Consider the following 103,270-nt stretch of genomic DNA (forward strand, 5'->3'; position numbering starts at 1 on the left):
GCCTGAGGCTGGCCGCCCCCGAAGTCCCCGGATGTCCGGGGACTTCGGCCTGATCGTGGAAGATCCGGGTCACCAGGTGGCTCGGATCTTCCGCGATGGCCTCGAAGGGTCGCCGGGCGTGGGCGAGGACGGGTCACCGGGCGCAGGTCAGGGACCGCACCATCGCCGACCTGAGCCGCGGCTGTGACACAGCCCGTGGGCGAAAGGGGCGGGGACGCAAACAGGCGCCCGGCGCCGTACGACGGCGGGGCGGGCGCCCGGGGTGGATCAGCGGTGGGTCAGAGGCCGCGCTCGCGGCGGCGACGCCACCGCTCCTCCATGCGCTCCATGAAGGGGCTGCCGCTGCGCTGGCGGGCGGTGCGTCGGGGACGGTGGACCCGTCCACCGTCGACCACGCCGAGGCCCGGGCGACCGGAGGCGCGCACCTTGCCGGCCGCGGCGCCCGGGGAGCGGGCGGACGTGAGGGCCAGGATCGCGCCGCCGAGCATCACGACGAACCCGGCGACGCCGAGGATCGTCTGGACGAGGGCGGAGAGGTCGAGCAGCACGGCCAGGACCAGCAGTCCGATGCCCGCGGCGAGGATGACGCCGCCGAGGATCATCCGCCGGCGGGCCGTGCGCTGGAACGAGGTGCCGCGCAGGGTGGAGGCGAACTTCGGGTCCTCCTCGACGAGGGCGCGCTCCATCTGCTCGAGCAGTCGCAGTTCTTCCTCGGAGAGCTCCACGGTTCCTCCTCACCTTCTGCCAGCAAGTCTAGGCACGCCCTTGGCCCTACGGTAGGCGTCCCGGAAAAATCTCCGACTCGTTCGTCCGTCCGCGGCCTCGGACGAGGCTCGCGGGGCGCACGGCCGCCGAGCCGAAGCGGCGGGTGGCGCGGTCGACCGCCCGGTCGGCCTCCTCCCACCCGTGCTCGGGCTCGCCGAGGACCAGCTGGCGCTGGACGGCCGTGCGGGGCACCAGTCCCTCGACCCGCACGCCCACCAGCCGCAGCCGCTCGCGGCGCAGACCGAGGGCGTCGTAGAGCCGGGTGACGGCGCGGTGCACCTCGACCGTGACGTCGGTCGCCTCGGGCAGCGTGTGCGAGCGGGTGATGGTCGTGAAGTCGGAGAAGCGCACCTTGAGGGTGACCGTGCGCCCGACCACCCCGGCCGCACGCATCCGCCCGCCCACCCGCGCCGAGAGCCGGAGCAGCTCGCGCACGATCGCCTCGCGGTCGGCGGTGTCGCGCGCGAACGTCTCGTCGGCCCCCATCGAGCGCTCGGGCTCGTGGGGCCCCGCCTGGGGCACCAGCTCGGTGCGGTCGGTGCCCCACGCCAGCTGGTGGAGGTGGGCGCCGAGGTGCCGGCCGAACGCGCGCTGCAGCGTCGGCACCGGGGTGTGGGCGAGGTCGCCCACCGTGACGTAGGAGGCACGGTGGAGGAGGGTGCGGGTCTTCTCCCCCACGCCGTAGAGCTCGCCGACGTCGAGCGGGTGCAGGAACGTCGTGACCTCCGCGGGCCGCACCACCACGACGCCGTCGGGCTTGGCCCGCCGGCTGGCGACCTTGGCGACCGACACCGACCAGGCGACCCCGACCGAGCAGGTGATGCCCTGCTCGTCGTGGATGCGCGAGCGGAGCTGCTCGGCGATCTGCTCCGGCGGCCCCAGCCGGCGCACCGAGCCACGCACGTCGAGGAACGCCTCGTCGAGCGACATCGCCTCCACCAGCGGGGTGACCTCCCGGAAGGTCTCCATCACCGACGCCGAGACGGTCGTGAAGGTGTCGTAGTCGGGGGGCAGGACCACCACGTGGGGGCACAGCCGACGCACCCGGGCCATGGGCAGCGCCGAGCGGATGCCGTAGCGCCGCGCGACGTAGTTGGCCGCCAGCACGACCCCGCGCCCGCTGCCGCCGACGACGACCGGCTCGTCGACCAAGTCGGGTCGCTCGCGCAGGGCGACGGAGGCGTAGAAGGCGTCCATGTCGACGTGCAGGAGCGGCGTGTCGGTCACCGTCGTCCCCTGCACGGGGAGGCCCGGCCCGCGTCAGCGCGCGGCGAGCACGTGGAGCTGGGTGGCGAGGGGGAGGTACTCGGGCCGCGTCGCCACGGCTCGCTCGAGCTCGACCAGGGCGGCGGTGGCACCGGCCTCGAGGTCGAGCAGGCTCCCGGGCACGAGGTCGGCGAAGACCCGCACGGCGTGGACCGCCTCGGGGCGCAGCCCGGCCGTCCCGAGCAACGCGACCAGCTCGTCGTGGGTGAAGCGCCGACCGCCGCGGCCCGCGGGGGCGTCGCCGTCGAGGAGCTCGCGCGCGGCCGCGAAGTGTCCGGCCATCGCTCGCGCGACGACCGCGGCGTGCCGCTGGGCGACGAGGAGGCTGAGGTGACCGCCGGGACGCAGCACGCCGGCGATCGCGGCGAGCGAGGCGGAGGGGTCGTCCACCATCTCCAGGACCCCGTGGCACAGGACCAGGTCTGCCTCGGCGACCAGGGTGGACAGGTCGGACAGGTCGCCCTGCCGACCGCTGACCCGGTCGGCGACCCCCCGCTCGCGAGCGCGCCGGTCGAGCGAGGCGAGCGCGTCGGGGCTGGGGTCGATGACCTGGACGGTGTGGCCGAGCTCGGCCAGCGGGACCGCGAAGCCTCCGGTGCCGCCGCCGACGTCGACGATGAGCGCCTGCTGGTCGCGGAACGCCTCACCGCCGAGCACCCCGCGCACGCCGTCCCAGACCACCCCGGAACGGACGGACTGGCGACGGTCGCTGGCGGAGGACTGCTGCATGCCGGCAACCCTAGTGCGTGGCGCACGGCCGGACCTCAGGCCACGCTGGCGTGGGGCACCAGGCCCAGGGCCTGCTCGACGACCGCGAGGAAGCGGTCGGCGTCACGCACCAGGTCGTCGGCCTCTCGCTCGGTGACGGCGCGCGTCGACCCCGCCTCCGCGGCCGCGCGCTTGGCCGCCCCGGCCGCGAAGAAGCTCGCCCACTCGGACAGCTCGGGGGCGACCTCGGCCAGCAGCACCCAGGCGTTCTTCTGGCGGCGCCCCCGCGGCGCCGGCCGGGCACGGGCGGCGAGGAGCGCCGCCGCGGCGCACAGGGCGGCGACGTGGGCGCAGGCGTAGCGCGTCGGCACGTCACGGGCGGTGATCGCCTCGCTCAGCGAGGTGGCCGACCGACCGAGGTAGTGGTGGGCGCTGGCCGGGACCAGCGCACCGGAGGGAGCGGAGGTGTAGCCCATCGTCGTCCCCCTCAGTCCTGGCAGCCGACGAGCTGCCAGCGCCCGTCGGTCCGGTCGAAGGACAGGTCGAAGACCCCGAGCCCCTCGGGCTCCGCACCGTCGACCAGCCGCACCGAGCCGGCCATCCCGCGACCCGCCTCGACGCGCCAGAGCTCGCGCGCAGCCGAGGTCTCGGGCGAGGGTCCGGGCTGCGCCGGCGCCGCGTCGTGGCCCGGCACCGCTGCCTGCCACCGCGGGCCCGTGCCCACCCCGTGGGCCAGCACCGCACGCACCTTCCACAACCGCCCCCGCCACAGGAACTGCTCCGGGTCCTCCGCCTCACCCCGTCGTACCTCGACGGGGTCGTCGTACTCCTTCATCGCGCCTCCTCGACACATCCGTCGACCCCGGGGGCGACCCGGGCGGAGATGGGGGTCGAGGTCACCGCCACCCGGGCCGCATCGAACAACTGTTCGAACAACCCGAACGCTACTCCCCTCCACCGACAACGCGTCAAGGGGCGCCGCTCCGGTGTGGACCGGGCGCGTCAGGAGCTGCGGAGCCAGGCGGTGGTGTCGCGGTGCCAGAGCAGGACGGCGAGCACCAGGCCCTCGACGATGACCAGGGCGGCCAGGACGACGAAGATGGCGGGCAGGTGGGAGTCGAGGGCCACCGCACCGACGAGGACGCCGATCCCGGCGGTCGCCGTCAGCACCAGCCGCGCCCAGCCGTGGCCACCGCGGAAGAACGAGCCGAGCACCACCGCGAGCGCGGCGAAGGCGCAGAACGCGACGACCGACAGCGCCACGAAGCCGGGCACGATGGGGCTGTCGCGGAGCTGGTCGATGCCGCCCTGGGCGAGGATCTCCTGCGCCGACGGGTTGCCCTCCGCCCAGCCGAGGATCACGTCGTCGCGCATCAGCCAGGTGAGCAGCGTGATCACCCCGGCCGTGGCCACGATCAGGCGAAGCACCCGCACGCTGTTGACCACCGGACCCGGCACCTCGCGCGCCATCCACACTCCCCTGTTGCTCGTCGTCTGCTCGTCGTCGCTCGTCGCTAGGCTCGCATCATGTCGAGCGAGCACGCATCCATCACCTCATTTCGAGGCGAGCACACCCGGCGCGGCGGCACGGGTGAGGTGGTCATCCTGCCCGACAGCGCCCACACCGCGGCACTCGCCGCGGCGGCGCTGGGCTGCGAGGTCGGTGCCATCGCCAACAGCCTCCTCTTCGACGCAGGCGGCGAGCCGGTCCTCATCCTCACCTCCGGGGCGCACCGGGTCGACACGGCGGCGGTCGCCGAGCGGATCGGCGTGGAGCGGCTCCGGCGCGCCTCCCCGGAGTTCGTCCGCGAGCACACCGGGCAGGTCATCGGCGGGGTCTCGCCGATCGACCACCCTGCCCCCGTCCGCACCTGGATCGACCCCTGGCTGCGCCGGCACCCCGTGGTGTGGGCCGCCGCCGGCCACCCGGCCGCGGTGTTCTCCACGACCTACGACGAGCTGGTGGCGCTGACCGGGGCGACCGAGGTCGACGTCGAGCCGCCCGCCAGCTCCACGGGACAGCAGGCCTGAGCCGTGGACGCGCTGGCGCTCACCTTCTCGAGCGGGTGGGCGAGTGGGATCAACGCCTACCTGGTCGTGCTCGTGCTCGGGCTGGCGGACCGCTTCGGCGACCTGGCCGACGTCCCCGACGTGCTCGGTCGCTGGGACGTGCTGGCGGTGGCGGCCCTGCTCTACGCGATGGAGTTCGTCGCCGACAAGATCCCCTACGTCGACTCCACCTGGGACGCCGTCTCGACCGCGATCCGCCCGACCGCGGGCGCGGTCATCGGTGTGCTGCTGGCCGGTGACGCCACCTCGCTCGACCAGGCCGTGGGCGGCGTCGTCGGCGGCGGCACCGCCCTGCTGAGCCACCTCGCGAAGGCCGGTGGACGGCTCGCGCTCAACTCCTCGCCCGAACCGGTGACCAACGTCGTGGCGAGCATCACCGAGGACGCCGCCGTCCTCGCCGTCGTCTGGTTCTCCCTCGAGCACCCGCGCACCGCCGCCGGCGTGGCCGGCGTGCTGCTCGTCCTCGGGCTGGTCCTCCTCGTCGTGCTCGGTCGGGTGGTCCGGCGCGGCTGGCGCCGGTGGAAGCGGCGGGACCCCGCCCGGCCGGTCGCCTGAGCGGCCCCGCCGAGGACCTAGGGTTCCCCCGTGGCGCGCGTCGTGGTGGTGGGTGGGGGCTTCGGCGGCATGGCCGCCGCAGCGCGGCTGGCCAAGCTCGGCCACACCGTGTCCCTGCTCGAGCGCGGCGACCAGCTCGGCGGAGCGCTCACCACGGTGGAGCGCGACGGCTTCGGGTGGGACGCCGGGCCGACCAGCACGCTGCTCCCGGCCGTCGTGCGCGACCTGTTCCGCAAGTCCGGCCGCCCCCTCGAGCGCGAGGTCGACCTGCAGCCGCTGCCGCTCGTGCGCGAGCACCGCTTCGCCGACGGCTCCGTCCTGCGGCTCCCCGGTGGGTCGCGCGCCGCCCAGCTCGAGGCGGTCGACGCCCTCGGTCCCGGGCTGGGCCGGCAGTGGGTCGACCACGCCGCGAGCTACGGCGAGGTGTGGGAGGTGCTGCGCCGGGAGTGGTTCGAGCGACCCCACGACGCCGACGTCGCACCACGCGAGCTCACCGCCCTGCTCGACCGGCGCGAGTCGCTGCGCACCCGTCTGCGGCGCACGTTCGGCGACGAGCGGCTTCGGCTCGTGGCCGGCCACCGGCTCGTCATGGACGGCCACGAGCTGCGCGACGTCCCGGCCTGGGCGGGGTTCGACTCCTACCTCGAGCAGCGCTTCGGGGCGTGGACCGTGCCCGGCGGCCTGGCCGCGCTGGGCACCGCGATGGCCGGCCGCCTGGCCCTGCGGGGGGTGGACGTGCGCACCGGCACGGAGGCGCGCGACCTCGTCGTCCGGGGCGGTCGGGTCGCGGCCGTCACCACCGACGGCGGAGACCTCGACGCCGACGTCGTGGTGGTCGCTGTCGACCCGCGCCGCCTGCCGGTGCTGGCCCCGCACGTGCGGCGCACGACGCCGGCGTTCCCGCCGCTGGTGCACCACCTCGGCCTCTCCGGCGCGGTCCCCGACCTCGCGCACGAGGTGGTCCTGCACGGCGACCCGCTGCTGGTGCTGCGCACCGGCGGCCGCGCCCCCGACGGCGGGGCCGCCTGGACGCTGCTCGCCCGAGGGCGGATGTGGGAAGACCCGCTGACCGCGCTGGCCCGCCACGGCATCGACGTACGCCGCCAGGTCGTGGCACGCGTGGACCGCACCCCGCGCGACCTGGTCGCGCTCTGGGGCGGCTCACCGCACGGCGTCGCGTGGGCGGGCCCCCGGTCGGCACGCAGGCGGCTCGGGCCCCGCACACCCGTCGACGGGGTGCTCGCGGCCGGGGCGCACGCCACCACCGGGCCCGGCCTGCCGTTCGCCGGCCTCAGCGCCGCGCTGGTGGCCGAGCTCGTCGGCCGCGCCTGATCACAGCAGCTCCCAGACGACCGTGACCACCGAGGTCACCGTCGACTCCCCCGCCTCGATCCCGCCCGTCGAGGCGAGCGCGACCTTGGCGAGCGGCACCGGTCGGCCGTCGCCGTCGCCCTCGACGACCGACTGTACGGCGCCCAGGCCCGCGCCCGACATGCGGGCGAGCGCCGCGGCGCGCTCACGGGCGTCGTGGAAGGCCGCCTCGCGCGCCCGGCCGCCCGCCACCGCGCCGTCGGTCGCCTCGAGCCCGAGGCCGTCGACCGCGAGCGCATCGCCGACCTCGCGGGCGAGCGCGGCCAGCATTGCGCCGGCCGAGGCGAGGTCGGGGCAGGCGATCGCGTAGCCGTGGCGCGCCTCGTAGCCCTCGCGCCGGCCCTCGTGGTCGTGGAAGGGCCACACGGTGATGCCGGTCGAGGCGACGCGGCGCCCGTCGGCGTGCCGGCCGGCCACCTCGACGAGGGTGGTCGCGGCGGCCACCATCGCGTCGTACGCCTCGGAGACCCCGGCACCACGGCACACGGCCGCGACGCGGACGACCGCGGTGTCGGGCACGACGTGGCTCGTGCCGGTCCCGGTGACGGTGACGGTGCGCATGCGGTCAACCTAGTGCGGCGCCGGGAGCCGCCGTCAGACGGTGATGCGCAGGTTCGCGAAGATCTCGCGCGTCGCCTTGGACCGGTTGAGCGTGTAGAAGTGCAGACCGGGCGCGCCGGCGTCGAGCAGCGCCTCGCAGAGCTCGGTGGCGATGGCGATGCCCTCGGCGCGGAGCGCGGTCGGGTCGTCGGCCAGCGGGGCCAGCCGGTCGACGACCTCGCGCGGCAGCTGGCGACGGGAGAACTCGACCATCCGCTCCATCGAGCGGAGGTTGAGGATCGGCATGATGCCCGGGATGATCGGGAGGTCGGCGCCCGCCGCGGCGGCCCGCTCGACGAGGCCGACGTAGTCGGAGGCCCGCAGCACCATGTCGGTGACCGCGAACTCCGCGCCGGCGTCGTGCTTGGCGCGCAGGACGCGGGCGTCCTGCTCGAGGTCGACGGCGTCGACGTGGCCCTCCGGGAACGCCGCCACCCCGATGCGCATGTCGGCGCGACCGCGGATCAGGGCGACGAGCTCGTCGGCGTGGGTGAGGCCGCCGTCGGTGGGCGTCCAGGCCGAGCCCGGGCCGCCCGGCGGGTCGCCGCGCAGGGCCATGACGTGGTGGACGCCGGCCGCGTACAGGTCGTCGAGGATGGCGTGGAGCTCCTCGACGGTGTGGCCGACGCAGGTGAGGTGTGCGACGGGCAGCATGCCGGTCTCGCGCGCGATCCTCTCGGTGATCGCGACGGTGCGGTCACGGGTGGACCCGCCGGCGCCGTAGGTGACCGAGACGAACGTCGGGCCATAGGGCTCGAGCTCGGTGATCGCCTGCCACAGCTGCTCCTCGCCGGCCTCGTCCTTGGGCGGGAAGAACTCGAAGGAGAAGGAGCGCTCACCGCGTGCGAGCAGCTCGCGCATGCTCAGGCCCCGTCCGGTCGTCATGGCACCAGCCTACGGAGACCGGCGATGCGCCCGGGCCCTCGTCCACTGGTTAGGCTCGCCCGCGTGACCAGCTGGGACCCCGCCGACCTCCGCGACCAGGTCCAGGGGGTGCTCGACGCGTTCCTCGACGAGCGCGCCGCCGAGCTGGCGCCGCTCGGTCCCGACGCCGACCGCCTGGTCGCCGAGGCCCGCACGTCCGTGCGCGGCGGGAAGCGGTTCCGCGCCTCCTTCTGCCACTGGGGGCACCGCGCGATCCGCCCGGAGGTCGCCGACGAGGCGGCGCTCGCCCGCGCCTGCGCCTCGCTCGAGCTCCTCCACGCGAGCGCGCTGGTGCACGACGACCTCATGGACGCCTCCGACACCCGCCGGGGCCGGCCGGCCACGCACCGAGCGTTCGAGGCCGAGCACCGCGCGGCCGGCTGGCGCGGCGACCCCACCCAGTACGGTGCGGCCGCGGCGATCCTGCTGGGCGACCTGCTGCTGGGCTGGGCCGGCGACCTGCTGCGGCACAGCGGCTTCCCCGACGAGGACGTCGCGCCGGGGCTCACGCTCTTCGAGCAGTGCCGCACCGAGGTGATCGCGGGGCAGTTCCTCGACGTCTCGGTCCAGGCGCGCGGCCACGCCGACGTCGACACCGCCATGACCGTGCTGCGCTACAAGTCGGCGAAGTACTCCATCGAGCGTCCCCTCCACATCGGCGCCGGCCTCGCCGGCGCGAGCGCCGGCCAGCTCGCCCAGCTCAGCCGCTTCGGCCTCCCGCTCGGCGAGGCGTTCCAGCTGCGCGACGACCTGCTCGGCGTCTTCGGCGACCCGGTCGAGACCGGCAAGCCGGCCGGCGACGACCTGGTCGAGGGCAAGCGCACCGTGCTGGTGGCCCTGGCCCTCGACGCCGCGCCCCCGGCGGCCGCCGCGCGCCTCGAGGCGGCGCTGGGCACGCCGCTGTCCCTCGCCGAGGTCGACGAGCTGCGCCTGGTCATCGACGCCTCCGGAGCCCGGGCCCAGGTCGAGGAGGTGATCGAGCACCTGGCCGAGCGCGCCGTGCAGGCGCTCGGCACCGCCGACGTGGACGACACCGCCCGCGCCGTGCTGACCGACCTCGCGGCCGCCGTCACCCAGCGCACCGTCTGAGCCGCCCGCGGCACCTCAGTCGAGGCTGGTGATCCCGGGGACCACGGGTCCCTCGCCGCGCAGCAGCACCGTGAACGGGACGCCGCGGTCCGCAGCGACCCGCGACCCCAGCACGCTGAGGGCGACGCTGAAGGCGCGATGGTCGGCCCGGGCGAGGGTCGCCCAGCCGTCCCACAGCAGCACCACCCCGTCGGTGCCGGCGCCGATGTCGTGGAGGCAGTCGGCGAGGGCGTCGAAGTTGCGGCCGTACCACTCGGGGAAGCCGAGCGTGATACCCACGGCGTCGAGGAAGCCGGCCTTGGTGTCGGCGACGGTCCACCCGTCGACGTGGCCGAACCCCCAACCCGCGTGCTCCACCGCATGACGCACGTCGGCGACGTCGGCCGCGCCGTGCCAGCGGTGGAGGCCCGGCTCGTGGCGTCCGGCTAGCACCGCGGCGAGACCGCTCACGACCCGACCACGATCCGTGCGAACGACGCGTAGTGGTCGGCCGTCCAGTAGAGCTCGCCGCCGTCCCCGGCGATGATCCGGCGCCCCCCCCGGTCGGGCGAGCCGGGGGTCGGGACGGTGTACTCGCGGTAGTAGCCGTCGTCCTCGTCGGGCAGCAGCCCCTCACGGTTGCCGAAGACCCCGCCGTCGTGGTCGGGCTCGGGGAACGGTCCACCGCGCTCGATGAGGTCGACGGTCTCCGCCGCCTCGGGCGGCAGGTCGTCGAGCGCGACGAGCGGGAGCCCGCTGGCGGGGTCGGTCGACGAGCCGGCGGTCGGCGCCCCGCCCGCCCCGCCGGACCCGCCCGTCGGGCTCGCGGAGGAGCGGTCGACGGCCACGCTGCGGTCCGGGTCGCCGCCGCTGTCGCTGTCTCCCAGTCCCCCCGTGACCGCCCAGCCGAGCAGCAGGACGGCGGCGACGAGCAGCAGCAGCCACTGGTAGCGCCGGCGGCCCGAAGCGTCGGCCATCAGTACTCCAGCACCTGCGCGCGGCGCTTCACCTCGCTGCCGCGGTTCTCCCGCAGCGCGTCGATCGGGCGACCCGGCAGGTCGTCGTCGGTGAACAGCCACGCGATGCACTCGCGGTCGTCGAAGCGGTGGTCGTGCAGCATCATCAGCAGGCCGGACAGCCCCTTGACCACGAGGCCGTCCTGGATGAAGTCGGCCGGGATCTTCGGGCCGGCGCCGGGCACCGGCACCGCCTGCGCGAGCTCGTGGTCGCGCACCATCGAGCGCACCTTCGACGGGGTGACGCCGAGGAGCCCGGCGACCTGTGCCCAGTCGAGCCACTCCGGGACGAGGGCGGCGAGGTCACGATCGGCGAGGGGGGCGTCACTCATGGCGCTGAGTCTGTCACGGCCGACACGCCCGACCCACCCGGCGGTTCGGCCCTCACCGGGCCCGTCGGTAACGTCGAGTGCTCGTTCGCGCGCTTCCCCCTCGCGGCCTCGGACCGCGGGCGCAGCGGACCAGACGAGGAGCAGCCCCCGTGCCCCGAGCCACCCCCGCCCCCACCCCCGCCATCAGCACAGCCCCCAGCACAGCCCTCACCTCCGTCCGTCTCCGGCCCGCCGCGGTGCTCGTCGCCGCCGCGGCGCTCGCCGCCACGCTGGCGTCGCCGCTCGCCGCTCCGGCGCGAGCCGACCACGCCGACGGCGCCCGCACCGACCTGCCGGCGGGGCGCACCGCGGTGTCGTACGTCGTGCGCCCCGGCGACACCGCGACCGGCCTGGCCGTGCGGTTCCACGCGTGGACCGACGAGCTGGTCGCGCTCAACCACCTCGGTCGCGACGGCCGCCTCACCGTCGGCCAGCGCCTCGTGGTGCCCGTGGTCGACGCCCGGCGCGGCACGACCGGCAGCGAGGACGCGAGGGGCGCACCCGGCCGGCGGCACCCGGACCCCGGCCGCGAGCGGGTCCGGCGCGCGGTCGCCGACGCCGCGCGCCGCCACGGCGTGGACCCCCATCTGGCGCTCGCGGTGGCGTGGCAGGAGTCGGGTTGGCAGATGGACGTGGTCTCCGACGCGCACGCCGTCGGCGCCATGCAGGTGCTCCCCTCGACGGCCCGATGGATGGAGGGCTACGCCGGCCGGCCGCTGCGGCTGCACCGGCTGCGCGACAACGCGGCCGCGGGGACGCTGCTGCTGCGGGTGCTCGCCCGCGAGACCGACCGGCGGCGCCACGTCGTCGCGGCGTACTACCAGGGGCTCGGCGCCGTGCGCGCGCACGGCCTCTATGCGGAGACCCGCACCTACGTGCGCAACGTGGAGGCGATCCGGCGGCGCCTCGAGGAGGGACGGCCGCCCGCCTGAGGGCGCCTGCGCCACGCCGGGACCGCGCCTGAGCAGGGCGCCGGGCGAGGCTTCCGTACGATGAGCGGGCCGGATCCTTCCCCGCCCGGTGTTGGAGGTCGAGAGTGGAGCCACCCGAGCACGCCCGCGCAGCAGCGCCCGGCGCTGCCGGCGACCCCTTGGTCGGCCGGCTGCTGGACGGTCGCTACCGCATCGGCTCGCGCGTGGCCCGCGGTGGCATGGCCAGCGTGTACGAGGCCACCGACACCCGGCTCGACCGCACCGTCGCGGTCAAGGTGATGCACCCCGGCCTGGGCGACGACCAGGCGTTCGCGGAGCGCTTCGTGCGCGAGGCCCGCGCCGCGGCCCGGCTCAACCACCCCCACGTGGTGGGCGTCTACGACCAGGGCGACGATACCTCCGACGGCTCCGACACGGTCTTCCTGGTCATGGAGTACGTCCCGGGGCACACGCTGCGCGACGTGGTCCGCAAGGAGGCGCCGATGCCGCCCCGGCGCGCGCTCGCGCTGCTCGAGCCGGTGGTCTCCGCGCTCGCCGCCGCCCACCGCGCCGGGCTGGTGCACCGCGACGTCAAGCCCGAGAACGTCCTCATCGCCGACGAGGCCCACGGCGGCAGCATCAAGGTCGCCGACTTCGGCCTGGCGAAGGCGGTGAGCGCCGACACCCAGCACACCGCCACCGGTGGGGTGCTCATCGGCACCGTGTCCTACCTCGCTCCGGAGCTCGTCGTGGACGGCCGCTCCGACGCCCGCGCCGACGTGTACGCCGCCGGCGTCGTGCTCTACGAGCTGCTCACCGGCTCCAAGCCCCACGAGGGCGAGTCCCCGATCCAGGTGGCCTACCGCCACGTGCACCACGACGTGCCGATGCCGTCGGCCGTCCAGCCGGCCGTGCCCGACTACGTCGACGCCCTCGTCGCGCGGGCGACCTCGCGTGACCGCGACCAGCGCCCGGCCGACGCCACCGTCCTGCTGCACCACCTGCACCGCGTCGAGCAGGCCCTGCGCGAGGGCCTCGACTCCGACCCCGAGCTGGCTGCCGACCTGATGCCGCGTCGCACCCCGGTCGCCGCCGAGGCACCGGGCCCCGACGACACGGCGCCGGAGCCCTTCGACGCGGGGGCGCTCGCGCTCCTCAGCGAGGTCGACCCACGGGACTCGGGGCTGGTGGACGACGGCAGCCCGGACCGCACGACGGCTCTAGAGCGGCACCCGCTCCCCGGTGCCGCGGCGACGGCGGCCGCCGCGGTCGGCGCCACGACGCCCGTGCCCGACACGGCCACCACGGCGATGCCCGTGCGCCGCGACGACCGAGCTCCCGGCCGCCCGGCCGCACGACCCGGAGGGCGCGCCGCCCGACCCGCCGGACGGGCGCCGAGCCGCGTCTCCCCCGTCCCGACCACCGCACGACGCCGCTCGGTGAAGGGCCCGCTGCTGCTCGTGCTCGCGCTGCTCCTCGTCGTGGGGGTCGGCGTCGGCGCGTGGTGGTTCGGGTGGGCCCGCTACACCACCACGCCCGGGGTCCTGGGCCTCGACGAGGCTGCCGCGACCGCCCGCCTCGACAAGGCCGGGCTCGACGCGGAGGCCGGCGACCCGGCGTACTCCGAGAACGTCGCACCCGGGCTCGTCATCACGACCGACCCGAAGCCCGGCGCCAAGGTCCTCGACGGCGGCACCGTGAGCCTCGTGCTCTCCCTCGGACCCGAGCGCTACGACGTGCCACAGCTGGCCGGCAAGACCGAGGACGAGGCCCAGGACGCGCTCGCAGCCACCAACCTGGCGTTCGGATCCAGCAAGGGCCGGTGGAGCGAGACCGTGCCCGAGGGGCAGGTCATCCGCACGTCCCCCCAGGCCGGCACCACCCTCAAGCCCGGCGCCACCGTCGACCTCGTGCTCAGCCGGGGGCGCAAGCCGATCGAGGTGAGGGACTGGACCGGCAAGGACCTCGACGACGCCCGCGCCGCGCTCGAGAAGCGCAAGCTCGTCGTCGAGGTGACCTCCGAGGAGTTCAGCGACACGGTCCCCGAGGGCGTCGTGATCTCGCAGGACCCCACCACCGGCACCCTCTACCGGGGCGACACGGTGTCCTTCGTGGTGTCGAAGGGACCCGAGCTCGTCGAGGTCCCGCGGGTGCGGGCGATGGGCGTGGAGGCGGCCACCGACCTGCTCGAGGGGCTCGGCTTCCAGGTCACCACCGAGGAGTCCGACAACTACCTGGGCCTCGGGTTCGTCTTCAGCTCCGACCCCGGCCAGGGCGAGCAGGTCCCGAAGGGCTCGACGATCACGCTGTTCCTCATCTGAGGACCTACCCTCGGGCCGTGACACCCGAGCAGAACCGGCGTACCTCCCTGCTCGCCGCGGCCGCCCTGCTCGCCCTCGCGGCCTGCTGGGGCAGCACGTTCTTCATGATCAAGGACCTCCTCGACCGGGTCCCCACGCTCGACTTCCTCGCCCTGCGCTTCGCCGTCGCCTCCCTGGCGCTGCTCGTCGTGGCCCCGCGAGCCCTGGGCCGGCTCTCCCCGGAGGTGCGGCGGCACGCCGTCGTCCTCGGCCTGCTCTACGGCCTCGCGCAGATCCTCCAGACCGCCGGGCTCGCCCACACGCCGGCGAGCATCAGCGGCTTCGTCACCGGCCTGTACGTCGTGTGCACGCCCCTGCTGGCCGCGGCCATCCTGCGGACCCGCATCCCACGCATCACCTGGGCGGCCGTCACGCTCGCGACCGTCGGGCTGGGCGTGCTGGCCCTCGACGGGCTGAGCATCGGCTACGGCGAGGCCATCACGTTCGCCTCCGCGGTGCTCTACGCCCTCCACATCGTGGGCCTCGGCGCCTGGACGTCGGCGCGCGACGCGATCGGCATGACGATCCTGCAGGTCATGGTGATCGCCGCCGTGTGCACCCTCGCCACCGTGCACGACGGGATCGTGCTCCCCGACCGCACGTCCGACTGGGTCGCCGTCGGCTACATGGCGGTCGTGGTGGGCGCCCTGGGGCTGCTCGGGCAGACGTGGGCGCAAGCGCACCTGCCTCCGACCCGCAGCGCGATCATCATGAGCATGGAGCCGGTGTTCGCCTCCCTCTTCGCCGTCTGGCTCGGCGGGGAGCACGTCACCGCGCGCCTGCTGGTGGGCGGTGCGATGGTGCTGGTGGCGATGCTGACGGTCGAGCTCGCCCCGCGCCGGGCCGTCGAGGGCGAGGTCCCGCACATCGCGGTGTGAGGCCCGTCGTGGGTGCGTCCCCCTATCGTGGGGCGCGTGGACACGTGCGCGAGGTGCGGCGCCGAGCTCGGAGTGGGCCGGTTCTGCCTCAACTGCGGGCACCGCATCGGTGACCCGGTGCGCCCGCCTGCGCCGCACCCCTCGCCCACCGCGCCCTCCGCGGCCACGCCCCCGGCAACCGCCGCGCCCCCGGTGACCGCCACGGCCAGCGAGGCGCCACCCCTCGACCCGCCGGTGCAGGCCGCCGACCCCACCCCGGTCCCGCCGCTCCCGCCCGCGCCACCCGTGGAGCCCGCGCGGTCCGTGCAGCCCGTGCCGTCGGCCCGGAGACGCCCGGTCGCGGACCGTGCGCCCGGCACGGAGCCGGCGCCCGTGCCCACCACGTGGGACCCCGAGCGCGACCTGCTGCCCTACCACGACTCCGACGAGCTCGGCCCCGACGACCCGCTCGGCGCGCGTGGGTGGATCCCGTGGGTGGTCGGCGCCGTCGTCCTGGTGGCCGTGGTGGTGGTGCTGCTCCGGGTCTTCGACAGCGAGCCCGTCGCCGAGCCCACCCCGGACGACACCGCGGCGGCCGCCGGCGCCTCGCCCTCCGACGACCCCGGTCCCGGCGACGGAGCGTCCGACCCCGCCTCCGACGACTCCGGGGGATCCGACCCGGCCGCGCCGGAGGGCACCGGGCCGCGCACCGACGTCGCGACGGCGGCGACGTTCGCCGTGCCCGCGACCGCGCCGCCGACGACCGACCTCGACGGCAACCTCGTCGCCTACGACGCGGCCCAGATGGGCGACGGCACCCCCTCGACCACGTGGCGCACGGCGGGTGACGCCACCGGGCAGACCATCACGATCACCCTCGCCGAGCCGACGGTGCTCGACCGCGTCGGTCTCGTCAACGGCTACGCCAAGCAGGTGGCCGGCGTCGACTGGTACCCCAACAACCGCCGCATCCTGGCGGTGACGTGGGGCTTCGACGACGGCACGACCGTGCAGCAGACCCTCGCCGAGCGCGCGGGACTGCAGCGCCTCAAGGTGCCACCGGTGGAGACCTCCACCGTCACCCTGCGCATCGACGAGGTCACGCCCCCGGGGAGCGGGCCTCTGGGCCGCGACTACACCGCGATCAGCGAGGTCTCCCTCGTCGGGCGACGGGCGGGCTGACCCGCCGATGCCCCGCACGCTCATCTCACTGATCGGGGACGAGGAGTCCCAGCGGCTCGCGGTGGAGCTGTGGCGCGCGGCCCGCACCGCTACCGACCGACCGCCGACGGCGGAGCGGGTGCAGCGGGTGGCGAGCAAGGTCGCCGACCGGGTGGGTGCCGGGCACGTCGCGCTGCTCGCCCACTACGGCGAGCGCCCGGCCGGGATGCTGGTCGCGGAGCCCTACGCCGGCGACGACGGACCCGACGGCGCCGGCGGGCACCTGTCGATGGTCTTCGTGGACCCGGCGCTGTGGGGCTGCGGCGTGGCCGGGGCGCTGGTGCGCTCGCTGCAGCGCGGCGACCAGGGGCCGGGATGGACGCGGCTGTCGGTCTGGACCCGTGAGGCGAACCGACGTGCGCTCCGGCTCTACCGCGCGCGCGGCTTCCTCGCCACCGGGGAGACGACCACCCTCCACGAGGGCGACGTCATCGTGCGGCTGGAGTGGCGCGCCGGCTGACCGGCCTCCCTCACGCCAGCGAGGCCAGGACGCCCGCGGCGCGCTCGGCGTCGGTCCGGGAGACGTCGAGGTGGGTGACCAGGCGGACGGTCCGGGGGCCGACCGCGGCGATCCGCACACCCTGGTCCGCGGCCGCGGAGACGAACGCCTGCGCGTCAGGGCGCTCGACCACGACGATGTTGGTGTCGACGTCGGCAGGGTCGAGGCCGAGCGCCTCGCCGAGCAGGCGGGCGTGCTCGTGGTCCTCGGCGAGCCGCTCGACGTGGTGGTCGAGGGCGTACGCGCCGGCGGCGGCCAGGATCCCGACCTGCCGCATGCCCCCGCCCATCCGCTTGCGCCGCACGCGCGCCTCGGCCACCGCGTCGGCCGAACCGACCATGAGGGAGCCGACGGGCGCGCCGAGGCCCTTCGACAGGCAGACCGCCATCACGTCGGCGATCCGGCCGTAGTCGGCCAGCGGCGTGCCGGTGGCGACGTGGGCGTTCCACAGCCGGGCCCCGTCGAGGTGCAGCCGGGTGCCGGTGGTGTCGGCCCACGCCCGCAGCGCTGCGAGGTCGTCGAGCGGCAGCACCGCTCCCCCGGCGAAGTTGTGGGTGTTCTCCACCGAAACGGCCGCGGTCCGGACGAAGAACGGGCCCATGTCGGGGGCGTGCATCGCCTCGATGGCGGCCAGGTCGACCTGCCCGCGCGGTGCGGTCCACGTCCGCATGGTGAGGCCGGTGATCGCGCCGTGCGCACCGAGCTCAGCGCGCGCGATGTGGGCCGAGGACTCGCAGAGCACCTCCTGGCCCGGCGCCACCACCGACGCCACGGCGAGCACGTTGGCCATCGAGCCGGTCGGGGTGAACAGCGCGGCCTCGTGGCCGAACATCTGGGCCACCCGCTCCTCGAGCGCCGTGACCGTCGGGTCCTCACCGTAGACGTCGTCGCCGACCTCGGCGCGCGCCATCGCCTCGCGCATCGCGTCGGTCGGCCGGGTCAGGGTGTCGGAGCGCAGGTCGATCACGGTGACCATCCAACCAGCCGCCCCCGGCGTACCCACGCCGCGGGCCCGGCCGCGGACCGGCGACCGCTGCCTGCCGCGCGCCGTGGGGTGCGTCGAGCGTCAACGGGTGCACTCGAGTACACCCGTTGACGCTGGACGCACGCCATGGCGTGCGTCGAGCGGCCATACCTCCGCTCGAGCACACCCGTGGTCGCTGGTCGACCGCCCGGGGCGGGCGCTGGCGGGGGCGGGCGGGCGGGCTCAGGCCTTGCGGAGCATCTCGGCGACGAGGAAGGCGAGCTCGAGGGACTGGACGCGGTTGAGGCGGGGGTCGCAGACGGACTCGTAGCGGTGGGCCAGCTGGGCCTCGTCGATCTCCTCGCCGCCGCCGACGCACTCGGTGACGTCGTCGCCGGTGAGCTCGACGTGGACGCCGCCGGGCCAGGTGCCGAGGCTGCGGTGCACGTCGAAGAAGCCTTGGACCTCCTCGATGACGTCGTCGAAGCGGCGGGTCTTGTAGCCCGACGAGGCCTCGAAGGTGTTGCCGTGCATCGGGTCGCAGACCCAGGCCACCTGCACGCCCTCGGCGGTGACCTTCTCGACCAGCGGCGGGAGGCCGTCGCGGATCTTGTCGGCGCCGAAGCGGGTCACGAAGGTGAGCCGGCCCGGGGTGTTGTCGGGGTTGAGGCGCGCGGCGTAGGCCAGGGCGTCGTCGGGCGTGGTGGTGGGGCCGAGCTTGATGCCGATCGGGTTCTGGATGCGCGAGAGCAGCTCGACGTGGGGGCCGTCGAGCTGGCGGGTGCGCTCGCCGATCCACACGAAGTGGGCGGACACGTTGTACGGCAGGTCGGTGCGCGAGTCGATGCGCGTCAGCGACTGCTCGTACTCCAGCAGCAGGGCCTCGTGGCTGGAGTGGAAGTCGACCCGGTGGAACTCGTCGGGGTCGGCGCCGATGGCCTGCATGAAGGTCAGCGCGCGCTCGATCTCGTCGGCCACTGCCTCGTAGCGCTGGCCGAAGGGCGAGGACTGCACGAAGTCGGTGTTCCAGGTGTGCACCTGGCGCAGGTCGGCGTAGCCGCCCGTGACGAAGGCGCGCACGAGGTTGAGGGTGGCGGCCGAGTTGTTGTAGACCTCCACGAGCCGCTGGGGGTCGGGGATGCGGGCCTCGGGGGTGAAGTCGTAGCCGTTGACGGCGTCGCCGCGGTAGGCCGGGAGCGTCACGCCGTCGCGGGTCTCCTCGTCGGAGCTGCGCGGCTTGGCGTACTGGCCGGCGAGCCGGCCGAGCTTCACGACCGGCACCGAGGCGGCGTAGGTCAGGACGACGGCCATCTGCAGCAGCACCCGCAGCTTGTTGCGGACGTTGTCGGCGGTGACGCCGGCGAAGGTCTCGGCGCAGTCGCCGCCCTGGAGCAGGAACGCCTGGCCGCGCGTCACGGCCGCGATCTTCTCGGTCAGGTCGTCGCACTCACCCGCGAACACCAGCGGCGGCGCGGTGCGCAGTCGCTCGACCGCGGCGTCGACGGCTGCGGCGTCGGGATAGCGGGGCTGCTGGAGCGGGCCCATCGCGTGCAGCTGGTCGAGCGTCGGGATCGCACCGTGCCCGGTGGTGCCGCGGGCCGAGGCGTCAGGAGGAGTCACCGCTCAAGGGTACGGCGGTGCGGCCCGCTCCCCCGAACCCTGACCGGAGCGTGAACCGGTCGGCGAGACGCGGCTCACCCCCGGCTCAGTCCTCGGGTGCGAGCACCCCGTCGGCGGAGTCGACCGCGATGCCGCCGCTGCGGGTGCGGTGGGCCTCCAGCGTCCCGGTGACCACCGACTGGCCGGGGTAGCTGATGTGGCCGGGCGCGCCCTGCCGCGACGTGGTCCAGAGCCGGTCATCGAAGCCGATCGTGCCCCGGAACTGGTGGTTCTCCAGGACCAGCTGGTCGGCGGTGGCCTGCCCGACGACGTAGGAGGCCTCACCGCGGTAGAACAGCGAGCCGTGCGAGACCTCGAGCACGCCGTCGTGCTGGTGGACGGTCTGGTCGTGCACCTCGCCGCTGAGGTAGACGTCGACGCCGCCGTCGACCATCGTGCGCCAGAGGTCGGAGCGGTAGCCGCGCTCGTAGACGAGGTGGCTGGAGTTGCGGGTGCGGACGTCGCCGGTCATCGGCACGTGCCCCTGCACCATCACCCACGGCACGTCGTCGCGGCGCGCCCTGCGGAGCACCGAGCGCAGCCAGTCGAGCTGGGCGGGGTCGACCGAGAGGTGGACGTCGTTGCCGCGGCGCTGGAAGACGTCGAGGGTCACCAGCAGGACGTCGTCGTCGAGCCGCACGGCGTAGGCGGTGTCACGCGCCGGACCCGACGAGGGACGGTCGGTGAAGCGCGGTGCGCCGTCGGCACCGGCGAGCATCTGCTCGGCGAAGACCTGCTTGAACAGGGGCACGTGGCGTCGCTTGAAGTCGATCCACGGGTCGGGCCGCCGCTTGCGCCACGGGTCGTCGCCGATCTCGTGGTCGCCCACGGCGGGGTAGGTGAGGAGGCCGTGGGAGGTGAAGCGGTCGCGGTACGCCGGGTAGTACACGTCGGCGGCCCGGCGCCAGGCACGCACCCGCTGGGGCTCGGTGCGCACCGGGCCGAAGACACCGGTGCGCGCGTCGTCACGACCCCACCGACCCTCGACGAGGTCGCCGGCGACGAGCACGTCGTCGGTGCCGTGGGAGGCCATCTCGGTGATCACGTGGTCGAGCGCGGTGTCGTACTCGGCGTTGGTGGAGTTGGCCACCTCGCCGGTCGCCTTCACGACGTGCTGCTCGCGGCCGTCGGCGGTGAGGTCGGCGACGTCCTGGTTGAGGAAGTCGGGAGCGGAGACGAAGCGGTACGCGCCGTCGAGGACAGGGGCCGGTGGCACCGGGGGCCGGTCGCGCGGGCCCCGGGCGACCGTCGCGACCGTCGGCACGGCGTCGGGCCGCGTCGTGGCCGGCGGGTAGTCGTCGGGCGTGGCGCTCGCCGACGGCGGGGCCGGGGTGACCGAGGAGCACCCCAGCGCGGAGGCCACGAGCGCGGCCGCGAGCAGCCCGAGAGGTCGACGAGTCACCGGGACACCGTAGTCGCCGACACCCACGCCGCGGCGGTGGCCGGAGCCCGTGTCGTCGACCACCGCGGCGGCCGCCGCGCGTCAGTCCTCGAGGTGCTCGATGTCGCGGAAGCCGGTCCTCTTCGCCCGCACGCCGCGGTTGGTGGCCCAGGTGACCGCCCAGAGCACGACGCCCACCGCCAGCAGGCCGCCGGCGATCTTGTACTGCACCATGTCGGCCTCGGTGCGGGCCCAGGGGCCGAGCAGGTAGAGGCAGCAGATCGCGCCGAGCACCGGCAGGTACGACGGCGCCCGGAACGCCTCGTCGGGGGTCGGGTCGCGCCGCAGGACCATGCAGGCGATGTTGACGACCGCGAACACGGCCAGGAGCAAGGTCGCGGTGGTGCCGGACAGCGCGCTGACCACCGAGTTGTCGGACTGCGTGGACACGACCGCGATGAGGGCCAGGGCGAGCAGCGTGGTGAAGGCGATGGCGGTCCAGGGCGAGCGACGGCCCGGCAGCACCTTGCCGAGGCTGCGCGGCAGCACGTCCTGCTGGGCCATGCCGTAGATCAGCCGGCTCGCCATCAGCATGTTGATCAGCGCCGTGTTGGCGACCGCGAAGACGGTGAGGAACGGGAAGAGCTTGTCGATCGGCAGGTCGGGGGCGCCGACCTTCACCACGTCGAGCAGGATGCCGGCCTCGGCGTTGGTCGGCTCGGCGATCTGGCCCGCCGGGATCACCGCCACCACCGAGACGGCGACGAGCATGTAGATCACGACCGCGATGCCGAGGCCGGTGAGCATGGTGCGCGGGAAGATGCGCATCGGGTCCTTGGTCTCCTCGACCATGTTGACCGAGTCCTCGAAGCCGACCATGGAGAAGAACGCGATCGCCGTGGCGACCGTGACGGCCATGAACAGGCCCTTGTCGTCGGGGTTCTCAAAGACTGTGATCCGGCCGAGGTCGGCGTCGCCGCGGGCGACGACCACGAAACCGATGATGATGACGATGGCCAGCGCGGTCATCTCGACCACGGTCAGCACGACGTTGAACTTCACGCTCTCGCCCACGCCCCGCAGGTTGACCGCCGCCAGGACGAGCATGAAGCAGAGCGCCACGACGAGCGTCGTGCCGGTGGAGGGCGAGTCGTCGCCGAACCCGATGAGCAGGTTGGCGGCGAGCAGGTTCGACGACGTCGAGGCGCTGGTGATGCCGGAGCAGACCACGGTGAAGGCCACCAGGAACGTCACGAAGTGGATGCCGAACGCCTTGTGCGTGTAGAGCGCGGCGCCGGCCGCCTGGGGGTACTTGGTGACCAGCTCGAGGTAGGAGAACGCCGTGACGGTGGCGACCGCGAAGGCCACCAGGAACGGCAGCCAGGCGATGCCGCCGACCTGTCCGGCGAGCTTGCCGGTCACGGCGTACACGCCGGCGCCGAGGATGTCGCCGACGATGAACAACAGCAGCAGTCCGGGGCCCATCACCCGCTTGAGGTCGGGCTCGGTGCCGTTGACGTCCGGCTCCGTGGCTTCGGTCGCGCTCATCAGGGACTCCCCTCGGTCGGTGTGCCCACCTTGGCCCTGTCCGGCCCGCGGGGCAACCACTCCGGCCGGGTGCCGGGGCGTGTCGCACCGCGGCGGGCCGTCTTCCCCACCGACCACCCTTCCCGGAGTTGGATCGTTCCACCTACCCTGCTGCCCATGCCGAAGCGAGTCGCGCTCCTCACGGCAGGCGGCTACGCGCCGTGCCTGTCGTCCGCCGTCGGGGCCCTCATCGAGACCTACGACGCCACCGACCCTGCGATCGAGCTGATCGCCTACCGGCACGGCTACCACGGCCTGCTGACCGGCAACAGCGTGGCGATCGGGCCCGAGGAGCGCGCCGGTGCCGCGCTCCTGCACCGCTATGGCGGCAGCCCGATCGGCAACAGCCGGGTCAAGCTGACCAACGACGAGGACTGCCGCAGGCGTGGGCTGATCGGCCCCGACGAGACGGCGCTCGAGGTGGCGGCGGCCCGGCTCCAGGCCGACGGGGTCGACGTGCTGCACACGATCGGCGGCGACGACACGAACACGGCCGCGGCCGACCTGGCGGCGTACCTCCACACCCTGGGCTCCGAGCTGACCGTGGTCGGCCTGCCCAAGACCATCGACAACGACATCGTGCCGGTGCGGCAGAGCCTCGGCGCCCTCACCGCCGCCCGGGAGGCCTCGCTCTTCGCCCAGCACGTGCTGGCCGAGCACGGGTCCAACCCCCGCATGCTGATCGTGCACGAGGTGATGGGCCGCGCCAGCGGGTGGCTGACCGCGGCCGCCGCGCGCGACTACATGGCGTGGCACGCCGAGCAGCAGTGGCTGCCCGGCATCGGGCTCGACCCGCGGCGCTGGGCGATCCACGCCGTCTACGTCCCCGAGCGCCCCATCGACCTGGCCGCCGAGGCCGAGCGACTGCGCGCGGTCATGGACGAGATCGGCTGCGTCAACATCTTCCTCGCCGAGGGAGCCGGCGTGAACGACATCGTGGCCGAGCTCGAGGCTCGTGGCGAGACCGTCGGACGCGACCCCTTCGGCCACATCAAGATCGACACGATCAACCCCGGGCGCTACTTCGCCGACCGCTTCTCGCAGGAGATCGGCGCGGAGAAGCAGATGGTGCAGAAGTCGGGCTACTTCTCCCGCTCGGCCCCGGCCGGCGACGACGACCTCGCGCTGATCCGCGAGATGGCCGAGAAGGCCGTGGCGTGCGCGACGGCCGGCGAGCCGGGCCTCGTCGGGCACGACGAGGAGCGCGGCGACGAGCTGCGGGCGATCGAGTTCTCCCGGGTGGCCGGGCACAAGCCGTTCGACGCCGACCAGCCGTGGTTCACCGACCTGCTCGCCGGGATCGGGCAGGCCTGAGGGCTGCCCGACCCGCGACCGGGCGACGGCAGCGACGATTCAGGCCGCGCCGGGCTTGCCGGCGCGGTCGGTGACGCGCAGCCCGGCGGCCGGCAGCACGCGCGGCAGCCGCTGGAGGTACGCCCCGCTGACGACGGCGACCACGCCCAGCACCCACCACAGGGTCGTGGCACCGTGGGCGAGCAGCCAGGTGAAGGCCACCGGGGTGACCGCCCCGCCGATCGCCCAGCTCAGCTGGAACAGGCCGAGGTAGCGCCCGCGCAGGTGGTCGGGGGCGGCCTCGGCCGCGGTCGCGCTGAAGACGGGCCCGCCCGCGAGCTCGCCGAAGGTGTAGATCGCGGCGCCGGCCAGCATCACCAGCACGCCCAGCCACACCGGCAGCCAGCCCGCGAGCACGAAGAGGACGTAGCTGAGCACGAACACGACCTGGGCGAGCGACATCATGCGGGCGCGCACCTGCCCGGTCATCCGGCGCACGACGAGCCCCTGCCCGAGACCCACCATCACGGTGTTGAGGGTGAAGATCGCCCCCACCACCCAGCCGGGCAGGTCGATCGTCTCGGCGACGTAGACCGGCAGGGCGAAGTTGAGGACCATCATGCCGGCCACGAAGCCGAACTGGCCGAGCACCAGCCGGAGGTACGGGCCGTCGCGCAGCACGGTGCCCCAGCCCTCGAGCGGCGCGTCGTCGGGGTGCGGCACGCGGTGGTCGGGCACGTCGAGGAGCAGCGCCCACGCCAGCACGAAGGTGATCGCGTTGACGACCACGACCACCTGGTAGGCCAGGTCGGTGCCGACCTGGAGGGCGACGCCCGCCAGCACCCCGCCGACCGAGTAGCCGAGGTTGCGCACCGCCTGCAGGAAGCCGAACCACAGCTCGCGCTCCCCCGGTGCCGAGATCGCGGTCACGACGTTGCCGAAGGAGCCCCAGAAGCCCTGGCGGCCGAGGTTGAGCAGCGCCGTCCACAGCGCCACGGTGAGCAGGGAGTCGGCCCAGAGGTAGGCCAGCATCCCGACCGCCTGCACGAGGTTGCCCACCAGCATCATCCGGCGCGGGCCGAAGCGGTCGACCATGCCACCGATGACGAACGCGGCGGGCAGGGTCGCCAGCGCGGAGAGGGAGAGCGCGGAGCCGATCTGCACCAGCGACAGGTCGGTCATCGCGAGGAAGTAGAGCAGCGTGATCGGCATGAACAGGCCGCTGCCCACCGTGTCGCACACGATGGCGGTGACGAACCGGCGGTGGTCGCCGACCGCGGGGAACCCGAGACGCTCCAGCACGCCGCCATCCTCGCGCATCCGGGCCCCTCGTGGTGCTCGCGGCGCGAGGATGCCCGGCTATCTTTCGGGGCATGACCTTCTCCATCGTGGCCCGCTCCGACGACGGCGAGTCCTGGGGCGTCGCCGTCGCCTCCAAGTTCCTGGCCGTGGGCTCGGCGGTCCCCGCGGCGGCCGCGGGCGTCGGGGCCATCGCCACCCAGGCCGACGCGAACCTGTCGTTCAAGTACGTCGGCCTCGCCCACCTCGACGACGGCGCGACCGCGCAGGTGGCGCTCGACCGGCTGGTGGAGGAGGACGAGGGTCGCGACCACCGCCAGGTGGGGATCGTGGACTCCGACGGCAACGCCGCGACGTACACCGGCGACGGCTGCTTCGCGTGGGCCGGCGGCACCACGGGTCGCAGCGGCGAGCGGGGCGGGTACGCCATCCAGGGCAACATCCTCACCGGCCCCGAGGTCGTCGAGGCGATGGAGCGCGCCTGGACCTCGTCGGAGGGACAGCCCGTCGAGCGACGGCTGCTCGCCGCGCTGGCCGCGGGCGACGAGGCCGGCGGGGACAGCCGCGGGCGCCAGTCCGCGGCGCTGCTGGTGGTGCGCGACGGCGCGGGCTACGGCGGCCACGACGACGTCGCCGTGGACCTCCGGGTCGACGACCACGCCGCCCCCGTCACCGAGCTGGCGCGGCTGCTCGACCTCAACGACCTCTACCTCACCGCCTCCACCCCCGAGGAGCAGGTGCCGGTCGACGACGCGCTGATGGCCGAGCTCGAGGAGCTCGCCCGGGCCGACGGCAAGGACGACTTCGCGACGTGGGTCGGCTCGGAGAACTACGAGATGCGCGTCGGCACGCTGCCGCGGCCCGCGTGGATCGACCGCAGGATCCTGGAGATCATCCGGGGAGGCGGCTCCGCCGCGCAGGCATGACCGGCGCCGACAACGAGCGCCCGCTCGTGCTGGTCCTCGACGCCGGGCGCGGCGGGGTCCGCGCGGCTGCCGTCGCCGAGGACAGCACCGCGGAGGCGTCCACGCACGTCCCGGTGCCGTCGGAGCCGGGCGACCACGGCTGGGACGAGCAGGCGACCGACGCCCTCTGGCGCGCCACCCTCGCCGCCGTGCGGGGCGTGCTCGACGTCGTCGGGCCCGACCGGCTCGGCGCCGTGGGGGTGACGACCGACCCGGTCGCCACCGTCCTGTGGGACCGCGAGACGCTGGGCTCGCCGCGCCGCGCGGCCCGGGCCCCGGCCGTCGAGGTGCTGCCCCGGGTGGCGGCGGACGAGCCCCACACCTGGGCGCTCCTCGAGGAGGGCGGGTACGCGGTCGGCGACGTCGGCTCCTGGCTGGTGGCCCGCACCACCCTCGGCACCTGGCACCTCACCGACCCGACGCACGCGGCGGCCACCGGGCTGCTCGGCGCCGACGGAGCCTGGTCCGCGCAGGCGTGCCTCGCGGCCGGGGTACCGACGGACGCGCTGCCGGAGCTGGTGCCGACGACCGGCCGGCTCGCCACGACGGAGGCACGCGCCTTCCACGGCCTGACGCTGCCGGTCACCGCGCTCGTGGCGCACGGGGCCGCCGGCGACCCCTCCGACGACACACCCGACGACACCCCCGACGGACGCCTCCGGCGCGTGGCCGCGGCAGCGCGGGACGGGTCGCTCGGCTAGAGCCGGTCGCGCGCCGCCTTCGCCTCGTCGACCTCGGCGCGGGCCTCAGCGACCGCGGCCTCGGCGTCCTCCCGCAGCACCTCGGCCTCTGTCAGCTCGTCGTCGACCTCCTCGAGCGTCGCGTCGAGCGCGGCGATCCGGCTGCGCAGCTCGTCGATCTCCGACTGCAGCTGCAAGGTGCGCGCCTGCAGCTTCTCCACGCTGCGACCGGTGGCCCGGTGCTCCTTCTCGGCCTCCGCCAGCGCCTGCCGGGCGTCGGCGAGCCGCTCGTCGGCCGCGGCGCGGGCCTTGGCCTCGGCGTCGGGGTCGGGCACGACGCGCAGCTGCGGACGACTGCTCGCCGGGGCAGGCTGCTCAGCCGGGCGCGCGCGGGCGCTGAAGCCAAGCGCCTCCGGCAGCGCCACGGCCGTGCTCAGGTCGAGGTCGCCGAGGCCGGTCGCGGCGACCGAGGTGACGAGCATCCCGCTGCGGACCGCGCGGGCTGCGTCCGGCTCGAGCATGGCGGCGGTGAGCGTGGCCTCGACCTGGTCGGCGACGGCCTGGGTCACCTTGACGCCCTCCTCGCGCGCCATCCGGCGGGCGGTGGTGGTGACCGACGCGGTGAGCTGGCGGCGCTGCTTGGTCAGCTCGCGGAGCTGCGCCGCGTCGAGGTCGGCCTGGGCCTCGCGCAGCGCCGCCCCCACCGCCAGCACCTGCTCGACCTGCTCGGGGTCGCGGCGCACCAGCAGGTTGACCACCCACGCAGCCACGGACGCCTTGCGCAGCCCCTTCACCGCGGCGGCGAGCGGCTTGTCGCCGCGGTGCTCCTTGACCAGCGCGTCGCGCGCCGGGGTGAAGTCCGCGAGCGGGAGCGCGTAGAGGTCGTCGGCGATCTCCAGCAGCTGGTCGCTCTCGTCGGGCATGCCCCGATCCTAGGGAGCGACGTACTCGACCTCGGTCGGCCAGGGCGGCCAGGGGCACTCCTGGGTGGTGCCGCTGGGGGTCCAGCCGAGCGAGCCGTACAGGGCCCGCGCGCGGGTGTTGTCGGCGAGCACCCACAGGCGCCGGGCGCCCGCCGCGTGGGCGCGCTCGACGCCCGCACGGCCCCAGCCGGCGCCCCACCGGTCCGGGCGCACCGCGAGGTGGCGCAGGCTGGTGCCGTCGTGGGCGCAGAGCACGACCAACCCGTCGTCGTCCTCGACGACCTCGACCCGGACCCCGGGGTCGGCCAAGAGGATCGTCCATCGGGCCAGCACGTCGTCGTCGGGGTAGGGCAGGTCGCCGAAGACGTGGGCGAGCCCCGCGCGGCTGGCGAGACGCTCGAGGTCGCGCAGCGCCACGGCGTCCTCGGGCTCGGCGCGCCGCCAGGTGCTCACGGCCGGCCCGCCTCGTCCCAGGCGCGGTGCGCGGCGGTCGTCCGCTCCCACAGCCGCACCCACTCGTCGGCGGTGACGTCGTCGACGGGCAGCAGCAGGTCGTCGGCGAGCGCGGAGCGCCACGCGTCGTAGGACGTCAGGTCGTGCTGCTCGCGACCCTCCGGGGTGAGGACCTGGTGGACCAGCCCGCGCACCGTGCGCTGGGCGGGGCCGTCGACGCGCTGGGCGACCAGGACCCGGCGGAACGGCGCGCCGTCGCCCTCCGTCAGCGCCCGGTGGGCGGCCTCCACCGCCGCGGGGCCGTGCTGGCGCGAGGTCACCACGATCCCCCGGAGCACGCCGCCGGGCAGGTGGCGGTAGGTCCAGGCAGCGGGACCGGTCGGGCGGCCGGCGGCCTGGGCCCCGAACCCGGCCCCGATGCCGAACGACCAGCCGTCGACGACGTGGTCGCCGCGCACCAGCGGCAGCGGCTCCGCGAACCCCTCGCCGAGACCGGCGTCGGCCCACCAGTGGCCGCCCGGGTTGGCGTCGTCGGGCAGCCCGGAGACCACCAGCACGAGGTGGTTCAGGCTGGTGCCGAGCTCGTCCTCGGGCCGGAACCACACGTGCCCGTGCCGCCGGCTCACCGCGAACCCGAGCCGGGTCAGCAGCCACTCCAGGGCGCCGTTCTGGTGGAAGCAGTAGCCCACCCGACCACCCGACGCCGCGCGCCCGGCGGCCGCGACCGGGTCGGCAGGGTCGGGCCGGTCGAGCATCGTGGCGAGGTTGTCGTAGGGGATCCGGGCCACGTGGGCGCGGTGCACCCGGCGCAGCCCCGCGAGGTCGGCGGACGGGACGTCGGCGAGCCCGATGCGCGCGAGGTAGTCCTCCAAGCGGCGCTCGTCCGACGCCGTGGCGTGTGCCCCTGGACCCGTCACTGCGCCCCCTCCGTCGAGGCCCGCACGCCGACCTGGCGCGGGACCGCGACGAAACCTACCCCCAGGGGTACGACGACGGCGCGACCTACCCGATATCGGGGTTGAGGCCGGACCCGTCCGGTGGTCCGCTGGGGGCGGTCCCCGCTCGGGGGGCCGCCGACGAGGGGACGCAGCCGTGCGCACACCCGTTCTGACCGCGACCGCCGCGTCACTGGCCGCCCTGGTGCTGACGGCCGCGCCGGTGGCCCCGGCCGCCTCGTCCGGTCCGGCCGCCGCCCCCGGGCTGGTCACCCTCGTGCAGGCGGTGCCCGACGCCGCGGTGTCGATCGAGGTCGACGGCCGCTCGGTGGCCCGCAACGCCGCGGTGGGCGACGTGCTGGGCCCGCTCGGCCTCACGCCCGGTCGCCACGCGGTCGTGTTCACCGGCGCCGACTTCACCGTCGACTCCTCGCTTGAGGTCAGCAGCGGCCGGGCCAGCGACGTGGTCCTGCACCTGCCGGCCGAGGTCGACGGCGAGCCGGTCGTCCACTCCTACGCCGCACCCACGGGGCCGATCGGCCCCGGCAAGGCCAGGGTCCTGCTCGCCCACACCGCGACCGTGCCGCCGGCCGACGTGCAGGTCGACGGGGAGACGGTCTTCACCAACATCGCCAACGGCGAGTTCGCCGACGCCGACGTCCCCGCCGGTCCCGTGGAGGTGGCGCTGCTGCCGTCAGGGGGGAGCGCCGACCCGATCCTGGGGCCGCTCGACCTCACGCTCGAGCCGCGCACGCTGTCGATGGTCTACGCCTACGGCAACCCGAGCGACGGCTCGATGTCGGTCATCTCCCACACGGAGGCGCTGTCCGACGACGGCAGCGTCGTGCCGACGCGCATCGACACCGGCACGGCCGGGCTCGCCCGCGGCCACGTCACCACGTTCGCCGGGGACGCCCCGCCGGCGACCGTCGGCGACCGGCCGGGCGTGCCCGCCGACGGCACCGCCCCGACCTCGTGGCAGTGGGCGGAGTGGCTGGGACTGGTCGCCACCGCCGGGGCCGCGGTGCTGGTCGGGCGGCACGCCCGCCGGGTGGCCGGGTAGCGAGGGGTCTCGTGGGACGACGGGGGTGGGTGCCGGTGCTCGCCGGGACCGTGGTCGCCACGGCCGTGGGGTGCGCAGGGGACACCTCCACGACGGTGGGCGACCGGACCCCCTCGCCCTCCACCTCGCCCTTCCCTGCCTCGGGGGCTCCCGCCTCGCCGGGCGACCACGCGGCACCGGTGGCCCCCGCACGCCGGGCTGGCTCCGTCGTCGTCCCGGAGGCGCCGCGATCGGTCGTCCTGCCCAGCGGCCGCGAGGTCGCCGTGCGCGCCGTCGGCACCACCGGGGCCGGCCTGCTCGACGTGCCCGACGACGTCGAGGTGGCGGGCTGGTGGCGCGGGGGCTCGCGGCTCGGCGACCCGTTCGGCGCGACGCTCCTCGCCGCGCACGTCGACTCGCGCACCCAGGGCCTGGGCCCCTTCGCCGAGCTCCTCTCCGCCCGGCCCGGGGCGCGGCTGCGGCTGGCCGGGCGACGGGTCGGCCAGGCGTGGGCGATCCGCAGCCGCCAGCTCGTCCGCCAAGGCACCCTCGACAACCACCCCGAGCTGTTCGACCCCGCAGGAGCGCGACGCCTCGTCCTGGTCACGTGCGCCCCGCCCTACGTCGCCGCGCGGGGCGGCTACCAGAACCTCGCCGTGCTCACGGCCGCGCCCGCCGGGCCCCCGGAGGCCCGGTGACCGGCGAGGAGCAGCGCGAGGACCGGCCGGACGACCGGCGGTCCGCCGTGCTCGCGACCCCGCTCCCGCCGCCGGTGTCGCCCGACCTGGCCCCGCCGGCACCGCCCGCCCCGCGGTCCGCACCCTGGTCCGAGCAGGTCCTCGGCACGCCCGCCGGTCCGCGGCCCACGACGGTCCCGTCCCAGCCGGAGCCCGAGCCGGAGCCGGAGTCGGAGCCGGAGCCGGAATCGGAGCCGCACGCTCCGCCCGTCTCGCGGGCCACGCTGCTGTGGGAGGAGGACGAGAGGGCTCCCTCGGCGGCGCGTCGTCGCCGTACGGCACTGGTGACCCTCGGCGTCCTGCTCGTGCTGCTCGCCGCCGCGACCGTCGCCGGCGTCCTCGCGCTGCGCTCCGCCGGCGGCCCCGAGGCCGCCGACCCGACCGTCCCGGCCACCGTCGCGCGCACACCGCAGGAGGTGCCACCGGGCACCTCGCGGGTCACGACCACCGTGCGACCGGACGGGACCGTGGTCGTCCGCCAGCGGCTACGCTCGCGCGACCCGCTGCGCACCCTGACGCTGGCGCTGCCGCAGGTGGAGGGTGCGGACGCCCTGGCGGCGACGGGCGTGCGGGTGGTCGCCGACGGCGAGCCCGTCGCCGGCCCCGACCGCGTGGGCCCCGAGGGCGCCCGCTACGACCTCGGCTCGGCCACCGACTTGCGGGCGTCCTACCGCCTCGGCGGCGCGGTGCTGCCCAGCGGCTCCCGGCCCGGACGCGCGCTGGCGCTCGCCACGAGCCTCGACGCGCGCACCGAGCCGGTCGTCGACCAGGAGACGCGCGTGGTCCGGGCACCCCGGGTGCTGACGCTGGCCTGCGCGGCACCGGCAGGCTCGCAGCCGGTGCCGTGCGGCACGGCGCTGGACCGCGACGAGTGGCGCGTCGACCTCGCCGGCGTACGCCTGCGCGACCGGGTGATCGCCCAGCTCACGGTGCCCGGGCTCGACGGCTCCGCCTGAGGCGGGTCAGCCCTCCGGCTCGTCGAGGCCGTGCTCGATCGCCCACCGGGTCAGCTGCACGCGGTTGTTCATCTGCAGCTTGCGCAGGGTGTTCTGCACGTGGTTCTGCACCGTGCGGTGCGACAGCACCAGCCGCGCGGCGATCTGCTTGTAGCTCATCCCGGTCGCGACCATCCGCAGGATCTCGGTCTCCCGCTCGGTGAGCTGGTCGCGCGGGTCGTCGGCGGGGCCCTCGGCGATCCGACGGAACTCGCCCAGCACCAGCCCGGCCAGGCCGGGGGTGAAGACCGTGTCGCCCTCCGAGACCCGCACGACCGCGTCGATCAGCTCGGCGCTGGAGGCCGACTTCACGAGGTACCCGGTGGCGCCGGCCTTGATGGCGTCGAGCACGTCGGCCTGCTCGCCGCTGGCGGAGAGGATGAGGACCCGTGCGCTCGGGTCGTGCTCGAGCATCATCGAGGTGACCTGCACGCCGCTGCTGTCGGGCAGCTGGAGGTCGAGGACGACGACCCGGGGCGCCGCCGCGGGGAAGCGCGCCATCGCCTCGCGCCCGTTGGAGGCCACCGCGACGACCTCGTGGCCGGCGGCCTGCAGGTCGCGCTCGACCGCGTCGCGCCACATCGGGTGGTCGTCGACCACCATCACGCTGACCATGGGTCCCCCCGGACGTCGTCGGACTGGGCGGCCCGATCCTAGTCGTCGCGCCCGGCCGGCGGCACGTACCGGCCGCGGCGGTGCACCAGCGGCTCGTCGTCCGACCCGACGACCACCTCGTCGAGGCGGCAGGTGACCAGGCTCGACCAGCCGACGTCCGTGGTCGACTCCACCGACACCAGCGCCCAGGTCGCGGCGTGCTCGAGGCGCGGGCCGTGAGCGGTGTCCACCCACCCGGCCAGCCGCCAGGGCCCACCCGGGGCGGGTGCGGTCCCGGCGAAGACGTCGGCCAGCCCGCGGTCGTCCCACCCCAGCAGCTGCACCACCCCGCGTCCGGTCGCGAGCAGCTCCTCGGTGAGGTCGGCATCCGGGTCGAGGAGCGCCAGCACCCGTCCCGGCTCTCCCCCGGCCACCAGCCACGACGACACCGTGAGGCCGGCGCGGTCGACACCGGCGCCGGTGGTCCACAGCGAGACGGTCGCGGCCGTGCGCCCGCGCAGGCGGCGCACGGGGTCGCGGTCGCCCTCGGGCTCGAGGAAGGGGTGGGTGGAGTGGATCGTCACGCGCCCACGCTACCGACGCACCGGCACCGTGAGCTCCCACTCGGTGCCCCACGGGCCGCTCTCGACGCGTGCCGTGCCGCCGACGTCCTCGATGCGTCCGCGGATGGAGGAGGCCACGCCCAGCCGGCCCTCGGCCGCCGCCGCGTCGAGCCGGCCCTCGGCGATGCCCGGGCCGTCGTCGCGGACCGACACGGTGACCCGGTCGGCACCCGCCTGCGCCAGCACCCAGGCCGAGGCGTCGGCGCCGGCGTGCGCGAGCACGTTGTCCAGGCAGGCCCGCACCGCCGCGACCGTCTCGGCCACCACGTGGGCGTCGAGCAGCACGGCGGCGCCGGGGGTCGCGACCTCGACCCGCACCGGGTGGGCGGTCGCGACGGCCTCGAGGGCGCCGGCCAGGTCGACCTGTCCGTCCGCGGCCTCGGGCACGGTGTCCTGCTGGCGGATCAGCGAGCGCAGCCCGCGCTCCTGCTCGCCGGCGAGCCGGGCCAGCTCGGCCCACTCCCCGCCGGCGGCCGTCCCCTGCCGCTGGGTCATCGCCAGCACCTGGAGCACCCCGTCGTGGACCGCGCGGGCCAGCCGGGTGCGCTCGTCGGCCGCGGCGGCCGCTCGCTCGGCGGCGTCGCGCTCGCGGGCCATCTGCTGCAGGGAGGCGCACATGAAGCCGACGATCGGGCCGCCGATGAGGATGAGGAACGTGTTGCCGTAGTTGCCCTGGTCGAGGTGGTCGCGGGTGAGCACGTCGAAGGCGGCGATGAGCACCGAGGCGACCAGACCGCCGCGCCAGTGCCAGTGGATCGCCCACGCGAAGAAGGCGCCCATCACGTAGAAGCCCGGGATGGTGGCGTTGAAGTCGGGCGACTTCGCCCACGGGGTCAGGGCCAGCGCGGCCAGCACCACGGCGAGGTCGGCGACCAGGAGGAGGGGCGTGCGCCGGGCGTGGTCGCGGTAGAGCCAGATGGCGGCGCCCGTCCACGCGACCAGCACGCACACGAGGAGCAGCGCCGCGTCGGGGTGGTCGAAGCTGTCGCGGCGGTAGGCGTTGAGCCCGACCATGTTGAGCGTCACCACCACCCGCACCACGGCCAGGGCGGCGTGGAGCCGGTCCTCGACCGCGAGCGCCGAGTCGGTGCGCGCCGCGCCGGGGCGCAGCACCGTGCGCGCGCTCAGGACGCCTTCTGCTCCGGCCCGCCGCCGGCCCGGTCGCGCTCGGCCTGCTCGGCGGCGTCCTGCCTGGCCTGCTCCCGGGCCAGCTCCTTGGCCTGCTCCTTGGCCTGCTCCTTCGCCAGCTCCTTGGCCTTGGCGGCGTACTGGTCGACGTACTCCTGCCCGGAGAGCCGCATGATCTCGTACATGATCTCGTCGGTGATCGACCGCAGGATGTAGCGGTCGTTCTCCATCCCCGCGTAGCGCGAGAAGTCGAGCGGCTTGCCGAAGCGGACCACCGGGCGCGTCCAGGTGCCGTAGACCTTGCCGGTCGGGGCGACCACGTCGGTGCCGACCACGGCGCACGGGATGACCGGTGCGCCCGTCTCCAGCGCGAGCCGAGCCACGCCGGTCTTGCCGCGGTAGAGCCGGCCGTCGTGCGAGCGGGTGCCCTCGGGGTAGATGCCGAACAGCTCACCCTCGGCGAGGATCTTCATCGCCGAGCGCATCGCGCCCTCCGCGGCGTTGGCGCCGGAGCGGTCGATCGGCACCTGGCCGGCGCCGGTGAAGAACTTCTTCTGGAACCAGCCCTTGATGCCCGGCGAGGTGAAGTACTCCGCCTTGGCCACGAAGGTGACGCGGCGGTTGAGCGTGAGCGGCATGAACAGCCAGTCGGCGTAGGACAGGTGGTTGCTCGCCAGGATCGCGGGTCCCTCGGCCGGGACGTGCTCCACGCCGTACGCCTTGGGCCGGAACACCAGTCGCAGGACGGGCCCGAGGGCGATCCACTTCAGGAACCAATAGAGCACGGGCCGACTCTACTTCGGCGCGGCGGTGACGCGCTCGATGAACTCGGCCGACTCGGCGAAGATGCGCGGGGCGTCGTGGTCGAGGGTGGCGACGTGGTAGCTGTCCTCGAGCACCCGCTCCTCGAAGTCCTTCGACGACAGGCGGGCGTTGAGCGCCCGGGAGCTCGAGATGTCGACGACGTGGTCCTCCGCCGAGCGGAAGAACAGCACCGGGACGGTGATCCGTGGGAGGTCCCGGCGCAGCTCTGCGTAGCCGGCGAACATCGACGCGGCCGCCTTCAGCGGGGTCATGGGGTACCCGTGCTCGTCGGCGCCGGGCTTCTTGATGTCGTTGGCGATGCCGGGCATCGCCGGGACGAGGTGCTTGAGCACGGGCAGCGCCCGGACGTCCTTGCGGAGGGTGTCGACGGCCGGGTTGACCACGCACACCCCGGCGAGCGACTCCCCCCGGTCGGCGGCCAGGCGCAGGCACAGCGCACCACCCATCGACAGCCCGACGGCCACCACGGCGTCGTTCTCCGCGGCGAGCTTGTCGTGCGCGGCCTCGACGGTGGCGACCCAGTCGGACCACCCGACGCGGTTGAGGTCCTGCCAGCGGGTGCCGTGACCGGGCAGCAGCGGCATCTCCACCGCGTACCCGCGCGACGCGAGGTCCTCGGCCCAGGGCCGCATCGAGACCGGGTTGCCGGTGAACCCGTGCTGCACCAGCACGCCGATCCGGCGGCCTCCGGTGAGCTCGGGCCGCGCCGGCGTGGACATCGGAGCGACCAGCGCGGGGTCGAGGGGCGCCGCCGGGGCGCCGCGGAACGGGATCCTCACGCGGAGGAGTGTGCCCCATCCGAGGTGTCCGCGGGTACCGTGAGCACGTGACGAGTCCAGGCGACGACAGCCGCACCGAGCTGGCGTGGCGGGAGATCGTCGAGAACTACGGCGAGCGCGTGCTTCTGCCGGACGACGACCCCGCCCCGGGGGCCGACGACGGCGCCGCCGACGACCCGTCCGGCGCCCGGGCGGACGACGCCCACGACGTCGAGCCGGACGATCCCTACGACGTCGAGCCCGCCGACGCCCACGACGAGCCGGCCCCCGACCGCGACGAGGTGGCCGAGGTCGACCGGTTCCGGCCGCCGACGCCCCCGCCGCTCCCCCGCCCGCGCACCTGGCAGCGTGGCGTCGCCTGGACAGGCGTGCTCGTCGTCCCGCTGCTCGCGCTGGTCATCGCGCTCTTCTCGCTCTACGTCACGCCGTTGCTGGGCTGGGCGCTGGTGGCGTGGTTCGTCGGCGGCTTCGGCTACCTGGTCAGCGAGATGCCGCGGTCACCGCGCGACCCCTGGGACGACGGCTCCCGCGTCTGACCGGTGCCCGCGTCGCGCCGGTCGTGCGCCACGGGGTCGTCGCTCGCCCACGAGACCGTGGCCACGACGAACGCGGCGCCGATGAAGTAGTAGTAGTTCATGAAGCCGACCTTCGAGGTCAGCACGGTGACCAGCAGGCTCAGGGCCACGCCGATCGCGAACGCCGTCGCGCCGGGCCGGGTGCGCCACGCCACCAGCGCCGAGACGAGCAGGCCGATGACCGGGGACACCTGGACCGCCCAGTCCGGCAGGCCGCCGAGGAGCGCCTTGAGCCCGGGCAGCAGCGACACCGCGTCGTCGCGGAACGGCTGGATGAACTGGAGCTCGACCACGGAACGGACGAACTCCCGCGGGTCCCACACCACGAACGGCACCACCACCACGGCGCCGACGGCGGCGGCCAGCGCGACGGTGCGCCAGCCGCGCGAGCGGGCGACGGTGACGAGCGCGGGCGCGTAGGAGACGGCGTACTGCTTGGAGGCGAACAGCAGGCCCAGCGGCACGGCCGCCCAGGTCCGGCCGGAGCGCATGGCGAGGACCGTCAGCAGGAGCAGGGCGGCCAGCAGCGGCTCCACCCAGTAGGCGAGCACGACGGTGGACGCCGTGGTGCCGCATACCAGCAGCAGCGCGACGGCGCGACCGAGGCGGTCGGTGGCCATCCGCCACGCGAGTCCGGTGGTCAGCAGGACGGCCGCGAGGTGCATCCACCTCGGGTCGCCCAGCAGGTGTGCGGGCACGTCGAGGAGCAGGCTCGCGGGGAGGTACGGGAAGCCGTACTGCACGATCCCGTCGACCACGACCCCCGGGCCGTAGAACGCCCGCGTCCCGGCCGCGTCGTAGGGGTTCTCGATGGTGATCGCGTAGGGCGAGGTGCCGTGCAGCATGGCGTCGATGCCCCCGCGCAGGAACGCCCCCACGTCGATGAGGACCTCCGCCTGCAGGATGCGCAGCGCGGCCAGGACGGCGAAGCCCGCCAGCAGCACGAGCAGCCCCGCGCGCGACCACGACCGGCCGCCCCACACCGCCGCTGCTGCGGCCGGCAGCATGACCAGGGCGAGCGGCACGACCGCCCAGGACGACACCCCCGAGACCATCGCCAGGCCGGCGTTGGCCACGATGCCGAGTCCGCCGACCACGACCACCACGGCCAGGACGAGGCCCTGCCGGGCGTGGGGGCCGACCCGACGGGTGAGCAGCGGGACCAGGCAGACCACGGCCAGGACGAGCATCACCAGGGGCATCAGCAGCACCGGGTCGATCGGTGCGTACTGCAGCGAGCACGTCGCGGCGAGCACCGCGGCAGCGGTGCGGGCCAGCGGCACCCGGCCGCGGGTCAGGTCGGCGGAGCGGTGCACGTCGTCACCCGTGGCGGCGTGGGGCTGCATGGCAGGAGTCAACCACCCTCGGCGTCCTGCGGACGGGAGCTCGGCCGACGCACTAGGGTCACGCCGTGCGGACGAGCCAGACGGTCGAGGTGACCGGACACCTGATGGACAACGGGATCCTGTCCCGCGTCCTCGACGACATCCGCGACCACGGCGGCGACTACGTGATCGACCGCTTCGACGTCGGCCACGAGGCCCACGACCCGAGCCGGGCGCGCATCACCGTGCAGGCCGAGGACGAGGCGGCCCTCGAACGGCTGCTGATGCGGCTGCAGACCCGGGGCGTCAACCAGCTCGACCCCGGCGAGGCCGCCACGGCGACCGCCGACCGGGACGGCGTGCTGCCCGAGGGCTTCTACGCCACCACCAACCTCGACACCCGGGTCCGGCTCGGCGGCGCCTGGTACGAGGTGGAGAACCCCGAGATGGACTGCGGGCTCGTCGTCCTCGAGTCCCCTGACGCCCGGCCCCGGGTGCGCACCGTCCCGATGTCCGACGTGCGCGCGGGGATGCGGGTCGTGGTCGGCGCCGCCGGCATCAGGGTCACCGTGCCGGCGCCCGGCCCGGGCGACACGTCGTCGACGGACGACCCGTTCGGCGACCGGCCGCAGGTCGTGCTGGTGCGCCAGGTGGCCGACGGCATGCGGCAGGCGCGCGAGCAGGGCAAGCGGCTCCTGTGGGTCGCCGGGCCCGGCGTCGTGCACACCGGTGCCGCGCCGGCGCTCACCGCCCTCATCGGCGCAGGGTTCGTCGACACCCTCTTCGCGGGCAACGCCCTCGCCACCCACGACATCGAGTCGGCCCTCTACGGCACCAGCCTGGGCGTCGACCTCACCATGTCGCAGGGGCTCGAGCACGGCCACGAGCACCACGTGCGCGCCGTGAACACGGTGCGCCGCGCCGGCTCGATCGCGGCCGCCGTGGCCGACGGCACCATCGCCAGCGGCATCATGCATGCCCTGGTCACCCACCGGAAGCGCTTCGTGCTGGTCGGCTCCGTGCGCGACGACGGGCCACTGCCCGACGTGCACACCGACGTGGTGGAGGGACAGCGGGCGATGCGCGAGGAGATCGACGGCGTGGGCTACTGCCTGATGGTCGCGACCCAGCTGCACTCGGTCGCGACCAGCAACATCCTGCCGGCGAGCGTCCCCGTGGTCTGCGTCGACATCGACCCGGCCACGGTCACCAGGATCACCGACCGCGGCGCCAGCCGGGGCCGGGGCATCGTCACCGACGTGGGCCTGTTCCTCGAGCAGCTCGCGCTCGAGCTCGTGCCGGACTACCGCCGCAGCTGAGCCGCGAGCAGGGCCGCGCCGACCATCCCCGACTGCGGCCCCAGGCGCGCCGCCACCAGCTCGGGCACGACGCGGTGCGCGCCGCCGACGAGGGAGCGCTGCAGGGCCGCGCGAGCCGGGCCCAGGAGGCGGTCGCCCGCCGAGATCACGCCGCCACCGACCACGACGAGCTCCGGGTCGAGCGCGGCCACGAGGTTGGCCGTGCCGATGCCGAGCCAGTCGCCGACCGACGCGAACGCGGCGCGGGCGACGAGGTCGCCCTGCTCGGCGGCCGCCGTGACCATGGGACCGGTCACCCGGTCCGCACCCCCGCTCATCTCCTCCAGCACCGAGGGCTGCTCGGCCATCAGCGCCCGGGCGTCGCGCACGAGCGCGTTGCCCGAGGAGTACTGCTCCCAGCAGCCGCTGCGCCCGCACTCGCACGCGCGGCCGTCCGGCACGACCTGCATGTGGCCGAACTCCCCGGCCATCCCGTTGGCGCCCCGCAGGACCCGGTCGCCCAGCAGGAGGGCGCCGCCGATGCCGGTGCCCATCGTGATCATCAGCGCCGACGCCGCGCCCCTGGCCGCACCGTGGTGCGCCTCGGCACGCGCGGCACAGTTGGCGTCGTTGTCGAGCACGACCGGGCAGCCGAGCCGCGCCTCGAGCAGGTCTCGCAGCGGCTCGCCCTGCCAGGGCAGGTGCGGGGCGAACATCACCCGCTCCCCCGCCGAGTCGACGAACCCCGCGGCCGCGATGCCCACGGCGCCCAGCGGGTCGTCGCCGGCAGCCTCGAGCACCGCCTCGACCAGCGCGTCCTCGACCTCACGGACCCGCACGCGGCGGCCCGGCGTCGTACGACGGGCGGTGCGCACCACGGCGCCGTCGGTGTCGACGACACCCGCCAGCACCTTCGTGCCGCCGATGTCGACGCCGACGGTCACGGGTGCGGGCATGAGTGCATCCTGTCGCACCTGACGGACTAGACCTCCGCCGGTCCCGCGTCACGAACGCCCCCGACGTCCGTCCCCGCCCCACAGGCACGACCCGTCGTGCTGCGCGCGGCGTGGGCCGAGGAGGAGGGACGCACCATGCGATCACGACGACACGCACGGGCCGGGGGCGCACGGGCCGGGGGCGAGCGCGGTGCCGCCGCGGTCGAGCTGGCCCTGGTGGTCCCGCTGTTCCTGCTGATCCTCATCGGCATCATCAACGTCGGCGTGATGGTCGCCCAGCAGATCGCCCTCGGCAACGCGGCCCGGCAGGCCGCGCGCTACGCGGTCGTGGACGGCCCCACCTGCACCGACGTCGAGGCGCAGGCCCGGGACGCCCTCAGCGCGCCGAACATGGACAGCTCGGCACCGACGTTCTCCCTCTCCGGCGGCCCCTGCCCCAAGCCCTGCCAGGGCTCGGCGGGCCGCACCGACCCCAACGTCACGGTGACCCTGCGCTACACGAGCACCTGGGTCGTGCCGTTCCCCGTCCCCGGGCTGGGGACGGGCCGCACGCTCGAGGGGAAGGGGCGGTTCCGGTGCGAGTTCTCCTGAGTCGTCGGCTCCGCCGCCGCGACGAGTCCGGCGCCCTCCTGGTCCTCACCGGCCTGGTCCTGGTCGTGCTGCTCACCCTGTGCGCCTTCACCGCCGACCTCGGCGTGGCCTACGTCAACAAGCGCCAGCTGCAGACCGCCGCCGACGCCGCCGCGCTCGGGTCGGCCGTCGTCTTCGCCCAGGGCGCCACCACGGGCACCGGCTGTGCCGGGATGGTCACCGCGCACCAGGTGGAGGCCCGGGCGGAGGCCGTGGCGAAGGTCGCCGACAACGACAACGACGCGAGCCCCGCCACGCCGACCTTCACCCCCACCTGCGACGCGCTCGGGCTCAAGGTCTCGGTGAGGGCGTCCGCCACCAGCCCCGGCTTCTTCGGACCGATCGTGGGGAGGTCGAGCTACGCCGTCGACCGCACCGCGAGTGCCCGCGTGACGGTCGCCGGCTCGGTCGGCGCCGGCCTGCGCCCGCTCGCCCTGTGCTCGCGGGACCTGCTCACCCTCACGCGGTTCCCCAGCCCCGTCCTGAAGTTCACCGGACCGTCGCAGGGCGGGGGCGGGTCGGCGCAGGACTGTCCCGACACGATGAACCCGGGCAACTGGTGGACGCTGCGCTGCCCGAGTGCCAACGACAACCTCGCCTACAACCTGGCCCACGGCTGCCGCAACCCGGTCTCGATGGTCCCCGACCAGCCCGCTCCCGGGAGCACGACCCTGCGTCCCCACCTGCTGAGCTACTGCGCCGACCCCGACGCGCACCCGGAGTCGTGCCTGACGTCCGACCCCGGCAACATGCGTGACAGCGGCTCGCTGTCGGCGATGAAGGCCCTGGTGGACAGCGAGGAGACCTTCTTCCTGCCGGCCTTCTGCGGCACACCGACGTGCAACCCCGGCGCGGTGACCGTGGACGGCGGCTCCAACGCCGTCTACCCGGTGTTCCGGCTGATCGCGGTGCGCCTGTGCGGCTTCCACTTCGGCAACGGCAACGGCGCCTACCAGTCCACCACCACCGACTGCGGCAACAACCCGAGCGGCTTCAACGCCTCGAGCGGCGGCAACCAGACCAACTACATGCTGGTCTCGGTGCAGCAGGTCAACGTGTCGGGGCCGGTGGTCAACACCGGGTGCACCATCGGTGCACCGTGCGACACCGGGCTGCGCCAGGTGACGATGACCGAGTAGCCGCGAGGGCTCAGGCGTCGGCGGCCCGACCCGTCACGTCGTCGTCCTGGTCGGGGTCGTCCCCGTCGACGCCGACGCCACCCGAGGGTCGAGCCCCGCGCGGGCCGGGGTCGGTGGCGAGCAGCGCGGACGCCGCCGAGACCAGCGACGACGCGGCCGCCGCCAGGTGCGTGGTCACGTCGGGACTCACCTGGCGCACCGCGTGAACCACGCGGCAGATCGGGCACACCGTGCACTCGGCCGACCCCGTCGCGAGGTGCTCGTCGAGGTCGCGGGCCGTGGCGGCCGCGCGGGCCGCCATCGCGGAGAGGCCGTCCTCGGCCTCGTCGGCCTGCTCGCGCGCCCACCCCGAGAGCGCGCCGAAGAGCTTGGCCGCCTCCTCACCGAGGGACCCGACCTCGTGCCGGTCGCCGGGCTCGCTCACGTCGTCTCCTGCTCGTCGGTGGGTGGTCGTGCGCCGGGGCGGAGGACCCGCACCCGGCCGCCGCGGGTCAGAGCGACTCGACGCGCTTCTTCAGGCCCTTGAGCGCGGTGTCGATGAGGATCTTCTCGCCCTTGCGCTTGAGCATCCCGATGAGGGGGATGCTGACGTCGAGGGCGAGGCGGTAGGTCACCTCGGTCGAGCCGTCGCCCCGGTCGGCGAGGGTGTAGGCGCCGTCGAGCATCTTCAGCATGTTGCCCTCGACCAGCGACCAGGTGACCTCGCGGTCGCCGTGCCAGTCGTAGGCGAGCGTGTACTCGTCCTTGATCGGGGAGACGTCGAGGGCGAAGTGGACCTGCTCGGCACGTCCGTCGGCGCCCGGGACCGTGACCTCCGCGACCTGCACGCCCTTGGCCCACTCGGGGTAGGACCCGAAGTCGGCGATGACGGCCATCACGTCGGCCGGAGGGGCGTCGACCACGATCGAGGAGGAGGTCTGTTCGGCCATGGCCGGAGCCTAGCCCACCGCATTCCGGGTCCCGGACCTGTCGCCTCCGGCGCCCCCCGGGCCCGGCCGCTCGCCCGGCGAGCCGGACGGGGTCGCCCAGGCGATAGCCTGCGCACGCACATCACCGCCGACCCGGGAGGTTCCACCGTGCGTGAGTTCTCCACGCCGCTCTCCATCACCATCCCCTCCACCGGGAACCTCACCGACGACGTCGTCACGAACGCCGCCGAGGCGCCGGAGGCGGTGGTCTTCAGCCGTCGCGACGGCGACGCGTGGTCGGACGTCACCGCGGCGCAGTTCCACGACGAGGTGCGTGCGGTCGCCAAGGGGCTCGTGGCCGCGGGGGTGGAGCCGGGCGACCGGGTCGCCCTGCTGTCCAAGACCCGCTACGAGTGGACCCTGGTCGACTACGCCATCTGGTTCGCGGGCGCGGTGGGCGTGCCGATCTACGAGACCTCGTCGGCCGAGCAGATCGCGTGGATCCTGTCCGACTCCGGCGCCCGCGCGGTCGTCGCCGAGGGCCCCGACCACCTCGCGCGGGTGCGTGAGGCCCGCGAGGCCGGCGACCTGCCCGAGCTGCAGCACGTGTGGTCGATCGAGGACAACGCGGTCGACGTGCTCCAGCGGCTGGGCTCCGACATCACCGACGCGGTGCTCGAGGAGCGGCGCACCGCCGCCACGCCGCAGTCCCTCGCCACGCTGATCTACACCAGCGGCACGACGGGTCGCCCCAAGGGCTGCATGCTCACGCACGGCAACTTCATGTTCGAGCTGGGCGTGGCCGTCGACGAGCTGCAGGACCTGTTCGACACCGAGGGCGCGGCCACGCTCCTGTTCCTCCCCCTCGCCCACGTCTTCGCCCGCATCATCCAGGTCGGCTGCGTCAAGAGCCGCGCCCGGATGGGCCACAGCGCCGACATCAAGAACCTCGTCGCCGACCTCGGCGAGTTCCGCCCGACGTTCATCCTCGCCGTGCCGCGAGTGTTCGAGAAGGTCTTCAACAGCGCCTCGCAGCGCGCGACCGCCGACGGGCGCGGCAAGGTCTTCGACCGCGCGGCCGACGTCGCCATCGCCTGGTCCCGCGCCCTGGACGGACCGCGGGTGCCGGTGCGGCTGCGCGTGCAGCACGCGCTGTTCGACCGGCTGGTCTACGGCCGGCTGCGGCAGGCCCTCGGCGGCAGCTGCACGTACGCCATCTCCGGCGGCGCGCCGCTCGGCGACCGGCTGAGCCACTTCTACCGCGGCATCGGCCTGGTGGTGCTCGAGGGCTACGGCCTGACCGAGACCACCGCGGCGCTCTCGGCCAACCTGCCCGGCGCCATCAAGGTGGGCACCGTCGGTCGTCCCTTCCCCGGCACGAGCGTGCGGGTCGGCGACGACGGCGAGCTGCTCTTCCGCGGCGGCCAGGTCTTCGCCGGCTACTGGGGCAACGAGGACGCGACCCGCGAGGCCGTCGACGCCGACGGCTGGTTCCACACCGGCGACGTCGGTGAGGTCGACGACGAGGGCTTCGTCCGGATCACCGGGCGCAAGAAGGAGATCCTGGTGACCGCCGGGGGCAAGAACGTGGCGCCCGCCGTCCTGGAGGACCGGCTGCGTGCCCACGCCCTCGTCGACCAGTGCCTGGTCGTCGGTGACGGCCAGCCGTTCATCGGCGCCCTCGTCACCCTCGACCGCGAGACCCTGCCCGCGTGGGCCGAGCAGCACGGCAAGACCACCGACGTGGCGTCCCTCGTCGACGACCCCGACCTGGTCGCCGCCGTGCAGGAGGCCGTCGACGAGGCCAACAAGGCGGTCTCGAAGGCCGAGTCGATCCGCAAGTTCACGATCCTCCCCGGCGAGTGGACCGAGGAGGGCGGCCAGCTGACGCCGAGCCTCAAGCTCAAGCGCAACGTCGTGGTGCGTGAGGCCCGCGCCGAGATCGAGGCGCTCTACCTCTCCTGACCTCCAGCGCCTCCGCGGCGCGCCGGGGGCTAGACCATGACTAGGTCGGACTAGTCACTTCGGGCCATGCCCGGACCACCATCGGGTGGTTTGTGCGGCTTAGCCCCTCATCCCCTGTGCCCCGTCCCTATGGTCGTTCGTGCACGAGGGGACGTCGGGGCCCCTCGCGACGCAGACGGTGGGACACCTCTACACCACCGCCGCAGGACCTTCCTTCCCGGCACGTTGCTGAGTGATTCCACCCCCCGTGGAACTGACTTCGAAGGACGCCTGATGGCCCGTCGTTCCGTAATCCTCACCCTGGCCGTGATCACGGCCCTCGTCGGCACGCTGCTGATCGTCATGTACGTGCAGGGCATCGACAACCGGGCCACCGAGGGCCAGGAGCTCGTCGAGGTGCTGGTCGCCAAGGACGTCGTGTCCGCGGGTGAGACCGTCGCCGCCGCCGAGGAGGCCGGCAAGTTCGAGAAGAAGCAGGTGCGCCGCGAGGACCTGGTCCCCGGCTTCCTCTCCTCCTCCACCAGCGTCACCGGCCTGGTCGCCACCGGGAACATCTACCCGGGCGAGCAGCTGATCGCCGACAAGTTCGGCAGCGTCGGCGACACCCAGAGCCTGGTGATCCCCGACGACAAGCTCGCCATCTCGGTCGAGCTCACCGACCCCGAGCGCGTCGCCGGCTTCGTCAACCCGGGCTCCGAGGTCTCGATCTTCGTCACCGTCAGCGACCCGAAGAAGTACACCCGCGTGCTGCTGACCCGCGTCACCGTCATCGGCGTCGGCCAGACGACGACCACCTCGCGCACCGTGACCGACGAGACCGGCGCTCAGACGGTGGAGGAGATCCCGAAGACGATCATGACGCTGGCGCTGAGCCAGAAGGAGTCGGAGAAGCTGATCTGGGCCGACCGCTTCGGTGACCTCAACGTGGCGCTGCTGAGCGACAAGACCACCGTCACCGACGAGCCGGGCGTCGACGCCCCGGTCGTCCTGCCCGGCCTCCCGGCCACCGTGGGCTGATCCATGACGACCATCCTCGAGACCGACGCAGGCCAGCGCTCCATCCTGCAGGCCATGCTCCACGGCTCCTCGGCCGTGGGCAGCGTGGAGGACCTCCACAGCCACATCCACACCGCGGCGCAGGAGTTCGCCGTCGTCATCGGCCCGAGCATCACCACGGGCGAGGCGACCGAGTTCGCGCAGTGGGCCCGGGTCAACCGCCCGGACCTCGGCGTGATCCTGCTCCGCGAGGTCGTCGACGCGAACGCCCTGGCCATGGCCCTGCGCAGCGGCATGCGCGAGGTCGTCCAGAGCAAGGACCTCGCGGGCATCACGACCGCCGTCCAGCGCGCCCGCTCCGTCGCCAGCGCCATCGGCCAGACCATGCTGGGCGAGGTCCAGGCCGCCGCCGAGGAGGCCAAGGCACGCCTGGTCGCCGAGGCCGAGGCCGAGAAGGCCGCCGCCGAGGCGCCGCAGGGCAAGCTCTTCACCGTCTTCTCCACCAAGGGCGGCGTCGGCAAGAGCCTGGTCGCGGTCAACACCGCCGTCGCGCTGTCGCAGAAGGGCCATCGGGTCTGCCTGGTCGACCTCGACGTCAACAGCGGCGACGTGGCGATCATGCTGCAGCTCTCCCCCACCCGGAACGTCAACGACCTGGTCACCTTCCGCGGCGGCATCGACGAGGGCGCGATCCAGTCGCTGCTGACCACCCACGACGACCGGCTCTCCATCGTCGCGGCCCCGGTCACCCTCGACTCGCCGGACCAGGCGTCCGGCGAGGAGATCGGGATGCTCCTCGACGGCCTCAAGGCGATGTTCGACTACGTGGTCGTCGACACCTCGGGCGTCTTCGACGACCAGGCGCTCGCCGCCCTCGACCGCTCCGACTCGATCATCCTCGTCGGCACGCTCGACATCCCCGCGCTCAAGGGGCTCAAGCTCGCCGCGAGCACGCTCGACCTGCTCAACTTCGCGCGCGACACCTGGTCGTTCGTCCTCAACCGCGCCGATGCCAAGGTCGGCCTCTCCCAGGCGGAGTACGAGTCGACGCTCGGCATCAAGGCCGACGCCACGCTCGTCTCCAGCCGTGAGGTCCTCGCCGCGGTCAACCGCGGGGAGGCGCTCGTCACCGCGTACCCGGGCAACGCGAACAGCAAGGCGCTCGCCGCCTTCGCCGGCGCGCTGTCCGCCGCGCACGCCGCCGGGGCGAAGGACTCCCCGGCCGAACGCAAGTCCAGTCGACGTCGTCTGCGAAAGGGCTGATGACATGAGCCTCACCGACCGCCTCGCCGCCGCCTCGCGGCACCGCTCCGACGCCCCGGAGGCCCCGGCCGCCGCCGCTCCCCCGCCGCCCGCCGCCCCGGCCGGTGCGGCCGGTGCCGGCGGCGGCGCCACGCCCGTCAAGCTCGCCGAGTCCACCGAGGCGGGGCGCCGTCGCGCCGCCGCGCGCGGCACGGCCAGCGACCCCTACAAGGACCTCAAGCGGGTCGTCCACGCGCGCCTGGTCAGCAGCCTCGGCCCGACGCTCTACGACGCGCACCTCACCCAGTCCGACCTCGAGCAGCAGGTGCGCCTCGCGCTGCAGACCACGCTGTCCGAGGTCGACATGCCGATGTCCTCGGCCGACAAGTCGCGGATCTCGCAGGAGATCGCCGACGACATCCTCGGCTACGGTCCGCTCGAGCCGCTCCTGCGCGACGCCGACCTGTCCGAGGTCATGGTGAACACCTACCAGGACATCTACGTCGAGCGCAGCGGCAAGCTGGTCAAGGTCGAGGCGACCTTCGCCGACGAGGCGCACCTGCGTCGCACCATCGACAAGATCGTCAGCAAGATCGGCCGGCGCGTCGACGAGACCAGCCCCATGGTCGACGCCCGCCTGCCCGACGGCAGCCGTGTCAACGCGATCATCCCGCCGCTGGCGCTCGACGGCTCGAAGCTCACGATCCGCAAGTTCTCCGAGGACCCCTACACCGTCGAGGACCTCATCGGGTTCGGCACGCTGAGCCGCGCCTCGGCCGAGCTGCTCGAGGCCTGCGTGCGCGGGCGCCTCAACATCCTGGTCTCCGGCGGTACGGGTGCCGGGAAGACCACGACGCTCAACGTGCTGTCGTCCTTCATCCCCGACGACGAGCGCATCGTGACCATCGAGGACGCCGCCGAGCTCCGGCTGGTGCAGGACCACGTGCTGCGCCTGGAGTCTCGCCCGGCCAACATCGAGGGCAAGGGCGCGGTGACCATCCGCGACCTGGTGAAGAACTCCCTGCGCATGCGCCCCGACCGCGTGGTGGTCGGTGAGATCCGTGACGCCGCCGCCCTCGACATGCTCCAGGCGATGAACACCGGTCACGACGGCTCGATCTCGACCCTGCACGCGAACACCCCGCGCGACGCGCTCTCCCGTCTCGAGACCATGGTGCTGATGGCGGGCATGGACCTGCCGGTCCGCGCCATCCGCGAGCAGGTGGCCAGCGCGGTCGACCTGATCATCCAGCAGACCCGCCTCAAGGACGGCACGCGCCGGATCACCGCGATCACCGAGATCGTCGGCATGGAGGGCGACATCATCACCACCCAGGACGTCTTCCTCTTCGACTACAGCGCCGGCATGAACGAGCAGGGCAAGTTCAAGGGCGGCCTGGAGTCCACCGGGCTCCGTCCACGCTTCCTGGAGCGGCTCGCCGACCACGGCGTGCACCTCAACCCGGCCGTGTTCACCGTCGGCGGGGCCCGATGAGGACGCTCTCGCGCGCCGTCGCGGGCGGTCTCGCGGCGTCGCTGCTCACCCTGTCGCTGGGCGGCCCCGCGCTCGCCGACGACGAGGTGACCATCGACCACGTCGGCACCGACCGCGGCACCGTCAGCCTGCTGGTGTCCACCGACGGCGTGCCGGACGGCACCCCCGTCGACCCGGACAAGGTCTACGTCGAGCTCAACGGCAGCGCGGTCGAGTCCACGTCCAAGCTGGTCGACGCCGGCGACATCGACCGCTCCACCGTGATCGTCCTCGACGCCAGCAAGAGCATGAGGGGCAAGGGGAAGTTCGGCGCGGCCACGACGGCCATCAACGCCTTCCTCGACAGCGCCCCCGCCGACGTCAAGATCGGCCTCGTCGCCTTCGCCGGCAAGGTCACCACGACGGTCTCGCCGACCGTCGACCACGCCGACGTCCGCGAGGCGCTCGGCAAGATCACCCTCGCCCCGGGCACCGCCGTCTACGACGGCATCGAGGAGGGCGTCACGCTCCTCACCGGTGACGGGGCGCGCAACCTCCTCGTCCTCTCCGACGGCGCCGACACGGGCAGCGACACCACCGTCGACGTCGCCACCAACGACGCCACGACCGCCGGCGTCGTCGTCGACGTGGTCTCGCTGGTCTCCGGTGCCGACAGCGACGCGCTCGGCTCCGTCGCCACCGACACGGGCGGCTCGATCATCCCGGCCGACCCCGCGGCCCTCACCAGCGTCTTCAACGAGCGTGCCGCCGCGCTCGACCAGCAGCTGCTGGTCACCTTCACCGCGCCCTACGGCAGCGGCGAGGACGCCAACATCGACGTCGTCGTCGACGCCGGCGGGACGCAGTACCACGACACCGCCTTCGCGACCCTCGGGCCCGGCTTCGAGGTCCCCGACGTGGTCGAGTCCGGACGGGCGCTGATCGGCAACAAGGGCATGCTGCTCGGCGCCGGTGCGCTCGCCATCGGCCTCTTCGGCCTGCTCGCGATCGTGCTCATCGGGGCCGGCGACAACCGGTCCCAGTCGGTCAAGCAGCTCGAGGCGTACTTCAACGGCACGGGCGTGGGCAACGACAAGAAGCGGAAGAAGACCAGCCCGAGCGACCTCAAGGGGTCCGCGGTCCAGGTCGCCAACAAGGTGGTCTCCGACGACCTGGCCAACCGCATCGCCAAGCGCCTCTCCGGCGCCGGCTCGGCGCTGACGCCGTCGGAGTGGGTGCTGGTGCACGCCGGCATCGCGTTCGGCGCGGGCATCCTCGGCCTGCTGGTGGGCGGCTTCGCCATGAGCATCCTGTTCCTGCTGCTCGGCATCGTGCTGCCCTGGGTCTACCTCAAGTTCCGCCACGGGCGCCGGCTCAACAAGTTCAACGCCCAGCTCGCCCAGACCCTCGGCCTGATGGCCGGCGGCCTCCAGGCCGGCCTCTCGCTCCCCCAGGCCGTCGACACCGTGGTCCGCGAGGGGCACGAGCCGATGGCCGGCGAGCTGCGCCGCGCCCTGGTCGAGCAGCGCCTCGGCGTCGACATCACCGACGCCCTCGACGGCGTGGGCGAGCGGATGGAGAGCGACGACTTCAGCTGGGTCGTCATGGCCATCCGCATCCAGCGCGAGGTCGGCGGCAACCTGGCCGAGATCCTGCACACGGTCGCCGACACCCTGCGTGAGCGCGAGTACCTGCGCCGCCAGGTCAAGGCGCTGAGCGCGGAGGGCCGGCTGTCCGGGTACATCCTGGTCGGCCTGCCGCCGCTGATCTTCTTCTACATGACCGTCGCGAACCCGGAGTACGCCAAGGTGCTCTACACGACGGTGACCGGCTACATCATCCTGGGCGTGGCGCTCTTCCTGCTCTCACTGGGATCATTCGCGATGGCGAAGCTCGCCACGGTGGAGGTGTGACGTGATTCTCTGGATCGGTGCCGGGTTGATCTTCTCGGCCTTCCTCCTGGGCATGGCGATGGTCGCCATCGTCTCCAACGAGCGCAAGGGTGTCGCGCGCTCGGTGGCCGCGATCCAGGCGATCAGCCAGTCGACCCCCGACATGCTGGCCACCGAGCTCGAGCGTCCGTTCGCCGAGCGCGTGCTCGGTCCGCTCGGCGACCGCCTGGTCGGCACCGGCCGCAAGCTGGTGCGCGCCGACACGGCCCAGAAGCTGCAGTACCGCCTCAACATCGCCGGCAACCCGCCCGGCTGGGACGCCAACCGCATCATCGGCCTGAAGGTGCTCGGCCTCGTGGTCTTCTCCGGCCTGGGCTTCCTCTACATCGCGGGCCAGGGCTGGCCGTTCGTGCGCACGGTGATCGCGATCGTCCTCGTCGGCGCCTTCGGCTACGTGCTGCCCAACGTGCTGCTCTACAACGCCGGCCAGAAGCGCGAGAAGCTGATGCGCAACTCGCTGCCCGACGCCCTCGACCTGCTCACCGTGTCCGTCGAGGCCGGCCTGGGCTTCGACGCCGCGGTGGACCGCGTCGCCCGCAACACCGACGGTCCGCTCTCCTCGGAGTTCGCCCGCCTGCTGCAGGAGATGAACATCGGCGTGGGCCGCAGCGACGCGATGCGCGCGATGGCCGAGCGCACCTCGCTCGACGACCTCAAGTCGTTCTGCCTGGCGATGGTGCAGGCCGACAGCCTCGGCATCCCGATCGGCCGCGTGCTGCGGATCCAGAGCGGCGAGATGCGGACCAAGCGTCGTCAGCGCGCCGAGGAGAAGGCGCAGCAGGTGCCGGTCCGGATGATGATCCCGCTGGTCCTGTTCATCCTGCCGTGCCTGTTCCTCGTCATCATGGGGCCGGCCGGCATCCAGATGGCCGAGACCTTCGGGAACCGCTGAACCGATGCGCCTGACCGGCCGGGTGGACAGGACTGGACCCCGGGGCTCCCTCCTGCACATGTGGCGGGTGACCACGGCGATCCGGGTCTTCGCACTCGCGCTCGCCACCGGCATCGTGCTCTCCGACGACCGCGCCGGCGTCTCCGGGCCGCTCCTCGCGGCCCTCGGCGTGATCGCGGCCACCGGCTCCGCGCTCGACTGGACCACCGACCTGCGTCGCACCGGCTGGACGGCGACGGCCGAGATGCTGCTGGCGGCGCTCATGCTGGCGAGCGCGGACCCGTCCGCCGGCCTCTACGCCTACCTCGCCGCGCCGCCGGTGGTCGCCGGCCTGCGCCAGGGCCTGGTGACGACCGTCAACGTCGCCTTCGTCGGTGCGCTGGGCGTGCTGGCCGCGGTGGGCGCGGCGACCGGCTCCGACCCGCGCCCCCAGCTCATCGACGCCGGTCCGTGGGTGCTCAGCGGACTCGGTGCCGGCCTGCTCACCAGCTGGCAGTCCCGCTCGCTGCGCCACCTCGACGCCCGCCGGGCGCCGTACGAGGCCGCCCACCACCTGATGGCACAGCTGCACGGGCTGGCGCGGCGGCGCGAGGTCGGCCTCGACACCGCCCAGCTCGCCGCCGACCTCGAGTCGCACCTGCGGCGCGCCACCGGCGCGACCGCGTCCGGGGTCTGGACCGGGTCGGTCGAGGAGGGGCTGGTGCTGCTGTCGAGCTACGGCGACACCACCTCGCTCGCAGCGGAGGTGGGCCGTCCTCCCGAGGCACGCTCCCCCGGCGTGCGCGTCCTCCCCATCCAGGGCACCGAGGGTGTCCTGGGCTTCGTCGCCCTCTCCGGGGTCCTGCGCTGGAACGAGGAGATCGGCGACAAGGCCGCCGAGGTCACCGACAACTTCGCGCTCCGCATCGACACCGCGGTCCTCTTCGACGAGCTGCGCTGGATGGCCACCTCCGAGGAGCGCAACCGGCTGGCGCGCGAGATGCACGACGGCGTCGCCCAGGAGATCGTCGCGCTGGGCTACGTCGTCGACGAGATCGCCTCGATCTCCGACGACCCGGAGGCCCGCGCGCTCGCCGAGGGGCTGCGCGACGAGATCTCGCGCGTCGTCGGCGAGCTGCGCTACTCCATCTACGACCTGCGCCACACCGTCTCCGACCACCGGCTCTCCGGGGCGCTCTCGGAGTACGTGCGCGAGCTGGTGGCCACCGGCACGGACCTGCGCGTCCACCTGACCTTCGACGAGTCCGGGGCGCCGCTCTCGGCGCGCACCGAGACCGAGCTGCTGCGCATCGCGCAGGAGGCCATCAGCAACGTGCGCCGGCACTCGCGGGCCGAGAACCTGTGGGTCACGTTCGTCACCGACGGCGTCCAGTTCCAGCTCACGATCGAGGACGACGGGATCGGCAGCGCCGCCCCGCGTGACCGCCACTGGGGCCTGCAGACCATGACCGAACGGGCAGCCGGCATCGGCGCCGTCCTCGAGGTGTGCAACCGTGACCACGGCGGCACCCGCGTCCACCTGAGCACCCACCACCACGCCACTGCGGCACGAGAAGGGACCTCCCGCCCATGACCACGACCGTGATGCTCGTCGACGACCACGAGCTGATCCGACAGGGCCTCGCACGCGCCTTCGAGCGCGACGACGACATGGACGTCGTCGGCCAGGCGGGCAGCGTCAACGAGGGCCTCGCGGTCTTCCGCGAGCTCCAGCCCGACGTGGTCGTCACCGACCTTCAGCTGCCCGACGGCCTGGGCCTGGAGATCGTGCGGGCCCTGCGCGCCGACAGCGAGACCGTGGGCCTGGTCGTGCTGACCATGCACGCCGGCGACGACCAGATCTTCGCCGCCATGGAGGCCGGGGCGTCGGCGTTCGTCGGCAAGGACAGCAAGGCCTCCGAGGTCGTCAGCGCCGCCAAGCACGCCGCGGTCGCGCCCCGCACGTTCCTCTGCGCCGGGCTGAGCGCGGCGATGATGCGCCGTGCGACCACGCCCGCGGCCCCCCGCCTGTCGGGGCGCGAGGAGGAGGTGCTGGTGCTCCTCGCCGAGGGTCTCGGCACCAGCGACATCGCCGGCCGGCTCTACCTCAGCGAGTCGACCGCCAAGACCCACATCACCCACATCTACCAGAAGCTGGGCGCCGCCAACCGCGCCCAGGCGCTGGTCACCGCGATGCGGATGGGCATGCTCGACAAGTCCCCGTCGCGCGAGCTCGGGCGCTGACCACCGGACGTACCAGGCCGGTCGCCGCCGGGGTGATCGCAAGATAGTCATATCGGACTACCCCCCTGCGGCCGTTCTCCTGATTCGCAGCCGGGCCGGTTCCAGCAGAGTTGTCCTCGACGGGTCCTGCTGGGCCTGGGACCCACACACCACGACTTGCCTCAAGGGGAAATCACATGATTGAGAAGCTGCAGTTCATGACGATCATGCTCGTCAACGACATCAAGGCCAAGCGCGACGAGCGCGGCGCCACCGCCGTCGAGTACGGCCTCATGGTCGCCCTCATCGCCATCGTCATCATCGGCGCCGTCAGCCTCCTCGGCGGCAACCTGAAGAACCTGTTCAACAGCGCCGCCAGCAGCGTCTGACACACCGCCTCACCGCGGTCGTCGAGGCCGGTGCCGTGTCTCCCACGGCACCGGCCTCGTGCTCTATCCCCACTCCGGAGGTGAATCCCATGTTCCTGTCACACCTCGCCGCCCTCCTGGTCGCGGCTCTCACGACGCCCGAGCGGGACGAGGACGAGCGCGGCGCCACTGCCGTCGAGTACGGCCTGATGGTCGCCCTCATCGCCATCGTCATCATCGGTGCCGTGTCGCTCTTCGGGCGCAACGCCACCTCGCTGTTCTCCGTGCCCGCCAGCATCTTCAACCGCTGACGCCGGGCAACGCCCCCAGCACCCGCACGCCACGTCTCCAGGAGCCCCCGGCACCCGCTGCCGCCAGGGCTCACCCAGGCCGGCGCCCCACGGCGCCGGCCTTCGTGCTGCCCGGACCCGCCCGGACGCTGTCAGCCGACCAGCGCCGCCAGCTCGGAGCGCCACAGCCGGACCAGGCGCTCCACGGGCAGGCCGGCACGGGCGAGCGCCGCGTCGACCGGCTCACCCCCGGCTGCGGCGTCGTAGAGCCGCAGCAGCCCCTGCTCCCCCAGCTCGCCGGCGACCACCCGGCACGCGAGCCAGGCCTCCTCGTAGCGGGCCTGGAGGTCAGCGGACCGGGTGCCGAAGGCCGCGTCGGCCGGCAGCCCCCGCGGGACCCCGTCGCGGCGCGCCGCACGCACCGCCCGGCCGAGCGTCGTGCGGTCCGGCAGCGCGACGTCACGCAGCGCGACGTAGTCGGCGAACCCCTCCAGCAGCCAGGTGGCCATCGGGGTGCGGGTCGCGTCGGTCGCGACGTGCACCAGCTCGTGGCTGAGCACGACCTGGGCCCCCGCGCCACGGAGCCGCGACGTCACGTCGGGGTTCACGAAGACGTGGACGGGGGCCGAGGCCCCGGTGCTGCTGCCCGCCGCAGTGGTCACGGCGGCGATGCCGGCGTACGTGCCCGGCTGCGCGCCGAGGGTCTCGTCGAGCTCGGCGGCGCTCGCCGGCACCTCCACGACCACGGACGAGGACCAGCGCGGCAGCACCCGACGCACGACGTCCACGCCGTGCACCGCGCGCCGCGCCACGGTGCGGGCCAGGCGCCGGGGCCCGTCGACGAGGACGACGGCACCGCGCAGGCGGGCCACGGAGAGCCGGTCGCGCAGCCACAGCGGGAGGCGCGCGCTCGAGCCGGCGGGCGGGGCGTCGAAGCCGGTCAGCGCGAGCCGGTCGCCGTCGGGGGCGAACGACGCGACGACGTCGGCGCGCGAGGTCCCGGCGTCGACGTCACCGAGCCGCCACGTCAGCTCGACGACCCCCGTCCAGCTGCCGTCCCGCGCGACCGGGCCGGCCTGGTCGACGTAGCGCGCGGTGACGCCGCGCAGGTCGAGCGCACGGGCGTTGTCGGCCACGCCGGACAGCAGAGTCCGCGCCGCCTCGTCGCCGCGGGGCGCCAGTGCGGTCAGGCCGTCGAGGTCGCGCGACGCGACCGCTGAGGTGAATCCCTCGAGGAGCCGCGCGGCCGCCGCCGGGCTCGCGCGGGGCGCGTCGACGGGACCCGTCGGCACGTCCTGGCGTCCGTCGCGCAGGACGACCACGGCCAGGGCGCCGACGACCAGCACGCACAGCGAAAGGCCGGCCGTCCACAGCAGTGGACGGCCGGCCTTCGAGCGCTGCGGGTCAGCCAGGGCGGACCGCGCCGACGTACGGCATCGAGTAGAGGCCCGAGACCGTCACGCCCGCGCCGGGGTTGGCGGCGTGGACGATCATGCCGTTGCCGATGTACATGCCGACGTGGCTGATCGGGCTGTAGTAGAAGACGAGGTCACCCGGCTGCAGGTCGCTGGCCGCGACGTGCGGGCCGGAGCCGTACTGGGCCGACGACGAGTGCGGCAGCGAGACGCCGGCCTGGGCCCAGGCACGCATGGTCAGGCCGCTGCAGTCGAAGGCGCTCTCGCCGGCGGCCCCGTAGACGTAGGCGTCGCCGACCTGGGCCATCGCGTACTGGATCGCCGCGGCGGCGCGACCGGAGGCCGGCACCGAGCTCGGGACCCGGGCGCTGGTGCTGCGCGAGGCGAGCAGCCGCTCGCGCTCCTTGGCCTCGAGGTCGCCGAGCAGGTCCTTGGCCTCGGCGAGCTTGTCGTCGACGGTCTGCTTCTCGTCGCTGAGCTGGTCGGTGAGCTCGGCGATCTCGTCGGCCCGCTCGTCGGTGGCCTCCTGCCGGATCTGCAGGGCCTCGAGCTGGGTGTCGTAGTCGGAGAGCAGCGAGCTCTGGAGGTCGTTGAAGGACGACATCGTGGACAGCGAGTCGAGGAATGCGCCGGGGTCGTCGGACACCACGATCTGGCCGACGGTCGAGATGCCCTCGCCCTCGAGCTGGCGCACGACCGAGTCGGAGACCTGGTCGCGGACGGCGTCGAGCCGCTCGTCCTGGCGCTCCTGGTCGGCCTTCAGGCCGGCGAGGTCGCGACGCAGGTCGGCGAGGTCGAGCTGGGCGTCGTGGAGACGCTCCTGTGCGGCCTCGGCCTCGTGGTAGAGGCGGTCCACACGGGCCTTGACGGTCTTGATGTCGGGGTCGGCCTGCGCGGGGGTCGCAGGGACGAAGGCGATGGCAGCGATCGCGGTGAGACCTAGGACGGTCGCGCCAGCACGCTTGCGGGGGTGAGCCACGAGCGGGGGAACTCCTCGGGGTGTCGTACGCCTACCGGGTGAGCTGACGGGTTCGGCACGACTGTCCTACCCCTGCTCCTCGTGCCGCTCGCGCGACACGCCTCGCAGGGGATTCACCCCAGGGGGAAGTGTGGTTCCCCGGCTCGACGGCCACAGTGGTGCGGGGGACGTGGCCTTCGACTCGGCGCGACGCCCGCGCAGGTCGGGTGACCCACTGTCCGGACGTCGGGGACAGCCTAGACGCCACCGGTGCGCCTCGCCAATCTTCCCCGGAGTTCGTGTCGACCTAGGCCGACTCGATGACCGGGCCCTCCCGGGGCTCGACCAGCCGCAGCGGTGGCACCAGGCCGCCCGCGGCGAGCACGTCGAGCGCCGCGAGCTCGTCGTCGTCGACGGTGAGCTCCGGCGGCGGCCCGAGCAGCACGCTCACCACGCAGTCGTGGCAGTGCAGTCCGCGCACCACGCAGGTGTCGCAATCGATCCGTGTCGTCATGTCCCGAACGGTGACAGGACCCACCGACAACGGCCCCCGGCCGCGTGTCGCCGCGCGTCGTGCGCAGGTGGGCGCGGGCGGACGCCGACGTCAGCGGCGCACGTAGCAGGTCCAGCCGTCGCCGCACGGACGCGGCTCGAACGCGGGGTCGTCCCGCACCAGCGCCTCGGGGCGCGAGCCGTCCTCGACCACGACGAGGTCGGCCCGACCCACCGCGACCCGTCCGCCGTCGTCGCCGTCGATGAAGTCGAGGAACGCCGCCTGGTCGGCCGCGCCGAACGCGTCGAGCGGGTTCCCTGCCCACAGCCGCGCCCCGGACACCGCCAGCGCCTCCGAGAGCGGGGCGGGGGCCAGGACCGACGCGGAGCCCTCGGCCCGCACGACCTCCGCGACGCGCGCGACCACCGCGGGTGACGCGCCGAGCACCGCGGGGCCGCGGAGCAGCGCCACCGGGACCGCCACGACGACGGCGACCAGGCCCACCGCCACGGCGCCGCGCACGACATCGGGGCCACGGGGCCGGTCCCCTCCCGGGCGCGGCGCCGGCACGAGCACGGCGAGCAGGAACAGCAGCCAGACCCCGTGCCGGGCGGCGCTGGCGGTGGCGAGGCAGAGCCCGGCGACGGCGACGTACTCCCACAGGGGCCGCCGCCTGCGCAGCACGACCACGAGGAGGGCCAGGCCGGCGAGCAGCATCAGCACGTCGAAGGGCGAGCCCGGCGAGGGCCTGGCCCACAGCCCCTCGTGGCGCTCGGCGGAGACGTTGCGCAGGACCGCGAGGTAGTAGGCCGGCGTCGACCAGAGCTGGGGGGTGGCGCACAGGGCGAGCAGGCTGGCCGCACCGACCACCACCGTCTCGAGCGGGCGCCGGGGCAGCCGGTCGACGACGAGGTACGCCCCGAGGACGCACACCCCCATCAGCACCGCACCGTGCAGGTTGCCCCACACCGCGACGAGCGGCACGGCCCACCAGATGCCGCGGTCGGGCCGCCGGTGCTGGCGCACCAGGAGGGCGAGCAGCACGGCGAAGGGGACGAGCGAGAACGTCTGGGCGCGCACCACGCCGAGGGTCGACAGGGAGCCGAGCACGACCGCCGCGACCGCACCCGCCACGGCCGCGTCCGACGCACCGCGCGCCCGCGCGGTGGCGGCGAGCACGGCCAGGGCCACGCAGGTGGCGAGGAGGTGGGCGACGACGACGGCGCGGGCGCCGAGGTCGTGCAGGGCGGACGCGAGCAGCTGCGCCAGCACCGGCACGTCGTGCCAGCCGCCCGTGTCGGCGACCGCGAAGGGCACGTCGTCGGGGACCGCTCCCGTCCGGCGCACGTGGTCGCCCATCGCGACCAGCCAGTCCCAGTCGCCGCCCACGGTCACGAACTGCGCGACGACGCCGACGCCCAGCACGAGCGCGACCAGCGTCCAGCGCCAGTCACCCAGCGCGCGTGCGGCCGCGCTCACCCGATCAGGCCGATCAGCCCGGGCGAGGGCACCACCCGGGCACCCTCCCTGGCCACGTCGGCCGCCAGGGCCTGGTCGCTCGTCACCACCACGACGACCCGCCCGCGCGGCTCGGCGGCCACGAGCTGGCGGATCACGTCGTCGGCGATGACGCCCTCCGGGCTGAAGACGACCTTCACCCCGCGCGGGGCCGGCACGACGGTGCGAGCGGTGGAGGCCGCCGCGTCGAAGACCACGGTCGTCTCGGCGCCGGTGCGCGCGACGAGCGGGCCCAGCGCCGTCACCAGGCGGCTGCGCTGCGCCTCGAGGCTGGCGTTGCCCCAGGTCTGCTTGCTGACGTTGTAGCCGTCGACCAGCAGCCGCGCCCGCGGCAGCGCGAGCATCTGCTCCAGGGTCGCGGGCGAGGCCGGCGCGCTGCTGGCGGGGGCGTCGCCGGCGCCGACCAGCCCCGCCTCCACGACGTCGCCGGGCGCGCCCTCGACGGCAGGCAGCCCGAGCTCGCGCCGCAGGCCGGTGGCGGCCTCGAGGACCGTCTCGAGCAGGTAGCGCGCCCGCAGCGTGGCCTGGTCGCGCGACGAGCGTCCCTCGCGCCGCTGCGCGGTGAGCGCACGCTCCGCCTCCTCGGCCAGCTGGCGCGCCCGGCGTACGTCGGTCTCGGCGCGCGCGGTCGCCTCGCGGGCCCCGGCGACGGCCTCGTCGCGCTCCGCGACGGCCCGGTCGCGCTCGGCCTCGGCCGCGCGCAGCTCGGACCGGGCGCTGCCGAGCCGCTGGCGCAGGACCTTGTGCTCGGCGCGGGCGGCCTCGAGCTCGGCCGCGTGCGCCTCCTGCTGCTGGGCCACCTCGGCCTGCAGCGACGCGACACGGGCCTCCAGCCGGGCCAGCTCCGCCGCGGCGGAGTCGTCGGCCGAGCGCGTGTCGGCGAGGTCGGCGGCGACGGCCGTGACGACCCCCTGCCAGCCCTCGGGGCGCGAGAGCCAGGCCCGTGCGGCCTCGTCGAGCGGGTCGTCGCCGCGGACCGGGACCGCGGCGACCTGCACCGCCGCGTGCTCGCGGAAGTCGTCGTCGGCGAGCGCGTCGCGGATCGCGGCCGAGCCCAGCCGGGCGCGGCGCGCAGGAGCGAACCCGGCCACCTTGCGCAACGACGCCGGCACCGGCGTCACGGACGGGAGCACGGCCGCCACCAGCGCCACCACCCGGACCCGGAGCCGCTCGGGCAGCTGGTCCAGCTCAGTCACGGACGTGCCGTCAGTCCGCGGCGGGGTCGTGCGCGGTGTCGGCCGAGGCCCGGTCGACGACCTCGATGGCGTCGCTGCGCCCGCACCAGCGGCACGAGACCGCCTCGAGGGACTCCGAGCGGACGTCCTCCTCCTCGACCCGGTGCTCGCCGGAGAGGTCGAAGTGCCAGTACTCGGTGGTGCGGCGGGTCCGGGTGACGTCGAAGCGGGTCAGGTTGCCGCAGCCGGCGCAGCGCCACCGCTCGCCCTCGGCGGGCACCCGGAGGTCGGCGGTCTGGTCGGTCACGGTGTCTCCTGCGGGATCGAGGTGCTGGCGGGTCCGGCTCGCCAGCCTAGTGCGCGCGTCGCGACCCCAGTGTCGGATCCCCCGTCTACGTTGCGGGCATGGGCACGACCGGCACGACCGCCACCGCCGGCAGCACGCGGTGGGAGGCGCAGCGCACCTTCGACGAGCTGGGCCGCCCCCTGCGCGACCTCACGTTCTGCGTGGTCGACCTCGAGACCACCGGCGGCTCCGCGGCGGGCGGCTCGATGATCACCGAGATCGGCGCCGTGAAGGTGCGCGGCGGCGAGGTGCTCGGCGAGTTCCAGACGCTGGTCGACCCCCGCACCGACATCCCCGCCTTCATCGCCGTCCTCACCGGCATCAGCAACGCGATGGTCCGCGACGCGCCGCCCATCGAGTCCGCGCTCCCGGCCTTCCTCGAGTTCGCGGCGGGCTGCGTGCTGGTGGCCCACAACGCCCCGTTCGACGTCGGGTTCCTCCAGCACTTCGCCGCCCAGCAGGGACGGCCCTGGCCGCGCTTCGAGGTGCTCGACACCGCCAAGCTGGCGCGCCGGGTGATCACCCGCGACGAGTCCCCCAACTGCAAGCTGTCGTCGCTGGCCAAGGTCTTCGACGCCACCACCACGCCCAACCACCGCGCGCTCTCCGACGCGCGCGCCACCGTCGACGTGCTCCACGGGCTGATGGAGCGGCTCGGCGGCCTCGGCGTCCACACGCTCGAGGAGCTGCAGACGTTCTCCTCGCGCGTCACCACCGCCCAGCGCCGCAAGCGCCACCTCGCCGAGGGCCTCCCCCACGCCCCGGGGGTCTACCTCTTCCGCGACGAGCGCTCGCGCGTGCTCTACATCGGCACCTCGCGCGACCTCCGCACCCGCGTCCGCACCTACTTCACCGCCTCCGAGACGCGCTCGCGGATGGGCGAGATGGTGGGGCTCGCCACCTCCGTCACCGGGATCGAGTGCGCCACCCCGCTCGAGGCGGAGGTGCGCGAGCTGCGCCTGATCGCCGAGCACAAGCCGCGCTACAACCGGCGTTCCCGGTTCCCGGAGAAGGTGCACTTCGTCAAGCTCACCCGTGAGGCGTGGCCGCGGCTGTCGCTGGTGCGCCGGGTGCTCGACGACGACGCCGACTACCTCGGCCCGTTCTCGTCGCGCAAGACGGCCGAGAAGTGCCTGGCCGCCCTCCACGAGACCTTCCCGGTGCGCCAGTGCAGCGGCCGCATGCCGCAGGTCCCGTCGGGCTCGGCGTGCGTCCTGGCCGAGATGGGCCGCTGCCTGTCGCCCTGCGACGGCACGGTCGACTCCTCGACCTACGCCGCGGTCGTGCGCCAGCTGCGCGACACCCTGCTGCGCCGCCCCGACCGCGTGGTGGAGGCGATCAACGAGCGGATGCAGGCCCTCGCCGAGCTCGAGCGCTTCGAGGAGGCGGGCGTGCACCGCGACCGGCTCTCCACGTTCGTGCGGGCCGCGGCCCGCACCCAGCGCCTGACGGCGCTCACCCGCTGCCCCGAGGTCGTGGCCGCGCGCCGGGAGGACACCGGGCGGTGGGCGGTCCACGTCGTGCGCCACGGTCGGCTGGCGGCCGCTGGCGTGATCCCGCGCGGGGCGGACGCGCACCAGTTCGTCCGCGAGCTCAGGGCGAGCGCCGAGACCGTCTCCACCGCGCCCGGTCCGGTGCCGGCCGCGACCGCCGAGGAGACCGAGCGGATCCTGCGCTGGCTGGAGTCACCCGGCATCCGCCTCGTCGACGTCGAGGGCGACTGGGTGTGCCCCGTCGCCGGCGCCGCGCGCCACCTCGCGGTCTACGACGCGGTCAACGAGTCGCGGCTCTCGCTGACGCCCTTCGACGAGCAGCGGCTGCCCTCCCCCGTGCACCGGCCGGCGCGCTGACCGCGCCGGCCGGGGAGGCCGGGGCCGGGAGGGGCCTCAGTCGAGGCCGATGCTGAACGCCGACTCGAGGTCGTGGCGCGAGTAGGTGCGGAAGGCGATGTGGGTCTCGGTCTCGGTGACGCCGGGCACCTTGTTGAGCCGGTCGGCCACGACTGCTGCGACGTCCTCGTGCTCGCGCACCCGCACCAGGGCGATGAGGTCGACCTGACCGGTGACGGAGTAGACCTCGCTCACGCCGTCGATGCCCGCGATCGCCTCGGCGACCTCGGGGATGCGGGCGACGTCGGCCTTGACGAACACGATGGCGGTGATCATGGCGCCACCGTATCGCCGTACGTCCGCCACCTGCAGGTCTGACCGATCGGTCGACCCCCGTAGTCATTTCGGGCCATGCGCGGACCATTCGGGAGTCACGCACCGTGACCCGCCCCTAGCGTGGCGCAGTCATCGACCTGTCTCAGGGGGAATAGTGCGTCGTCTCGTCCCGGCTGTCCGCAGCCGCTCGCGCCGAGTGGTCACCGCATCACTCGGCCTCGCCGTTGCCGTCAGCGGCCTCGCAACGGCCGTTCCGACGGCCTCCGCGGCCACGGCACCCAAGGCGCCCACCGCCCTCGCGGTCCGCCTGCCCAACAGCGCCACCCCGGTGCTGACGTGGGAGCGCTCGACCGGGGCCACCAGCTACCAGATCCAGATCGACAACGACTCCTCGTTCTCGTCGACCGAGATCAGCGAGAACACGCGCAACGCCCGCTACGTCCCCACGCGCAACCTCACCCGGGGCACGCAGAACTGGCGGGTCCGTTCCGAGCGGGGCGGCGTGTACTCGGCATGGACGACCGGCACCTTCACGGTCAGCCCCGTCACCGTGCCGGTCCCCACTGCTCCCGCCAACGGTGCCGTGCTGCCGCAGCCCGACGCTCCGCCGCTGCTGCGGTGGCAGACCAGCCGCGGTGCCGTCTCGTACACCGTGGAGGTCGACGGCGACGCCGACTTCATCGGCGCCAAGAGCTACACGACGCGCACCACGTCGTTCGCGGTCCCCGAGGCACTCCCCGCCGGCGACTACTTCTGGAAGGTCACCGCCACCCTCGAGGGAGGCTTCAACAGCCAGCCGTCGCCGACCAGCAGTTTCGTCCTCAACGCCCTGCCGTCCCCCCGGCTCACCTATCCCATCGACGACATCAACGTCGCGATCGAGGACGTCGTCTTCGACTGGGAGCCGGTGCCGGGGGCCATCACCTACGACCTGCAGGTCGCGACCGACTCCACGTTCAACAACTTCGCCTTCAAGGCCGACAACCTCTACGGGTCCCGGTACTCGCCGGCCACCACCCTCTACAACGACCAGTTCTGGTGGCGCGTGCGAGCCGTGGACCTCGCCGGCCAGCCGACCGCCTGGTCGACGGCCAGGTTCAGCTTCCAGCGCAAGTGGCCCCAGTACGCCCAGGCGCAGTGGCCGACGGGGCTGCTCAGCACGCCGGACGCGTCCGTCGCGCCGAGCGACGGCGACAAGATGTTCTTCCAGTGGTCCCCGGTCAAGCACGCCTCCCGCTACGAGCTCGCCGTGGCGCTGGACCGCAACTTCTCCAGCTCGACGCGCACCTGCATCACTGCGTCGACGACCTACGCGCCTCGCGACGGCAGCGACTGCACCTTCTCGCCCGGCACGATCTTCTACTGGAAGGTGCGCCCCCTCGACGACCCGTACCCGGGTGGTCTCCCCGGCGTGTTCTCCGACATCCAGAAGGTGAAGTGGGGCACCCCGCGCGCCATCGGCACCCCGCCCGCCTCGGCCGACAGCCAGGTGGCGGGACTCAGGGCCAGCACCACCGGTGTCGGTGCCATGTCGTCGGACTCGTGCGGGGTCAAGGCGTGCGGCTCGATCTCCACGACGCCGGTGCTGTCGTGGGACAAGATGGACGGCGCTTCCTCGTACCTCGTCTACTACGCCAACGACGCCAACTTCACCACGACGCCGGCGGGCACCACCTACTTCACCACCACCAACAACGTCTTCGCGCTGCGTGACTCCGACCCGAAGAAGGCACTCCCCGAGAGCCAGGCCGGTCTGCCCTACTTCTGGTACGTGCGCCCGTGCTGGACGCAGAACGTCGAGGGGTCGCCCTGCGGCCCCGACCCGGTCTCGAACAGGGACGACCCCACCCTCGGCTGGCACAGCTTCGTCAAGACGTCCCCCGCCGTGTCCGGTCTGCAGTCCTCGGACCCCGCCGGCTCGGACATCACGTTCACGTGGAACGACTACTACGACACCAACCAGGCCGCCGGGAACGTCACGTTCGCCTACCCCGGGCAGCAGACCGCCAAGCAGTACCGGATCCAGGTCGACGACGAGCGGAGCTTCGCCGAGCCGCTCGTCGACCAGGCTGTCGTGGACCAGGCCACCTACACGGCGGGAGACCGTCTCTACCCCGAGGGCCGGCTCTACTGGCGGGTCCAGGCGATCGACGCCCAGGACAACGGGCTCACGTGGTCGGACCCGGTCGAGCTGGTCAAGTCGAGCCCCGCACCGACGCTCCTGTCCCCGATCGGCAACGCCGCTGTCGCGGGGGCCGCTCCCCTGCAGTGGGCGCCCCAGCCCTTCGCCCGCAGCTACGAGGTCGAGGTCTACACCAACGGCGACACGGCGTTCTCCCCGCCGAACCGCGTCATCAGCGCTGCGGTCTCGAACCCGGCCTACAGCCCGACCGAGCCCCTTCCGGCGTCGTCCACGCCGTACGTGTGGCGCGTGCGTCGCATCGACTCGCGCGGTAACCAGGGTCCCTGGTCCTCGGGCACGTTCGTGTCGCTCGGCAGTGCACCGGAGCCCCTGGCGCCCGCCGCGGGTGCGATGCAGGCCTTCGACGGGTCCTACTTCGAGTGGAGCGACGTCCCCGGCGCCGCGTCCTACCAGCTCTCGGTGAGGAGCGCCACGGAGAACCTGCTGTGGACGACCGTCGGTACGGCCTTCGCGCCCTCGGAGCTGCACACCGGCAGCTTTACCTGGCAGGTCACCGCGCTGGACGCCAGTGGTCGCCGTCTCGGGACGAGCGCAGCCCGCTCGTTCTGGGTCGACGCCGACGCCCCGCGCGTGAAGAAGGTCTCGCCCGGCAAGCTCACGCCCAAGTCCACGCTCAAGGTCACCTTCAGCGAGGCCGTCAAGGGCGCGAGCAAGAAGACGGTCACGCTCATGAAGGCCAACGCCAAGGGCAAGTTCAAGACCAAGGTCAAGGCCAAGGTCAAGGTCGTGAAGAAGGGTCGCCAGGTGCTGATCGACCCCAAGGGACGACTCAAGCGGGGCACCTACCAGATCGTGTTCACCACCAACCGGATCAAGGACCGGGCGGGCAACAAGCTGGTCGACGTGACGGCTGCCGTGCCTGGCCTGTGAGGCTGCCACGATCGACTAGCGTGCGCCCGTGACCTGGCTCGCTGACCACTGGCTCGACCTCCTCGGCTGGGGAGGGAGTGGACTCCTCGTCTACTCCCTCCTCCAGGCGAGCGTGCTGAGGCTGCGGGTCCTCAACGCCGTCGCGTGCGTCATCCTCATCGTCTTCAACGCGCTGCTCGCGGTGTGGCCGATGGTCGCGATGAACGTCGTCCTGGTCGCGATCAACCTGTGGTTCATCGTGCAGATGCTGCGCGACCGGCACGACGAGACGGCGTTCCAGGTGCTCGAGGTCGGTCCGGGCGACGAGTACCTGCGCCACGTGCTGCGGGTGCACGGCGAGGACATCCTGCGCTTCAACCCCGACTTCGTGCACGACCCGGGGCAGGCGCAGGGCGCCTTCCTGGTGCAGAAGGGCGACGAGACGGTCGGCGTCGTGCTGCTCCGCGAGGAGGGCGAGACCGCCCACGTGCTGCTCGACTACGTGACCCCGCGCTACCGCGACTTCTCCCCCGGCGAGTTCGTCTGGCGGCGCAGCGGCCTGCTCGCCGACCACGGCATCCGCCGGGTCGTGACCCCGCCCGCGATGGTCGGCGCCTACTACGACCGCCTCGGGTTCGAGCGCGACGGCGACTCGTGGGTGCTGGACGTGCGCCGGTGATCACCTACGTCATCCGCCGGGTGATGCCCCTCGTGGGGCTGGCCGCCATCGTGGGGGTGCTGGTCGGGCTGCAGGACGTGCCCGCCGTCGGCGCCGACGCGTGGCTGCACCTGCGGCTCGGGCACGAGTTCCTCTCCGGCGGCTGGTCGCTGACGCACCCCGGTCACCTCGGCGTCTACGACACCGCGACCTGGTACCCCACCCAGTGGGCCTCGCAGGTCGCGATGGCGTGGTTCGACGACCGCTTCGGCATCGGCGGGGTGATGTGGCTGTCCGGCACGGCCATCCTCGCCACCCCGGTCGTGCTCTACCTGCTGTGCCGGCGCTACGCCGCTCCCCTGCCCACCGTCCTGGCCGTCGGGGTGGCCGTCTGCGCCGCCGCGCCCGGCTTCTCCGCCCGCCCCCAGGTGGTGAGCTACCTGCTCATCGCCGTGGTGATGGGCGCCTGGCTCGAGACCGCCCGCGACGGGCGGCCGCGCTGGTGGCTCGTGCCGCTGGCCTGGGTGTGGGTCCCGCTGCACGGCATGTGGATCGTCGGCATCACGATCGGCGTGGCCGCCGTCGTCGGGATGGCGCTGACGCGGGAGCACCCTCGCGGCCTGCTGCTGCGGCTGGCCGCGATCCCTGTCCTGTCGGCGCTCGTCGCCTTCGCCACCCCGCTCGGCGCGCACGTCGTCGACGGCATCGCGGGCGTCGGGTCTCGCAACGGCGCCCTGACCGAGTGGGACCCGCCCGACTTCACCAGCCCCAACGCGCTGTTCCTGGTGCTCATGATCGTGGTCGTCCTCGTCGTCCGCCTGCGCGGCGGCGAGCCCACCGACTGGCCGACGCTGATGCTGCTCGGGCTGGCGATGGCGTGGGGGCTCTACACGCTGCGCACGACCATCGTCGCGGCCGTGATGCTGGCCCCGCTGCTCGCGATGGCGCTGCAGCACCTGGTGCCGTCGGTCGGTCGTCCCGGCAGGCGGGAGGTGGGGCTGGTCGCGGCGATCGCCGTGCTCGGCAGCGCCGCGATGGCCGTCGTCGCCTCCCAGCGGGACGACGACGAGGTCGTCGCCGCCTGGGTCGACGACCGCCTCGCGGCGATGCCGGCCGGCACGAAGGTGCTCAACGACTGGGAGCTCGGCCACTACACGATGGCCCGCCACCCCCAGGTCCAGCTCGTCATGCACGGCTACGTCGACATGTTCACCACCGGTGAGCTCGACCGGAACCTCCGCATCGCCAAGGTGGAGCCGAGGTGGGACACCTCCGTGGAGGCGCTCGACGCCGACTACGGCTTCGTCGACCCCAACTCCGCGATGGGCTACGCGCTGGTCCACCAGCTCGGGTGGACCGAGGTCGAGGGCGACGACGACTTCGTGCTGCTGCGTCCGCCGGCCGACGGCTGACCCCGGCTCAGCCGGCCGAGCTCGCCGCCACCCAGCGCTCCAGCGCCGCCCGCGCGTCACCGGAGTCGATGGCCTCCGCGGCCCGCGCCACGCCGGCCGGCAGCGACTCGGCGACCGGGAGCTCGGGCTGGCCGTGCACCGCGAGCGCGGCCCCCGCGTTGAGCACCACGGCGTCACGGACGGGGCCGGTCTCGCCGTCGAGGACACGGCGTACGACGTCGGCGTTGTGCGCCGCGTCGCCGCCGCGGAGGTCGTCGGTCGTGGCGCGCGCGATGCCGAGGTCGAGCGGGTCGACGCTGGTCCGGGCGACCTCCCCGCCGCGGACCTGCCAGACGGTCGAGGTCGTCGTGGTCGTCAGCTCGTCGAGTCCGTCGTCGCCGCGGAAGACCCACGCGTCGACGCCGCGCCCGGCCAGGACTCCCGCCATCACGGGCGCCATCCGCGGGTCGGCGCACCCGATGGCCTGGGCCTGCGGCCGGGCCGGGTTGGTCAGCGGTCCGAGGATGTTGAAGGTGGTCGCGATCCCGAGCTCGCGACGCGGCACCGCCGCGTGCCGCATCGCCGGATGGAAGGCGGCGGAGAAGCAGAAGGTGATCCCGGCCTCCTCCGCGACGGCCGCCACGCGGGCCGGGCTGAGGTCGAGTCGGATGCCCAGCGCCTCCAGCACGTCGGCGGAGCCGGACTTCGAGGACGCGGACCGGTTGCCGTGCTTGACCACGCGCGCGCCCGCGCCGGCGGCCACGATCGCGGCCATCGTCGAGATGTTGACCGACATCGAGCGGTCGCCGCCCGTCCCGACGACGTCGAGCAGCCGGCCCGGCACCGAGATCGGGTTGGCCGCGGCCAGCATCGCCGCCGCGATGCCGGCGACCTCCTCGACCGTCTCGCCCTTGGCGCGCAGCGCGACCACGAGGCCCGCGACCTGGACCGGCGTCGCCGCGCCGGCGAACACCTCGCCCATCGCCCATCGGGCCTGCTCCGCGGTCAGGTCGCTCCCCGCGACCAGGGTGGAGAGGACGTCGGGCCAGGTGTGGGACATGCCGTCAGGCTAGTGGGCGAGCGACGTCGCGCCGGGTGCGGCTCAGGTGGTGGCGGGCACCGACGGGCGCAGCAGGCCGATCACGGCCTCGGCCAGCTGGAGCGGGTCGATCGGGTGCGGCACGGCAGCCTCGGCGCGCGACCAGGTGGCGAGCCAGGCGTCCTGCGGACGACCAGTGAGCACCAGGACCGGCGGGCACTGGTAGATCTCGTCCTTGAGCTGCTTGGCGATGCCCATGCCCCCGGCGGGCACGGCCTCGCCGTCGAGGATCGCGAGCGCGATGTCGCCGCGGTCCATGTTCTGCAGCACCACCGGCTCGGTGGCGACCTCGACGTACTCGAGCTCGGGCAGGTCCGGGTGGGGACGACGGCCCAGCGCCAGGATGACCTGCTGCCGGGTGGTGACGTCGTCGCTGTAGACCAGGACCTTCAACGTCTTCGTGGAGTCGCTCACGAGATCCATCGTATCCACGGACGGCGCCCGCGTCGTCGCCTAGGCTCCGCGTGGTGGAGACCAGCCTGGCGCGACGCATGCTCGCCGTCGCCGTGTGCTGGTTCCTGGCGGTCGTCGGCACCTTCGAGTCGGCGGCCCACCTCGCCCTGAGCGGCGTCGGCTGGGACGCCCGCGCGTACTGGGGTGCGTGGCGGGGGTCGATGTACGAGGGCCACGTCGGCGACCCGGGGCACTTCCTCTACAGCCCGGCGTTCGCGCAGATCGTCTGGCCCCTCGCCCACACCACCTGGCCGGTGTTCGTCGCGGTCCTGGTCGTGCTCAACGCCGTCGGCCTGGCGTGGCTGCTGCGACCGCTGCCGCTCCTCGTCGCCGTGCCGCTGTGGGTGGCCGGCTCCCAGGAGGTGCTCTCGGGCAACGTCTTCGTCCCGATGGCGGTCGTCGCGGTGCTGGGGATGCGGCTGCCGCAGCTGTGGGCGTTCGTCGCGCTGACCAAGATCACGCCGTGCCTGGGACCGGTGTGGTTCGCCGTCCGCGGGGAGTGGGGCGCGGTGGCGCGCGCGGCGGCCGCGACCCTGGCGGTCGTGCTCGTCTCGGCCCTCGTGGCCCCGGGCCTCTGGGTGGAGTGGGGCCACTTCCTCCTCGACCAGGCCCGCGTGTCCGGGGGCCCGACCGGCTGGGAGTTCATCCCCGGCCCGCTCTACCGCGTCCCGGTCGCGCTGGTGCTCGTCGTGTGGGCCGCCCGCACCGACCGGGTGTGGCTGCTGCCGGTGGCGATGGTGCTGGCCACGCCCTTCCTGTGGAACGGCTCGTTCACCCTGCTGGCCGCCATCCCGCGCCTCAGGGCGTACGTGCCTCGCGACGCTCGGCCAGGTCGAGGCGACGATCCTCGCGTGAGGCCTCCTTCATCGACGACCGCACCCACTGGGTGAACAGCACCGCGAAGAACAGCACGCCCACGAGGTCACCGCTGGCCCACAGGATGCCACCGGCCAGGTGCTGGTCCTCGAGCGCGGGCGGCAGCCACGAGGCCATCGGCCCCTCGCGCAGCGCGAGGTAGTGCGCTGCGCCGATCAGCGTCGTCTGCCCCATGATCGTCACGCCGAGGAAGGCGTGGAAGGGCAGGGTCATGATCGTCAGCAGCACCCGGAACGGGTAGCCGACGCGCCCCGGCAGCGGGTCGATCCCCATCAGCGGCCAGAAGAAGAGCGTGCCGACGAGCACGAGGTGCACGTGCATCATCTGGTGGACGAACGACGAGGCCAGGCTGGCGTCGTACCACGGGCTGAAGTAGAGGGCCCACGGCGAGGCGACGTAGAGGACGAACGCCAGCGGCGCGAAGGCCAGCACCTTCGCCACCCTCGAGTGCAGGACCGCCAGCAGCCAGCGGCGCGGCGTCGCCGGGAGCGTGCGCAGCGCCAGCGTGACGGGCGCGCCGAGGGCGAGCGCGAGCGGCACGACCATCGACAGCACCATGTGCTGCACCATGTGGACGCTCAGCAGTGTGGTGTCGTAGCGGCCCAGCCCCGAGAGCGTCGCGAGCGCGAACGACCCCATGCCGAGGCCGACGAAGGCGAGGGTCCGGCCGACGGGCCAGCGGTCCCCGCGGCGGTGCAGGACGGTGACGCCGAGGACGTACAGGCCCGTCCCCCAGACGACCACGATGAACGGGATCGGGTCGATCCCCCAGTCGGTGAACACCCGCCCGAGGGTGAACGGAGGAAGGGTCTCGGCGGCTTCCTGAGAGGCAGCGGAGAGGGAGATGAGCACGGTGTGAACTTTATGACGGGGCTGTACAGGGGGTCGGGGTGCCCCTGTTGGACCTGAGCGGCCATAATGAGTACGTGGCGACAGCAACTGCGACGATTCCGGCCTCCCGTCTGCACGGGCACCACGACCGACCCAGCATGGTCAGCGTGGGCACCATCATCTGGCTCTCGAGCGAGCTGATGTTCTTCGCCGCGCTCTTCGCGGCCTACTTCACGATCCGTGCGGTCAGCCCCGACCTGTGGCTGCAGGAGACCGACAAGCTCAACGTGCCGTTCTCCACCGCCAACACCGCGATCCTCGTCGCCTCGTCCTTCGCCTGCCAGTGGGGCGTCTTCGCCGCCGAGCGCGGCCAGGTCGGACGCACCGGGGGCGTGCTCAACTTCACCAAGTGGGGCCTGCGCGAGTGGTTCATCCTCACCTACGTCATGGGCGCGATCTTCATCGGCGGCCAGGCGCTGGAGTACTCCGAGCTGATCCACGAGGGCGTCACGATCCCGAGCTCGGCCTACGGCACGATGTTCTACCTCACCACCGGCTTCCACGGCCTCCACGTGACGGGCGGCCTCATCGCCTTCCTGTTCGTGCTCGGCCGCACCTACCTGGCCCGTCGCTTCACCCACGAGCAGGCCGTCACCGCCATCGTGGTGTCCTATTACTGGCACTTCGTCGACGTGGTGTGGATCGGCCTGTTCTTCACGATCTACGTCATCAAGTAAGCACTCCCCACCGTCAACACCGTCGCAACCGGCAAGGACTCCAACGTGCGTTTGCTCAACCGAACCGCAGGTCGCCTCTCCCGGCACCGCCGGGGACCGCTCGCGGGTCTCGCGGTGCTGCTGCTCGGCCTGGTTGTCAGCGGCTCCCTCTACACCGCCCTGGCGCCCGCGCAGGCCCAGGACCAGCCCAGCGCCACCGAGCAGGTCGCGCAGGGCAAGGAGCTGTTCCTCGTCAGCTGCGCGTTCTGCCACGGCCAGAACGGCGAGGGCGTGCCCACCGTCCGCGACGGCTACCAGCTCGGCCCCTCGCTCGTCGGCGTCGGCGCCGCGGCGGTCGACTTCCAGGTCGGCACCGGCCGCATGCCGCTCGCCCGCCCGAGCGCCCAGGCGCCGCGCAAGCCGGTGGCGTTCACCGACGAGGAGACCGCGGCCCTGGCCGCCTACGTCGCCTCGCTGGGTCCCGGCCCGGCCGTCCCCGACGAGAGCGACTACTCCATCGAGGGCCTCTCCGACGACGAGCGCGAGGAGGCGATCAGCCGCGGTGGGCAGATCTTCCTCACCAACTGCACCGCGTGCCACAACTTCAACGGCGCCGGCGGCGCGATGCCGCGCGGCGGCTACGCCCCGAGCCTGCACGGCGTCGAGGGCAAGTACATCTACGAGGCCCTGCTGACCGGCCCGCAGAACATGCCGAACTTTAGCAACGGCAACCTCTCGCCCGAGGAGAAGCGCGACGTCATCGCCTACCTCGGCAGCATCCAGGACACCCCCGAGTACGCCGGCTTCACGCTCGGCGGCCTCGGCCCGGTCTCCGAGGGCCTCTTCGCCTGGATCGCCGGCATCGGCGGGCTCGTCGGCGCCGCGGTCTGGATCGCCTCGCACACGACGCGCAGCAAGAAGAACAAGGTGAACGCGTGAGCAACGACAACAACCTGCCCGTCAACGGACCCGACGGCGCGCCGGAGCCCTACAGCGACGAGACCGGCGCTGAGTCCCACCTCCCGGTGCACCACGCGGCCGAGCCGCTCCCCGACCCGGGCCTGCCCGAGCACACCTGGCGTCCGACCGACGTCGACCCGAGGGCCGAGCGGCGCGCCGAGCGCCAGGTCGCCGGCATGTTCATCGCCGCCATGATCAGCGCGGTCCTGTTCGTCGTCGCCTACTTCTCGCTCTCCGTCGGCGACAACTGGGACACCTTCCTCGGCATGGGCGCCTCGACGATGGCCCTCGGCGTGACGCTGGGCATCTCGCTGCTGCTCATCGGCACCGCGATCATCCACCTCGCTCGCAAGCTCATGGCCGACCACGAGATGGTCGAGATGCGCCACCCGGCGGCCTCCCCCGCGGAGGACCGCGAGGCCACCGTCGCCGCGCTCAACGCGGGCCTCGACGAGGCCGGCATCGGCCGCCGCCCGCTGGTGCGCAACACCATGATCGGCGCCATGGGCGTGCTGGGCCTGCCGGCCGTCGTCCTGCTGCGCGACCTCGCCCCCGGCGACCAGCTCGACATCGACAAGCTCGCCCACACCGTCTGGGAGCCGGGGATGCGCGTCGTGCGCGACGTCGTCGGCACCCCGATCCTGGCCAGCGAGATCGAGATGGGCGACCTCATCAACGCCGCACCCGAGGCGATGTTCCCCACCGAGGAGAACGGCTACCCCGAGCTCGAGGGCGCGGAGGAGCAGGCCGAGAAGGCCAAGGGCGCCATCATCGTGGTCCGGATGGACCCCGACGACATCATCCCCGCCAAGGGCCGCGAGAAGTGGACCGTCGACGGGATCATCTGCTACTCCAAGATCTGCACCCACGTCGGGTGCCCGATCTCCCTCTACGAGCGCACCACCCACCACGTGCTGTGCCCGTGCCACCAGTCGACCTTCGACCTCGCGGACGCCGCGAAGGTCGTCTTCGGTCCGGCTGCCCGTCCCCTTCCGCAGCTGCCTCTGGCAGTGGACGATGAGGGATACCTCGTCGCGCAGAGCGACTTCACCGAGCCCATCGGGGCCAGCTTTTGGGAGCGTGAGAAGCTGTGAGCACCATCGACACCAGCAAGGTGGCGACCAGCAACCGCACCGACGCTGCGACCGCCTCCAAGCCCGGCAAGGGCGCCGGGCTGGCGACCTGGGCCGACGACCGGCTGGGCCTCGCCACGGCGATGAAGAAGAACCTGCGCAAGGTCTTCCCGGACCACTGGTCCTTCATGCTCGGCGAGATCGCGCTGTGGAGCTTCGTCGTGCTGCTCCTCACCGGCGTGTTCCTCACGCTGTGGTTCAACCCGTCCATGGGCCACGTGACCTACGAGGGCTCCTACGACCAGCTGCGCGGCATCGGCATGTCGGAGTCGATGGCCTCCACGCTGCACATCTCCTTCGACGTGCGCGGCGGCCTGCTGATGCGCCAGATGCACCACTGGGCCGCGATGGTCTTCATCGCCTCGATGATGGTGCACCTGCTCCGCGTCGCCTTCACCGGCGCCTACCGCAAGCCGCGTGAGCTCAACTGGGTCATCGGCTGCGTGCTGCTGCTCCTCGGCACGCTCGAGGGCTTCACCGGCTACTCGCTGCCCGACGACCTGCTCTCCGGCACGGGCGTCCGTGCGGCCGACGGCTTCCTGAAGGCCACCCCGGTCGCCGGCACGTACATGTCGTTCCTGCTCTTCGGCGGCGAGTTCCCCGGTGAGTCGATCATCCCCCGCCTCTACATCATCCACGTGCTGCTGATCCCGGGCATCCTGCTCGGACTCATCGCCGCCCACATGCTGCTGCTCGTCTACCACAAGCACACGCAGTGGCCCGGCCCCGGTCGTACCGAGCAGAACGTGGTCGGCTTCCCGATGCTGCCGGTCTACGCCGCCAAGGCCGGCGGGTTCTTCTTCATGGTGTTCGGCGTCATCGCGCTCATGGGCGGTCTGATGTCGATCAACCCGGTGTGGAAGTTCGGCCCCTACGACCCCACCAAGGTCACCGCGGGCTCGCAGCCCGACTGGTACATGGGCTGGCCCGACGGCCTCCTGCGCATCATGCCGAGCCACATGGAGACGGTGCTGTTCGGCTACACCATCTCCTGGAACGTGATGATCCCGATCCTCATCGTGCCGCCGCTGATGCTGGTCATCTTGATGCTGCTGCCCTTCATCGAGGGCTGGATCACCGGCGACAAGCGCGACCACCACCTGCTCCAGCGGCCGCGCAACGCGCCGACCCGCACGGCGGTCATGGTGGCGCTGATGACCTTCTACGGCCTCGCCTGGGCCGCGGGCGGCAACGACATCATCGCGATCAAGCTGCACGCCAGCATCAACCAGATCACCTACTTCATGCGCGTGGCCATCTTCCTCGGCCCGCTCCTGGCGTTCTGGATCACGCGACGCTGGTGCATCTCCCTGCAGCGCCACGACAACGAGAAGCTGCTCCACGGCTACGAGACGGGCATCATCACCCGCTCCCCCGAGGGTCAGTACTCCGAGCGTCACCTGCCGATCAACGAGACGGCCGCCTACACGCTCACCGCCCGCGACCGCGACGAGATCCGGCCGGAGGCCGGTGACACCGACGCGGCCGGCGTGGCGGCGCCCAACTCACGGTCCGAGCGGATCCGCGCCCGGCTGTCGCGGTGGATGTTCGAGCACAACGTGCAGAAGCCCACGGCGGCCGAGCTCGAGGCGGCCCACCACCACGCCGAGCACGAGGCCGAGCTGCAGTCCGGGCTCGACCACCCGGCCGACGGTCACCAGTTCGACGACCACCGGCTCCGTGACACCGACGAGGTGCCGCTCCGCGGCGGCGACCACTGATCGCTGCGTCACCACGACGCTGGAGGGCCCGCCGGGATGATCCCGGCGGGCCCTTCGTCGTCTCCCGCCCGAGCGGTGAGCCAGACAGCTTCGGGCGTACGAGACCCTGCCCTGCTGCTCACCGCTGTGCCGATCGCCGGTGAGCCAGGCAGGTTCTGCGGCTGGAGAACCTGCCTCACGCACCGCCACGCCCGATAGCGGTGGTCCTGCCACCCTCGGCCCCCGCCCCGCGACGTACCGCGGGCCAGCGGTGCGTGAGGCCGCGTCCGGGCCGCAGCGTGCCGCTCACCCACCGCCGGGCTGGCCAGCGGTGAGCCACGCAGGTTCGGGGGCTTTAGAACCTGCCTCACGCACCGCCTCGCGGAGCAGCGGTGGCCCAGCCACACTCCAGCAACGCAGAAGGTGGCTGGAGCACCGCTCGGAGCGGTCAGGAGAGGGCCGAGCCGGCCTTCCAGGCGGCGCGGTCGAGGTTCCAGTCGCCGTAGCCGTTCTCGAGGGTCATCTGCCGGTCGGTGCCGGTGTACTCGACGACGTCGCCACGGCGGCTCATGGCGTACAGCCAGCCCGCGTCTGCGGTGGACATGCCCGTGCACCCGTGGGACACGTTGGCGTAGCCCTGCGAGCCGACCGACCACGGGGCGGCGTGGATGAACTCACCGGAGTACGTCACCCGCATCGCCCACTGGACGTCGTCGATGTCGTAGGCCTCGGGGCTGTTGCGGTTGATGCCGACGGTCTCGGAGTTCATCCGCTTCTCCGCGAACTTCTCGATGATCACCTTCGTGCCCGAGCGCGTGGTGAAGCCGGGCTTGCCGGTCGTGATCGGGAGCGTGCGGAGCAGGGCGCCGTTGCTGAAGACCTGCATCTGGTGGGTCTGGGCGTTCACCTTGTAGACGTGGGCGTCGCCGACGTGGAAGGAGACCTCGCGGTCCTCCTGGCCGTAGATGCCGTTGCCGGCGGGCAGGCTGTTGACGTCGACGTCCACCGTGACGTCGGTGCCGGCCTTCCAGTACGACACGGGACGCCAGTGCGCCTCGGTGTCGCTGAGCCAGTACCACGAGCCCTTCTGGGCGGGCGTGCTGGTCACCTGCATGTGCTTCTCGAACGTGGCGTGGTCGGTCACCGGGAGGTCGAAGGTGACGATGACGGGCATCCCGACGCCGACCGTCTCGCCCTGGAGCGGCGCGATCGAGGGGAAGGTCTGCTGGTCGAGGGTGAGGTCGACGGTGTGGAAGGAACGTGAGCGCTCCACGACCGACCCGTCGGGCCGGGCAGCCTTGGCGGCGATCGTGTAGTCGGTGCCGGGCTCAAGGGTCGCCGACGAGGTCCAGGTGCCGCCCGAGACGGCGCCCGCCAGCGGGCCTGCGGCCGAGCTGACCTGGACGCCCTCGAGCTGGGCGCCCGAGGCGGTGACGGTGACGGGTGCGTCGATCGGCACCGACCCGGCGTCGCGGAAGCTGGTGGTCAGGCGCACCGGCGCGGGGGCGACCGACTCGGAGGCGGCCGGCGCACCGGTGGTCCCCGGCTCGCGCCCACCGGCGTCGCCACCGGTCGCCGAGGCGTCGCACCCGGCGACGGCGGTCAGGGCCAGCAGTGCTGCGACAGCGGCCGCCCGACGGCGGGCCGGCTGTGCGGACGCGGATGACGACGCAGGCATGCGCATGCGGCTGGACCCCCCAAGGACTGGCGCGTGGAACGGAAGAACCCGTCCAGCGTACGTGCTGGACGGGTTCTGCCGAAGTCGAGGAGTCGCGCCTCAGTGGGCGTGTTCCCCGCGGTAGTACTCGAAGATGAAGCCGCAGACCATGATGGCGCCGATCACGAAGCCGATGATGACCAGCCACCAGGCGGCCAGCGCGGTGCCGTAGACGATCACGCCGAGGGCGAGCGCGCACCACAGCGGCCACCAGGAGTAGGGCGGGAAGAAGCCCAGCTCGCCGGCCCCGTCGGCGATCTCGCCCTCCTTGCGGTCCTCGGGACGGGGGTCCATCCGCGAGGCATGGAAGCCGAGGTAGAGCGTGACCATGCCGAAGAGCAGCGCGGTCATCACCAGCGCGGAGGTGCCCGTGGGGTCACCGGCGAGCAACCAGTACACCGGGGCGACGACGGCCACGAAGATCGTCGTGATCCCGAAGATCCAGGATTCGGCCTTCATCGCTGCTCCCCCTCGGTGTCGGTGCCCTCCACGCGCTCGCGCAGCATCTCCTCGCGCCCGTGCACGTCGGGGGCGTCGGCGACGTCACCGTTGCGCTCCGCCTCGTGCTCCTCGAGCTCGCGCAGGGCGACCTCGGGGTGGTGGAGGTCGAACGCCGGCGACTCCGAGCGGATCCGCGGCAGGGTGTGGAAGTTGTGGCGCGGCGGCGGGCAGCTGGTGGCCCACTCGAGCGAGCGGCCCCAGCCCCACGGGTCGTCCACCTCGATCTTCGGCCCCTTGGCGGAGACGTAGACGTTGTAGAGGAAGGGCAGCATGGAGGCGCCCAGCAGGAACGACCCCACCGTGGAGATCTGGTTGAGGGTGGTGAAGCCGTCGCCCGGCAGGTAGTCGGCGTAGCGCCGCGGCATGCCCTCGACACCGAGCCAGTGCTGGACGAGGAACGTGGTGTGGAAGCCGATGAACAGGATCCAGAAGTGGACCTTGCCCAGGCGCTCGTCGAGCATCTTGCCGGTCATCTTGGGCCACCAGAAGTAGAAGCCCGCGAACATCGCGAACACCACGGTGCCGAAGACGACGTAGTGGAAGTGCGCCACCACGAAGTAGGAGTCGGAGACGTGGAAGTCCAGCGGCGGGCTGGCCAGGATGACGCCGGTCAGGCCGCCGAAGAGGAAGGTCGTCAGGAAGCCGATCGACCACAGCATCGGCGTGTCGAACGACAACGAGCCGCCCCACATCGTGCCGATCCAGTTGAAGAACTTCACGCCTGTCGGCACGGCGATGAGGAAGGTCATGCCGGAGAAGAACGGCAGGTCGACCGCGCCGGTGACGAACATGTGGTGGGCCCACACCGCGACCGAGAGCATCGCGATGCCGAGCGTCGCGGCCACCAGGCCGACGTAGCCGAAGATCGGCTTGCGGCTGAAGACCGGGAGGATCTCGGAGATGATGCCGAAGAACGGCAGCGCGATGATGTAGACCTCGGGGTGGCCGAAGAACCAGAACAGGTGCTGCCACAGGATCGGCCCGCCGTGCGACGGGTCGAACACGTGGGCCCCGAGGATCCGGTCGGCCTCCAGCGAGAGCAGGGCGCCCGCGAGGATCGGGAACACGAGGATCACGAGCATGCTGGTGATCAGGGTGTTCCACACGAAGATCGGCATCCGGAACATGGTCATGCCGGGGGCACGCATGCAGATGATGGTGGTGATGAAGTTGACGCCACCGAGGATGGAGCCGAGGCCGGCCATCCAGAGGCCCATGATCCACAGGTCGCCGCCCACGCCCGGGCTGCGGACGGCGTCCGACAGCGGCGTGTAGGCGAACCAGCCGAAGTCGGCGGCACCGCTCGGGGTGAGGAACCCCGAGCCGGCGATCAGGCCGCCGAACAGGAACAGCCAGTAGCTGAACATGTTGAGGCGCGGGAACGCCACGTCGGGTGCACCGATCTGCAGCGGCATGATCACGTTGCTGAACCCGAAGAACAGCGGCGTCGCGAAGAGCAGCAGCATGATGGTGCCGTGCATGGTGAACAGCTGGTTGTAGAGCTCGTCGTTGACGACCTGCATGCCCGGGTACGCCAGCTCGGCGCGGATCAGCATGGCCATGAGGCCAGCCGCCAGGAACCAGGCGAACGAGGTCGCGAGGTACATCTTGCCGATCAGCTTGTGATCGGTGGTGGTCAGGATGCGCACGACCTGCTGGCCGAGCGTCTTCTCCTTGACCGTGCCCTGATGGGTAGCGGCGGTAGCGGCGCTCACTCCTGGGCTCCTTCCGCGTCGGTCTCGAGACCGGCCTGGTCGTTGACGTAGCTGCCGCCGAGGACGGGCGCAGCGGCGGAGTTGCCGGCCGCGGCGAGGTCGGCGAGGTACGCGTCGTACTTCTCCTGGCTCACCACCTCGACGTTGAAGAGCATCCGCGAGTGCGAGACACCGCAGAGCTCGTAGCACTTGCCCTTGTACTCGCCCTCGACGGTCGGGGTGACCTGGAGCTTGTTGACGCGGCCGGGGATGACGTCCATCTTCACCAGGAAGGACGGGACGCCGAAGTCGTGGATCACGTCGGGCGAGTGCAGGTTGAACTGGATCGTCCTGTCGACCGGCAGCACCAGCGTGGGGATGTTGCGGCCCGTGCCGGAGGTGTAGACGTACTGGTCGTAGGCGAAGTCGCCGGAGCCGTCGCCCTCGAGCTCACCAGTGGCGCTGGTGTCCTGCTCGCCGACGCCGTAGTTGAAGGTCCAGGACCACTGCTGGCCCATGACCTCGACGGTCATGTCGGGGTCGGCGTCGAGCTTGATGACCTCGTCCTGCACGCGCACGGTGTGGAAGAAGAACACCACGCACATCAGGACCGGGGCGATCGTGTAGAAGACCTCGAGCGGCAGGTTGTAGCGGGTCTGGCGCGGCACCTCGTCGTCGCTGCGACGGCGGAAGCGCACGACCGCATAGAAGATGAGGCCCCAGACGATGACGCCGGTGACCATCGCGGCCACCCACGCCCACTTCCAGAGCTCGTAGGTGTAGGGACCCTGGGCGGTGGCCCGGTCGGGCATCGCGAGGTTCCGGATCTGGTGCTGGTCGGCCTCGGAGCAACCGGCCAGGACCAGCATCGTCACGCCCAGCAGCGCGACCTTCAGGACGCGCCCGGGCACGGCTGAAAGCTTGGGGACTTGCAGACCCACTGACGAGCCTCTCTCTCGGTCCTTCTCGACAGATGAAGAGTATCCCCAACAGCAGCGGTCGTGCCGGGCAGGGTCGGGTGAGGCCCGCTACGTGGCGACCGCCCGAGCTCGCCGGGCTGGTGCGCCGGGCGGCCGTGGCACAGTTCGGCCTGTGACCGGGCCCGCCGACCTCGACAGCGCGTCGTCCGCGCCGCTCCACCCCGCGGCCCGCGAGGTGCTGCTGGCGGCCCTCGACCGGGGGTACGCCGACCCCAGACGGCTGCACCGGGCCGGCCGCGAGGCCCGCCTGCTGCTCGACAACGCCCGCGAGGCGACGGCGGACGCGCTGGGCGTGCGACCCGACGAGGTGACCTTCACACCCAGCGGCACCCACGCGGTGCACCTGGGGCTGCTGGGACTGGTGAGGGGGTCGCGGCGCGGCGACGGGGTCGTCCACTCCGCGGTCGAGCACTCCGCCGTCCGCCACGCCGTGGCGTGGGGTGCTCGCGGCGTCGAGGTCGGCGTCATGGGCGACGGGCGCGTCTACGACGGCGACCTCGTGCAGGAGGCGGTCGCGCCGGGCGTCGGGGTCGTCGCGCTGCAGACCGCCAACCACGAGGTCGGCACCCTGCAGGACGTCGGGGCCTTCGAGCTGCCCGATGACGTGCCGCTGTTCACCGACGCCTGCGCCTCGATGGGCCGCCTCCCCCTGCCCGACGGCTGGGCGACGGCGGCCGGCTCGGCGCACAAGTGGGGTGGCCCGGCCGGGGTCGGGGTGCTGCTGGTCCGCAAGCGCGCCCGCTGGCGCAACCCGTTCCCGGGCGACGACCGCGTCGACGAGCGCTCGACCGGCTTCGAGAACGTCCCTGCGGTGCTCGCCGCGGCTGCCGCGCTGCAGGCCGTGGTGGCCGAGCGCGAGGAGGTGGGCCCGCGCCAGCACGCGCTCGTGGACGTCGTACGCCGCCGGGTGGCCGCCGAGGTGCCCGACGTCGAGGTCGTCGGCGACCCCGACGCCCGGCTCCCCCACCTCGTCACGTTCTCGTGCCTCTACGTCGACGGCGAGGCGCTGGTGACCGAGCTGGACCGCCGCGGCTTCGGCATCGCCAGCGGCTCGGCCTGCACCGCCTCCACGCTGACCCCCAGCCACGTGCTGGAGGCGATGGGCGTGCTGACCCACGGCAACGTGCGGCTCTCGCTGCAGCGCGACACCACCCGCGCCGACGTCGACGCGTTCTGCGACGTCCTCCCCGAGGTCGTGGCCTCGATCCGGGCGCGGGTGGGGCTGTGAGCGCGCCCGAGGCCGGGGAGCCCGCGGTCGAGCTCGACTGCCGCGACCTGCCCTGCCCGATGCCCGTCATCGAGCTGGCCCGCCACCTCACCGACGTCGCCGTCGGCGAGGTGCTCGCCGTCGTCGCCCACGACCCCGCCGCGCGCGTCGACGTACCGGCCTGGTGCCGGATGAAGGACCAGCACTACCTCGGCGCCGACACCGCCGCCGACGGCGCCCCGCGCTTCCTGGTGCAGCGGCTCGGCTGAGCCGTCAACGGGCTGACTCGAGCGGACCTTTCGACGCTCGACGCACGGTGTCGACGCTGGACGCACGCCATGGCGTGCGTCGAGCGGCCACAGGTCCGCCTGAGCACGCCCGTGCACGCGGGCGGACGGCCACGACCAGGCGGCCCGGAAGGGGCGGCCCGGGCGCCGTCAGGGGCGGATGGTCTGGAGGTGGGGGCCGAAGTCCGCGACCGCGTCGTCGCCGTAGGTGGCGGCGCACCGCGTGAGGAAGGCCTCGCGGGAGATCTCGTACTCCTGGGTGCCGACCTGCTCGACGACGTAGACCGCGAGCAGGCAGCCGAGCTGGGCGGCACGCTCGTGGCCGAGGCCCCAGCTGAGGGCGGCCATGAAGCCGGCGCGGAACGCGTCGCCGACACCCGTGGGCTCGACCTTCTCGATCTCCGGCACGGCCGGGACCACGATGGACTCGGCGCCCTTGCGGTCGATCCGGACGCCGTCGGGTCCGAGGGTGACGACCCAGGTGCCGACGCGGTCGAGCACCTCCTCGGCGCTCCACCCGGTCTTCTGGGTGATGAGGCTGGCCTCGTACTCGTTGGAGAACAGGATCTCCGCACCGTCGATGAGCGGGCGGATGAGGTCACCGTCACCGAAGGCGAGCTGCTGGGAGGGGTCGGCGAGGAAGCGGTAGCCGCGCTGGCGGCACTCGTCGGTGTGCCGCAGCATGCCCTGCGGGTCGTCCGGGCCGATGAGGACGTAGTCGGGGTCGCCGACGCGGTCGACGATGGGCTTGAGCTCGATCTCGCGCGACTCGCTCATCGCGCCGGCGTAGAAGCTGGCGATCTGCGCGTGGGCGGTGTCGTTGGTGCAGACGAACCGCGCCGTGTGCCGGGTCTCGGAGACGTGCACCGAGCCGCAGTCGACGTTGTGGCGCTCCAGCCACGCGCGGTACTCCCCGAAGTCCTCGCCGACGGCGCCGACCAGCACCGGGCGCAGACCGAGGTTGCCGAGCCCGAAGCAGATGTTGGCCGCACAGCCGCCCCGGCGGACCTCGAGGTCCTCGACGAGGAACGAGACCGACAGCTTGTCGAGCTGGTCGACGACCAGGCTGTCGGAGAACCTGCCCGGGAAGGACATCAGGTGGTCGGTCGCGATGGATCCGGCAACGAGGAGGGACACGCCGCGGAACACTACCTTTCAGTACGTCTCCGCGTACCAATCAGTAGCCCCTAGCGTCGTGTCCATGACGACGTCGACGCCCTCCTCGAGCCGCCCCTCGCACCTGGTCCACGACGAGCTGGCCACCCCGCAGGAGATGGTCCGCGACTGCCGGGAGCTCGGCCGCAACCTCGGCCTGGAGACCCGTCTCGAGCGGGCCGCGCGCGCCGCGGTGGCCACGCCGCCGAGCCTGCGGTACGAGGACTACCCGGCCGAGGTCGGCAAGCGCGAGATCCGCGTCTCCGAGGCCGCGGCGCGCCTCGCCGCCGCGCTCCACCTGCACCTCGACTGACCCGCGGCCGCACGCCGCGCCCGCCGTACGACGAAGGGCCCCAGCCGGTCGGCTGGGGCCCTTCGTGCGTATTAGTGCGCGGTGGTGCTCAGTGGAAGCTGTCGCCGCAGGCGCAGGAGCCGGTGGCGTTCGGGTTGTCGATGGTGAAGCCCTGCTTCTCGATGGTGTCGACGAAGTCGATCTCGGCACCGTTGAGGTAGGGGACGCTCATCCGGTCGACCACGACGGTCACGCCGTCGAAGTCGGTGGTCACGTCGCCGTCGAGGGTGCGCTCGTCGAAGAACAGCTGGTAGCGCAGGCCCGAGCAGCCGCCCGGCTGCACGGAGATGCGCAGGGCCAGGTCGTCACGGCCCTCCTGCTCGAGGAGGCTCTTCACCTTGCCGGCAGCGACAGCGGAGAGGTTGATCTGGTCGGTACGGCGCTCAGTGGTCTCGACCTGCTCGGTCATCTCATCACTCCAGGAAGTCTCGGGGTACTGCTCTCCCCAATGGTCGCACACGGTGGGTTATTCCCCGAACGTCGTGACTAGCCGGCTGCCACACCCGAGATGTCGCCGCCCGAGGGTGGCGGCGTACGACATCGCCGACCGCCTGCCGCATGTCGTACGCCGCCACCCTCGCGAGCGGCCGCCGATCAGCGGCGTCCTCGCACGCGCGCCAGGAAGCTCGCCTGGCCCGCCGAGGTGAAGACGGAGTCGCGCAGCAACGCGGTCCACTCCCGAACCCGACCCGGCTCGTGTGGCCGGCCGAGCGCCCGGTCCGCGTCCTCGAGGACGGTGACCGGGCGGCGAAGGACGTCGCCTGCCGTGTACCCACGTCGCACGAAGCCGGCCCGGTCGAGCCTGCGGTCACGGCGGCGGTCCTTCACCCGCCGCGCCGCCTTCTCGTGCTCGTCGCCGTCGAACTCGTGGACGGAGCTCGTGCCGCACACCCACAGGTCGACCGTCGCGATCACCACCCCGTCGGGATCCGCGACGGGGTGCTGCGGCTCCACGGCGACGTCGCACACCACGTGGAGCAGGCGGAGCAGCGTCTCGTACACCGACTCCGACCGCTCGTCCGCAAGGGCCAGCGCCTCCCGGAGCCGCTTCGCCCCGGGTCTTCGGGGCCGTGCGACCTCGCCGATCTCTGCTCGGGTGACCTGCCGCAGGTGGAGCGCGCAGTCCACCAGCACCACCAGGTCCACGAGACCGAGCCACCGGCCGCAGGCCAACAGGGTCTCCGCCGCCACCGCGCACCGCAGGCCGTCGACGACCTCGAACCCGATGGGTCGGGTGTGACGGCTGGTCAGGACGCCCGTGCGCATCGGGCGCGGGTCGTCGAGACCCATCGCCAGGAAGACCGGCGTGCCGACCGGAAGCGGGAGCATCCACCAACCCCGCACCTCCGCCGACGTGAGCGCAGTGAGGCTGTTGTCGTCGCACAGGAGCAGCTGCCACGCGTGCCACGCGCCCGTGCGGTCGTCGAGCTCCGTCAGCCGGTGGGCACCATGGGTCTCACGCACGTACGCCGCCAGCCGCGGGTGGCCGCGCAGGGCTGGCGGGCGCGGCGGTGGACAGTCGTCAACGGGTCCGGTGACCATCCGCCGATCGTGGGCCGGGTGTACCTCCCCGTGCAGCCGGCCCGGTCGCCGCCTGTGGACAGCGGCTGCCAGCGGGTGGCTGTGGACACGAGCGGGGCCGCAACCGGCGTCAGCCCACCCTGGCGGCGTACGACATCCCGGAGGCGCCGAGCGATGTCGTATGCCGCCACCCTCATGGACCCGCCGCCCACCCTGGCGGCAAACAACAGACCGAAGAGCCCGACCCATGTCGTATGCCGCCACCCTCGAGGAAGGACAGCAGCTGGAGCCGGTCAGCGCGACCAGGTGCGGGCCACCCGGGCGGCGAGCTCGGCGAGCGCCTCGGCGGGCGCGCCGAGGGCGCGTTCCTCACCGACCAGCTCGACGAGGGAGTAGGCCGACTCGATCCCGAGGGCGCGCATCTCGCGGGAGCCGACGAGGACCTGGCCGGCCAGCGCGACGCAGGGGCGGAGGGCCTCCGCGGCGACGGCGGCGACGCCGTAGGGCACCTTGCCGGCCCGGCTGGAGAAGTCGAAGGCCCCCTCGCCGGTGACGACGAGGTCGGCGGCGCGGGCACGGCCGGCGAGGTCGACGGCCTCGGCCACGAGCGCGATGCCGGGCTCGCGGGTCGCGCCGAGGGCGAGCAGCGCGTAGCCGATGCCGCCGGCGGCGCCGGCGCCCTTCTCCAGCGACGTACGCCGGTCGGCGGCGGCCGCGAACGTCTCGAGCCAGCCGTCGACCTCGGCGATGCGCTCCTCGGCGATGCCCTTCTGCGGCCCGAACGTCTTGGCGGCGCCGAAGAGGCCGGTGAGGGGGTTGTCGACGTCGCTGGCGGCGACGAGGGTGACGCCGGCGAGGCGCTCGCGCGCGGGCGCCAGGTCGACGCGGCTCACGCCCGCCAGGGCCCGCGGACCGGCGGAGAGGTCGACGTCGGAGGTCGCCCCGAGCGCGGCCAGCACGCCGGCACCGCCGTCGGTGGTGCCCGACCCGCCCAGCCCGACCACGACCGTCGTCGCGCCCCCGTCGACCGCGGCGAGCACGAGCTCGCCGACGCCGCGGCTCGTGGCTGCCTCGGGGTCGCCGTCACACAGGTGCAGCCCGGCCGCCTGGGCGCTCTCGACGTAGGCCGTCGCGCCGACCCGCAGCACGGTGGCCGGGACCGGCGCGCCGTGGGGACCGGTGATGGTGGCGGCCGCGAGCTCACCGCCCAGCGCGGCGTGCAGCACGTCGACGAAGCCGGGGCCGCCGTCGGCCATCGGCGCGAGGTCGAGGACGTCGTCGGGCGCGTGACGGCGCCACCCCTCGGCGATCGCCGCGGCCGCCTCGACGGCGGTGAGGGTGCCGGCGAACTTGTCCGGGGCGATCAGCACGCGCATGGCGCCATCCTTGCAGTGGTCGCGTCGGGCATGCTGGGCGCATGAGCACAGATCCCGTCGTCGCCGAGGTCGTCGTCCCGGGCAGCCCCAGAGCGGCCTTCGTCGGCTTCACCGCCCAGATGGGCGAGTGGTGGGACCCGCTGCTCACGCCCGACTCCGCCACCTTCACCGGCATCTCGATCGACCCGAACGGTCCGGTCGCGATGGTGCACGGCGACGAGGAGTACGTGTGGGGCCGGGTGATGAAGTGGGACCCGATCGGCGAGTACGCGCAGGAGTTCTGGCTCGGCCACCCCGAGGACGAGGCGACGGTCCTCGACGTGCGCTTCACCGACACCGGCGAGGGCAGCACCCTGGTCCGGCTCGTGCACAGCGGCTGGACGGCCGACACGGAGTCGCTGCGCGAGAAGTACACCCACTGGGACGACCTGCTCGCCCGCTTCGCCGCGCACGTCTCGTGAGCAGCGGCCGGTGAGCCAGGCGCTGGTCCGTCCGCTCCGCGAGGACGACCTCGAGGCGTTCGGCGAGATCACCGCCACGAGCTACCACGAGGTCGACCAGCGCACCTACCAGCGCGCGTGGCCCGATCCCGTGCGCCGTCCGCCGGGCCGCAACAGCGCCTGGATCGAGCGCGCCCGCGCCGCGATCCGCACCGACCCCGGCGGGTGCTGGGCCGCGGAGGTGGACGGCGTGCTGGTGGGCGGTGCGGTCTCGCGGGTGCGCGAGCTGATGTGGATCCTGGCGTCCTTCGCGGTCCGCCCGGACCACCAGGGGCAGGGCATCGGCGCCCAGCTGATGGCCGCCGCCCTGCACCACGGCCGGGGCTGCCTGCGCGGCATGTTCGCCGCGAGCGCCGACCCGGGCGCCGTACGTCGCTACCGGCTCGCCGGCTTCGACCTCCACCCCCAGATGTTCGTGACGGGCGTCGTCGACCGCAGCGCCCTCCCGGTCGTCGAGCGGGTCCGCGAGGGGACCGCAGCAGACGTCGACCTGCTCGACTCGGTCGACCGCCGCACGCGCGGCGCCGCGCACCTGTCGGACCACCAGCTGCTCCTGGCCCAGCTCCGCCTGCTCGTCGTGGACCACAGCACCGGTCAGGGCTACGCGTACGTCGACGAGACCGGCTCACCGGCGTTGCTGGCCGCGACCAACCGGCGCACGGCGGCGCAGCTGATGTGGGAGGCGCTGGCGTCGTCGCCGCCGGGCCACCAGGTCTCGGTCCACCACGTGACCGCGGCGAACGCGTGGGCGCTCGACGTGGGCCTCGCGGCGCGGCTGGCGATCCACCAGAACGGCTACCTGTGCCTGCGGCGGATGAAGCCGCCCGCGCCCTACCTCCACCACGGGAGCCTGCTCTAGGGCGGGTCGCGCCGATCACCCCAGGGACGTGCCGGGCTCCAGGCGGCCGCCGGGTGCGACCTCACCGCCGAGGCGGCAGTCGCGCCCCGCCAGCACCAGGTCCTCGTCGCGGGCCACGCGCGCCGAGGGCTCCGCACCGACCCGCGCCCCGGCGAGGACCTCGCACCGCTCGTCGACGACGGCCGTGCGCACGACCGCACCGGCCCGCACCACGCAGTCCTCCATCAGCACGCTGTCGTGCACCTCGGCGCCCTTCTCCACCACCACGCCCGGGCCGAGCACGCTGCCCACGACCAGGCCGGAGACGTCGGCACCGGGCGAGAGCAGCGAGTCGCGGCACTCCCCCGTGGCGCGCACGCGCGCCGCGGGGCGGTCGGGCCAGTGGGAGATGACCGGGCGCCCCGGGTGGTCGAAGACGTCGACGCGTCCGGCGAGCAGGTCGCGGTGGGACTGGAGGTAGAGGGCCGGCTGCCCGACGTCGCGCCAGTAGCCCTCCAGCGGCACCGCGGCCACGTTGCCGCCCTCGACCAGGCGCGGGAGCAGCCGCTCCCCGAAGTCGCCGATGCCGCTGTCGCCGTCGTCGAGGCCCGAGCCGCCTGCCAGCTCGGCACGCAGCTCGTGGAGCGTCGTGACCAGCGCCTCGGTGTCGTAGACGAAGATCTCGGTGGCGACGGTGCCCGACGAGGGCCGCGAGGGCTTGTGCTCGACGCCGGTGACGGTGCCGTCGCCCCGGGCCAGGACGACCACGTTGTCCGAGGCGTCCTTCTTGCTCACCTCGCTGGTCAGCACGGTCGCCACGCGCCCGGAGGCGACGTGCTCGTCCACCACGGGGGCGAGGTCGGTGTTGAAGACGTGGTCAGCGCTGCACACCACGAGCGTCCGGGCCCCGAACGCCTCCAGGTCGGCCGACATCCGGAGCAGCAGGTCGCCGTTGCCGTGCGCGAAGCCGCTCTCGGTGGCAGGCCCGGTGCCGGTCTGCGGCACCATCCGCCGGAACCCGCCGCGGTTGCGGTCCAGGCTCCACGGCCGTCCACCGGAGAGGTAGTCGTCGATCGAGGTGACCTGGTACTCCAGCGACACCCACACGTCCGCCAGGTCGGCGTGCACCAACCCGGAGAGCGCGAAGTCGATCAACCGGTGGACCCCGCCGTAGGGCAGCGCGGGCTTGGCGCGCTCGCGCGTCAGCACGTCCATCCGTGATCCCTGTCCCCCGGCCTGCACCAGGGCGAGCACCTCTCCGCGACGTGGCATGCCGCACACCCTCCCACTGCTGCGCTGCTGTCGGCGACCCTCCCTAGGATGAGCCCATGAGTCTCGTCGACCTGCCGCTCCTCCCCCTCGGCAAGGGCCGTGACCTCGACGCGGAGCGCGGCGTGGAGTGCCCCGGCGACCTGCCCGCGGCCTCCGACCCCGACCTGGTCGCGCGTGCGCGTGCCGCGAAGGATGCCCTCGGCGAGCGCGTCTTCGTGCTGGGCCACCACTACCAGCGCGACGAGGTCATCCAGTTCGCCGACGTGACGGGCGACTCCTTCAAGCTCGCGCGCGACGCCGCGGCGCGTCCCGGCGCGGAGTTCATCGTGTTCTGCGGCGTGCACTTCATGGCCGAGTCGGCCGACATCCTCACCTCACCGGCCCAGCGGGTGGTGCTCCCCGACCTGGCCGCCGGCTGCTCGATGGCCGACATGGCCCGCCTGCGGCAGGTGGAGGACGCGTGGGACGCGCTCGCCGACGCCGGCGTCCAGGACGTCGTCGTGCCCGTGACCTACATGAACTCCAGCGCCGACATCAAGGCCTTCTGCGGCCGCAACGGGGGGACGGTCTGCACCTCCTCCAACGCCGACGTGGCGCTCGCGTGGGCGTTCGACCAGAAGCCGGACGCGGCGGGCGGCGCCAAGGTGCTGTTCCTCCCCGACCAGCACCTCGGCCGCAACACCGCGGTGCTGCAGATGGGCATCGCGCTCGAGGAGTGCGTGGTCTGGGACCCGCACCAGCCCCACGGCGGTCTCACCCCCGACGAGCTCCGCCGCGCACGGATGATCCTGTGGAAGGGCCACTGCTCGGTCCACGGCCGCTTCTCCGAGGACGTCGTCGACGAGCTGCGCGCGCAGCACCCCGGCATCACGGTGCTGGTCCACCCCGAGTGCCGCCACGAGGTCGTCCTCAAGGCCGACCTCGTCGGCTCCACCGAGTTCATCATCAAGACCATCGAGGCCGCCGAGCCCGGGTCGGTGTGGGCGGTCGGCACCGAGCTCAACCTGGTCAAGCGCCTCGCCGACGCCCACCCCGACAAGTCGATCGTCTTCCTCGACCGCAACGTCTGCTACTGCTCGACGATGAACCGCATCGACCTCCCCCACCTCGTCTGGGCCCTCGAGAGCCTGGTCGCCGGCACCGTCGTCAACCAGGTCACCGTCGACCCCGAGACCGAGGCGGAGGCGCTCGTGGCGCTGCAGCGCATGCTCGACCTGCCCGGCACGTCCCACAAGGACTGAGCGCGGTGGCCGTGCGGCACGTCACCGACGCGGAGCGGCGCAGCCGGATCGCCGTGCGCCATGCGCTCGCGCCGGCCCACCGCCTCGGCGACGTCGAGGCCGTCACGCGCGCGATGACCGTCCTGCACGCCACGGAGGCGGCCACCGTGCACCTCGCGGTCGCCGCACGCACCGAGGGCGTCGGACCCGAGGACGTCGACGCCGCCCTCCACGACTCCCGGCAGGTGGTCAAGCAGCTGGCGATGCGACGCACGCTGTTCGTCTTCCCCCGCGACCTGCTGCCTGCCGCGTGGGGCAGCGCGTCGGCCCGGGTGGCGACCGCGGAGCGCAAGCGCATCGCCAAGGCGATCGCGGGTGCGGGCATCGCCGACGACGGCGAGGCCTGGCTCGACGCCGCGTGTGACGCGACGCTCGCGCGGCTGGCGGCCGGTCCGGCCACGACGGCCGAGCTCCGGGCCGAGGTGCCGGAGCTGGCCGGGATGGTCGGGGGGACGACGGACAAGCCCTACGACCGGCCGACCCCGGTGGCGCCGTGGGTGCTGACCACCCTCGGCCTCGACGGGCGGGCGGTCCGCGGTCGCAACGCCGGGCACTGGCGCCTCAACAAGCCGACCTGGACGACGACGGCCGACTGGCTCGGCACCGTCCCCGAGCCGCTCGACGAGGCGGCCGGGTACGCCGAGCTGGTCGGGGCGTGGCTGCGCACCTTCGGTCCCGGGACGGTCGCCGACCTGCAGTGGTGGCTCGGCTCCACCAAGACCGCGGTGACCCGTGCGCTGGCCGACGTCGGGGCGGTCGAGGTCGTCCTCGACGACGGTGCGACCGGCTGGCTGCACCCGCTCGACACCGACGACGTCGGGCCGGTGGAGCCGTGGGCGGCGCTCCTGCCGACGCTCGACCCGACGGTGATGGGCTGGCGCGGTCGCGAGTTCTACCTCGACCCCGCCCACGTGCCGTACCTCTTCGACACCAACGGCAACGCCGGCACGACGGCCTGGTGGGACGGGCGGATCGTCGGTTGCTGGGTGCAGGACGACGAGGGCGTGGTGCGGCTCTCCCTGCTCGAGGACGTCGGTCCCGGCGGGCGGGCGGCGCTGGAGGTGGAGGCCGCGCGGCTGACCGCGTGGCTCGACGGCACCGTCATCGGCAACGTCTACGCCTCGCGACAGATGAAGCAGGCCCGCCTGCCCTGACCTGCAGGCCCGTCAGAGGCCCGGGAGCTCGAACCAGAACACCGATCCGCCGCCCTCGCGCGGGTCCACGCCGATCACGCCGCCGTGCGACTCGATGACGCGGCGGCACGTGGCCAGACCCAGGCCCGATCCCTCGACGGTCTTGTCGAGGCGGGCCAGGGGCGCGAAGACGCGCTCGCGCTTGTCGTCGGGGACGCCGCGGCCGCGGTCGCGGACCTCGATCCGCGGCAGGCCGTCGTCGGTCGTGGTGCCGACGACCTCGATGTCGGGCTCCTCGCCGGGCTCGGTGAACTTGGCGGCGTTGTCGACCAGGTTCATCAGGACGGCGCGCAGCTGCACCGCGTCGCCGCGCACGACCGGCAGGTCGCGGACCTCGACCGCGTCGCGCGACACCCGGCCGGCGACGTCGTCGAGGACCGTCTCCATCTCCACCGCGAGGTCGACCTCGTCGTCGCCGGGCACCGAGCCCTGGGAGGCGAACTCGAGGAGGTGGTTGATCATGTCGGTCATCCGGTCCACGCCGCGGCGCGCCCGGGCGACGGTGTCGACGAGGTAGGGGTCGGTCACGTCCATCTCCAGCGCCTCGAGCGAGAGCGATATGGAGGTGAGCGGGTTCTTCAGGTCGTGGGTCACCTGCCCGGCGAAGTGCGCCAGGCGCTCGTTGGACTGGCTGAGCCGCGCGTTGGCCTCGGTGAGGCGGCGGGAGGTCAGCTCGAGCTCGAGCACGTCGACGACGCGGTCAGCCAGCCTCGCGAGGCCGTCGGTGGACTCGGCGGTGACCGGGTGGGCCTCGTCGTCGAAGACGCACAGCGTGCCGATCACGACGCCCTCGGGGGTGCGCAGCGGGTGGGAGCCGTAGAACTTCACGTCGGCCAGCTCGCCGGTCGTCCACGGGTTGTCGGAGTACCGCGCGTCCAGGCTCGCGTCCTCGACCATGACCGGCTCGCCGCTGTCGACCACCGTGCGGCACATCGAGTCCCCGCGGGGCGAGTCCTGGCCGGTGAAGCCGGTCGTGGCCACCTGGTGCTGCAGGTTGCTGGTGAGCAGGTTGACCACGGCGTAGGGCACGCCCGCCACCTGGGCGGCGAGGTCGACCAGGGCGGTGAGCTCACGGCGTGGCTGGCCGTCGGTCGCGCGGTAGGCCCCGATCAGGCGGTCGCGACGCTGGTCGAGCTGCCGCTGCTCGGGGGTGCGGGTGTCGTCGGCGCTCACAGTCCCGGAGCCTTCCACACGGCAAGCCAGCGTTGCAGGTCGGGCTCCATCGGCAGCTCCTCCTCCAGGACGTCACGCACGGACAGCTCGAGCAGCGTGTCACGCTCCTGGTCCCCGCACGGTGCGAACGGGTAGAACGTGCCCTGCTTGTAGAGGTAGGTCAGCCCGAACCTTCGTCCGGCCCGGTCGACGAACGGCACCAGCGAGCAGAGCAGCCCGGCGGCGAAGCCGTGCTGCTCGAGCGTGGTGTTGACCGCGTGGAGGTCGGTGCACAGGCCGGCGACGTCGGACGGCTCGCCGGTGACCACCAGCCAGGTGAAACCGTAGCCGTCGAGCTCGACCCCGACCGCGGGTGCGTCGGCGTCCGCGCGCAGCAGCGCGACGACGTCGGCCTGCGCGTCGGCGAACCCGGCCCCCGCCGCCGGCCGGTAGCAGACGGACGCCTGCCCGGTGGGCGTGAAGCCGAGGGTCGTCTCCAGTGTCACGGCGGCGCTCGGCACGTGGAAGAGCGCGTCGAGGTCGTTGCGGGGCGCCCTCGAACGCCCGCGCACCACGTCCCAGAGCCCCATCAGCGCCTTCCCCGTCCCACCTGGCGCCTCAACCCGCCGGCCGGCTGAGCTCGGTCTGGATCCGGGCGAGCTGCTCGAGCCGTCGCCGGAGCGGCGGGTGGGTCGCGAGGAGCCCGCCCACCCCGCCGCTCAGCGCAGGGACGATGCACAGCGCGCTGGCCGCGCTCGCCGCACGGAGGTCGCGCCGCGGCGTGGCGGAGACCTCGCCGCTGATCCGCTGCAGGGCCGAGGCGAGGGCGGCGGGCTCGAGCGTCAGGTACGCACCCGCTCGGTCGGCGCTCAGCTCGCGGTAGCGCGACAGCAGGCGCAGCAGCAGGAAGCTCACGGCGTAGACCACCAGGCTCCCCAGGACCGCCACCAGGAGGAGCGGCAGCGCGCCCGCGCTGCGCGAGCGGCCCATCCCGCCCAGCTGGCCGAAGCGCGTCAGCAGGCCGGCCGTGATGCCGGCCGACGAGGCGACGGTCATGACCAGCACGTCGCGGTGGGCGACGTGGCTCAGCTCGTGGGCGAGAACCGCCTCGAGCTCACGGGCGTCGAGGACCTGCAGGATGCCGGTGGTCACGCACACCACGGACCGCTCGGGCGAGCGCCCGGTGGCGAACGCGTTGGGCACGGCCAGGTCGGCCACGCCCACGCGCGGCTTGGGCATGTCGGCGAGCGCGCAGAGCCGGTCGACCACGCCGTGCAGCTCCGGCGCCTCCTCGCGCGTGACCTCACGCGCCCGCATGGCCCGCATGGCGACCGTGTCAGAGCTCCACCACTGGTAGAACGCGATGCCGATCGCGATGGCGGCGATCAGCACGGAGTACCCGCGGAAGGCGAGCATCAGCACGACGACGAGCGCGACGAACAGCCCTCCGAGGAGGAACATCGTCAGGACCATCCGGGCGGTCAGCCCCGTGTCCCGGACGAAGCGCGACGTCGCCACGCGCGGGTCAGCCGGGGATCAGGCCGTCGTCGCCGAGCAGCCCGCGCACCTCGTCGAGCGTGGCGTCGGGGGGCGGCAGGATGAGGTCGGACTCGTCGAGGGACTCGGGGTCGTGGTGGGTGCCGCTGGAGCGCACCGCGGCCAGCAGCCCCTGGAGCGCCGTGCGGAACATGGCCTCGTCGCCGGCCTCGATCGCGGTCTCGATCTGGTTGTCCAGGCCGTTGAGGGCGTCGAGGGCGTGGTCGTCGAGGTCGTACTGGCCCTCCCCCATGATCCGCACGATCATGACGCGCCCTCGCCCGACTCGCGGCGCACCGGCTCCTCGGTGCTGCTCGAGAGGATGTCGCCGTCACCGGCCTCGAGGGCCTGGGGGGCGCTCGACGAGCCGGCCTTGAGCCGGGCCAGCTCGGCCTCGACGTCGGAGGTGGAGCTCAGGGCGTCGAGCTCGCGCGAGATGTCGTCGCCGGCGTTGAGGGAGGACGCGTCGTCGAGCGCGCCGGAGGCGAGCAGCTCGTCGATGGCCTGCCCGCGGGCCTGCATCTGCGCGGTCTTGTCCTCGGCCCGCTGGATCGCCAGTCCGACGTCGCCCATCTCCTCGCCGATGCCGGACATCGCCTCGCCGATGCGCGTCTGCGCCTCGGCGGCGGTGTAGGTGGCCTTGATGGTCTCCTTGCGCGTGCGGAACGCCTCGACCTTGGCCTGGAGGCGCTGCTGCGCGAGCACCAGCTTCTCCTCCTCGCCCTGCAGCGTGGCCTGCTGCTCCTTGAGGCTGGTGATCTGGGAGGCGAGGCCCGACTTGCGGGTGAGCGCCTCGCGGGCCAGGTCCTCGCGGCCGGCACCGATGGCCTTCTCGGCCTGGCCCTGGAGCTTGGCGGCCTGCTGCTCGAGCTGGTTGACCTGGAGCTCGACGCGCTTGCGGCTGGTGGCGACGTCGGCGACACCACGGCGCACCTTCGAGAGCAGCTCGAGCTGGCGCTGGTAGCTGTAGTCGAGGGTCTCGCGAGGGTCCTCGGCCCGGTCCAGGGCCGTGTTGGCCTTGGACCGGAAGATCAGGCTGATGCGCTTCATGAGACTCATCGGGTGCGGACCCTCTCTGGTCTGTCGTGTGGTTCGCCCGTGCTGACGTGCCCCCAACCCTAGGACCAAACCCAAGGCGGAGGTAGGGCATCGTGCCCGCGTCGGCGAGGCGGGACGGCGGCGCGACGGGCGATAGGCTGCAGCCAGCATCCGATCCACGTGAGGGCAGCCGCGTTGTTCCGTCGTTCCAGCTCCGAGTCCAGCTCCGAGTCGACCACCACCGTCACCGCCGACAAGGCGGGCGGCAAGGGACGTCCGACCCCGACCCGCAAGGAGGCGGAGGCGGCCGCCAGGGCCCGTGCCCGCGTGCCCCGCACCCGCAAGGAGCAGGCGGCCGCGCAGCGCTCCGCCCGGGGTGACACCTCACGCCAGATGCGCGAGGCGATGCGCACCGGCGACGAGAAGTTCCTGCCCGCCCGTGACCGCGGCCCCGTGCGACGCTTCATCCGCGACTACGTCGACGCGCGGTTCTCCTTCATCGAGCTCATGCTGCCGCTGCTGCTCGTCTCGCTGCTCCTGACCTCGAGCGGCAAGCAGACGCTGCTCCAGGTCGGCAACACCGTCATGTTCACCACCATCTTGGTGATCATCGTCGACGTGGTGATGCTGCGCTTCCGGCTGCGCCGCGAGCTCACCCGGCGCTTCCCCGAGCAGTCGCTCAAGGGCGCCACGTCCTACGCCGTGATGCGCTCGCTGCAGATGAAGTTCCTCCGCCTGCCCAAGGCGCAGGTCAAGATCGGGCAGAAGCTCCCCGAGACCTACCGATGAGCGGTCCTACCGCCGACGTGTCGGTCCGGGTCGCCTGGGCCGACGACGCCCCGGCGATCGCGGCGCTGCAGGTGCGGGCGTGGCCGGCGCTCTACGCCGACCTGCTGCCCGCCGAGGTGCTGCCCGATGACGTCGAGGCCGTGGCCGGTCAGTGGCACCAGCTGCTCTCGCGGCCCGCGGACGCTCGCGCGCGCGTGCTGGTGGCGCTCGAGCGCAACCGCGTCGTCGGCTTCGCCCTCACCTCCCCCGCCACCGACCCCGACGCCGACCCGGTCGCCGACGGCGAGCTCGCCGAGGTGACCCTCGACCCCGACGAGCGCGGCAAGGGGCACGGCTCCCGCCTGCTCCAGGCGGCCGTCGACACCCTCGCGGCCGACCGGTTCACGCGCGCCGTCACGTGGGTCAACGTCGGCGACGACACCCTGCGCACCTTCCTCACCGACGCCGGCTGGGCCGCCGACACGGCCCACCGCGAGCTCGACCTCGACGGCACCGGGGCCACCCGGGTCAAGCAGGTCCGGCTGCACACCGCGATCGGCTGAGGCCACTCCCGGGCGGGTCGGGCGAGGACCACACCAACGGGTGCTTGATTTTCGAGTGACGACCGTCACCATGGAGGGTGCCGGCTACTCTGCCGGCCCTGCACGGGGGTTCTGCACATGCTCGGTCCTCTTCCCGCTCTGCACCGGTTCCTCGTCGTCCTCGCCGTCGTCGCGGTGTTCCTCGGCCTCGGCGTCTGGCTGGGCGTGGACCCCGGCGTCTCGCTCGACCTGCGCGCCGGTGCGCTCGTCGGCACCGTGGCCGGCCTCGGCCTGGCGTTCGCGCTCGTGCACGACTTCCACCACCGCCAGGCGCGCCCCGTCCGCGTGCGCCGCCGCACGCACTGACCTCCGGCGCCACGCACTAGCCTCGCCCGGGTGAGCGACACCCCCCTCTCCCCCGACGCGCGTGCCGGGATCGTGCGCGACGGCCTGGCCGTCGGTATGGCCACGGGCGCGTACGGCGTCGGGTTCGGTGCGGTCGCCGTCGCCTCGGGGCTGAGCGTCGCGCAGACCTGCGTGCTGTCGCTGGTGATGTTCACCGGTGCCAGCCAGTTCGCCCTGGCCGGCGTCGTGGCGGCCGGCGGCGCGCCCCTGTCAGGTGCCGCGACGGCCCTCCTGCTCGGCACCCGCAACACCCTCTACGGCCTCCGCATGGCGCCGCTGCTGGGGTGGCGCGGCTGGCGGCGGGCCGCCGCCGCCCACGTGCTCATCGACGAGTCGACCGCCATGGCGGTCAACCGTGGCTCGACCGAGGCCGTGCGGCTGGGTTTCCTCACCACCGGCCTGTCGGTCTTCGTGCTGTGGAACGTCGCGACCGCCGTGGGCGCCTTCGCCGGCGAGGCGGTGGGCGACCCGCGCACCTTCGGGCTCGACGCGGCGGTCGGCGCCGCCTTCCTGGCCCTGCTGTGGCCGCGACTGGGGTCGCGGCGCAACGTGGTCGTCGGGCTGGCCGCGGCAGCCGTCGCGCTCGGCGTCGTGCCGGTGACCGCCGCAGGGGTGCCCGTGCTGGCAGCGGGCGGCGTCGCCGTGGTGGCGGGCGTCCTGGCCCGCGGACAGGACCCGAGTGGGGAGCCGGGCCCGGGCGGCACCGGGGGTCACAGCTGATGTGGGCCGCCGTCGTGCTCGCCGGGGTGGGCTGCTACCTGCTCAAGCTGGCGGGGCTCTCCCTCCCGGAGCGGGTGCTCGCCCACCCGACGGTGGAGCGGGTCGCCGACCTGATCCCGGTGGCGCTGCTCGCGGCGCTGGTGGCGGTGCAGGTCTTCGCCGACGGCCCGGCGCTGGTCCTCGACGCCCGCGCGCTGGCGCTGGCCTTCGCGGTCGTGGCGCTGCTGCTGCGCGCGCCCTTCCTCGTCGTGGTGGTGGGGGCGTCGGTCGTGGCGGCACTGGCCCGCCTCGTCTGACGCCCCCACCGGGCCGAGGTGCGGTCAGCCGACCGAGACCGCGCTCCAGGCCGCGCCCACAGCGGCGTACTGCGCGCTGGTGGCGCCGAAGAGGTCCTTCGCGGCGCTGAGGGTCGCGGTGCGGGCTCCGGCGTAGGTGGTGCCGGAGGTCATGTAGACCGTCAGCGCCCGGTACCAGATCCGCGCCGCGGCGTCGCGGCCGATGCCGGTGACCGTCGAGCCGTTGCAGGTCGCGCTGTCGTGCGCGACGCCGTTGATCGTCTTCGCGCCGCTGCCCTCGGCCAGCAGGTAGAAGAAGTGGTTGCCGATGCCCGAGGAGTAGTGCACGTCGACGTTCTTGGCCGCGCTGCTCCAGCAGTCGAGCGACGAGCCGTCCGAGGACGGCCGGTCCATGCGACGGAAGCCGACGTGGTCCTTCAGGTCGAACTGCTCGCCGATGAGGTAGTCGGCCGGGTCGTGGGGGTTGGCGGCGTAGAACTCGACCATCGTGCCGAAGATGTCGGACGTGGCCTCGTTGAGGCCACCCGACTCACCCGAGTACGTCAGGCCGGCCGAGTTCTCCGTGACTCCGTGGGACATCTCGTGGCCGGCGACGTCGAGGGAGACCAGCGGGCCGTAGCTGACCCCGTCGCCGTCGCCGTAGGTCATCTTGGTGCCGTCCCAGAACGCGTTGACGTAGTCCTGCCCGTAGTGGACCCGGTTGTAGGACCCCTTGCCGGTGCCGAAGATGCCGTTGCGGCCGTGGACGGCCTGGAAGTAGTCCCACGTCTCGTTGCTGCCGTACTGCGCGTCGGCGGCGGCCGTGGCGCGGTCGGTGCTCGAGCCGTTGCCGAAGGTCGTCGTGGTCGAGGTGACCTGCGTGCCCGTGGCGCAGCCCGAGCCGAGGAGCTGGCACAGGATCGAGTCCTCGGCGTTCTTCATGTCGGTCGTGTAGGTGCCGCCCCGGACGCCTGCATTCCTGAGCTGGTACGTCGATCCCGACGGCGTCACGCTCAGCGGGACCGTGCCGCTGTAGAGGGTCTGGCCCTGCCCGTCGACGGTGACGACCTGCTCCTCGGCACGGATCACCTGCCCGGTCCGCGCGTCGACGTAGGTCGCGAGCCGCGAGGGGGTGCCGTCGGCCTGCGTGCCGCCCGTGACGACCTCCCAGGCGAGCCGCGGAGCCGTCCCGGTCGCGTCGACGACGAGCTCCCTGCTCTGCGCCGTGTCGTCGCCGGTCACCGCGCGGGTCAGGGCGCCGCGTGCCAGCACGGTGCGGGTCGCGGCGGCGCGGGTGACGGCGGCCTCGGTGCCGAGGGTCAGCGGCGCCGCGAGGGTCTGGCTGACGCCGTCCCACCCCTGCTGCGCGTCGCGGTGCACCACGAGGTCGCCGCCGACGACCCGCAGCCCGTCGAGGGTGCGGTCGAACCGCACGTGGCTGCTGCCGTCGGGGTCGACGACCGTGGTGCGGGCCACGAACCGCTGACCGGCGGCGTCACGGGCCGCCCCCGGGTGCTGCTGCAGCGCGGCGAGGGCGTCGGTGACGACGTCGGCGCGGGCGGCGGGGGTGCCGCCGGTGGCACTGGTCGCGGCCGTCATCGGCAGCGCGGCTGCCGTGGCGGCGGCGACGGCGAGCGCGGCGAGTCCTGCGGTTCTGCGCATGGGTGTACCTCCAGTGGGGAGCCGGACCCCCGAGTGGGTCTCGGTCACACCACGCCAACGAGCGGGGTCGCCCCGGGGTCACGCCCCGTTGCGGGTCAGCCGAGGTCGAGCAGCTCCTCGAGCCCGACGGTGAGGCCCGGACGGCCGCTGATCCGGCGCACCCCCAGCAGCGCACCGGGGGCGAAGGAGACCCGGTCGAGCGAGTCGTGGCGGATGGTCAGCGTCTCCCCCGGCGCCCCGAGCACGACCTCCTGGTGCGCGACCAGCCCGCGCACGCGCAGGCTGTGCACCCGTACGCCGTCGACGTCGGCGCCGCGCGCCCCCTCCGGGCCCGACGAGGTGGCGTCGGGCATCGGCGGGCACCCGGCCTCGCGGCGCGCCTCGGCGACCAGGCGGGCGGTGCGGGCGGCGGTGCCGGACGGGGCGTCGGCCTTGTCGGGGTGGTGCAGCTCGACCACCTCGACCGACTCGAAGAAGCGGGCCGCCTGCGCGGCGAAGCGCATCATCAAGATCGCGCCGACGGAGAAGTTGGGGGCGACCAGCACGCCGGTCCCGGGCGAGGCGTCGAGCCACTCCTGCAGCTGCGCGAGCCGGGCGTCGTCGAACCCCGTGGTGCCCACGACCGCGTGGATGCCGTGCTCGACGCAGAAGCGGAGGTGGTCCATCACGACGTCGGGGTGGGTCACGTCGACCACCACCTGGACGCCGGCGCGGACCAGCTCCTCGACGTCGTCGCCGGAGCCGACGCGGGCGGCGAGCTCGAGGTCGTCGGCGGCCTCGACGGCGCGGCACACCTCGCTGCCCAGCCTGCCGTGGGCGCCCAGGACGCCGACCCGGGTGGGGCCGGCGGCGTCGGTCTCGGGCTCGGGTCGCTCGGAGGTGCTCACGGGCGCCAACCTATCGCCGTACGTCGCGTGGTCGGTGACGACAGGGTGGCGGTGGCTGACGGGCAGACCCGCGTCTGGCAGGCTGGTGCCCATGCCGATCTCGACCATCCCGCCGCGCATCAAGTGGGCCGTCGACCTCATGGACGTCCAGCCGGGCGACCAGGTCCTGGAGATCGGCTGCGGTCCCGGCGCCGGCGCGGAGGCGATCTGCGCCCGCCTCGAGACCGGCAAGCTGTTCGCGATCGACCGCTCGGAGTCGGGCGTCGACCGCACCAAGCGCCGCAACCAGCAGCACGTCGACTCCGGGCGCCTCGTGGTGCGCCAGATCGACCTGGCGACCCTGCGGGTGCCGGTGAAGCGGCTCAACAAGGTCTTCGCCTTCAACGTCAACCTGTTCTGGGTGCGGGAGTGCGACGACGAGATCGCCCTGCTCCACGAGCGGGTCGTGCCGGGCGGCGCCGTCTACCTCTTCTACGAGGCCGCGCGTCCCGAGCTGGTGCCCAACATCGTCAAGAAGGCTTCCGAGAACCTCCTGCGCGGCGGCTTCCGGGTCAGCGTCGTGGAGCAGAAGGCTCCCCCGGTCATCGGGCTCATCGCCCGCCGCTGACCGCGAAGCCGGCGGCCACCTCGACGAGCGCCTCCAGCACCCGGCGCACGGCCAGGCGTCGCGCCCGGTCGGGACGCAGGATCGCGCAGACGTGGCGACCCGACGTCACCCCGGTCAGCGGGCGCAGCACGACCTCCTCGCCCGCGGGCGCGGTGAAGCGCGGCAGCACGGCGACGTGCTCCCCTGCCGCGACCAGCGCCTCGACCAGGCGGTTGTCGCGCACCCGCTGGCGCACCTCGACGCGGCGACCGGTGGCCTCCTCGACCGCGAGCCTGACGTCGTCGAACGGGTAGCCCAGAGGCACGCCGATCCACGGCCACGCGACCACGTCCTCGGGCGTCACGGTGGCCCGGGTGGCCAGCGGATGACCCGCGGCCATGGCGATGTCGAGCGGCTCGCGGACGAGCTGGTGCACCAGCAGGCCGTCGTCGCGCACGGTCGCGCGGGTGAGGCTGTGCGCGATGACGATGTCGTGGTCGACGGCCCGCCCGGCGTAGGCCGCCTCCGCGATGTCCACGTCGGTGCACACGACCTCGATCGGCTCGTCCGCGAGCGCCCGCAGCACCCCGGGCAGCAGGAACGTGGCGGCGCTCGGGAGCGCGGCGACCGAGACCGTGCCCGCCGCCGTGCCGTGGAACTCCTCCCACCGCGCCTGCGCCTCGGAGAGCGCGACGGCGACGTCGCGGCCGGCGGCGGCCAGCACCTTCCCGGCGTCGGTCAGCCGCACCCCGCGCCCGTGGGGCTCGACGAGCGCCGCCCCGAACGACCGTTCCGCGGTCCGCAGCTGCTGCGAGACCGCCGACGGGGTGCGGTGGGTCGCAGCGGCGACCGCCGTGACGCTGCCCCGGGCGTCGAGCTCCCGCAGCAGGTCGAGGTGCCGTACGTCCATGTAGCCAGCCTACTTAGTCACCGTAGGAAGTTTCGCTTGTCCTTCAGGACCACACCGTCGACAGTGGTCGCATGCCCACCCGCCACCGGCTGCTCGCAGCCCTCGTCGCCGCCTGCTGGGGCCTCAACTTCCTCGCGATCGACGCCTCCCTCCAGCTCTTCCCGCCGTTCTTCCTGGTGGCGCTGCGCTTCGCGCTGATCGCCGTGCCGACGGTGCTCCTCGTGCCGTTCCCACGGGTGCCGCTGCGGTGGCTGGTCGGCTACGGGCTCGGGTTCGGCACGTTCCAGTTCCTGTTCCTCTACTGGGGCATGGCAGCCGGCATGCCGGTCGGGCTGTCGTCGCTCGTCCTGCAGGCGTCCGCGCCCTTCACCGTCGTGCTCGCGGGCGTGCTGCTGCGCCACCCGCTGACGCTCCGCGCCGGGTCCGGCGTCGCGGTCGCGGTCGTCGGCCTCGCCGTGGTGGGCTGGCAGCGCCTGGACGGGCCGGCGGCGTTCTGGCCGTTCGTCCTGGTGCTCGCCGGTGGTCTCTCGTGGGCCATCGGCAACCTGTGCTCGGCTCAGGCCAGGGCCCCGGAGCCCCTCCACCTCACCCTGTGGATGTCGGTGGTCCCGGTCGTGCCGATGCTCGCCCTCTCGCTCCTGGTCGAGGGACCGTCCCGCATCGCGGGCTCCCTCACCTCGTGGGGCTCCCCCGACGCGCCGTCCGCGCTTGCCGGCCTGGCGTACACCGTGCTGGTCGGCACGGTGCTCGGCTCGGGCATCTGGACCTGGCTGCTGGCGCGCCACCCTGCCGGCACGGTGGCGCCGTTCTCGATGCTGGTGCCCGTGGTCGGGATGAGCGCCGCCTGGCTGGTGCTCGGCGAGGGGATCGGCACCGGCGAGGCCGTCGGGGCCGTGCTCGTCGTCGCGGGCGTGCTGGTCGCGACGCGGCCGGCCCGACGTCCCCTGCCGGAGGTCAGGCCGTCGGACCCACGACCGCGAGCAGCTCAGGCTGCGTGAAGAGGTCGCGGGCCAGCTCGGTGACGTCGGCGAGCGTCACGGCCTCGATGCGTCGTACGACCTCGTCGATGCTGAGCAGCTCGTCGAAGACGAGCTCGGCCTTGCCGATGCGTGACATCCGCGAGCCGGAGTCCTCGAGCCCGAGCACGAGGCCGCCCTTGAGCTGGCCCTTGCCGCGCTCGAGCTCGTCGGCGGTGATGCCCTCCGCCGCGACCTTCGCGAGCTCGGCACGCACCGTCTCCAGGACGGCGTCGTACTTGCTGGGCAGGCAGCCCACCGACACGCCCACCAGGCCGGCGTCGGCGTGGTGGGTGGCGAAGGAGTAGACCGAGTACGCCAGCCCCCGGTGCTCGCGGACCTCCTGGAAGAGGCGCGACGAGGTGCCACCACCGAGCGCGGTGTTGAGCACGCCCAGGGTGTAGCGCCGCGGGTCGGTGCGGGTCAGGCCCTTGACCCCGAGGACCAGGTTGACCTGTTCCTGGGGGCGCACCGTCCGGGACTCGCCGGGGTGCACCCGGCGCGCCTTCTCGGACTGGTTGGTCGGGGCCGGGTCGGCGTCGGTGTCGAGGAAGCCGCCGCGCCCGAAGGCCGCGACGACCTGGCGCACGACGGCCGTGTGGTCGACGTTGCCGGCGACCGAGACGACCATGTTGTCGGGGCGGTAGTGGCGGCGGTAGAAGCGGTGGATCTGCGCGCGCGTCATCGCGGTGATCGACGCCTCGGTGCCGGCGATGGGCCGTCCCAGGGGGGTCTCGCCCCACGCCTGGGTGGCGAAGAGGTTGTGCACGACGTCGTCGGGGTCGTCGTCGTGCATGGCGATCTCGTCGAGGATGACGTCGCGCTCGGCCTCGACGTCGGCCTCGGTGAGGGTCGAGGCGGTGACCATGTCGCCGAGGACGTCAACGGCCGTGGCGAGGTCCTCGTCGAGGACCCGCGCGTGGAAGACCGTGTACTCCTTGGTGGTGAAGGCGTTGAACTCACCGCCCACCGCGTCGAGGGCCACCGAGATGTCCATCGCGGACCGTTCCGGCGTTCCCTTGAAGAGCAGGTGCTCGAGGAAGTGCGAGCAGCCGTGGAGCGTCGGCGACTCGTCGCGCGAGCCCACGTTGACCCACACGCCGATGCTCGCCGAGCGGGAGCCGGCCATCTGCTCGGTCACGATCCGCAGCCCGCTCGGCAGCACCGTGCGCCGCACGCGGGAGGTGACGGTGCCGTCGTCGTCCTTGACGGTCTGGAGGGTGCGGGTGGTGCCGTTGCGGGCGCCGTTGTTGGCCACGGGGGGTCCTTCCGGTGGAGCAGGGTGCTGCGGGGTGCTGCAGGTCGTCGAACGCCACGACCGGCCG

The 103,270-nt window shown here is 73.4% G+C and carries 108 protein-coding genes, 1 pseudogene and 1 riboswitch; of the genes and pseudogenes, 53 read left to right on the forward strand and 56 right to left on the reverse strand.

Annotation, left to right across the window (positions count from 1 at the left end; genetic code table 11):
- Nucleotides 1-278: 278 nt before the first annotated feature.
- From ACFFJG_RS02240 to ACFFJG_RS02265, 6 genes are all read right to left on the reverse strand, one after another.
- A complete protein-coding gene (locus ACFFJG_RS02240; RefSeq protein ID WP_378516981.1) occupies nucleotides 279-725 on the reverse strand; it encodes an SCO2097 family morphological protein in 447 nt (148 codons plus the stop codon).
- A gap of 46 nt (nucleotides 726-771) precedes the next feature.
- Nucleotides 772-1,992 (reverse strand): DNA polymerase IV, encoded by a 1,221-nt coding sequence (gene dinB / locus ACFFJG_RS02245; protein WP_378516982.1) that lies wholly within the window; start codon nucleotides 1,990-1,992, stop codon nucleotides 772-774.
- Between the two features lie 33 nt (nucleotides 1,993-2,025).
- On the reverse strand, nucleotides 2,026-2,760 hold the full coding sequence (locus tag ACFFJG_RS02250) for a methyltransferase domain-containing protein (protein ID WP_378516983.1): 735 nt from the start codon (nucleotides 2,758-2,760) through the stop codon (nucleotides 2,026-2,028).
- A gap of 35 nt (nucleotides 2,761-2,795) precedes the next feature.
- Nucleotides 2,796-3,215 carry an SAV_6107 family HEPN domain-containing protein gene (locus tag ACFFJG_RS02255; RefSeq protein ID WP_378516984.1) on the reverse strand — a complete coding sequence of 140 codons (420 nt, stop codon included), beginning with the start codon at nucleotides 3,213-3,215 and terminating at the stop codon, nucleotides 2,796-2,798.
- Nucleotides 3,216-3,226: 11 nt separating this feature from the next.
- Entirely contained in the window at nucleotides 3,227-3,574 is a 348-nt protein-coding gene (locus ACFFJG_RS02260) for a DUF6504 family protein (RefSeq protein ID WP_378516985.1), read from the reverse strand.
- A gap of 167 nt (nucleotides 3,575-3,741) precedes the next feature.
- Nucleotides 3,742-4,209 (reverse strand): hypothetical protein, encoded by a 468-nt coding sequence (locus ACFFJG_RS02265; protein ID WP_378516986.1) that lies wholly within the window; start codon nucleotides 4,207-4,209, stop codon nucleotides 3,742-3,744.
- 57 nt (nucleotides 4,210-4,266) lie between these two features.
- Here ACFFJG_RS02265 and ACFFJG_RS02270 point away from each other — a divergent pair, with 57 nt between their 5' ends.
- From ACFFJG_RS02270 to ACFFJG_RS02280, 3 genes are read left to right on the forward strand one after another with little or no spacing between them, the layout of a single operon-like run.
- Entirely contained in the window at nucleotides 4,267-4,770 is a 504-nt protein-coding gene (locus ACFFJG_RS02270) for a YbaK/EbsC family protein (RefSeq protein ID WP_378516987.1), read from the forward strand.
- A 3-nt stretch (nucleotides 4,771-4,773) separates the two neighbouring features.
- Entirely contained in the window at nucleotides 4,774-5,364 is a 591-nt protein-coding gene (locus tag ACFFJG_RS02275) for a DUF4126 domain-containing protein (protein ID WP_378516988.1), read from the forward strand.
- A gap of 30 nt (nucleotides 5,365-5,394) precedes the next feature.
- Nucleotides 5,395-6,696: a phytoene desaturase family protein gene (locus ACFFJG_RS02280; RefSeq protein WP_378516989.1), complete on the forward strand. Its 1,302-nt coding sequence runs from the start codon at nucleotides 5,395-5,397 to the stop codon at nucleotides 6,694-6,696.
- On the opposite strand, the gene ACFFJG_RS02285 is transcribed toward ACFFJG_RS02280, so the two are convergent.
- Both ACFFJG_RS02285 and metF read right to left on the reverse strand, forming a co-directional pair.
- Entirely contained in the window at nucleotides 6,697-7,296 is a 600-nt protein-coding gene (locus ACFFJG_RS02285) for an SIMPL domain-containing protein (protein WP_378516990.1), read from the reverse strand.
- A gap of 33 nt (nucleotides 7,297-7,329) precedes the next feature.
- Nucleotides 7,330-8,220 (reverse strand): methylenetetrahydrofolate reductase [NAD(P)H], encoded by an 891-nt coding sequence (gene metF / locus ACFFJG_RS02290; protein ID WP_378516991.1) that lies wholly within the window; start codon nucleotides 8,218-8,220, stop codon nucleotides 7,330-7,332.
- Between the two features lie 63 nt (nucleotides 8,221-8,283).
- On the opposite strand from metF, the gene ACFFJG_RS02295 reads away from it, so the two are divergent.
- Nucleotides 8,284-9,348 carry a polyprenyl synthetase family protein gene (locus ACFFJG_RS02295; RefSeq protein WP_378516992.1) on the forward strand — a complete coding sequence of 355 codons (1,065 nt, stop codon included), beginning with the start codon at nucleotides 8,284-8,286 and terminating at the stop codon, nucleotides 9,346-9,348.
- A 15-nt stretch (nucleotides 9,349-9,363) separates the two neighbouring features.
- Here ACFFJG_RS02295 and ACFFJG_RS02300 read toward each other — a convergent pair whose 3' ends face one another.
- Genes ACFFJG_RS02300 through ACFFJG_RS02310 form a run of 3 tightly spaced genes read right to left on the reverse strand, consistent with a single transcriptional unit; the run spans nucleotide 9,364 to nucleotide 10,675 of the window.
- On the reverse strand, nucleotides 9,364-9,798 hold the full coding sequence (locus ACFFJG_RS02300) for a barstar family protein (RefSeq protein WP_378516993.1): 435 nt from the start codon (nucleotides 9,796-9,798) through the stop codon (nucleotides 9,364-9,366).
- The gene (locus ACFFJG_RS02305) at nucleotides 9,795-10,304 is read right to left on the reverse strand and encodes a guanyl-specific ribonuclease (protein ID WP_378516994.1); all 510 of its coding nucleotides are present in this window, start codon (nucleotides 10,302-10,304) and stop codon (nucleotides 9,795-9,797) included. The genes ACFFJG_RS02300 and ACFFJG_RS02305 overlap by 4 nt, the downstream gene beginning before the upstream one ends.
- On the reverse strand, nucleotides 10,304-10,675 hold the full coding sequence (locus tag ACFFJG_RS02310) for an Rv2175c family DNA-binding protein (RefSeq protein ID WP_378516995.1): 372 nt from the start codon (nucleotides 10,673-10,675) through the stop codon (nucleotides 10,304-10,306). The genes ACFFJG_RS02305 and ACFFJG_RS02310 overlap by 1 nt, the downstream gene beginning before the upstream one ends.
- A gap of 149 nt (nucleotides 10,676-10,824) precedes the next feature.
- Here ACFFJG_RS02310 and ACFFJG_RS02315 point away from each other — a divergent pair, with 149 nt between their 5' ends.
- From ACFFJG_RS02315 to ACFFJG_RS02335, 6 genes and pseudogenes are all read left to right on the forward strand, one after another.
- Entirely contained in the window at nucleotides 10,825-11,646 is an 822-nt protein-coding gene (locus ACFFJG_RS02315) for a transglycosylase SLT domain-containing protein (RefSeq protein WP_378516996.1), read from the forward strand.
- A gap of 104 nt (nucleotides 11,647-11,750) precedes the next feature.
- Nucleotides 11,751-12,731: pseudogene (locus tag ACFFJG_RS20665) on the forward strand (protein kinase domain-containing protein); the annotation flags it as partial.
- A gap of 204 nt (nucleotides 12,732-12,935) precedes the next feature.
- Nucleotides 12,936-13,946: a PASTA domain-containing protein gene (locus ACFFJG_RS20670; RefSeq protein WP_446686231.1), complete on the forward strand. Its 1,011-nt coding sequence runs from the start codon at nucleotides 12,936-12,938 to the stop codon at nucleotides 13,944-13,946.
- Between the two features lie 17 nt (nucleotides 13,947-13,963).
- On the forward strand, nucleotides 13,964-14,863 hold the full coding sequence (locus ACFFJG_RS02325; protein WP_378516998.1) for a DMT family transporter: 900 nt from the start codon (nucleotides 13,964-13,966) through the stop codon (nucleotides 14,861-14,863).
- Nucleotides 14,864-14,899: 36 nt separating this feature from the next.
- Nucleotides 14,900-16,024 (forward strand): NADase-type glycan-binding domain-containing protein, encoded by a 1,125-nt coding sequence (locus tag ACFFJG_RS02330; protein WP_378516999.1) that lies wholly within the window; start codon nucleotides 14,900-14,902, stop codon nucleotides 16,022-16,024.
- Between the two features lie 7 nt (nucleotides 16,025-16,031).
- Nucleotides 16,032-16,523, forward strand: coding sequence for a GNAT family N-acetyltransferase (locus ACFFJG_RS02335; RefSeq protein WP_378517000.1), 492 nt, complete (start codon nucleotides 16,032-16,034; stop codon nucleotides 16,521-16,523).
- A 10-nt stretch (nucleotides 16,524-16,533) separates the two neighbouring features.
- Here ACFFJG_RS02335 and ACFFJG_RS02340 read toward each other — a convergent pair whose 3' ends face one another.
- From ACFFJG_RS02340 to ACFFJG_RS02355, 4 genes are all read right to left on the reverse strand, one after another.
- On the reverse strand, nucleotides 16,534-17,529 hold the full coding sequence (locus ACFFJG_RS02340) for a threonine aldolase family protein (RefSeq protein ID WP_378517001.1): 996 nt from the start codon (nucleotides 17,527-17,529) through the stop codon (nucleotides 16,534-16,536).
- A 240-nt stretch (nucleotides 17,530-17,769) separates the two neighbouring features.
- Nucleotides 17,770-19,071, reverse strand: coding sequence for a class II 3-deoxy-7-phosphoheptulonate synthase (locus tag ACFFJG_RS02345; protein ID WP_378519440.1), 1,302 nt, complete (start codon nucleotides 19,069-19,071; stop codon nucleotides 17,770-17,772).
- A gap of 160 nt (nucleotides 19,072-19,231) precedes the next feature.
- Entirely contained in the window at nucleotides 19,232-20,587 is a 1,356-nt protein-coding gene (locus tag ACFFJG_RS02350) for a metallophosphoesterase family protein (RefSeq protein WP_378517002.1), read from the reverse strand.
- 81 nt (nucleotides 20,588-20,668) lie between these two features.
- Nucleotides 20,669-22,114 carry an APC family permease gene (locus ACFFJG_RS02355; protein ID WP_378517003.1) on the reverse strand — a complete coding sequence of 482 codons (1,446 nt, stop codon included), beginning with the start codon at nucleotides 22,112-22,114 and terminating at the stop codon, nucleotides 20,669-20,671.
- Between the two features lie 156 nt (nucleotides 22,115-22,270).
- Here ACFFJG_RS02355 and ACFFJG_RS02360 point away from each other — a divergent pair, with 156 nt between their 5' ends.
- Nucleotides 22,271-23,467, forward strand: a complete 1,197-nt coding sequence (locus ACFFJG_RS02360) for a pyrophosphate--fructose-6-phosphate 1-phosphotransferase (protein ID WP_378517004.1) — start codon at nucleotides 22,271-22,273, stop codon at nucleotides 23,465-23,467.
- 39 nt (nucleotides 23,468-23,506) lie between these two features.
- Here the strand turns inward: ACFFJG_RS02360 and ACFFJG_RS02365 are convergent, their stop codons facing one another.
- Nucleotides 23,507-24,748 (reverse strand): MFS transporter, encoded by a 1,242-nt coding sequence (locus ACFFJG_RS02365; RefSeq protein ID WP_378517005.1) that lies wholly within the window; start codon nucleotides 24,746-24,748, stop codon nucleotides 23,507-23,509.
- A gap of 71 nt (nucleotides 24,749-24,819) precedes the next feature.
- Between ACFFJG_RS02365 and ACFFJG_RS02370 the strand changes: the two genes are divergently transcribed.
- Together ACFFJG_RS02370 and ACFFJG_RS02375 are read left to right on the forward strand one after the other, a co-directional pair.
- Nucleotides 24,820-25,671, forward strand: coding sequence for a DUF1028 domain-containing protein (locus ACFFJG_RS02370; RefSeq protein WP_378517006.1), 852 nt, complete (start codon nucleotides 24,820-24,822; stop codon nucleotides 25,669-25,671).
- On the forward strand, nucleotides 25,668-26,411 hold the full coding sequence (locus ACFFJG_RS02375; RefSeq protein ID WP_378517007.1) for an FGGY family carbohydrate kinase: 744 nt from the start codon (nucleotides 25,668-25,670) through the stop codon (nucleotides 26,409-26,411). The genes ACFFJG_RS02370 and ACFFJG_RS02375 overlap by 4 nt, the downstream gene beginning before the upstream one ends.
- Here the strand turns inward: ACFFJG_RS02375 and ACFFJG_RS02380 are convergent.
- From ACFFJG_RS02380 to ACFFJG_RS02390, 3 genes are read right to left on the reverse strand one after another with little or no spacing between them, the layout of a single operon-like run.
- Nucleotides 26,408-27,313: a hypothetical protein gene (locus ACFFJG_RS02380; protein ID WP_378517008.1), complete on the reverse strand. Its 906-nt coding sequence runs from the start codon at nucleotides 27,311-27,313 to the stop codon at nucleotides 26,408-26,410. The genes ACFFJG_RS02375 and ACFFJG_RS02380 overlap by 4 nt on opposite strands.
- 9 nt (nucleotides 27,314-27,322) lie before the next feature.
- Complete coding sequence (locus tag ACFFJG_RS02385) at nucleotides 27,323-27,766, reverse strand: GNAT family N-acetyltransferase (RefSeq protein WP_378517009.1); 444 nt, start codon at nucleotides 27,764-27,766, stop codon at nucleotides 27,323-27,325.
- Nucleotides 27,763-28,638, reverse strand: coding sequence for an arylamine N-acetyltransferase family protein (locus tag ACFFJG_RS02390; RefSeq protein WP_378517010.1), 876 nt, complete (start codon nucleotides 28,636-28,638; stop codon nucleotides 27,763-27,765). The genes ACFFJG_RS02385 and ACFFJG_RS02390 overlap by 4 nt, the downstream gene beginning before the upstream one ends.
- 220 nt (nucleotides 28,639-28,858) lie before the next feature.
- Between ACFFJG_RS02390 and ACFFJG_RS02395 the strand changes: the two genes are divergently transcribed.
- From ACFFJG_RS02395 to ACFFJG_RS02405, 3 genes are all read left to right on the forward strand, one after another.
- On the forward strand, nucleotides 28,859-29,764 hold the full coding sequence (locus ACFFJG_RS02395) for a DUF4397 domain-containing protein (RefSeq protein WP_378517011.1): 906 nt from the start codon (nucleotides 28,859-28,861) through the stop codon (nucleotides 29,762-29,764).
- Nucleotides 29,765-29,943: 179 nt separating this feature from the next.
- On the forward strand, nucleotides 29,944-30,441 hold the full coding sequence (locus ACFFJG_RS02400; protein ID WP_378517012.1) for a class F sortase: 498 nt from the start codon (nucleotides 29,944-29,946) through the stop codon (nucleotides 30,439-30,441).
- Nucleotides 30,438-31,436: a hypothetical protein gene (locus ACFFJG_RS02405; RefSeq protein ID WP_378517013.1), complete on the forward strand. Its 999-nt coding sequence runs from the start codon at nucleotides 30,438-30,440 to the stop codon at nucleotides 31,434-31,436. Before ACFFJG_RS02400 ends, ACFFJG_RS02405 begins: the two co-directional genes overlap by 4 nt.
- A gap of 6 nt (nucleotides 31,437-31,442) precedes the next feature.
- Here the strand turns inward: ACFFJG_RS02405 and ACFFJG_RS02410 are convergent, their stop codons facing one another.
- Genes ACFFJG_RS02410 through ACFFJG_RS02430 form a run of 5 tightly spaced genes read right to left on the reverse strand, consistent with a single transcriptional unit; the run spans nucleotide 31,443 to nucleotide 35,424 of the window.
- Entirely contained in the window at nucleotides 31,443-32,090 is a 648-nt protein-coding gene (locus ACFFJG_RS02410; RefSeq protein ID WP_378517014.1) for a response regulator, read from the reverse strand.
- Between the two features lie 38 nt (nucleotides 32,091-32,128).
- A complete protein-coding gene (locus tag ACFFJG_RS02415) occupies nucleotides 32,129-32,653 on the reverse strand; it encodes a flavin reductase family protein (RefSeq protein WP_378517015.1) in 525 nt (174 codons plus the stop codon).
- A 9-nt stretch (nucleotides 32,654-32,662) separates the two neighbouring features.
- Nucleotides 32,663-33,805 (reverse strand): MacS family sensor histidine kinase, encoded by a 1,143-nt coding sequence (gene macS / locus ACFFJG_RS02420; RefSeq protein WP_378517016.1) that lies wholly within the window; start codon nucleotides 33,803-33,805, stop codon nucleotides 32,663-32,665.
- A gap of 11 nt (nucleotides 33,806-33,816) precedes the next feature.
- Nucleotides 33,817-34,605 (reverse strand): lysophospholipid acyltransferase family protein, encoded by a 789-nt coding sequence (locus ACFFJG_RS02425; protein WP_378517017.1) that lies wholly within the window; start codon nucleotides 34,603-34,605, stop codon nucleotides 33,817-33,819.
- A 9-nt stretch (nucleotides 34,606-34,614) separates the two neighbouring features.
- Entirely contained in the window at nucleotides 34,615-35,424 is an 810-nt protein-coding gene (locus ACFFJG_RS02430) for an alpha/beta hydrolase (RefSeq protein ID WP_378517018.1), read from the reverse strand.
- Between the two features lie 47 nt (nucleotides 35,425-35,471).
- Here ACFFJG_RS02430 and ACFFJG_RS02435 point away from each other — a divergent pair, with 47 nt between their 5' ends.
- Nucleotides 35,472-35,960, forward strand: a complete 489-nt coding sequence (locus tag ACFFJG_RS02435) for a hypothetical protein (protein ID WP_378517019.1) — start codon at nucleotides 35,472-35,474, stop codon at nucleotides 35,958-35,960.
- Here ACFFJG_RS02435 and ACFFJG_RS02440 read toward each other — a convergent pair.
- The gene (locus ACFFJG_RS02440) at nucleotides 35,897-37,345 is read right to left on the reverse strand and encodes a glycosyltransferase 87 family protein (RefSeq protein ID WP_378517020.1); all 1,449 of its coding nucleotides are present in this window, start codon (nucleotides 37,343-37,345) and stop codon (nucleotides 35,897-35,899) included. The two genes, ACFFJG_RS02435 and ACFFJG_RS02440, sit on opposite strands and share 64 nt — an antisense overlap.
- A 65-nt stretch (nucleotides 37,346-37,410) precedes the next feature.
- On the opposite strand from ACFFJG_RS02440, the gene ACFFJG_RS02445 reads away from it, so the two are divergent.
- Complete coding sequence (locus ACFFJG_RS02445; protein ID WP_378517021.1) at nucleotides 37,411-38,643, forward strand: ornithine cyclodeaminase, nickel-pincer nucleotide-dependent; 1,233 nt, start codon at nucleotides 37,411-37,413, stop codon at nucleotides 38,641-38,643.
- Here the strand turns inward: ACFFJG_RS02445 and ACFFJG_RS02450 are convergent.
- Nucleotides 38,628-39,578, reverse strand: coding sequence for an ROK family protein (locus ACFFJG_RS02450; RefSeq protein ID WP_378517022.1), 951 nt, complete (start codon nucleotides 39,576-39,578; stop codon nucleotides 38,628-38,630). The genes ACFFJG_RS02445 and ACFFJG_RS02450 overlap by 16 nt on opposite strands.
- A 135-nt stretch (nucleotides 39,579-39,713) precedes the next feature.
- Between ACFFJG_RS02450 and ACFFJG_RS02455 the strand changes: the two genes are divergently transcribed.
- Both ACFFJG_RS02455 and ACFFJG_RS02460 read left to right on the forward strand, forming a co-directional pair.
- Nucleotides 39,714-40,169, forward strand: a complete 456-nt coding sequence (locus tag ACFFJG_RS02455) for a TadE/TadG family type IV pilus assembly protein (RefSeq protein WP_378517023.1) — start codon at nucleotides 39,714-39,716, stop codon at nucleotides 40,167-40,169.
- Nucleotides 40,154-41,347 (forward strand): pilus assembly protein TadG-related protein, encoded by a 1,194-nt coding sequence (locus tag ACFFJG_RS02460; protein WP_378517024.1) that lies wholly within the window; start codon nucleotides 40,154-40,156, stop codon nucleotides 41,345-41,347. The genes ACFFJG_RS02455 and ACFFJG_RS02460 overlap by 16 nt, the downstream gene beginning before the upstream one ends.
- Nucleotides 41,348-41,357: 10 nt before the next feature.
- Here ACFFJG_RS02460 and ACFFJG_RS02465 read toward each other — a convergent pair whose 3' ends face one another.
- Nucleotides 41,358-41,771 carry a hypothetical protein gene (locus ACFFJG_RS02465; protein WP_378517025.1) on the reverse strand — a complete coding sequence of 138 codons (414 nt, stop codon included), beginning with the start codon at nucleotides 41,769-41,771 and terminating at the stop codon, nucleotides 41,358-41,360.
- Between the two features lie 67 nt (nucleotides 41,772-41,838).
- Nucleotides 41,839-42,276 carry an SRPBCC family protein gene (locus tag ACFFJG_RS02470; RefSeq protein WP_378517026.1) on the reverse strand — a complete coding sequence of 146 codons (438 nt, stop codon included), beginning with the start codon at nucleotides 42,274-42,276 and terminating at the stop codon, nucleotides 41,839-41,841.
- A gap of 147 nt (nucleotides 42,277-42,423) precedes the next feature.
- On the opposite strand from ACFFJG_RS02470, the gene ACFFJG_RS02475 reads away from it, so the two are divergent.
- The 10 genes from ACFFJG_RS02475 to ACFFJG_RS02520 all read left to right on the forward strand — a co-directional run bounded on the left by ACFFJG_RS02475 (nucleotide 42,424) and on the right by ACFFJG_RS02520 (nucleotide 53,657).
- A complete protein-coding gene (locus ACFFJG_RS02475) occupies nucleotides 42,424-44,220 on the forward strand; it encodes an AMP-dependent synthetase/ligase (protein ID WP_378517027.1) in 1,797 nt (598 codons plus the stop codon).
- A gap of 273 nt (nucleotides 44,221-44,493) precedes the next feature.
- Nucleotides 44,494-45,237, forward strand: coding sequence for a Flp pilus assembly protein CpaB (gene cpaB / locus ACFFJG_RS02480; protein WP_378517028.1), 744 nt, complete (start codon nucleotides 44,494-44,496; stop codon nucleotides 45,235-45,237).
- Nucleotides 45,238-45,240: 3 nt separating this feature from the next.
- Entirely contained in the window at nucleotides 45,241-46,479 is a 1,239-nt protein-coding gene (locus tag ACFFJG_RS02485) for a CpaE/TadZ family protein (RefSeq protein ID WP_378517029.1), read from the forward strand.
- A 4-nt stretch (nucleotides 46,480-46,483) separates the two neighbouring features.
- Complete coding sequence (locus tag ACFFJG_RS02490; RefSeq protein ID WP_378517030.1) at nucleotides 46,484-47,953, forward strand: TadA family conjugal transfer-associated ATPase; 1,470 nt, start codon at nucleotides 46,484-46,486, stop codon at nucleotides 47,951-47,953.
- Nucleotides 47,950-49,845, forward strand: a complete 1,896-nt coding sequence (locus tag ACFFJG_RS02495; RefSeq protein ID WP_378517031.1) for a type II secretion system F family protein — start codon at nucleotides 47,950-47,952, stop codon at nucleotides 49,843-49,845. Before ACFFJG_RS02490 ends, ACFFJG_RS02495 begins: the two co-directional genes overlap by 4 nt.
- Nucleotide 49,846: 1 nt before the next feature.
- On the forward strand, nucleotides 49,847-50,776 hold the full coding sequence (locus ACFFJG_RS02500) for a type II secretion system F family protein (protein WP_378517032.1): 930 nt from the start codon (nucleotides 49,847-49,849) through the stop codon (nucleotides 50,774-50,776).
- Between the two features lie 58 nt (nucleotides 50,777-50,834).
- Nucleotides 50,835-52,349: a sensor histidine kinase gene (locus ACFFJG_RS02505; RefSeq protein ID WP_378517033.1), complete on the forward strand. Its 1,515-nt coding sequence runs from the start codon at nucleotides 50,835-50,837 to the stop codon at nucleotides 52,347-52,349.
- On the forward strand, nucleotides 52,346-52,999 hold the full coding sequence (locus tag ACFFJG_RS02510) for a response regulator (protein WP_378517034.1): 654 nt from the start codon (nucleotides 52,346-52,348) through the stop codon (nucleotides 52,997-52,999). Before ACFFJG_RS02505 ends, ACFFJG_RS02510 begins: the two co-directional genes overlap by 4 nt.
- A gap of 176 nt (nucleotides 53,000-53,175) precedes the next feature.
- Nucleotides 53,176-53,367 carry a Flp family type IVb pilin gene (locus ACFFJG_RS02515; RefSeq protein ID WP_378517035.1) on the forward strand — a complete coding sequence of 64 codons (192 nt, stop codon included), beginning with the start codon at nucleotides 53,176-53,178 and terminating at the stop codon, nucleotides 53,365-53,367.
- Between the two features lie 89 nt (nucleotides 53,368-53,456).
- Entirely contained in the window at nucleotides 53,457-53,657 is a 201-nt protein-coding gene (locus tag ACFFJG_RS02520; RefSeq protein ID WP_378517036.1) for a Flp family type IVb pilin, read from the forward strand.
- Between the two features lie 131 nt (nucleotides 53,658-53,788).
- Here ACFFJG_RS02520 and ACFFJG_RS02525 read toward each other — a convergent pair whose 3' ends face one another.
- The 6 genes from ACFFJG_RS02525 to ACFFJG_RS02550 all read right to left on the reverse strand — a co-directional run bounded on the left by ACFFJG_RS02525 (nucleotide 53,789) and on the right by ACFFJG_RS02550 (nucleotide 59,502).
- On the reverse strand, nucleotides 53,789-54,982 hold the full coding sequence (locus tag ACFFJG_RS02525) for a hypothetical protein (RefSeq protein WP_378517037.1): 1,194 nt from the start codon (nucleotides 54,980-54,982) through the stop codon (nucleotides 53,789-53,791).
- A gap of 58 nt (nucleotides 54,983-55,040) precedes the next feature.
- On the reverse strand, nucleotides 55,041-56,030 hold the full coding sequence (locus ACFFJG_RS02530; RefSeq protein WP_378517038.1) for a C40 family peptidase: 990 nt from the start codon (nucleotides 56,028-56,030) through the stop codon (nucleotides 55,041-55,043).
- A gap of 27 nt (nucleotides 56,031-56,057) precedes the next feature.
- A riboswitch (cyclic di-AMP (ydaO/yuaA leader) is annotated at nucleotides 56,058-56,191 on the reverse strand.
- A gap of 125 nt (nucleotides 56,192-56,316) precedes the next feature.
- Nucleotides 56,317-56,523, reverse strand: a complete 207-nt coding sequence (locus tag ACFFJG_RS02535; RefSeq protein ID WP_378517039.1) for a hypothetical protein — start codon at nucleotides 56,521-56,523, stop codon at nucleotides 56,317-56,319.
- 90 nt (nucleotides 56,524-56,613) lie between these two features.
- Nucleotides 56,614-57,981, reverse strand: a complete 1,368-nt coding sequence (locus ACFFJG_RS02540; RefSeq protein WP_378517040.1) for a hypothetical protein — start codon at nucleotides 57,979-57,981, stop codon at nucleotides 56,614-56,616.
- Nucleotides 57,978-59,216 carry an NYN domain-containing protein gene (locus tag ACFFJG_RS02545; RefSeq protein WP_378517041.1) on the reverse strand — a complete coding sequence of 413 codons (1,239 nt, stop codon included), beginning with the start codon at nucleotides 59,214-59,216 and terminating at the stop codon, nucleotides 57,978-57,980. Before ACFFJG_RS02545 ends, ACFFJG_RS02540 begins: the two co-directional genes overlap by 4 nt.
- Nucleotides 59,217-59,226: 10 nt before the next feature.
- Nucleotides 59,227-59,502 (reverse strand): hypothetical protein, encoded by a 276-nt coding sequence (locus ACFFJG_RS02550; RefSeq protein ID WP_378517042.1) that lies wholly within the window; start codon nucleotides 59,500-59,502, stop codon nucleotides 59,227-59,229.
- Nucleotides 59,503-59,600: 98 nt separating this feature from the next.
- On the opposite strand from ACFFJG_RS02550, the gene ACFFJG_RS02555 reads away from it, so the two are divergent.
- Nucleotides 59,601-61,391, forward strand: a complete 1,791-nt coding sequence (locus ACFFJG_RS02555) for a DEDD exonuclease domain-containing protein (protein ID WP_378517043.1) — start codon at nucleotides 59,601-59,603, stop codon at nucleotides 61,389-61,391.
- Between the two features lie 36 nt (nucleotides 61,392-61,427).
- Here ACFFJG_RS02555 and ACFFJG_RS02560 read toward each other — a convergent pair whose 3' ends face one another.
- Complete coding sequence (locus ACFFJG_RS02560; RefSeq protein ID WP_378517044.1) at nucleotides 61,428-61,706, reverse strand: Lrp/AsnC family transcriptional regulator; 279 nt, start codon at nucleotides 61,704-61,706, stop codon at nucleotides 61,428-61,430.
- A gap of 154 nt (nucleotides 61,707-61,860) precedes the next feature.
- On the opposite strand from ACFFJG_RS02560, the gene ACFFJG_RS02565 reads away from it, so the two are divergent.
- From ACFFJG_RS02565 to ACFFJG_RS02575, 3 genes are read left to right on the forward strand one after another with little or no spacing between them, the layout of a single operon-like run.
- Nucleotides 61,861-64,779, forward strand: a complete 2,919-nt coding sequence (locus ACFFJG_RS02565; protein ID WP_378517045.1) for an Ig-like domain-containing protein — start codon at nucleotides 61,861-61,863, stop codon at nucleotides 64,777-64,779.
- Nucleotides 64,780-64,807: 28 nt separating this feature from the next.
- Nucleotides 64,808-65,437, forward strand: coding sequence for a hypothetical protein (locus ACFFJG_RS02570; protein WP_378517046.1), 630 nt, complete (start codon nucleotides 64,808-64,810; stop codon nucleotides 65,435-65,437).
- Nucleotides 65,434-66,828 carry a hypothetical protein gene (locus ACFFJG_RS02575; RefSeq protein WP_378517047.1) on the forward strand — a complete coding sequence of 465 codons (1,395 nt, stop codon included), beginning with the start codon at nucleotides 65,434-65,436 and terminating at the stop codon, nucleotides 66,826-66,828. The genes ACFFJG_RS02570 and ACFFJG_RS02575 overlap by 4 nt, the downstream gene beginning before the upstream one ends.
- A 7-nt stretch (nucleotides 66,829-66,835) precedes the next feature.
- On the opposite strand, the gene trpD is transcribed toward ACFFJG_RS02575, so the two are convergent.
- Entirely contained in the window at nucleotides 66,836-67,867 is a 1,032-nt protein-coding gene (gene trpD / locus ACFFJG_RS02580; protein ID WP_378517048.1) for an anthranilate phosphoribosyltransferase, read from the reverse strand.
- A gap of 42 nt (nucleotides 67,868-67,909) precedes the next feature.
- Entirely contained in the window at nucleotides 67,910-68,320 is a 411-nt protein-coding gene (locus ACFFJG_RS02585; RefSeq protein WP_378517049.1) for an Rv3143 family two-component system response regulator, read from the reverse strand.
- Nucleotides 68,321-68,373: 53 nt separating this feature from the next.
- Between ACFFJG_RS02585 and ACFFJG_RS02590 the strand changes: the two genes are divergently transcribed.
- Nucleotides 68,374-69,249: a glycosyltransferase 87 family protein gene (locus ACFFJG_RS02590; RefSeq protein ID WP_378517050.1), complete on the forward strand. Its 876-nt coding sequence runs from the start codon at nucleotides 68,374-68,376 to the stop codon at nucleotides 69,247-69,249.
- Here the strand turns inward: ACFFJG_RS02590 and ACFFJG_RS02595 are convergent.
- Complete coding sequence (locus ACFFJG_RS02595) at nucleotides 69,158-70,087, reverse strand: cytochrome c oxidase assembly protein (RefSeq protein ID WP_378517051.1); 930 nt, start codon at nucleotides 70,085-70,087, stop codon at nucleotides 69,158-69,160. The two genes, ACFFJG_RS02590 and ACFFJG_RS02595, sit on opposite strands and share 92 nt — an antisense overlap.
- Nucleotides 70,088-70,161: 74 nt before the next feature.
- Between ACFFJG_RS02595 and ctaE the strand changes: the two genes are divergently transcribed.
- The 4 genes from ctaE to qcrB are packed head-to-tail and all read left to right on the forward strand — an operon-like array spanning nucleotide 70,162 to nucleotide 74,596.
- On the forward strand, nucleotides 70,162-70,803 hold the full coding sequence (gene ctaE, locus ACFFJG_RS02600; RefSeq protein WP_446686213.1) for an aa3-type cytochrome oxidase subunit III: 642 nt from the start codon (nucleotides 70,162-70,164) through the stop codon (nucleotides 70,801-70,803).
- Nucleotides 70,804-70,848: 45 nt separating this feature from the next.
- Nucleotides 70,849-71,721 (forward strand): cytochrome bc1 complex diheme cytochrome c subunit, encoded by an 873-nt coding sequence (qcrC, locus tag ACFFJG_RS02605; RefSeq protein ID WP_378517052.1) that lies wholly within the window; start codon nucleotides 70,849-70,851, stop codon nucleotides 71,719-71,721.
- Complete coding sequence (qcrA, locus tag ACFFJG_RS02610) at nucleotides 71,718-72,836, forward strand: cytochrome bc1 complex Rieske iron-sulfur subunit (RefSeq protein WP_378517053.1); 1,119 nt, start codon at nucleotides 71,718-71,720, stop codon at nucleotides 72,834-72,836. The genes qcrC and qcrA overlap by 4 nt, the downstream gene beginning before the upstream one ends.
- 5 nt (nucleotides 72,837-72,841) lie before the next feature.
- Entirely contained in the window at nucleotides 72,842-74,596 is a 1,755-nt protein-coding gene (gene qcrB, locus ACFFJG_RS02615; RefSeq protein WP_378519442.1) for a cytochrome bc1 complex cytochrome b subunit, read from the forward strand.
- A gap of 427 nt (nucleotides 74,597-75,023) precedes the next feature.
- Here qcrB and ACFFJG_RS02620 read toward each other — a convergent pair whose 3' ends face one another.
- From ACFFJG_RS02620 to ctaC, 4 genes are all read right to left on the reverse strand, one after another.
- Entirely contained in the window at nucleotides 75,024-76,253 is a 1,230-nt protein-coding gene (locus ACFFJG_RS02620; protein ID WP_378517054.1) for a L,D-transpeptidase, read from the reverse strand.
- 99 nt (nucleotides 76,254-76,352) lie between these two features.
- Nucleotides 76,353-76,751 carry a cytochrome c oxidase subunit 4 gene (locus tag ACFFJG_RS02625; protein ID WP_378517055.1) on the reverse strand — a complete coding sequence of 133 codons (399 nt, stop codon included), beginning with the start codon at nucleotides 76,749-76,751 and terminating at the stop codon, nucleotides 76,353-76,355.
- Entirely contained in the window at nucleotides 76,748-78,508 is a 1,761-nt protein-coding gene (gene ctaD, locus ACFFJG_RS02630) for an aa3-type cytochrome oxidase subunit I (RefSeq protein WP_378517056.1), read from the reverse strand. The genes ACFFJG_RS02625 and ctaD overlap by 4 nt, the downstream gene beginning before the upstream one ends.
- Complete coding sequence (gene ctaC / locus ACFFJG_RS02635; RefSeq protein WP_378517057.1) at nucleotides 78,505-79,398, reverse strand: aa3-type cytochrome oxidase subunit II; 894 nt, start codon at nucleotides 79,396-79,398, stop codon at nucleotides 78,505-78,507. The genes ctaD and ctaC overlap by 4 nt, the downstream gene beginning before the upstream one ends.
- A 181-nt stretch (nucleotides 79,399-79,579) precedes the next feature.
- Here ctaC and ACFFJG_RS02640 point away from each other — a divergent pair, with 181 nt between their 5' ends.
- The gene (locus ACFFJG_RS02640) at nucleotides 79,580-80,695 is read left to right on the forward strand and encodes a cysteine desulfurase family protein (RefSeq protein WP_378517058.1); all 1,116 of its coding nucleotides are present in this window, start codon (nucleotides 79,580-79,582) and stop codon (nucleotides 80,693-80,695) included.
- The gene (locus ACFFJG_RS02645) at nucleotides 80,692-80,943 is read left to right on the forward strand and encodes a sulfurtransferase TusA family protein (RefSeq protein ID WP_378517059.1); all 252 of its coding nucleotides are present in this window, start codon (nucleotides 80,692-80,694) and stop codon (nucleotides 80,941-80,943) included. The genes ACFFJG_RS02640 and ACFFJG_RS02645 overlap by 4 nt, the downstream gene beginning before the upstream one ends.
- A gap of 168 nt (nucleotides 80,944-81,111) precedes the next feature.
- Here ACFFJG_RS02645 and ACFFJG_RS02650 read toward each other — a convergent pair whose 3' ends face one another.
- A complete protein-coding gene (locus tag ACFFJG_RS02650) occupies nucleotides 81,112-82,098 on the reverse strand; it encodes a carbohydrate kinase family protein (RefSeq protein ID WP_378517060.1) in 987 nt (328 codons plus the stop codon).
- Nucleotides 82,099-82,162: 64 nt separating this feature from the next.
- On the opposite strand from ACFFJG_RS02650, the gene ACFFJG_RS02655 reads away from it, so the two are divergent.
- A complete protein-coding gene (locus ACFFJG_RS02655) occupies nucleotides 82,163-82,429 on the forward strand; it encodes a hypothetical protein (RefSeq protein ID WP_378517061.1) in 267 nt (88 codons plus the stop codon).
- 88 nt (nucleotides 82,430-82,517) lie between these two features.
- On the opposite strand, the gene erpA is transcribed toward ACFFJG_RS02655, so the two are convergent.
- The 3 genes from erpA to ACFFJG_RS02670 form a co-directional block, all read right to left on the reverse strand.
- On the reverse strand, nucleotides 82,518-82,877 hold the full coding sequence (gene erpA / locus ACFFJG_RS02660; protein ID WP_090971856.1) for an iron-sulfur cluster insertion protein ErpA: 360 nt from the start codon (nucleotides 82,875-82,877) through the stop codon (nucleotides 82,518-82,520).
- Nucleotides 82,878-83,062: 185 nt separating this feature from the next.
- Nucleotides 83,063-83,932, reverse strand: a complete 870-nt coding sequence (locus tag ACFFJG_RS02665) for a hypothetical protein (RefSeq protein WP_378517062.1) — start codon at nucleotides 83,930-83,932, stop codon at nucleotides 83,063-83,065.
- A gap of 350 nt (nucleotides 83,933-84,282) precedes the next feature.
- On the reverse strand, nucleotides 84,283-85,365 hold the full coding sequence (locus ACFFJG_RS02670) for a glycerate kinase family protein (RefSeq protein WP_378517063.1): 1,083 nt from the start codon (nucleotides 85,363-85,365) through the stop codon (nucleotides 84,283-84,285).
- Between the two features lie 41 nt (nucleotides 85,366-85,406).
- On the opposite strand from ACFFJG_RS02670, the gene ACFFJG_RS02675 reads away from it, so the two are divergent.
- Both ACFFJG_RS02675 and ACFFJG_RS02680 read left to right on the forward strand, forming a co-directional pair.
- Nucleotides 85,407-85,826, forward strand: a complete 420-nt coding sequence (locus ACFFJG_RS02675) for an SRPBCC domain-containing protein (RefSeq protein WP_378517064.1) — start codon at nucleotides 85,407-85,409, stop codon at nucleotides 85,824-85,826.
- A gap of 10 nt (nucleotides 85,827-85,836) precedes the next feature.
- The gene (locus ACFFJG_RS02680; protein ID WP_378517065.1) at nucleotides 85,837-86,724 is read left to right on the forward strand and encodes a GNAT family N-acetyltransferase; all 888 of its coding nucleotides are present in this window, start codon (nucleotides 85,837-85,839) and stop codon (nucleotides 86,722-86,724) included.
- A gap of 15 nt (nucleotides 86,725-86,739) precedes the next feature.
- On the opposite strand, the gene ACFFJG_RS02685 is transcribed toward ACFFJG_RS02680, so the two are convergent.
- Nucleotides 86,740-87,975 carry a glucose-1-phosphate adenylyltransferase family protein gene (locus ACFFJG_RS02685; RefSeq protein WP_378517066.1) on the reverse strand — a complete coding sequence of 412 codons (1,236 nt, stop codon included), beginning with the start codon at nucleotides 87,973-87,975 and terminating at the stop codon, nucleotides 86,740-86,742.
- 56 nt (nucleotides 87,976-88,031) lie between these two features.
- On the opposite strand from ACFFJG_RS02685, the gene nadA reads away from it, so the two are divergent.
- On the forward strand, nucleotides 88,032-89,216 hold the full coding sequence (gene nadA / locus ACFFJG_RS02690) for a quinolinate synthase NadA (RefSeq protein ID WP_378517067.1): 1,185 nt from the start codon (nucleotides 88,032-88,034) through the stop codon (nucleotides 89,214-89,216).
- A gap of 5 nt (nucleotides 89,217-89,221) precedes the next feature.
- Nucleotides 89,222-90,409, forward strand: a complete 1,188-nt coding sequence (locus ACFFJG_RS02695) for a winged helix DNA-binding domain-containing protein (RefSeq protein ID WP_378517068.1) — start codon at nucleotides 89,222-89,224, stop codon at nucleotides 90,407-90,409.
- A gap of 12 nt (nucleotides 90,410-90,421) precedes the next feature.
- Here the strand turns inward: ACFFJG_RS02695 and ACFFJG_RS02700 are convergent, their stop codons facing one another.
- Genes ACFFJG_RS02700 through ACFFJG_RS02720 form a run of 5 tightly spaced genes read right to left on the reverse strand, consistent with a single transcriptional unit; the run spans nucleotide 90,422 to nucleotide 94,195 of the window.
- Complete coding sequence (locus ACFFJG_RS02700) at nucleotides 90,422-91,621, reverse strand: sensor histidine kinase (RefSeq protein ID WP_378517069.1); 1,200 nt, start codon at nucleotides 91,619-91,621, stop codon at nucleotides 90,422-90,424.
- Nucleotides 91,618-92,190, reverse strand: a complete 573-nt coding sequence (gene pspAB / locus ACFFJG_RS02705; protein ID WP_378517070.1) for a PspA-associated protein PspAB — start codon at nucleotides 92,188-92,190, stop codon at nucleotides 91,618-91,620. The genes ACFFJG_RS02700 and pspAB overlap by 4 nt, the downstream gene beginning before the upstream one ends.
- Nucleotides 92,191-92,218: 28 nt before the next feature.
- A complete protein-coding gene (htpX, locus tag ACFFJG_RS02710) occupies nucleotides 92,219-93,118 on the reverse strand; it encodes a zinc metalloprotease HtpX (protein ID WP_378517071.1) in 900 nt (299 codons plus the stop codon).
- Nucleotides 93,119-93,125: 7 nt separating this feature from the next.
- Nucleotides 93,126-93,404 (reverse strand): PspA-associated protein PspAA, encoded by a 279-nt coding sequence (pspAA, locus tag ACFFJG_RS02715; RefSeq protein WP_378517072.1) that lies wholly within the window; start codon nucleotides 93,402-93,404, stop codon nucleotides 93,126-93,128.
- Entirely contained in the window at nucleotides 93,401-94,195 is a 795-nt protein-coding gene (locus ACFFJG_RS02720) for a PspA/IM30 family protein (RefSeq protein ID WP_378517073.1), read from the reverse strand. Before ACFFJG_RS02720 ends, pspAA begins: the two co-directional genes overlap by 4 nt.
- A gap of 174 nt (nucleotides 94,196-94,369) precedes the next feature.
- Here ACFFJG_RS02720 and ACFFJG_RS02725 point away from each other — a divergent pair, with 174 nt between their 5' ends.
- The 5 genes from ACFFJG_RS02725 (at nucleotide 94,370) to ACFFJG_RS02745 (ending at nucleotide 96,905) form a co-directional block, all read left to right on the forward strand.
- Nucleotides 94,370-94,963, forward strand: a complete 594-nt coding sequence (locus ACFFJG_RS02725) for a DUF3043 domain-containing protein (protein WP_378517074.1) — start codon at nucleotides 94,370-94,372, stop codon at nucleotides 94,961-94,963.
- A complete protein-coding gene (locus ACFFJG_RS02730; RefSeq protein WP_378517075.1) occupies nucleotides 94,960-95,505 on the forward strand; it encodes a GNAT family N-acetyltransferase in 546 nt (181 codons plus the stop codon). The genes ACFFJG_RS02725 and ACFFJG_RS02730 overlap by 4 nt, the downstream gene beginning before the upstream one ends.
- A 117-nt stretch (nucleotides 95,506-95,622) precedes the next feature.
- Nucleotides 95,623-95,850 carry a hypothetical protein gene (locus ACFFJG_RS02735; RefSeq protein ID WP_378517076.1) on the forward strand — a complete coding sequence of 76 codons (228 nt, stop codon included), beginning with the start codon at nucleotides 95,623-95,625 and terminating at the stop codon, nucleotides 95,848-95,850.
- 30 nt (nucleotides 95,851-95,880) lie between these two features.
- Entirely contained in the window at nucleotides 95,881-96,609 is a 729-nt protein-coding gene (locus ACFFJG_RS02740) for an AzlC family ABC transporter permease (protein ID WP_378517077.1), read from the forward strand.
- Nucleotides 96,609-96,905 (forward strand): AzlD domain-containing protein, encoded by a 297-nt coding sequence (locus tag ACFFJG_RS02745; protein ID WP_378517078.1) that lies wholly within the window; start codon nucleotides 96,609-96,611, stop codon nucleotides 96,903-96,905. The genes ACFFJG_RS02740 and ACFFJG_RS02745 overlap by 1 nt, the downstream gene beginning before the upstream one ends.
- A gap of 24 nt (nucleotides 96,906-96,929) precedes the next feature.
- On the opposite strand, the gene ACFFJG_RS02750 is transcribed toward ACFFJG_RS02745, so the two are convergent.
- Together ACFFJG_RS02750 and dapB are read right to left on the reverse strand one after the other, a co-directional pair.
- Nucleotides 96,930-98,546: a M4 family metallopeptidase gene (locus tag ACFFJG_RS02750; protein WP_378517079.1), complete on the reverse strand. Its 1,617-nt coding sequence runs from the start codon at nucleotides 98,544-98,546 to the stop codon at nucleotides 96,930-96,932.
- Nucleotides 98,547-98,641: 95 nt separating this feature from the next.
- A complete protein-coding gene (gene dapB, locus ACFFJG_RS02755; protein ID WP_378517080.1) occupies nucleotides 98,642-99,433 on the reverse strand; it encodes a 4-hydroxy-tetrahydrodipicolinate reductase in 792 nt (263 codons plus the stop codon).
- 91 nt (nucleotides 99,434-99,524) lie between these two features.
- On the opposite strand from dapB, the gene ACFFJG_RS02760 reads away from it, so the two are divergent.
- On the forward strand, nucleotides 99,525-100,040 hold the full coding sequence (locus tag ACFFJG_RS02760; protein WP_378517081.1) for a class I SAM-dependent methyltransferase: 516 nt from the start codon (nucleotides 99,525-99,527) through the stop codon (nucleotides 100,038-100,040).
- On the opposite strand, the gene ACFFJG_RS02765 is transcribed toward ACFFJG_RS02760, so the two are convergent.
- Nucleotides 100,024-100,929, reverse strand: a complete 906-nt coding sequence (locus ACFFJG_RS02765; protein WP_378517082.1) for a LysR family transcriptional regulator — start codon at nucleotides 100,927-100,929, stop codon at nucleotides 100,024-100,026. The two genes, ACFFJG_RS02760 and ACFFJG_RS02765, sit on opposite strands and share 17 nt — an antisense overlap.
- Before the next feature lie 71 nt (nucleotides 100,930-101,000).
- On the opposite strand from ACFFJG_RS02765, the gene ACFFJG_RS02770 reads away from it, so the two are divergent.
- Nucleotides 101,001-101,927, forward strand: a complete 927-nt coding sequence (locus tag ACFFJG_RS02770) for an EamA family transporter (RefSeq protein WP_378517083.1) — start codon at nucleotides 101,001-101,003, stop codon at nucleotides 101,925-101,927.
- Here the strand turns inward: ACFFJG_RS02770 and ACFFJG_RS02775 are convergent.
- Nucleotides 101,884-103,203, reverse strand: coding sequence for a M16 family metallopeptidase (locus ACFFJG_RS02775; protein WP_378517084.1), 1,320 nt, complete (start codon nucleotides 103,201-103,203; stop codon nucleotides 101,884-101,886). The two genes, ACFFJG_RS02770 and ACFFJG_RS02775, sit on opposite strands and share 44 nt — an antisense overlap.
- Nucleotides 103,204-103,270 lie beyond the last annotated feature (67 nt).

The organism is Nocardioides zeicaulis (genome assembly GCF_042432345.1).
Classification (GTDB): Bacteria; Actinomycetota; Actinomycetes; order Propionibacteriales; family Nocardioidaceae; genus Nocardioides; species Nocardioides zeicaulis.

What these genes read in the sequence shown, in the direction of transcription:
- ACFFJG_RS02250 (WP_378516983.1), bottom strand. Translation starts at nt 2,760, where the DNA reads ATGCAGCAGTCCTCCGCCAGCGACCGTCGCCAGTCCGTCCGTTCCGGG.
- ACFFJG_RS02255 (WP_378516984.1), bottom strand. Translation starts at nt 3,215, where the DNA reads ATGGGCTACACCTCCGCTCCCTCCGGTGCGCTGGTCCCGGCCAGCGCC.
- ACFFJG_RS02260 (WP_378516985.1), bottom strand. Translation starts at nt 3,574, where the DNA reads ATGAAGGAGTACGACGACCCCGTCGAGGTACGACGGGGTGAGGCGGAG.
- ACFFJG_RS02265 (WP_378516986.1), bottom strand. Translation starts at nt 4,209, where the DNA reads ATGGCGCGCGAGGTGCCGGGTCCGGTGGTCAACAGCGTGCGGGTGCTT.
- ACFFJG_RS02270 (WP_378516987.1), top strand. Translation starts at nt 4,267, where the DNA reads ATGTCGAGCGAGCACGCATCCATCACCTCATTTCGAGGCGAGCACACC.
- ACFFJG_RS02285 (WP_378516990.1), bottom strand. Translation starts at nt 7,296, where the DNA reads ATGCGCACCGTCACCGTCACCGGGACCGGCACGAGCCACGTCGTGCCC.
- metF (WP_378516991.1), bottom strand. Translation starts at nt 8,220, where the DNA reads ATGACGACCGGACGGGGCCTGAGCATGCGCGAGCTGCTCGCACGCGGT.
- ACFFJG_RS02305 (WP_378516994.1), bottom strand. Translation starts at nt 10,304, where the DNA reads ATGGCCGACGCTTCGGGCCGCCGGCGCTACCAGTGGCTGCTGCTGCTC.
- ACFFJG_RS02310 (WP_378516995.1), bottom strand. Translation starts at nt 10,675, where the DNA reads ATGAGTGACGCCCCCCTCGCCGATCGTGACCTCGCCGCCCTCGTCCCG.
- ACFFJG_RS20670 (WP_446686231.1), top strand. Translation starts at nt 12,936, where the DNA reads ATGCCCGTGCGCCGCGACGACCGAGCTCCCGGCCGCCCGGCCGCACGA.
- ACFFJG_RS02335 (WP_378517000.1), top strand. Translation starts at nt 16,032, where the DNA reads ATGCCCCGCACGCTCATCTCACTGATCGGGGACGAGGAGTCCCAGCGG.
- ACFFJG_RS02345 (WP_378519440.1), bottom strand. Translation starts at nt 19,071, where the DNA reads ATGGGCCCGCTCCAGCAGCCCCGCTATCCCGACGCCGCAGCCGTCGAC.
- ACFFJG_RS02355 (WP_378517003.1), bottom strand. Translation starts at nt 22,114, where the DNA reads ATGAGCGCGACCGAAGCCACGGAGCCGGACGTCAACGGCACCGAGCCC.
- ACFFJG_RS02360 (WP_378517004.1), top strand. Translation starts at nt 22,271, where the DNA reads ATGCCGAAGCGAGTCGCGCTCCTCACGGCAGGCGGCTACGCGCCGTGC.
- ACFFJG_RS02370 (WP_378517006.1), top strand. Translation starts at nt 24,820, where the DNA reads ATGACCTTCTCCATCGTGGCCCGCTCCGACGACGGCGAGTCCTGGGGC.
- ACFFJG_RS02375 (WP_378517007.1), top strand. Translation starts at nt 25,668, where the DNA reads ATGACCGGCGCCGACAACGAGCGCCCGCTCGTGCTGGTCCTCGACGCC.
- ACFFJG_RS02380 (WP_378517008.1), bottom strand. Translation starts at nt 27,313, where the DNA reads ATGCCCGACGAGAGCGACCAGCTGCTGGAGATCGCCGACGACCTCTAC.
- ACFFJG_RS02410 (WP_378517014.1), bottom strand. Translation starts at nt 32,090, where the DNA reads ATGGTCAGCGTGATGGTGGTCGACGACCACCCGATGTGGCGCGACGCG.
- ACFFJG_RS02440 (WP_378517020.1), bottom strand. Translation starts at nt 37,345, where the DNA reads ATGCAGCCCCACGCCGCCACGGGTGACGACGTGCACCGCTCCGCCGAC.
- ACFFJG_RS02450 (WP_378517022.1), bottom strand. Translation starts at nt 39,578, where the DNA reads ATGCCCGCACCCGTGACCGTCGGCGTCGACATCGGCGGCACGAAGGTG.
- ACFFJG_RS02455 (WP_378517023.1), top strand. Translation starts at nt 39,714, where the DNA reads ATGCGATCACGACGACACGCACGGGCCGGGGGCGCACGGGCCGGGGGC.
- ACFFJG_RS02470 (WP_378517026.1), bottom strand. Translation starts at nt 42,276, where the DNA reads ATGGCCGAACAGACCTCCTCCTCGATCGTGGTCGACGCCCCTCCGGCC.
- cpaB (WP_378517028.1), top strand. Translation starts at nt 44,494, where the DNA reads ATGGCCCGTCGTTCCGTAATCCTCACCCTGGCCGTGATCACGGCCCTC.
- ACFFJG_RS02485 (WP_378517029.1), top strand. Translation starts at nt 45,241, where the DNA reads ATGACGACCATCCTCGAGACCGACGCAGGCCAGCGCTCCATCCTGCAG.
- ACFFJG_RS02490 (WP_378517030.1), top strand. Translation starts at nt 46,484, where the DNA reads ATGAGCCTCACCGACCGCCTCGCCGCCGCCTCGCGGCACCGCTCCGAC.
- ACFFJG_RS02495 (WP_378517031.1), top strand. Translation starts at nt 47,950, where the DNA reads ATGAGGACGCTCTCGCGCGCCGTCGCGGGCGGTCTCGCGGCGTCGCTG.
- ACFFJG_RS02505 (WP_378517033.1), top strand. Translation starts at nt 50,835, where the DNA reads ATGTGGCGGGTGACCACGGCGATCCGGGTCTTCGCACTCGCGCTCGCC.
- ACFFJG_RS02510 (WP_378517034.1), top strand. Translation starts at nt 52,346, where the DNA reads ATGACCACGACCGTGATGCTCGTCGACGACCACGAGCTGATCCGACAG.
- ACFFJG_RS02515 (WP_378517035.1), top strand. Translation starts at nt 53,176, where the DNA reads ATGATTGAGAAGCTGCAGTTCATGACGATCATGCTCGTCAACGACATC.
- ACFFJG_RS02520 (WP_378517036.1), top strand. Translation starts at nt 53,457, where the DNA reads ATGTTCCTGTCACACCTCGCCGCCCTCCTGGTCGCGGCTCTCACGACG.
- ACFFJG_RS02535 (WP_378517039.1), bottom strand. Translation starts at nt 56,523, where the DNA reads ATGACGACACGGATCGATTGCGACACCTGCGTGGTGCGCGGACTGCAC.
- ACFFJG_RS02555 (WP_378517043.1), top strand. Translation starts at nt 59,601, where the DNA reads ATGGGCACGACCGGCACGACCGCCACCGCCGGCAGCACGCGGTGGGAG.
- ACFFJG_RS02560 (WP_378517044.1), bottom strand. Translation starts at nt 61,706, where the DNA reads ATGATCACCGCCATCGTGTTCGTCAAGGCCGACGTCGCCCGCATCCCC.
- trpD (WP_378517048.1), bottom strand. Translation starts at nt 67,867, where the DNA reads ATGTCCCACACCTGGCCCGACGTCCTCTCCACCCTGGTCGCGGGGAGC.
- ACFFJG_RS02620 (WP_378517054.1), bottom strand. Translation starts at nt 76,253, where the DNA reads ATGCCTGCGTCGTCATCCGCGTCCGCACAGCCGGCCCGCCGTCGGGCG.
- ACFFJG_RS02625 (WP_378517055.1), bottom strand. Translation starts at nt 76,751, where the DNA reads ATGAAGGCCGAATCCTGGATCTTCGGGATCACGACGATCTTCGTGGCC.
- ACFFJG_RS02655 (WP_378517061.1), top strand. Translation starts at nt 82,163, where the DNA reads ATGACGACGTCGACGCCCTCCTCGAGCCGCCCCTCGCACCTGGTCCAC.
- erpA (WP_090971856.1), bottom strand. Translation starts at nt 82,877, where the DNA reads ATGACCGAGCAGGTCGAGACCACTGAGCGCCGTACCGACCAGATCAAC.
- ACFFJG_RS02670 (WP_378517063.1), bottom strand. Translation starts at nt 85,365, where the DNA reads ATGCGCGTGCTGATCGCCCCGGACAAGTTCGCCGGCACCCTCACCGCC.
- ACFFJG_RS02675 (WP_378517064.1), top strand. Translation starts at nt 85,407, where the DNA reads ATGAGCACAGATCCCGTCGTCGCCGAGGTCGTCGTCCCGGGCAGCCCC.
- ACFFJG_RS02685 (WP_378517066.1), bottom strand. Translation starts at nt 87,975, where the DNA reads ATGCCACGTCGCGGAGAGGTGCTCGCCCTGGTGCAGGCCGGGGGACAG.
- nadA (WP_378517067.1), top strand. Translation starts at nt 88,032, where the DNA reads ATGAGTCTCGTCGACCTGCCGCTCCTCCCCCTCGGCAAGGGCCGTGAC.
- pspAB (WP_378517070.1), bottom strand. Translation starts at nt 92,190, where the DNA reads ATGGGGCTCTGGGACGTGGTGCGCGGGCGTTCGAGGGCGCCCCGCAAC.
- pspAA (WP_378517072.1), bottom strand. Translation starts at nt 93,404, where the DNA reads ATGATCGTGCGGATCATGGGGGAGGGCCAGTACGACCTCGACGACCAC.
- ACFFJG_RS02720 (WP_378517073.1), bottom strand. Translation starts at nt 94,195, where the DNA reads ATGAGTCTCATGAAGCGCATCAGCCTGATCTTCCGGTCCAAGGCCAAC.
- ACFFJG_RS02730 (WP_378517075.1), top strand. Translation starts at nt 94,960, where the DNA reads ATGAGCGGTCCTACCGCCGACGTGTCGGTCCGGGTCGCCTGGGCCGAC.
- ACFFJG_RS02735 (WP_378517076.1), top strand. Translation starts at nt 95,623, where the DNA reads ATGCTCGGTCCTCTTCCCGCTCTGCACCGGTTCCTCGTCGTCCTCGCC.
- ACFFJG_RS02745 (WP_378517078.1), top strand. Translation starts at nt 96,609, where the DNA reads ATGTGGGCCGCCGTCGTGCTCGCCGGGGTGGGCTGCTACCTGCTCAAG.
- ACFFJG_RS02750 (WP_378517079.1), bottom strand. Translation starts at nt 98,546, where the DNA reads ATGCGCAGAACCGCAGGACTCGCCGCGCTCGCCGTCGCCGCCGCCACG.
- ACFFJG_RS02760 (WP_378517081.1), top strand. Translation starts at nt 99,525, where the DNA reads ATGCCGATCTCGACCATCCCGCCGCGCATCAAGTGGGCCGTCGACCTC.
- ACFFJG_RS02765 (WP_378517082.1), bottom strand. Translation starts at nt 100,929, where the DNA reads ATGGACGTACGGCACCTCGACCTGCTGCGGGAGCTCGACGCCCGGGGC.
- ACFFJG_RS02770 (WP_378517083.1), top strand. Translation starts at nt 101,001, where the DNA reads ATGCCCACCCGCCACCGGCTGCTCGCAGCCCTCGTCGCCGCCTGCTGG.